This is a genomic window from Streptomyces sp. NPDC047017 (genome assembly GCF_040644175.1).
Classification (GTDB): domain Bacteria; phylum Actinomycetota; class Actinomycetes; order Streptomycetales; family Streptomycetaceae; genus Streptomyces.
Genome location: NZ_JBEYVW010000001.1, coordinates 324,093 through 438,077, shown reverse-complemented (window position 1 = coordinate 438,077; position 113,985 = coordinate 324,093). Strand labels below are relative to the sequence as shown.

The 113,985-nt window shown below is 73.7% G+C and carries 100 protein-coding genes, 1 pseudogene and 2 riboswitches (1 of these 103 cut by a window edge); of the genes and pseudogenes, 44 read left to right on the top strand and 57 right to left on the bottom strand.

Annotated elements, in window-relative coordinates; translation table 11 throughout:
* The 5 genes from murF to rsmH all read right to left on the bottom strand — a co-directional run.
* A protein-coding gene (gene murF / locus ABZ858_RS02130) for a UDP-N-acetylmuramoyl-tripeptide--D-alanyl-D-alanine ligase (RefSeq protein ID WP_361371240.1) crosses the window boundary here: on the bottom strand, positions 1-1,035 show its 5' portion. It extends 381 nt beyond the left edge of the window; 1,035 of the gene's 1,416 nt are visible here — the first part of the coding sequence; it begins with the start codon at positions 1,033-1,035; its stop codon lies beyond the left edge, outside the window.
* A 28-nt stretch (positions 1,036-1,063) separates the two neighbouring features.
* Positions 1,064-2,584: a UDP-N-acetylmuramoyl-L-alanyl-D-glutamate--2,6-diaminopimelate ligase gene (locus tag ABZ858_RS02125; protein WP_361371237.1), complete on the bottom strand. Its 1,521-nt coding sequence runs from the start codon at positions 2,582-2,584 to the stop codon at positions 1,064-1,066.
* Between the two features lie 227 nt (positions 2,585-2,811).
* A complete protein-coding gene (locus ABZ858_RS02120; RefSeq protein ID WP_361371234.1) occupies positions 2,812-4,773 on the bottom strand; it encodes a penicillin-binding protein 2 in 1,962 nt (653 codons plus the stop codon).
* A gap of 5 nt (positions 4,774-4,778) precedes the next feature.
* Entirely contained in the window at positions 4,779-5,429 is a 651-nt protein-coding gene (locus tag ABZ858_RS02115; protein WP_361371231.1) for a septum formation initiator family protein, read from the bottom strand.
* Positions 5,430-5,442: 13 nt separating this feature from the next.
* Positions 5,443-6,399: a 16S rRNA (cytosine(1402)-N(4))-methyltransferase RsmH gene (gene rsmH, locus ABZ858_RS02110; RefSeq protein WP_361371228.1), complete on the bottom strand. Its 957-nt coding sequence runs from the start codon at positions 6,397-6,399 to the stop codon at positions 5,443-5,445.
* A gap of 421 nt (positions 6,400-6,820) precedes the next feature.
* On the opposite strand from rsmH, the gene ABZ858_RS02105 reads away from it, so the two are divergent.
* The 4 genes from ABZ858_RS02105 to ABZ858_RS02090 all read left to right on the top strand — a co-directional run bounded on the left by ABZ858_RS02105 (position 6,821) and on the right by ABZ858_RS02090 (position 12,478).
* On the top strand, positions 6,821-7,381 hold the full coding sequence (locus tag ABZ858_RS02105) for a carbonic anhydrase (RefSeq protein ID WP_361371225.1): 561 nt from the start codon (positions 6,821-6,823) through the stop codon (positions 7,379-7,381).
* Between the two features lie 260 nt (positions 7,382-7,641).
* Positions 7,642-8,679, top strand: coding sequence for a MoxR family ATPase (locus ABZ858_RS02100; protein WP_361371222.1), 1,038 nt, complete (start codon positions 7,642-7,644; stop codon positions 8,677-8,679).
* Positions 8,679-10,094 (top strand): DUF58 domain-containing protein, encoded by a 1,416-nt coding sequence (locus ABZ858_RS02095; protein ID WP_361371219.1) that lies wholly within the window; start codon positions 8,679-8,681, stop codon positions 10,092-10,094. Before ABZ858_RS02100 ends, ABZ858_RS02095 begins: the two co-directional genes overlap by 1 nt.
* Positions 10,091-12,478, top strand: a complete 2,388-nt coding sequence (locus ABZ858_RS02090; RefSeq protein ID WP_361371216.1) for a DUF3488 and transglutaminase-like domain-containing protein — start codon at positions 10,091-10,093, stop codon at positions 12,476-12,478. The genes ABZ858_RS02095 and ABZ858_RS02090 overlap by 4 nt, the downstream gene beginning before the upstream one ends.
* A 91-nt stretch (positions 12,479-12,569) precedes the next feature.
* On the opposite strand, the gene ABZ858_RS02085 is transcribed toward ABZ858_RS02090, so the two are convergent.
* From ABZ858_RS02085 to ABZ858_RS02075, 3 genes and pseudogenes are all read right to left on the bottom strand, one after another.
* Positions 12,570-12,959, bottom strand: a complete 390-nt coding sequence (locus ABZ858_RS02085; RefSeq protein ID WP_361371213.1) for a DUF3040 domain-containing protein — start codon at positions 12,957-12,959, stop codon at positions 12,570-12,572.
* Between the two features lie 283 nt (positions 12,960-13,242).
* A complete protein-coding gene (locus ABZ858_RS02080; RefSeq protein ID WP_361371210.1) occupies positions 13,243-14,070 on the bottom strand; it encodes a methyltransferase in 828 nt (275 codons plus the stop codon).
* A 668-nt stretch (positions 14,071-14,738) separates the two neighbouring features.
* Positions 14,739-15,242, bottom strand: a pseudogene (locus ABZ858_RS02075) (SAV_6107 family HEPN domain-containing protein); the annotation flags it as partial.
* A gap of 245 nt (positions 15,243-15,487) precedes the next feature.
* Between ABZ858_RS02075 and ABZ858_RS02070 the strand changes: the two are divergent.
* The 4 genes from ABZ858_RS02070 (at position 15,488) to ABZ858_RS02055 (ending at position 20,992) form a co-directional block, all read left to right on the top strand.
* On the top strand, positions 15,488-16,351 hold the full coding sequence (locus ABZ858_RS02070) for an ATP-binding cassette domain-containing protein (protein ID WP_361371940.1): 864 nt from the start codon (positions 15,488-15,490) through the stop codon (positions 16,349-16,351).
* Complete coding sequence (locus tag ABZ858_RS02065; protein ID WP_361371208.1) at positions 16,323-18,410, top strand: YhgE/Pip domain-containing protein; 2,088 nt, start codon at positions 16,323-16,325, stop codon at positions 18,408-18,410. Before ABZ858_RS02070 ends, ABZ858_RS02065 begins: the two co-directional genes overlap by 29 nt.
* A gap of 98 nt (positions 18,411-18,508) precedes the next feature.
* Positions 18,509-19,141 carry a TetR/AcrR family transcriptional regulator gene (locus tag ABZ858_RS02060; protein ID WP_361371205.1) on the top strand — a complete coding sequence of 211 codons (633 nt, stop codon included), beginning with the start codon at positions 18,509-18,511 and terminating at the stop codon, positions 19,139-19,141.
* A gap of 330 nt (positions 19,142-19,471) precedes the next feature.
* Positions 19,472-20,992, top strand: a complete 1,521-nt coding sequence (locus ABZ858_RS02055) for an NAD(P)/FAD-dependent oxidoreductase (RefSeq protein WP_361371202.1) — start codon at positions 19,472-19,474, stop codon at positions 20,990-20,992.
* Positions 20,993-21,028: 36 nt separating this feature from the next.
* Here the strand turns inward: ABZ858_RS02055 and ABZ858_RS02050 are convergent, their stop codons facing one another.
* The 6 genes from ABZ858_RS02050 to ABZ858_RS02025 all read right to left on the bottom strand — a co-directional run bounded on the left by ABZ858_RS02050 (position 21,029) and on the right by ABZ858_RS02025 (position 26,147).
* Entirely contained in the window at positions 21,029-22,024 is a 996-nt protein-coding gene (locus tag ABZ858_RS02050) for a hypothetical protein (protein WP_361371199.1), read from the bottom strand.
* A gap of 55 nt (positions 22,025-22,079) precedes the next feature.
* A complete protein-coding gene (metF, locus tag ABZ858_RS02045) occupies positions 22,080-23,003 on the bottom strand; it encodes a methylenetetrahydrofolate reductase [NAD(P)H] (RefSeq protein ID WP_361371196.1) in 924 nt (307 codons plus the stop codon).
* 158 nt (positions 23,004-23,161) lie between these two features.
* Positions 23,162-23,827, bottom strand: coding sequence for a thiamine phosphate synthase (gene thiE / locus ABZ858_RS02040; RefSeq protein WP_361371193.1), 666 nt, complete (start codon positions 23,825-23,827; stop codon positions 23,162-23,164).
* A 208-nt stretch (positions 23,828-24,035) separates the two neighbouring features.
* Positions 24,036-24,401: an Rv2175c family DNA-binding protein gene (locus tag ABZ858_RS02035; protein WP_361371190.1), complete on the bottom strand. Its 366-nt coding sequence runs from the start codon at positions 24,399-24,401 to the stop codon at positions 24,036-24,038.
* A gap of 78 nt (positions 24,402-24,479) precedes the next feature.
* Positions 24,480-25,709, bottom strand: coding sequence for an FAD-dependent oxidoreductase (locus tag ABZ858_RS02030; RefSeq protein WP_361371187.1), 1,230 nt, complete (start codon positions 25,707-25,709; stop codon positions 24,480-24,482).
* 72 nt (positions 25,710-25,781) lie between these two features.
* On the bottom strand, positions 25,782-26,147 hold the full coding sequence (locus tag ABZ858_RS02025) for a hypothetical protein (protein WP_361371184.1): 366 nt from the start codon (positions 26,145-26,147) through the stop codon (positions 25,782-25,784).
* 51 nt (positions 26,148-26,198) lie between these two features.
* A riboswitch (TPP riboswitch) is annotated at positions 26,199-26,310 on the top strand.
* Here ABZ858_RS02025 and thiO point away from each other — a divergent pair.
* From thiO to ABZ858_RS02000, 5 genes are all read left to right on the top strand, one after another.
* On the top strand, positions 26,308-27,474 hold the full coding sequence (gene thiO, locus ABZ858_RS02020) for a glycine oxidase ThiO (protein WP_361371181.1): 1,167 nt from the start codon (positions 26,308-26,310) through the stop codon (positions 27,472-27,474). (Overlaps the previous riboswitch by 3 nt.)
* Complete coding sequence (gene thiS, locus ABZ858_RS02015) at positions 27,471-27,671, top strand: sulfur carrier protein ThiS (protein WP_361371178.1); 201 nt, start codon at positions 27,471-27,473, stop codon at positions 27,669-27,671. The genes thiO and thiS overlap by 4 nt, the downstream gene beginning before the upstream one ends.
* Before the next feature lie 2 nt (positions 27,672-27,673).
* Positions 27,674-28,468: a thiazole synthase gene (locus tag ABZ858_RS02010; RefSeq protein ID WP_361371175.1), complete on the top strand. Its 795-nt coding sequence runs from the start codon at positions 27,674-27,676 to the stop codon at positions 28,466-28,468.
* Positions 28,469-28,571: 103 nt separating this feature from the next.
* Positions 28,572-30,512, top strand: coding sequence for a Stk1 family PASTA domain-containing Ser/Thr kinase (pknB, locus tag ABZ858_RS02005; RefSeq protein WP_361371172.1), 1,941 nt, complete (start codon positions 28,572-28,574; stop codon positions 30,510-30,512).
* A gap of 81 nt (positions 30,513-30,593) precedes the next feature.
* On the top strand, positions 30,594-31,493 hold the full coding sequence (locus ABZ858_RS02000) for a deoxyribonuclease IV (protein WP_361371169.1): 900 nt from the start codon (positions 30,594-30,596) through the stop codon (positions 31,491-31,493).
* Positions 31,494-31,510: 17 nt separating this feature from the next.
* Here ABZ858_RS02000 and ABZ858_RS01995 read toward each other — a convergent pair whose 3' ends face one another.
* Positions 31,511-32,167, bottom strand: a complete 657-nt coding sequence (locus ABZ858_RS01995) for a sulfite oxidase-like oxidoreductase (protein WP_361371166.1) — start codon at positions 32,165-32,167, stop codon at positions 31,511-31,513.
* A 153-nt stretch (positions 32,168-32,320) separates the two neighbouring features.
* Between ABZ858_RS01995 and bfr the strand changes: the two genes are divergently transcribed.
* Positions 32,321-32,839 (top strand): bacterioferritin, encoded by a 519-nt coding sequence (bfr, locus tag ABZ858_RS01990; RefSeq protein WP_361371163.1) that lies wholly within the window; start codon positions 32,321-32,323, stop codon positions 32,837-32,839.
* Between the two features lie 12 nt (positions 32,840-32,851).
* Here bfr and ABZ858_RS01985 read toward each other — a convergent pair whose 3' ends face one another.
* From ABZ858_RS01985 to ABZ858_RS01975, 3 genes are all read right to left on the bottom strand, one after another.
* Complete coding sequence (locus ABZ858_RS01985; protein WP_361371160.1) at positions 32,852-33,109, bottom strand: (2Fe-2S)-binding protein; 258 nt, start codon at positions 33,107-33,109, stop codon at positions 32,852-32,854.
* A 177-nt stretch (positions 33,110-33,286) separates the two neighbouring features.
* On the bottom strand, positions 33,287-34,633 hold the full coding sequence (locus tag ABZ858_RS01980) for a class II 3-deoxy-7-phosphoheptulonate synthase (RefSeq protein WP_361371157.1): 1,347 nt from the start codon (positions 34,631-34,633) through the stop codon (positions 33,287-33,289).
* Between the two features lie 114 nt (positions 34,634-34,747).
* Entirely contained in the window at positions 34,748-35,962 is a 1,215-nt protein-coding gene (locus ABZ858_RS01975) for a glycoside hydrolase domain-containing protein (protein ID WP_361371154.1), read from the bottom strand.
* A 197-nt stretch (positions 35,963-36,159) separates the two neighbouring features.
* Here ABZ858_RS01975 and ABZ858_RS01970 point away from each other — a divergent pair, with 197 nt between their 5' ends.
* Complete coding sequence (locus tag ABZ858_RS01970; protein WP_361371937.1) at positions 36,160-36,222, top strand: trp operon leader peptide; 63 nt, start codon at positions 36,160-36,162, stop codon at positions 36,220-36,222.
* A gap of 142 nt (positions 36,223-36,364) precedes the next feature.
* Positions 36,365-38,245: an anthranilate synthase family protein gene (locus ABZ858_RS01965; RefSeq protein ID WP_361371934.1), complete on the top strand. Its 1,881-nt coding sequence runs from the start codon at positions 36,365-36,367 to the stop codon at positions 38,243-38,245.
* Here the strand turns inward: ABZ858_RS01965 and ABZ858_RS01960 are convergent.
* From ABZ858_RS01960 to ABZ858_RS01940, 5 genes are all read right to left on the bottom strand, one after another.
* Positions 38,197-39,192: a 2-hydroxyacid dehydrogenase gene (locus ABZ858_RS01960; protein WP_361371152.1), complete on the bottom strand. Its 996-nt coding sequence runs from the start codon at positions 39,190-39,192 to the stop codon at positions 38,197-38,199. The two genes, ABZ858_RS01965 and ABZ858_RS01960, sit on opposite strands and share 49 nt — an antisense overlap.
* 168 nt (positions 39,193-39,360) lie before the next feature.
* Positions 39,361-40,389, bottom strand: a complete 1,029-nt coding sequence (locus tag ABZ858_RS01955) for a 6-phosphofructokinase (protein WP_361371149.1) — start codon at positions 40,387-40,389, stop codon at positions 39,361-39,363.
* A gap of 169 nt (positions 40,390-40,558) precedes the next feature.
* Positions 40,559-41,215, bottom strand: a complete 657-nt coding sequence (locus ABZ858_RS01950; RefSeq protein ID WP_361371146.1) for a response regulator transcription factor — start codon at positions 41,213-41,215, stop codon at positions 40,559-40,561.
* Positions 41,216-41,367: 152 nt separating this feature from the next.
* Complete coding sequence (locus tag ABZ858_RS01945; protein ID WP_361371143.1) at positions 41,368-42,693, bottom strand: DUF5931 domain-containing protein; 1,326 nt, start codon at positions 42,691-42,693, stop codon at positions 41,368-41,370.
* 37 nt (positions 42,694-42,730) lie between these two features.
* Positions 42,731-43,525: a lysophospholipid acyltransferase family protein gene (locus ABZ858_RS01940; RefSeq protein WP_361371931.1), complete on the bottom strand. Its 795-nt coding sequence runs from the start codon at positions 43,523-43,525 to the stop codon at positions 42,731-42,733.
* Positions 43,526-43,721: 196 nt separating this feature from the next.
* On the opposite strand from ABZ858_RS01940, the gene ABZ858_RS01935 reads away from it, so the two are divergent.
* Together ABZ858_RS01935 and ABZ858_RS01930 are read left to right on the top strand one after the other, a co-directional pair.
* Positions 43,722-44,501: an alpha/beta fold hydrolase gene (locus ABZ858_RS01935; RefSeq protein WP_361371140.1), complete on the top strand. Its 780-nt coding sequence runs from the start codon at positions 43,722-43,724 to the stop codon at positions 44,499-44,501.
* Positions 44,502-44,811: 310 nt separating this feature from the next.
* A complete protein-coding gene (locus ABZ858_RS01930; RefSeq protein ID WP_361371928.1) occupies positions 44,812-45,405 on the top strand; it encodes a hypothetical protein in 594 nt (197 codons plus the stop codon).
* A gap of 31 nt (positions 45,406-45,436) precedes the next feature.
* Here the strand turns inward: ABZ858_RS01930 and ABZ858_RS01925 are convergent, their stop codons facing one another.
* From ABZ858_RS01925 to ABZ858_RS01900, 6 genes are all read right to left on the bottom strand, one after another.
* Positions 45,437-46,183, bottom strand: coding sequence for an endonuclease/exonuclease/phosphatase family protein (locus ABZ858_RS01925; protein WP_361371137.1), 747 nt, complete (start codon positions 46,181-46,183; stop codon positions 45,437-45,439).
* Between the two features lie 130 nt (positions 46,184-46,313).
* Positions 46,314-47,267, bottom strand: a complete 954-nt coding sequence (locus ABZ858_RS01920) for an ROK family glucokinase (protein WP_361371134.1) — start codon at positions 47,265-47,267, stop codon at positions 46,314-46,316.
* 113 nt (positions 47,268-47,380) lie between these two features.
* Positions 47,381-47,923 (bottom strand): DUF5304 domain-containing protein, encoded by a 543-nt coding sequence (locus ABZ858_RS01915; RefSeq protein ID WP_361371131.1) that lies wholly within the window; start codon positions 47,921-47,923, stop codon positions 47,381-47,383.
* Between the two features lie 57 nt (positions 47,924-47,980).
* Positions 47,981-49,153 carry an ArsA-related P-loop ATPase gene (locus ABZ858_RS01910; protein ID WP_361371128.1) on the bottom strand — a complete coding sequence of 391 codons (1,173 nt, stop codon included), beginning with the start codon at positions 49,151-49,153 and terminating at the stop codon, positions 47,981-47,983.
* A gap of 30 nt (positions 49,154-49,183) precedes the next feature.
* On the bottom strand, positions 49,184-49,627 hold the full coding sequence (locus tag ABZ858_RS01905) for an SRPBCC family protein (protein WP_361371125.1): 444 nt from the start codon (positions 49,625-49,627) through the stop codon (positions 49,184-49,186).
* 164 nt (positions 49,628-49,791) lie between these two features.
* Positions 49,792-50,547: a metallophosphoesterase gene (locus ABZ858_RS01900; RefSeq protein WP_361371926.1), complete on the bottom strand. Its 756-nt coding sequence runs from the start codon at positions 50,545-50,547 to the stop codon at positions 49,792-49,794.
* A gap of 342 nt (positions 50,548-50,889) precedes the next feature.
* On the opposite strand from ABZ858_RS01900, the gene ABZ858_RS01895 reads away from it, so the two are divergent.
* Positions 50,890-52,686, top strand: coding sequence for an AMP-dependent synthetase/ligase (locus tag ABZ858_RS01895; RefSeq protein ID WP_361371122.1), 1,797 nt, complete (start codon positions 50,890-50,892; stop codon positions 52,684-52,686).
* An 18-nt stretch (positions 52,687-52,704) separates the two neighbouring features.
* Here ABZ858_RS01895 and ABZ858_RS01890 read toward each other — a convergent pair whose 3' ends face one another.
* Positions 52,705-53,847, bottom strand: a complete 1,143-nt coding sequence (locus ABZ858_RS01890; protein ID WP_361371119.1) for a glycosyltransferase family 4 protein — start codon at positions 53,845-53,847, stop codon at positions 52,705-52,707.
* Positions 53,848-54,306: 459 nt separating this feature from the next.
* On the opposite strand from ABZ858_RS01890, the gene ABZ858_RS01885 reads away from it, so the two are divergent.
* Entirely contained in the window at positions 54,307-54,654 is a 348-nt protein-coding gene (locus ABZ858_RS01885; protein ID WP_361371116.1) for a hypothetical protein, read from the top strand.
* On the opposite strand, the gene ABZ858_RS01880 is transcribed toward ABZ858_RS01885, so the two are convergent.
* The 5 genes from ABZ858_RS01880 to ABZ858_RS01860 form a co-directional block, all read right to left on the bottom strand.
* Positions 54,611-55,819 carry a hypothetical protein gene (locus ABZ858_RS01880; protein WP_361371113.1) on the bottom strand — a complete coding sequence of 403 codons (1,209 nt, stop codon included), beginning with the start codon at positions 55,817-55,819 and terminating at the stop codon, positions 54,611-54,613. The genes ABZ858_RS01885 and ABZ858_RS01880 overlap by 44 nt on opposite strands.
* Positions 55,820-55,862: 43 nt before the next feature.
* Entirely contained in the window at positions 55,863-56,888 is a 1,026-nt protein-coding gene (locus ABZ858_RS01875; RefSeq protein ID WP_361371110.1) for an NlpC/P60 family protein, read from the bottom strand.
* Positions 56,889-57,106: 218 nt separating this feature from the next.
* Positions 57,107-58,141, bottom strand: coding sequence for an NlpC/P60 family protein (locus ABZ858_RS01870; RefSeq protein ID WP_361371107.1), 1,035 nt, complete (start codon positions 58,139-58,141; stop codon positions 57,107-57,109).
* Positions 58,142-58,404: 263 nt separating this feature from the next.
* The gene (locus ABZ858_RS01865; RefSeq protein WP_361371104.1) at positions 58,405-59,754 is read right to left on the bottom strand and encodes an NYN domain-containing protein; all 1,350 of its coding nucleotides are present in this window, start codon (positions 59,752-59,754) and stop codon (positions 58,405-58,407) included.
* 59 nt (positions 59,755-59,813) lie between these two features.
* On the bottom strand, positions 59,814-60,053 hold the full coding sequence (locus ABZ858_RS01860) for a hypothetical protein (RefSeq protein WP_361371101.1): 240 nt from the start codon (positions 60,051-60,053) through the stop codon (positions 59,814-59,816).
* A 170-nt stretch (positions 60,054-60,223) separates the two neighbouring features.
* Between ABZ858_RS01860 and ABZ858_RS01855 the strand changes: the two genes are divergently transcribed.
* Positions 60,224-60,991, top strand: a complete 768-nt coding sequence (locus ABZ858_RS01855) for a rhomboid family intramembrane serine protease (protein ID WP_361371098.1) — start codon at positions 60,224-60,226, stop codon at positions 60,989-60,991.
* Entirely contained in the window at positions 60,988-61,269 is a 282-nt protein-coding gene (locus tag ABZ858_RS01850) for an Lrp/AsnC ligand binding domain-containing protein (protein ID WP_361371094.1), read from the top strand. Before ABZ858_RS01855 ends, ABZ858_RS01850 begins: the two co-directional genes overlap by 4 nt.
* A gap of 36 nt (positions 61,270-61,305) precedes the next feature.
* Here the strand turns inward: ABZ858_RS01850 and ABZ858_RS01845 are convergent, their stop codons facing one another.
* The 6 genes from ABZ858_RS01845 to ABZ858_RS01820 form a co-directional block, all read right to left on the bottom strand.
* Positions 61,306-62,667, bottom strand: coding sequence for an aminotransferase class V-fold PLP-dependent enzyme (locus ABZ858_RS01845; protein WP_361371091.1), 1,362 nt, complete (start codon positions 62,665-62,667; stop codon positions 61,306-61,308).
* A 163-nt stretch (positions 62,668-62,830) separates the two neighbouring features.
* Positions 62,831-62,947: riboswitch (SAM riboswitch) on the bottom strand.
* Between the two features lie 87 nt (positions 62,948-63,034).
* Complete coding sequence (trpD, locus tag ABZ858_RS01840) at positions 63,035-64,099, bottom strand: anthranilate phosphoribosyltransferase (RefSeq protein ID WP_361371088.1); 1,065 nt, start codon at positions 64,097-64,099, stop codon at positions 63,035-63,037.
* 182 nt (positions 64,100-64,281) lie between these two features.
* A complete protein-coding gene (locus ABZ858_RS01835; RefSeq protein ID WP_361371085.1) occupies positions 64,282-65,922 on the bottom strand; it encodes a cytochrome bc complex cytochrome b subunit in 1,641 nt (546 codons plus the stop codon).
* The gene (locus tag ABZ858_RS01830; protein WP_361371082.1) at positions 65,919-66,971 is read right to left on the bottom strand and encodes a Rieske 2Fe-2S domain-containing protein; all 1,053 of its coding nucleotides are present in this window, start codon (positions 66,969-66,971) and stop codon (positions 65,919-65,921) included. Before ABZ858_RS01830 ends, ABZ858_RS01835 begins: the two co-directional genes overlap by 4 nt.
* Positions 66,968-67,777: a c-type cytochrome gene (locus ABZ858_RS01825; RefSeq protein WP_361371080.1), complete on the bottom strand. Its 810-nt coding sequence runs from the start codon at positions 67,775-67,777 to the stop codon at positions 66,968-66,970. The genes ABZ858_RS01830 and ABZ858_RS01825 overlap by 4 nt, the downstream gene beginning before the upstream one ends.
* A 62-nt stretch (positions 67,778-67,839) precedes the next feature.
* A complete protein-coding gene (locus tag ABZ858_RS01820; protein ID WP_361371077.1) occupies positions 67,840-68,460 on the bottom strand; it encodes a heme-copper oxidase subunit III in 621 nt (206 codons plus the stop codon).
* A 207-nt stretch (positions 68,461-68,667) separates the two neighbouring features.
* Between ABZ858_RS01820 and ABZ858_RS01815 the strand changes: the two genes are divergently transcribed.
* The gene (locus ABZ858_RS01815) at positions 68,668-69,066 is read left to right on the top strand and encodes a hypothetical protein (protein WP_361371074.1); all 399 of its coding nucleotides are present in this window, start codon (positions 68,668-68,670) and stop codon (positions 69,064-69,066) included.
* A 75-nt stretch (positions 69,067-69,141) separates the two neighbouring features.
* Here ABZ858_RS01815 and ABZ858_RS01810 read toward each other — a convergent pair whose 3' ends face one another.
* From ABZ858_RS01810 to coxB, 4 genes are all read right to left on the bottom strand, one after another.
* A complete protein-coding gene (locus ABZ858_RS01810; RefSeq protein WP_361371071.1) occupies positions 69,142-70,413 on the bottom strand; it encodes an Ig-like domain-containing protein in 1,272 nt (423 codons plus the stop codon).
* 134 nt (positions 70,414-70,547) lie between these two features.
* Complete coding sequence (locus tag ABZ858_RS01805) at positions 70,548-70,946, bottom strand: cytochrome c oxidase subunit 4 (protein ID WP_361371068.1); 399 nt, start codon at positions 70,944-70,946, stop codon at positions 70,548-70,550.
* Positions 70,943-72,682, bottom strand: a complete 1,740-nt coding sequence (ctaD, locus tag ABZ858_RS01800; RefSeq protein ID WP_361371065.1) for a cytochrome c oxidase subunit I — start codon at positions 72,680-72,682, stop codon at positions 70,943-70,945. Before ctaD ends, ABZ858_RS01805 begins: the two co-directional genes overlap by 4 nt.
* Positions 72,679-73,638 (bottom strand): cytochrome c oxidase subunit II, encoded by a 960-nt coding sequence (gene coxB, locus ABZ858_RS01795; protein WP_361371062.1) that lies wholly within the window; start codon positions 73,636-73,638, stop codon positions 72,679-72,681. Before coxB ends, ctaD begins: the two co-directional genes overlap by 4 nt.
* A gap of 323 nt (positions 73,639-73,961) precedes the next feature.
* On the opposite strand from coxB, the gene ABZ858_RS01790 reads away from it, so the two are divergent.
* Entirely contained in the window at positions 73,962-75,341 is a 1,380-nt protein-coding gene (locus tag ABZ858_RS01790) for an aminotransferase class V-fold PLP-dependent enzyme (RefSeq protein WP_361371060.1), read from the top strand.
* Between the two features lie 39 nt (positions 75,342-75,380).
* Here ABZ858_RS01790 and ABZ858_RS01785 read toward each other — a convergent pair whose 3' ends face one another.
* Positions 75,381-76,355, bottom strand: a complete 975-nt coding sequence (locus ABZ858_RS01785; protein WP_361371057.1) for a carbohydrate kinase family protein — start codon at positions 76,353-76,355, stop codon at positions 75,381-75,383.
* 130 nt (positions 76,356-76,485) lie between these two features.
* On the opposite strand from ABZ858_RS01785, the gene ABZ858_RS01780 reads away from it, so the two are divergent.
* Positions 76,486-76,731: a hypothetical protein gene (locus ABZ858_RS01780; protein WP_361371054.1), complete on the top strand. Its 246-nt coding sequence runs from the start codon at positions 76,486-76,488 to the stop codon at positions 76,729-76,731.
* Between the two features lie 162 nt (positions 76,732-76,893).
* Complete coding sequence (locus tag ABZ858_RS01775; protein ID WP_361371051.1) at positions 76,894-78,558, top strand: hypothetical protein; 1,665 nt, start codon at positions 76,894-76,896, stop codon at positions 78,556-78,558.
* A gap of 82 nt (positions 78,559-78,640) precedes the next feature.
* Here the strand turns inward: ABZ858_RS01775 and ABZ858_RS01770 are convergent, their stop codons facing one another.
* Positions 78,641-78,997 (bottom strand): iron-sulfur cluster assembly accessory protein, encoded by a 357-nt coding sequence (locus ABZ858_RS01770; protein ID WP_061919812.1) that lies wholly within the window; start codon positions 78,995-78,997, stop codon positions 78,641-78,643.
* Positions 78,998-79,320: 323 nt separating this feature from the next.
* Here ABZ858_RS01770 and nadA point away from each other — a divergent pair, with 323 nt between their 5' ends.
* Positions 79,321-80,505, top strand: coding sequence for a quinolinate synthase NadA (nadA, locus tag ABZ858_RS01765; protein ID WP_361371048.1), 1,185 nt, complete (start codon positions 79,321-79,323; stop codon positions 80,503-80,505).
* An 87-nt stretch (positions 80,506-80,592) separates the two neighbouring features.
* On the opposite strand, the gene ABZ858_RS01760 is transcribed toward nadA, so the two are convergent.
* The 5 genes from ABZ858_RS01760 to ABZ858_RS01740 form a co-directional block, all read right to left on the bottom strand.
* The gene (locus ABZ858_RS01760) at positions 80,593-83,727 is read right to left on the bottom strand and encodes an efflux RND transporter permease subunit (RefSeq protein WP_361371045.1); all 3,135 of its coding nucleotides are present in this window, start codon (positions 83,725-83,727) and stop codon (positions 80,593-80,595) included.
* A gap of 201 nt (positions 83,728-83,928) precedes the next feature.
* Entirely contained in the window at positions 83,929-84,609 is a 681-nt protein-coding gene (locus tag ABZ858_RS01755; protein ID WP_361371042.1) for a response regulator transcription factor, read from the bottom strand.
* On the bottom strand, positions 84,606-85,832 hold the full coding sequence (locus tag ABZ858_RS01750) for a histidine kinase (RefSeq protein WP_361371040.1): 1,227 nt from the start codon (positions 85,830-85,832) through the stop codon (positions 84,606-84,608). Before ABZ858_RS01750 ends, ABZ858_RS01755 begins: the two co-directional genes overlap by 4 nt.
* A gap of 568 nt (positions 85,833-86,400) precedes the next feature.
* Entirely contained in the window at positions 86,401-86,679 is a 279-nt protein-coding gene (locus ABZ858_RS01745; protein ID WP_361371037.1) for a hypothetical protein, read from the bottom strand.
* A 47-nt stretch (positions 86,680-86,726) separates the two neighbouring features.
* Positions 86,727-87,518 carry a PspA/IM30 family protein gene (locus tag ABZ858_RS01740; protein ID WP_361371034.1) on the bottom strand — a complete coding sequence of 264 codons (792 nt, stop codon included), beginning with the start codon at positions 87,516-87,518 and terminating at the stop codon, positions 86,727-86,729.
* Positions 87,519-87,772: 254 nt separating this feature from the next.
* Here ABZ858_RS01740 and ABZ858_RS01735 point away from each other — a divergent pair, with 254 nt between their 5' ends.
* The 3 genes from ABZ858_RS01735 to ABZ858_RS01725 all read left to right on the top strand — a co-directional run bounded on the left by ABZ858_RS01735 (position 87,773) and on the right by ABZ858_RS01725 (position 90,364).
* Positions 87,773-88,402, top strand: coding sequence for a DUF3043 domain-containing protein (locus ABZ858_RS01735; RefSeq protein ID WP_361371031.1), 630 nt, complete (start codon positions 87,773-87,775; stop codon positions 88,400-88,402).
* An 83-nt stretch (positions 88,403-88,485) separates the two neighbouring features.
* Entirely contained in the window at positions 88,486-89,187 is a 702-nt protein-coding gene (locus tag ABZ858_RS01730) for a methyltransferase domain-containing protein (protein WP_361371029.1), read from the top strand.
* A gap of 88 nt (positions 89,188-89,275) precedes the next feature.
* Positions 89,276-90,364 carry a trypsin-like peptidase domain-containing protein gene (locus ABZ858_RS01725; RefSeq protein ID WP_361371026.1) on the top strand — a complete coding sequence of 363 codons (1,089 nt, stop codon included), beginning with the start codon at positions 89,276-89,278 and terminating at the stop codon, positions 90,362-90,364.
* A 219-nt stretch (positions 90,365-90,583) separates the two neighbouring features.
* On the opposite strand, the gene ABZ858_RS01720 is transcribed toward ABZ858_RS01725, so the two are convergent.
* Entirely contained in the window at positions 90,584-90,808 is a 225-nt protein-coding gene (locus tag ABZ858_RS01720) for a hypothetical protein (protein WP_361371024.1), read from the bottom strand.
* A gap of 162 nt (positions 90,809-90,970) precedes the next feature.
* Between ABZ858_RS01720 and ABZ858_RS01715 the strand changes: the two genes are divergently transcribed.
* Positions 90,971-92,173 carry a bifunctional adenosylcobinamide kinase/adenosylcobinamide-phosphate guanylyltransferase gene (locus ABZ858_RS01715; protein WP_361371021.1) on the top strand — a complete coding sequence of 401 codons (1,203 nt, stop codon included), beginning with the start codon at positions 90,971-90,973 and terminating at the stop codon, positions 92,171-92,173.
* A gap of 132 nt (positions 92,174-92,305) precedes the next feature.
* Here the strand turns inward: ABZ858_RS01715 and ABZ858_RS01710 are convergent, their stop codons facing one another.
* Positions 92,306-93,388 carry a class I SAM-dependent methyltransferase gene (locus ABZ858_RS01710; RefSeq protein ID WP_361371018.1) on the bottom strand — a complete coding sequence of 361 codons (1,083 nt, stop codon included), beginning with the start codon at positions 93,386-93,388 and terminating at the stop codon, positions 92,306-92,308.
* A gap of 177 nt (positions 93,389-93,565) precedes the next feature.
* On the opposite strand from ABZ858_RS01710, the gene cobT reads away from it, so the two are divergent.
* From cobT to ABZ858_RS01695, 3 genes are all read left to right on the top strand, one after another.
* On the top strand, positions 93,566-94,660 hold the full coding sequence (gene cobT, locus ABZ858_RS01705) for a nicotinate-nucleotide--dimethylbenzimidazole phosphoribosyltransferase (RefSeq protein WP_361371015.1): 1,095 nt from the start codon (positions 93,566-93,568) through the stop codon (positions 94,658-94,660).
* A 254-nt stretch (positions 94,661-94,914) separates the two neighbouring features.
* A complete protein-coding gene (locus tag ABZ858_RS01700) occupies positions 94,915-96,675 on the top strand; it encodes a phosphatidylglycerol lysyltransferase domain-containing protein (protein ID WP_361371012.1) in 1,761 nt (586 codons plus the stop codon).
* Positions 96,672-97,490 (top strand): hypothetical protein, encoded by an 819-nt coding sequence (locus ABZ858_RS01695; RefSeq protein ID WP_361371009.1) that lies wholly within the window; start codon positions 96,672-96,674, stop codon positions 97,488-97,490. Before ABZ858_RS01700 ends, ABZ858_RS01695 begins: the two co-directional genes overlap by 4 nt.
* Here the strand turns inward: ABZ858_RS01695 and ABZ858_RS01690 are convergent.
* A complete protein-coding gene (locus ABZ858_RS01690; RefSeq protein ID WP_361371006.1) occupies positions 97,394-98,194 on the bottom strand; it encodes a hypothetical protein in 801 nt (266 codons plus the stop codon). The genes ABZ858_RS01695 and ABZ858_RS01690 overlap by 97 nt on opposite strands.
* Positions 98,195-98,269: 75 nt before the next feature.
* Between ABZ858_RS01690 and ABZ858_RS01685 the strand changes: the two genes are divergently transcribed.
* From ABZ858_RS01685 to ABZ858_RS01645, 9 genes are all read left to right on the top strand, one after another.
* Entirely contained in the window at positions 98,270-99,088 is an 819-nt protein-coding gene (locus tag ABZ858_RS01685; RefSeq protein ID WP_361371004.1) for an adenosylcobinamide-GDP ribazoletransferase, read from the top strand.
* A gap of 185 nt (positions 99,089-99,273) precedes the next feature.
* Positions 99,274-99,990 carry an RDD family protein gene (locus tag ABZ858_RS01680; protein WP_361371001.1) on the top strand — a complete coding sequence of 239 codons (717 nt, stop codon included), beginning with the start codon at positions 99,274-99,276 and terminating at the stop codon, positions 99,988-99,990.
* A 390-nt stretch (positions 99,991-100,380) separates the two neighbouring features.
* Positions 100,381-101,910, top strand: a complete 1,530-nt coding sequence (locus ABZ858_RS01675) for a leucyl aminopeptidase (protein WP_361370998.1) — start codon at positions 100,381-100,383, stop codon at positions 101,908-101,910.
* A gap of 350 nt (positions 101,911-102,260) precedes the next feature.
* On the top strand, positions 102,261-103,649 hold the full coding sequence (gene lpdA / locus ABZ858_RS01670) for a dihydrolipoyl dehydrogenase (protein ID WP_361370995.1): 1,389 nt from the start codon (positions 102,261-102,263) through the stop codon (positions 103,647-103,649).
* Positions 103,650-103,709: 60 nt separating this feature from the next.
* A complete protein-coding gene (gene sucB / locus ABZ858_RS01665) occupies positions 103,710-105,551 on the top strand; it encodes a 2-oxoglutarate dehydrogenase, E2 component, dihydrolipoamide succinyltransferase (RefSeq protein WP_361370992.1) in 1,842 nt (613 codons plus the stop codon).
* 249 nt (positions 105,552-105,800) lie between these two features.
* Positions 105,801-106,424: a GntR family transcriptional regulator gene (locus ABZ858_RS01660; protein ID WP_361370990.1), complete on the top strand. Its 624-nt coding sequence runs from the start codon at positions 105,801-105,803 to the stop codon at positions 106,422-106,424.
* Between the two features lie 295 nt (positions 106,425-106,719).
* Positions 106,720-109,422 (top strand): pyruvate dehydrogenase (acetyl-transferring), homodimeric type, encoded by a 2,703-nt coding sequence (aceE, locus tag ABZ858_RS01655; protein WP_361370987.1) that lies wholly within the window; start codon positions 106,720-106,722, stop codon positions 109,420-109,422.
* A gap of 110 nt (positions 109,423-109,532) precedes the next feature.
* A complete protein-coding gene (locus ABZ858_RS01650; protein WP_361370984.1) occupies positions 109,533-110,540 on the top strand; it encodes a WYL domain-containing protein in 1,008 nt (335 codons plus the stop codon).
* 56 nt (positions 110,541-110,596) lie between these two features.
* Entirely contained in the window at positions 110,597-111,115 is a 519-nt protein-coding gene (locus ABZ858_RS01645) for a DUF4240 domain-containing protein (RefSeq protein WP_361370981.1), read from the top strand.
* Between the two features lie 25 nt (positions 111,116-111,140).
* Here the strand turns inward: ABZ858_RS01645 and ABZ858_RS01640 are convergent, their stop codons facing one another.
* Positions 111,141-111,962 carry a peptidoglycan recognition protein gene (locus ABZ858_RS01640; RefSeq protein WP_361371923.1) on the bottom strand — a complete coding sequence of 274 codons (822 nt, stop codon included), beginning with the start codon at positions 111,960-111,962 and terminating at the stop codon, positions 111,141-111,143.
* 253 nt (positions 111,963-112,215) lie between these two features.
* Between ABZ858_RS01640 and ABZ858_RS01635 the strand changes: the two genes are divergently transcribed.
* Positions 112,216-113,400 carry a MarP family serine protease gene (locus tag ABZ858_RS01635; protein ID WP_361370978.1) on the top strand — a complete coding sequence of 395 codons (1,185 nt, stop codon included), beginning with the start codon at positions 112,216-112,218 and terminating at the stop codon, positions 113,398-113,400.
* Between the two features lie 31 nt (positions 113,401-113,431).
* On the opposite strand, the gene ABZ858_RS01630 is transcribed toward ABZ858_RS01635, so the two are convergent.
* On the bottom strand, positions 113,432-113,950 hold the full coding sequence (locus tag ABZ858_RS01630) for a GNAT family N-acetyltransferase (RefSeq protein ID WP_361371920.1): 519 nt from the start codon (positions 113,948-113,950) through the stop codon (positions 113,432-113,434).
* Positions 113,951-113,985: the final 35 nt, after the last annotated feature.

The window sequence follows — 113,985 nt, the reverse complement described above, 5'->3', positions numbered from 1 at the left end:
CATGGACTCCGGGTTGGCGTTGTAGGCGTCGTTGACGACGGTCACGCCGTCCGGGCGCTCGGTGACCTCCATCCGCCAGCGGGAGAGGGAGCCCGCCCCGGAGAGCGCGGTGGCGATCTCGGTTGCGGACATGCCCAGCTCATGAGCGACGGCGGCCGCGGCGAGCGCGTTCGACACGTGGTGCTCACCGTACAGGCGCATGGTCACATCGGATGCACCGGAGGGTGTGTGAAGCCGGAACGAGGGCTGTCCGGTGTCCGTGAGTCTCACGTTCTCGGCGCGTACGTCCGCTTCGCCGGACTCTCCGAAGAGCGTCACTTTCGCCTTCGTACGGGAGGCCATGGCCCGGACCAGCGGGTCGTCCGCGTTGAGGATCGCGATGCCGCCGTCCTCGGCCGGCGGCAGGCTCTCCACGAGTTCGCCCTTGGCCTGGGCGATCTGCTCCCGGCCGCCGAACTCGCCGATGTGGGCGCTGCCGACGTTGAGGACGAGACCGACCCTGGGCGGGGTCAGCTCGGTCAGGTAGCGGATGTGGCCGATGCCGCGGGCGCCCATCTCCAGGACCAGGAACCTCGTCTCCGCGGTGGCGGACAGGGCGGTCAGCGGCAGGCCGATCTCGTTGTTGAGCGAGCCGGGCGTGAACACGGTCGGCGCCTTGCTCCCCAGCACCTGGGCGATCAGGTCCTTGGTGCTGGTCTTGCCCGCGGAACCGGTCAGGGCGACGAGGGTCGCGCCGAGCCGGGCCACGACGTGGCGGGCGAGGGCGCCGAGTGCGGCCTGGACGTCCTCGACCACGATCGCGGGCACGCCGACGGGACGGGACGCCAGCACGGCGGCGGCGCCCGCCTCGACGACGGCGGCGGCGAAGTCGTGGCCGTCCACGCGCTCGCCGGCGAAGGCCACGAAGAGGCTGCCGGGCACCGCCTCCCGGGAATCCCGGACGACGGGTCCGGTGACCTGGACGGACGGATCCGGTATGTCGTGCGTCTGCCCGCCGACGACTGCTGCGATCTCGGCGAGGGAGAGGGCGATCACAAGTTCATCCCCTGGGTCTTCTGGATTTTCATCCCTGGGTGTTCTGGATTGCTTCGCGGAGCACCTGGCGGTCGTCGAAGGGTCGGACCACCCCGGCGATGTCCTGGCCCTGCTCGTGGCCCTTGCCCGCGACCAGCACGGTGTCGCCGGGCCGGGCGCGGCCGACCGCGGCGGCGATCGCCGCGGCCCGGTCCTCGAACAGGAGCACCTCGCCGCGCTCGTGCGCGGGCACCGCGGCGGCGCCCTGGAGCATCGCGGCGAGGATCGCGAGCGGGTCCTCCGAGCGCGGGTTGTCGGAGGTGAGCACCGCGGTGTCGGCGAGCCGGGCCGCGGCGGCGCCCATCGGGGCGCGCTTGGTCGTGTCACGGTCGCCGCCGCAGCCGAGCACCACGTGCAGCTGCCCCTTGGTGACCTTGCGCAGGGCCCGGAGCACCGACTCGACGGCGTCGGTCTTGTGCGCGTAGTCGACGACCGCGAGGTAGGGCTGCCCGGCGTCGACGCGCTCCAGGCGGCCGGGCACGCCGGGTACGGCGGCGACGCCGTCGGCGGCGGCCTGCGGGTCGAGGCCGGCCGCGGCCAGGGCCACGACGGCGGCCAGGGTGTTGGCCACGTTGAAGGGGCCCGCCAGCGGCGAGCGGGCGGCGATCCGCCGCCCGTCGGGGGCGACCACGGTGAAGGTGGAGTCCATCGGACCGACCTGGACGTCCTCGGCGCGCCAGTCGGCGTCGGGGTGGCCCTCGGCGGAGAAGGTGATCACCGGCACGGTGGCCTCGGCGGCGAGCCGGCGGCCGTACTCGTCGTCGTGGTTGACGACGCCGAGCCGGCTGCGGCGCGGGGTGAACAGCTGCGCCTTGGCCTGGAAGTAGTCCTCCATGCCGGAGTGGAACTCCATGTGCTCCGGGCTGAGGTTGGTGAAGACGGCGACGTCGAAGACGCAGCCGTCGACCCGGCCGAGCACCAGGGCGTGGCTGGAGACCTCCATGGCGACCGCCTCGACGCCGCGTTCGCGCATCACCGCGAACAGGGCCTGCAGGTCGGTGGCCTCGGGGGTGGTGCGCTCGGACTTGATGCGCTCCTCGCCGATCCGGGTCTCCACCGTGCCGACCAGGCCGGTGGCCTTGGCCGTGCGCAGGCCGCCCTCGACGAGATAGGCGGTGGTGGTCTTGCCGGAGGTACCGGTGATGCCGATCTGGAGCAGATCGCGGCCGGGCCGGCCGTAGAGGGTGGCGGCCAGTTCACCCATCCGCGCGCGCGGGTCCTCGACCACCAGGACCGGCAGGCCGGTCGCGGCCGCCCGGTCGGCACCGGCCGGGTCGGTGAGGACGGCGGCCGCGCCCAGGCTCGCCGCCTGGGTGACGAAGTCCGCGCCGTGCGCGCGGGCTCCGGGCAGGGCGGCGTACAGGTCGCCGGGGCGCACGGCGCGCGAGTCGTGGGTGATGCCCGTGACCTCGGCGGTGCTGTCCGGCCGCGCGGCACCCAGCTGATCGGCCAGCTCCGTCAGGGAGGTGGCGGAGGTCTGAACCGGTCGCGGCGGTCCCGGGTAGGTCACGGAAGCGCCCTTCTGGGTGGTTTGGGACTGATCAGCGTGTGGCACGGCGGTGAGCGTACCGGGCGTACCCGCCTGCGGGCGAAGCGAGGGCGGGGAGGGGGGACGGTTCCCGGGGGCGGGGGTGATCGTTGTCACGGGCTGGTTCCTGGTGGTTCTGTGCGGGCGGTACGGGTCCCGGCGGGGGCCGCCGCGCCGGTCGGGGAGGTGGGCGCGGCGCGCACGGGGGGTCAGGGCTTGAAGTCGACGGGCAGGTTCGCGGCCTGCGCCCCGGTGGGCGGCACCTGGAGCGTCTTGAGGGCGAACTCCATGACCTGCTTGTAGATCGGGCCGCAGATCTGGCCGCCGTAGTAGCTGCCCTCGGTGGCGTTCTGGATCGCGCAGTAGACGGTGACGCGGGGGTTGTCGGCCGGGGCGAACCCGGCGAAGGAGGAGGTGTAGCCGCGGTATCTGCCGGTGGCCGGATCCACGCGGTTGGCGGTGCCGGTCTTGCCCGCGACGCGGTATCCGGGGATACGCGCCTTCAGACCGGTGCCCTGCTCGTCGTCGACGACGGACTCCAGCATCTGGGCCAGTTCCTTCGCGGTCTGCGCGCTGACGACGCGGCGCTTGTCCGGTGCGGGCGCGGGGGTGAAGTGGCCGTCGGAGCCCTTGGTGCCGCGCACCAACGACGGCTGGATCCGGACCCCGCCGTTGGCGATGGTCGAGTAGATGGACGCCGCCTGCAAGGCGTTGATGGAGAAGCCCTGGCCGAAGGGGATCGTGTACTGCTGCGAAGTGGACCACTTGCCGGCGGGCGCCAGGATGCCCTTGGTCTCGCCGGGGAAGCCGATGCCGGTGTAGGAGCCGATGCCGAACTTGCGCAGGTAGGAGTAGAGGACCTGATTGGCCTCGGGCTGGGTCTTGCCGAGCTGGCCGGTGGCCAGGATGGTGCCGATGTTGCTGGACTTGGCGAGCACGCCGTTGAGCGTGAGGTACCACGTGTCGTGGTCGACGTCGTCCTGGAAGAGGCGGTCGCCGCGGTGCAGCCGGTTGGGCACGACGACGTGGGTGAGCGGGGTGGCGGCGTGCTGCTCCAGGACGGCGGCCATCGACATCAGCTTGGCGGTGGAGCCGGGTTCGTAGGCGTCCTGCACCGCGGCGTTGCCGAGCGCCGCCGGATCGGCGTGGGACAGGTCGTTGGGGTCGAAGCCCGGGGAGTTCGCCATCGCGAGGATCTGGCCGGTGCGGGTGTCCTGGACGATGACGTAGCCGCGGTCCGCGCGGGACTTGCGCACCTGTTCGGTGATGGCGTTCTGGGCGGCCCACTGGATGTCGCGGTCGATGGTCAGCTCCACGTCGGAGCCGGGCACCGCGGGCGTCTCGCTGGAGCCCACGGTGGGCACCTCGCGGCCGCCGGACTGGGCGTAGCGGATCTTGCCGGGCTTGCCGGACAGCTGCTTGTCCAGCTGCTGTTCGATGCCGCCGCCGCCCTTGCCGTCGGCGCTGACCCAGCCCAGGAGCGCGGCGGCGAGGTCGCCGCCGGGGTAGACGCGCTTGGTGCTGGGCTCGGAGAAGACACCGGCCAGGACGTTGACCGTGCTCTTGTCGGTCTGCGCCTTCTTGATGAGCGCGGCCTTCAGGTCCTTGATCTGGGTCCACACCTGCGGGGTCTGGCGGCGGGCCAGCAGCACGTACCGCGTCTTCGGCGTGGCGAGCTTCTTGGCCAGCGCGGCCTGGTCCTGGCCGAGGATGGGGGCGAGCAGCGCGGCGGCCTGCTCGGGGCCGTCGCCGATCTTCAGCTGGTCGCGGGTGAACATCGAGGGGTCGGCGGTGATGTCGTCGGCGTCCACGCTGGCGGCGAGGGCGACGCCGTTGCGGTCGGTGATCCCGCCGCGCTCGGCGGCCAGGGTGTGCACGACGTAGCGGTTCTCGTCGGCCTTGGCGGCGTACGCGCTCGCGTCGACGGCCTGCACCTGGAGCAGCCGGACCACGAAGACGAGCATCACCAGGGTCAGCGCGAGGGCGACCAGGCGCAGGCGGGGGCGGGGGCTGCCCAGGCGCAGGACGCGCACGGGCGGGGGCCGCCAGGCGGAGTTCGGGCGGCGGGCCGGGCGGGCGCCGGGTCCGGGCCGCGGCCGGCCGCCGCCGCCGGGGCGGGCGGGCCTGGCGGGTCCGGGCACGCGGCGGCGCGGCGGTTCCCTGTCGGTCACTTCCGTCACCTGCCGGGGGTCGGGGTCGTGGCGGTCCCGGGGGCGGTCAGGGCGGCCGGCCCGGTGGGCGCGGCGTCCTGCCCGGCGCCCTGCGGGGCCGTCGTGGGCGCGGTCTGCGGGGCCCCGGGGACGTCGGTGCTCCCGGCGGCCGGGGCGGCGCCGTCCGCGGTGCCGAAGCCGTCCGCGGTGCCCGGGACGCCCGTGGGGGCCGTGCCGTCCGCGGGGGACGGTGCGGAGGTGAGGAACTCCGGCGGCCGTACGGAGACGGGGAGGTCCGTGTAGAGGGACTGCTCGGCGGCGGCCGAGGGGACGCCCTTCACCGTGCCGTCCGGGTTCAGGAACGCCGGGTCGCCGCCGGGCACCATGCCGAGCCGGCGGGCCCGGCGTTCCAGGGCGTCGGGGGCGGAGTAGGCGTCGATGTCGTGCTGGAGGGCCTGCTCCTCGTCGGTGAGGCTCTTGGTGTCCTTCTGCAGGTCGTCCCGCTGGAACGCGCCTTCGCTGAGCGCGGAGTTCAGCACCAGCAGCCCGATGAGGCCGCCGCCCAGGAGCAGCACGACGAGGAGGACGAACGGGGCGCGGGCGGCCTGGCGCCCCCTGCCCGGGAGGAGCCGCGCCAGCCGGGCGGCACGGCCCTTCAGCTCGGGTGTCCTGCTCACTGGTCCCCCTGGCTCACTCGACGTCCTCCCTGATGCGCTCGGCCCCGCGCAGCCGGGCCGGTGCCGCCCGCCGGTTCTCGGCGATCTCTTCCTCGGTGGGAAGTTCGGCACCGCGCGTGAGCAGCTTGAGCCGGGGCTGGTAGCGCTCGGGGACGACCGGGAGCCCGGGGGGCGCGGTCGTGGCGGCGCCGGCCGCGAACACCTGCTTGACCAGGCGGTCTTCGAGCGAGTGGTACGACAGTACGGCGATCCGGCCGCCGACGTCGAGCGCCTTGACCGCCGCGGGGATCGACCGTTCCAGGACGGTGAGTTCGCCGTTGACCTCGATGCGCAACGCCTGGAAGGTGCGCTTGGCCGGGTTGCCGCCGGTGCGCTTGGCGGCCTGCGGGAGCGCGTCGCGGATCAGCTCCACCAGGCGGGCGCTGCGGTCGAACGGCTCCTTCTCGCGCTCGCGGACGATGGCGGCCACGATCCGCTTGGCCTGCTTCTCCTCGCCGTAGGCCCGCAGGATGCGGACCAGTTCACCGGGGGGGTAGGTGTTGAGGACCTCGGCGGCGCCGGCGCCGGTGGTCTGGTCCATGCGCATGTCCAGGGGCGCGTCCTGGGCGTAGGCGAAGCCGCGGCCGGCCTCGTCGAGCTGCATGGAGGACACCCCGAGGTCGAACAGGACGCCCCGCACGCGCGGGATGCCCAGCCGGTGCAGCACGGCGGGCAGTTCGTCGTAGACGGCGTGCACCAGGGTGGCCCGGTCGCCGAAGCGGGCCAGGCGCTCGCCGGACAGGCGCAGCGCCTCCTTGTCGCGGTCGAGGGCGACGAGACGGGCCTCGGGGAAGCGGGTGAGCAGCGCCTCGCTGTGCCCGCCGAGGCCGAGGGTGCAGTCGACGACCACCGCTCCCGGCCGCTCCAGGGCGGGTGCCAGGAGGTCCAGGCACCGCTGGAGCATCACGGGGACGTGTCGGCTGTTGCTCAAGGGGCCCTCTCAGATCCGGCGCGCCCCGCACGCACCGCCGGGTCCCCGACCGCTCACGGACGAGGAGGCCCTGCCGGCGCCGGAAGCGTCGGCCGGCCGGGAGCGGGAGGAGGCCGAGCCGTACGTACGCGCCGCGCACGTGGGGAGACCGGTTCGGGGGTGGCCCGGGTCTCCGGGAAATGCAGTCCAGCAGGGAGCGCCACGCCTCCCGCTTCGCGTCACTTTAGTCCACCGTGTCGCCCGGTCAATCAACCGGCCTGCGCGTCGCCCGGCCGAGTGCCGGGACACGGCCCCTCGCGCGAATTCACCCGTACGGATGCCCGTCGCCCTGTGTGTGGAGTCGCTCACACGGTGCCGCGGCGGGTTCTTTGTCCCGTCTCACGACGCGACCGCGGCGGCGGCGGCCAGTAACGTCATGACTATGACGACTTCCGCATCAGTTCCCACCGGCCCCGAGGGCGCGATATCCGCGGGCGCCGCGACGGACGGCTCCGTCATCGGCCGCCTGGTCGCGGCGAACGAGACGTACGCCGACGCGTTCACCGACCCGGGGATGGACGCCCGTCCGGTGCTCCAGGTGGCGGTGGTGGCCTGCATGGACGCCCGGCTCGACCTGCACGCCGCGCTCGGCCTGCGGCTCGGCGACTGCCACACGCTGCGCAACGCCGGCGGCGTGGTCACCGACGACGTCATCCGCTCGCTCGCCATCAGCCAGCGGGCGCTCGGCACCCGGCGGGTGGTGCTCATCCACCACACCAACTGCGGCATGCAGACCATCACCGAGGACTTCCGGCACGACCTGGAGATGGAGGTCGGGCAGCGTCCCTCCTGGGCCGTGGAGGCGTTCAAGGACGCGGACCAGGACGTGCGGCAGTCGATGCAGCGCGTGCGCACCTCGCCGTTCCTGCCGCACACCGACGACGTGCGCGGTTTCGTGTTCGACGTCCGGACGGGCCGGCTGCGGGAGATCGACCCGGCGTGAGTCCCGGGGCCGTCCCGGCGGCGGACGGCGGGACATCCCCAGCGAAAAGTCATAAGACCCGACATGTCGTGGCCAGTTGTCCACAGGCGAGTGACACGAATCGGTAACGGCAGGAAGAATGCGGGGTGTGGCGTCGCGCGGATCCGGTCCGCGCGGTGTCCGTTCGGGGTGGGCCCGGTCCGCGCAGCGGGGCGTCGGCCCGGAAAGTTGGGGAATCCCCCGCTCGGCGACGGGCGCGGGGAAGGGCCGAGGAGGGCCGGGTGACGACCTATGACGATCGAGCGAGCCTCACAGACCTGACCGCCACCGTGGAGCGGATCCGCAGTTCGGTGGAGGGAGTGATCGAGGGCAAGCCCGAGGTCGTACGGCTCTCGCTGACCGTACTGCTCGCCGAGGGGCACCTCCTGATCGAGGACGTCCCCGGGGTGGGCAAGACCATGCTCGCCAAGGCGCTGGCGCGGTCCATCGACTGCTCGGTGCGGCGCATCCAGTTCACGCCCGACCTGCTGCCCTCCGACATCACCGGGGTGTCCATCTGGGACCAGCAGCGCCGGGACTTCGAGTTCAAGCCGGGTGCCATCTTCGCGCAGATCGTGATCGGCGACGAGATCAACCGCGCCTCGCCCAAGACGCAGTCGGCGCTCCTTGAGTCCCTGGAGGAGCGCCAGGTCACCATCGACGGGCAGACCTATGAACTGCCCAGCCCGTTCATGGTGGTGGCCACGCAGAACCCCATCGAGATGGAGGGCACCTATCCGCTGCCCGAGGCGCAGCGCGACCGTTTCATGGCCCGGGTCTCCATCGGCTATCCCAGCCCGGAGGCCGAGCTGGAGATGCTGGACGTGCACGGCGCGGTCAGCCCCCTGGACGACCTGCAGCCGGTGGCGCACGCGCACGACATCGTGAAGCTCGTCGAGGCGGTGCGCGGCGTGCACGTCGCCAAGGCGGTGCAGCGCTACGCGGTGGACCTGGTCGCCGCCACCCGCGCCCACCCCGATCTCAGGCTCGGCGCCTCTCCGCGCGCGACGCTGCACCTGCTGCGCGCGGCGAAGGCGTCCGCCGCCCTGAGCGGGCGGGAGTACGCGCTGCCGGACGACGTGCAGGCGCTCGCCGTTGCGGTGCTCGCCCACCGGCTGCTGCCCACCGCCCAGGCCCAGCTGAACCGGCGTACGGCCGAGCAGGTCGTCGAGGAGATCGTGCGGCACACCCCGGTGCCCGCGGCGGCCCAGGCGGGCGGCGGTCTCGGCCTGGGCCGAACCGTGCCGGAGTTCGGCCGGCCGCAGCCGCGGAGGCCGTGATGGCGGACGCGGGGACCACGCGCGCGGAGGACGAGCAGGGCGGCCGGGGCGGCGTCCGCACCGCGCTGGCCGGTCTGACCACCCGCGGCCGCTCCTTCCTGGCCGCCGGGATCGCGGCGGCCGTGTGCGCGTACGTCCTCGGGCAGGGCGAGCTGCTGCGGGTCGGCCTGCTGCTTGCCGTGCTGCCGCTGCTGTGCGCGGCCGTGCTCTACCGCACCCGGTACCGGGTCACCGGCAGCCGCCGGCTCTCCCCCGCGCGGGTGCCCGCCGCCGCCGAGGCCCGCGTGCACCTGCGGATGGACAACGTCTCCCGGCTGCCCACGGGCCTGCTGATGCTCCAGGACCGGGTGCCCTACGTGCTCGGGCCCCGGCCCCGCTTCGTGCTCGACCGGGTCGAGCCGGGCGGCCGGCGCGAGGTGTCCTACCGGGTCCGCTCCGACCTGCGCGGCCGCTATCCGCTGGGGCCGCTGCAACTGCGCCTGACCGACCCGTTCGGGATGTGCGAGCTGACCCGTTCCTTCTCGACGTACGACACGCTGACCGTCGTCCCGCGCGTGGAGCCGCTGCCGCCGGTGCGGCTGGGCGGCGAGGCCAGGGGGTACGGCGACGGGCGGCAGCGTTCGGTGGCGCTGGCCGGCGAGGACGACGTGATCCCGCGCGGGTACCGCTACGGCGACGACCTGCGCCGTGTGCACTGGCGCTCCACCGCGCGCCACGGCGAGCTGATGGTGCGCCGCGAGGAGCAGCCGCAGCGCGCCCGCTGCACGGTGCTGCTGGACACCCGGGGCGTCGCCTACCGGGGCGCGGGCCCCGACTCGGCCTTCGAGTGGGCCGTGTCGGGGGCGGCCTCCGTGCTGGTGCACATGCTGGAGCGGGGCTTCTCGGTGCGGCTGCTGACCGACACCGGCACTTCGGTGCCCGCTGAGGGCGCCGACGGGTTCGCCGGCTCCGGCCCGGAGTCCGCGGACGCGGCCGGGCTGATGATGGACACCCTCGCGGTGATCGACCACTCCGACGGGGCGGGCCTGTCCCGCGCGTACGACGTGCTGCGCGGCGGCAACGAGGGACTGCTGGTGGCCTTCCTCGGCGATCTCGACGACACCCAGGCCGCGGTGGCGGCCAGGATGCGGCAGCGCAGCGGGGGCGCGGTCGCCTTCCTGCTGAGCGGGGACGCGTGGACGGGCGAGCCGGCCGGCGGGCCTGGCACCTCCGGTCCCGCCGCCGAGCGGCTGCGGATGCTCCAGGACGCGGGCTGGACCGCGGTGAGCGTGGAGCGGGGCGCCGCGCTGGGCGAGGTGTGGCGGCAGGCCGACCAGGAGCGCATCCGGGTCGGCGCGGCCGGCGGCGCGGGCTTCGGCGCGGCGGGCCCGGGCGCGGTGAGCGGGGCGGCGGCCTGGGGAGAGGGGCGGTCATGAGCGGGCGGACCCGGATGACGCTGTGCGCCGCGGCGGCCACGCTGATGGCGGCCTGCGCGCTGCTGCCGCTGGTGGAGTCCGCGACGTGGCTCGTGCAGGCGGCGGTGCTGCTCGCGGTGCAGTCGGGCGTCGGTGCGGCGGCCCGGCGGGTGCCGCTGGCCCGGCCGCTGACCGTGGCCGCGCAGGCGCTGGCCGCGCTGCTGCTGCTCACCCTGGTCTTCGCCCGCGGCCGGGCCGTCGCCGGGGTGGTCCCCGGCCCGGACGCGTTCCGGCATCTGACCGCGCTGCTCCAGCAGGGCGCGGACGACGTGGGACGGTACGCGATCCCCGCGCCGCTGACCCCCGGCATCCGGCTGATGCTGGTCGGCGGTGTCCTGGTGATCGGGCTGATCGTGGACACCCTGGCGGTGACCCTGCGCAGCGCGGGTCCCGCGGGGCTGCCGCTGCTCGCGCTGTACTCGGTGGCCGCGGGCCTGTCCGACGGCGGCTCCGGCTGGCTGTGGTTCCTCCTGGCGGCCGCCGGATACCTGATGCTGCTGCTGGTCGAGGGCCGCGACCGGCTCTCCCAGTGGGGCCGGGTGTTCAGCGGGGCGTCGCGCGCCGGGGGCGCCGAGCCGGGCGGCACGGTGGCGCCGGTGCGCACCGGGCGCCGGATCGGCGCGGTCGCGCTGGGTGTCGCCCTGGTGGTGCCGCTCGCCCTGCCGGGGATGCGGGGCGGCCTGCTGGACTCCGCCGGGGCCGGCGTGGGCCCGGGCATCGGGGGCGGCGGCACGATCTCCGCGGTGAACCCGCTGGTGTCGCTGCGCGACAGCCTCAACGTCGACCAGGACCGCAGGGTGATGACCCTGCGCACCGACTCCCCGAACGCCGAGTCGCTGTATCTGCGGATCGTGTCCCTGGACGACTTCGACGGCACCACCTGGAAGCCCTCCCAGCGGCACATCGTCGGCGTCCCTGACCCCTTCCCCGCCCCGGCCGGGCTCGACAGCGGCGTCCGGCGCACGGAGATCACCACGACGATCTCCACCGCGGACTGGTACGCCCAGGACTGGCTGCCGATGCCGTATCCGCCCAGCGGTGTCCGGATCGACGGAAGCTGGCGCTACGAGCCGGTGGGCATGACCCTGGTCGGCGACCACGGACAGAACACCCGCGGACTGACGTACCAGGTCAAAAGCCTGGACGTGCAGCCGACGGCCGAGCAGCTCGCCTCCGCGGCCCAGCCGCCGCCGGCCCTCCGGCAGGAGTACACCAAGGTCCCCAAGTCGCTGCCGGCGGATGTGGCCGAGACGGCCCGCCGGGTCACCGAGGGGACGGCCAACCACTACGAGCAGGCGGTCAAGCTCCAGGACTGGTTCGCCTTCGACGGTGGCTTCCAGTACGACACCCAGGTCGACGCGGGCACCGGGCCGCAGGCGATCTCCCGGTTCCTCAAGGACAAGCAGGGCTTCTGCATCCACTTCTCCTTCGCGATGGCCGCGATGGCGCGCACACTCGGCATCCCCGCGCGGGTGGCGGTGGGCTTCGCGTCCGGTGCGGCGCGCAGCGACGGCTCGGTGGAGGTGGGCCTGAAGGACGCGCACGCCTGGCCGGAGCTGTACTTCGAGGGCGTCGGCTGGACCCGCTTCGAGCCGACCCCGTCGCGGGGCACGGTGCCGCAGTACACCGAGACGGACTCCTCGACCAAGGTGACGGTGCCGGACCAGGCACCGCCGACCGGGCGGGCGAGCACGGCGCCGAGCACCGCGCCCTCGTCGAGCGCCGGGTGCCCGCCGCAGCTCAAGCGGCTGCAGGAGTGCCCGAGCCCCTCGGCGCAGGCGGCGCTGCCCGCCGGCGGCCACGGCCCGCGGTGGTACACGGCCGCGGCGTGGGTGCTGGGTGCCCTGGTCGTCGTCCTGCTCCTGCTGTCACCGCTGCTGTGGCGCGCCCGGACGCGGTCGCTGCGGCTCGGCGCGCACGGGCGCGGCCCGGCGGACGCGCCGGGGCACCGGCTGGCCCTGTGGCGGGAACTGACCGACACCGCCTGGGACTTCGGGATCTGGCCGGACGAGTCGCTGACGCCGCGCAAGGCGGCCGCGCGGATCATCCGGCTCGGCCGTCTCGACACGGAGGCGGCCGCGTCGGTGCACCGGGTGGCCGACGCCGTGGAGCAGGTCCTCTACGCACCGCGTCCCGCTCCGGTGTCGGGGCTCGCCGAGGACGTCCGGCGGGTCGCCCGGGGCCTGCGGGACACGGCCTCCCGCGGGATCCGGCTGCGGGCCGTCCTCGCCCCGCGCTCGACCGCCCGCCTGTCCTGGGCGCTCGTGGCCCGGTGGGCGGCGGTGAAGTCCCGGGTGGCGGCCTTGGCTCCGACCCTGCGCGGGCCGAGGGGGCAGCAGGGCTGAGGCCGCCCCGCCGACCGCGACGCGGCAGAGGACGTGTGAGGGGCCGACCACCTGTGGTGGCCGGCCCCTCACACGATGGTCTCGGTCCTGGCTAGCGGCCCTGCTCGTCGCGGCGGCGCTGCCAGCGCTGTTCGATGCGGTCCATCACGGAGAGCTTCGGGCGCGCCGGGCGTCGCGCGTGCGGGCCGCCGACGGGCTGCTCGCCCGGCTTGGGGGCCTTGCGCCAGCCGGTCACGGCCAGCAGTGCACAGCCCAGCATGACCAGGAAGCCCACCACACTCACCCAGGGGTACTGGGCGATCACACCTGCCATGAGGAGCGCGATACCCACGAGGAAGCCCGCGACCGCCTGGTAGACCCGCCGCCGGGTGTACGTACGCAGCCCGCTTCCCTCAAGCGCCGACGCGAACTTGGGATCTTCGGCGTACAGCGCTCGCTCCATCTGCTCGAGCATGCGCTGCTCGTGCTCCGAGAGCGGCACGGAGTCCTCCTCATCGTGCAGTCGCCGGGGCGACCCGGGGGGTCCCTTCAGGATAGGCAGGGAATCGCCCCCGTGAAACCCGCCCCTCTGCGCCAATTGACCGGCCAGGTCAGCCATGACGGCCCGGCTCGCTGAGGCTTCCATTCCCCGGCGGCCGACCTGTCATGCCGGACGGTCTCCCCCGATCATACGGCGCACGGGCCGCGATCGGGGGGCCTGTGGCGCACTCCATGCAGGCCGGAGCGCCGATCGGCGGACCGCCACAGGGCCCGCCCGGGCCTGCTCAGACCTCTCGGGCACCCCGGGTCTCACCGAGCACGTGCAACTGCGTGGCCACGGAGTGGAACGCCGGCAGCTCGGCCGCCGCCGCTTCGAGTTGCAGCAGCGCGTCCAGCGTGCCGGGCTCGGTGTCCACGAGCACACCGGGCACCAGATCGGCGAAGACCCGTACGCCGTGCACCGCGCCGACCGCCAGGCCCGCGTCCTCGACGAGCGCGGTGAGCTGCTCGGCGGTGAAGCGGCGCGGCACCGGGTCGCCCTCGCCCCAGCGGCCGTCCGGATCACCGAGGGCCCGGCGGGCCTCCTTGAAGTGGCCGGCCAGCGCCCGGGCCAGGACGGCGCCGCCGAGCCCGGCGGCGAGCAGGCTGAGGGTGCCCTCGGGGCGCAGGGCGGTGACCGCGTTGCGCACGCCCTCCGCGGGATCGTCGACGTACTCCAGGACGCCGTGGCAGAGCACCGCGTCGTAGCCGCCGCGCTCGACCACGTCGAAGAGGCCGAGCACATCGCCCTGCACGCCGCGCACCCGGTCGGCCACGTCGGCCTCGGCGGCGCGGCGCTCCAGGGCGAAGAGCGCGTTGGGGCTCGGGTCGACGACGGTGACGCGGTGGCCGAGGCGGGCGACGGGAACGGCGAAGTTGCCGCTGCCGCCGCCGGTGTCCAGGACGTCCAGGGACTCCCGGCCGGTGGCCTTGGCCCGGCGCTCCAGGGCGTCGCGCAGGACGTCCCAGACCACGGCGGTGCGCAGCGAGGCACGGGAGGGGGCGGGGCCGGAGCGCTGCGACGCCGGCCGGGGGTGGTGAGGGGAGACGGGCGGGCGCATCGGGTCCGACACGGCAGTTGACTCCTCGCGGCGGCACCGCCTCTTGCACGGCGGAGCGATCGGGCTGCCTTCCCGGCCCGCGGGACGCGAGGCGGGAAGGCTTCAGGCGTCTTCCACCCTATTGCCTCGCCCACCCGCCCCGCCCCTCGCCTCGGCCCCGGGGGCGGGGACGGGGACGGCCGGGGCGGGCGAGCCGGGCGGGTGAGGACGATGAGGACGGCGGCCGGGGTGGGTGGTCCGGCGGGTCCGGGAGGCCCGGGCCGTCCGGCGGGTCCGGGAGGCCCGGGCCGTCCGGCGGGTCCGGGCGGCCCGGGTCAGGCGGCGAATCCGGGTGGCCTGGCGAATCCGGACGGTCCAGCGGTCCGGCGGGTCCGGGCGTCCCGGCGGGTCCGAACAGTTCGGGCGCTACGCCCGCCGCGCTACGCCCGCCGCGCCGCGGCTGCCGCGCCTCAGCCCGCGCCCCGCATGTCGCCGCCGTACCGTCCCGTGCCCCGCGTGGTGCCGCCGTACTGGCCCGCGCCCGGTGCGCCGACGCCGTACCTGCCCCCGCCGCGCGCGCTCGCGTCCGGCATGCCCCCGCGCGTACCCGCCTCCGGTGGACCCTCGCGCGTACCCGCGCCCGGCGGGCCCTGGCGGCTGTCGGGGCCCGGGCGGGGTGTGTCGGGGTCCGGGGCGGGGTGGCGTGGCTGGGGCAGGACCGGCTGGAGGACCAGCAGCCGCTCGACGATGCGGAGGAACATCGCCACGTCCCGCATCAGGTCGTCGGCGTCCCGGCGGCCGGCCGCGCCCTGGACGCCGGCCTCGGCCAGGGCGCGGCGGCGGGCGCCGGAGGCGAACAGCGCGCTCCACTCGGTCAGTTCGGGAGCGATCTCGGGGAGGACCTCCCAGGCGCTGCGGATGCGGGCCCGGCGCCGGGGCGCGGTCTCCGGGCGGCCCCGCGCGGCGAGGACGGCGGCGGCGGTGCGCAGGGCGGCGAGGTGGGCCGTCGCGTAGCGCTCGTTGGGGGTCCGCAGGACGGCGGCCTCTTCGAGGCCCGCGCGGGCCTGGGCGAGCAGGTCGAGGGCGGCGGGCGGGGCCGTGGCCCTGCGGAGCACGGGGTGGACGTCGCTCGCCGGGCCGGTCAGTGAGGGGGCAGGGCCGGTGGCGCGGCGCCGACGGGCGGCGGCTGCGGACGAGTTGGCCATGACGAACCTCCTGTCGTCTGGTTGACGGCACAGGTGCCGTATGTGCCCATCGTGAGCTATGCCACTGACAATCCGTTCTGACCTGGGACTTTGTTTCGATCGCGGGTTCGGGGGTATTTTTGTACTGACCAGTCAGTTCAAAAGCGGTCACGGGGAGGGAAGCCGTGGACGACCCGCAGCGCGAGTCGCAGGGCGAGCCGCAGGACAGGCCGCCGCACAGCTCGCCGGAGAGCCCGTCCGAGGACCTGTCCCAGGGCCCGCCCGACAGACCCCGGGACACGGCAGGCGGCCTCGCGGTCACAGCCCGCCGCCTCGGGCTGCGCGGACCGCGCGGCTGGGTCTTCCGCGACGTCGGCCTCGACGCGGAGCCCGGTGCGCTGATCGCGGTCGAGGGCCCCTCCGGGTCCGGCCGCACCTGCCTGCTGCTCACACTCACCGGGCGGATGCGGCCCACCGAAGGAGTGGCCGAGGTGGGCGATCTCAAACCTCCCCGGCACATGTCCGCGCTGCGCCGGGTCAGCGCGCTCGCCAATGTCGCCGGGGTCACCGACCTCGAACCGGCCCTGACCGTCGGCGAGCATCTGCGCGAACGCGCCCTGCTGGAGCGCCGGTTCCGCACCGCACCGTTCGCCCTGCCGTTCCCGCGCGCGCGGCGGCGGGCCGAGCGCGAGCGGCTGACCGGCGACGCGCTCGCCGCCGCCGGACTGGACGTCGAGGCGCTCCCCCACGGGGCCCGCACCGCGGTCCGCGACCTGGACCGCCTGGAGGTGCTGCGCCTGTCCGTCGCGCTCGCGCTGATGTCGGCGCCGCGGCTGCTCGCCGTGGACGACGCCGACCTCAAGCTCTCGCCCGCCGAACGGGAGGAGGCGTGGGAGCTGTTGCGGTCGCTGGCCGCGTCCGGGACGACCGTGCTCGCGGTGTGCGGCGAGGCGCCGGACGACGCGGTGACCGTGTCCACCGCCGGGCCGCGGGAGAGCGAGACCGGGACCGGGACCGGCGGCGGGGAGCAGGACGACGAGGAGCAGGACAGCGCGGGGCGGGACGACGAGATGCGGGACGACGAGGAGAAGGGGGCGGGCGATGCGTTCGCCGCGACTGGCCGCGCTTGAGCTGAGGCGCTTCGCGCGCGGGAGGCTGCCCCGGGCCGCCCTGGTGGCGCTGCTCGTGCTGCCGCTGCTCTACGGCGCGTTGTACCTGTGGTCGTTCTGGGACCCGTACGGCCGCCTGGACCGGGTGCCGGTGGCCCTCGTCGACGAGGACCGGGGGGCCACGGCGGACGGCAAGCGGATCACGGCCGGCTCCGACCTCACCGAGAACCTGCTCAAGAGCGAGACCTTCGACTGGCACCGGGTGAGCGCCGAGCAGGCCCGCGAGGGCGTCGAGGACGGCACCTACTACCTGTCGCTGACCGTGCCCGCCGACTTCAGCCGGCGTATCGCCTCCAGCGCGGGCGGCTCCCCCGAGACCGGTGCCCTCCAGGTCCGTACGAACGACGCGAACAACTACATCGTCGGCCAGATCTCCAAGACGGTGTTCAGCGAGGTGCGTTCGGCCGCGTCCGCCAAGGCGTCGCGGTCCTTCCTGGACAAGATCTTCGTGTCGTTCTCCGACATCCACGGCAAGACCGTCCAGGCCGCCCAGGGCGCGGACCGGCTGACGGGGGGCATCGGCAAGGCCGAGAAAGGCTCCGAGGACCTCGCCGACGGGCTGGCCGAGGCCAAGCAGGGCAGCGGCAAGCTGGCCAAGGGCCTGACGAAGCTCGACAGCGGGGCCGGTGAACTGCGGGACGGCTCGCGGCAGGTGGCCGACGGCACCCAGACCCTCGCCGACCGGGTCAACGCGGTCGACGGCACGGTGGGCCCGTTCATCAGGGACAACGAGAAGACCATCGGTGACTCCGCGCGGCTGGTCGCCGACTCGGCCGGGACGGTCCGCGACAACCTCGCCACCCTGGTCGAGCACGCCCCGGCCGCCGACAAGGGCGCCCACGCCGCCGCCGAGGTCCTCGACGGCGTCTACACGCGCCGCTGCGCCCAGCCGGCCGGCCCGCCCGACCCCGCCTGCGCCGACCTCAAGAAGGCGAAGACGGCCGCGGCCGACGTGGCGGCCGTCGCGGACGACGTCGACACGCTGATCGCGGACAACTCCGCCGACCTGAAGAAGCTGGACGCGAACCTCGCCGCCCTCCAGAAGCAGGCCCGGGCCCTCGCCGACCGCTCGCCGCACCTGTCCGAGGACCTCACCGACGCCGTCAAGAAGGTCAACGAGCTGAACGCGGGCGCGGGCAAGGTCGCCGCGGGGGCGAAGGAACTGCACACCGGGCTCGGCACGGCCAAGTCCGGCGCGGACACCCTCGACAAGGGCGTCGGCAAGCTCAAGACCGGCGCCGACGACCTCCAGGGCGGCATGTACAAGCTGTCGGACGGCTCCGGCAAGCTGGCCGGCGGGCTGCACCAGGGGGCCGGGCAGATCCCCGACTACGGCAAGAAGGACCGTGACCGGCGCACCGGCGTCATGTCCGACCCGGTCCAGCTGGCCTCGCACGACCTGCACCACGCGCCCAACTACGGCACCGGGTTCGCGCCGTACTTCATCCCGCTGTCCCTGTGGGTGGGCGCCATGGTGGCGTACATGCTGATCCCGGCGATGAACCGGCGCGCGCTCGCCGCGGGCGCCCCGCCCTGGCGGATCGCGCTGGCGGGCTGGCTGCCGGTGGTGGCGGTCGGGGTGCTGCAGACGGCGGCCCTGATGGCGGTGCTGCACTGGGCGATCGGCCTGGACATGACCCGCGCGGGAGGCACGATCGCCTTCCTGTTCCTGGTGGCCGCCTGCTTCGGGGCGATCGTGCAGTGGCTGAACGCGCGCTTCGGCCCGGCGGGCCGGATCCTCGTCCTCGCGCTGCTGATGCTCCAGCTCACCTCGGCGGGCGGCACCTATCCCGTGCAGACCAGTCCGGGCTTCTTCAGCACGCTGCACCCCTTCCTGCCGATGAGTTACGTCGTCGACGCCCTGCGCCGGCTGATCACGGGCGGCGGTCTCGGCCCGGTGTGGACGGCCTGCGCGGTGCTCGCGGGCTTCACCGCCGCCGCCCTCGCGCTGACCGCGCTGGCGGCCCGGCGGCGCCAGGTGTGGACCCTGGACCGGCTGCACCCGGAGCTGAGCCTGTGACCGCCGACCCGGTGACCGCCGTGCCCATGACCGCCGTGCCGCCCGGCACGACACCTCCCGTACCGGCCGAGGAGTCCGTTCCTGTGACAATCGGGGCCATGGAAAGCAGCAGCGCCACGCCGGGCGGCCGTACCCGCCGCGAGGCCACCCGGCAGAGGCTCTACGAGGCGGCCGTCACGCTCATCGCCGAGCAGGGCTTCTCCGCCACCACGGTGGACGAGATCGCCGAGCGGGCCGGGGTCGCCAAGGGCACGGTCTACTACAACTTCGCGAGCAAGTCGGTCCTCTTCGAGGAGTTGCTGCGGCACGGGGTGGGCCTCCTCACCGCCTCGCTGCGGGAGGCCGCCGAGCGCGCGGAGCGGGAGGGCGGCAGCCGGGTCGACGCCCTGGACGCGATGGTCCGGGCCGGGCTCGTCTTCATCGACCGCTACCCCGCCTTCACCCAGCTGTACGTGGCCGAGCTGTGGCGCACCAACCGGGCCTGGCAGTCCACGCTCACGGTGGTCCGGCAGGAGGCGGTCGCGGTCGTCGAGGGGGTACTGCGCGAGGGCGTGGCGCACGGCGAGTTCAGCGAGGAGATCGATGTACCGCTGACCGCCGCCGCGCTGGTGGGCATGGTGCTGGTGGCCGCCCTGGACTGGAAGTCCTTCCAGGCGGAACGGTCCCTGGACGACGTGCACGCCGCGCTGTCCCGGCTCCTCCAGGGCCGGGTGAGCGGCACCCGGCCCTGACCCGCGGGGCCACGCGGGACGTACGGGCGTACGGGGCGTATCCGGCGTACGGGATGCTCCGGTCGGCGTACGGGATGTCCAAGGAGGGGTCCGGGGCCGCGCCGTTCCGCCGCCCCGTGCCGGCGGTCGCGGCGCCGTGCCCCTTCCCGTGGGCCCCACTCTTCCCTCCGCGCGGACCGGTCCCCATCCGCGCGCGTACTCATCTCGCCGTCTAGGTACGCGTACTCAGTCCGGCGCACCCGCCCTCGTCGGTGCGTGCGTTCCGGACGGAATGCGCTGGTCACAGCCCCGCGGCCGGGATTGTCGGTGGTGGCCGATAAAGTCGCCGGCATGGCACGGATTGCGGTGATCGGCGCCGGGACGGGCGCGATGGCGGCTGCCGCCCGGCTGGCCGTCGCGGGCCACCGGGTGACGGTGTACGAGCGCACGGACACCTACGGCGGTGCGCTGCGCCGCCACGAACGGGACGGCTTCGCCTTCGACACCGGCCCCGGACTGCTCCCGCTGCCCGCGGTCTACCGCGACCTGTTCGTCAAGACCGGCAAGGAGCCGCTGGAGGACCGCGTCGAACTGGTCCAGGTCGACCCCGCGGCCCGGCACCTGTTCGCGGACGGCACCGACGTCTCCCTGCCGAACGCCTCCCGCGCGGGCGCCGTCACCGCCCTGGACACGGCGCTCGGCGGCGATGCCGGGCAGCGCTGGGGCGACTTCCTGGTGCGCGCCCGCGAGGCCTGGGACCGCACCCGCCGGCCGCTGCTGGAAGAGCCGCTGTGGCCCGACTGGCGGGTGCTGGGCGAACGCGAGCCCTATCCGGCGGTCCCGCACAAGCGGCTGCTGCGCACCCGGCGGGCCGGCACGCTCGCCGAGGTCGGCGCCTGGGAGCTGCGCGATCCGCGGCTGGCCGCGCTGCTGGAGAGCCACGCCCTCGGGTACGGCCTCGACCCCAGGACCGCCCCGGCGAGCGCGGCCGTACTGCCGTACATGGAGCACGCCTTCGGCATGTGGTACGTGCGCGGCGGCCTGCGCGAGCTGGCCCGCGCGGTGTACGAGCGGTGCGTGGCCCGCCGGGTCGCGTTCGTGTTCGGCGCCGAGGTCACCGGGATCACCGTGCGGGACGGGCGCGCGGCGGGCGTGGAGCTGGCCGAAGGGGGCGTCCAGGAGGCGGAGTTCGTGGTCGCCGGGGTGGCGCCGGAGGTCTGGGGCCGTCTCCTTCCGGACTCCGCGGCGCGCGGGCCGGGCGAGGTGGCGCCGCAGGACGGGCTGCCGAGCCGGCTGACCGTGCTCCTCGCGCTGCGCGGCGGCCGCCCCGAGGGCACGGCCCACCGGACCGTGGTGCACACACGGGACCGCGGGGCCGAGTTGGACGCGCTGTTCGGCGCGGCCCCCGCGCTGCCCGCGGAACCCACGGTCACCGTCTCGCGCCCCGGCGACCCGGCCCTGGTCCCGGACCCGGGGCACGAGGCCGTCACGCTCACCGCCACCGTCCCCGCGGGGCTCGCGGACGGCGGCGGGACTGCCGGTGAGGGCGCCTGGGAGCGGCAGGCCGGCCGGATGATCGGCGCCGCCGAGCGGGCCGTGCCCGGTCTGCGCGAGCGGCTGCTGTGGCACGAGGTCCGCACCCCGGCCGACATCGCGGAGGCGACGGGCGCGGTCGGCGGGGCCGTCCCCGCGCCGGCCCTGGCCGCGGCCGGGGGCCGGCTGCTGCACCCGGCCAACTCCACGGCGGTCCAGGGGCTGTTCGCCGTGGGCGGCTGGGCGCATCCGGGGGGTGGGCTGCCGCACGCCGGCATGTCGGGGGCGCTGGTGGCCGGGCTCATCGTGGAGGGACCGCGGTTCCGCGGCTCGCAGTGAGCCCGGCCGGGCCGGCGGCGGGCCGCGCGGGCCGGTTCAGAAACGGTACTGCTCGTCGAAGCCGGCGCCGTGCTGCGCCTGGCCCTGCCCATGGCCACCGCCCTGCCCATGGCCGCCGTCGTGCCCGTCGCCCTGGTAGGGGTAGGGCTGCTGCTCCGGTGTGAGCCGGCCGCCGTGCGGGTCGTCGGCGCGCTGCTGCGGGACCCACACCCCGCCGGCCGGAGTCCCGTCCGGGTGGCCGCCCGTGGCGTACGGGTCCTGGGCGGCGTAGCCCTGCCGGCCGTAGCCGGTGTCGTAGGCGGCGCCGTCGTAGGTCTGGGTGCCGATGTACGGGTCCGAGTAGGCGGCGTACTGCTGCTGGCCGGTGCCGTCGTAGCCGTAGCCCTGCTGCCCGTAGCCCGAGTAGTCGTACCCGTAGCCCTGGTCGGTGCCCTGGGCGGTGGGGGCGTACTGGCCCTGGTCCGGTGCGCCCGCCGGGTGGGGCGAGTCGCCGTAGACGCCGTAGGAACCGGTGTCGTCGGGCAGCGGCAGCGGCTCGTACACGGTGGTGGGATCGGCGGCCGCGGACTCCAGGGGGCGGGCCGGGGCGAAGACGTCGTCGTGCTCGTCGTCGTCCTGCCCGTACGGCAGGCCGGGTCCCGCCGGGTTCCTCGTGCCGTCCGTCCCGGCGTGCTCGTCCGGGCCGGTGGCGTCCGGGGCCGGGTGGCCGGTGTCCGCGCCGGTCGGGGCCTTGCGGTCGGCGCGGCCGCGGCGGCGCTTGGCGGGCTCCTCGGCGGACGGCTTCCTGACCGCCCAGCCCGCCGCGAAGCCGCGGCGGAAGGAGAGCGTCACATAGGTCTGGCCGATCGCGAAGGCGATCGCGCCCGCGCCGATGACCAGGACGGACGGGATGAGCACCCCGAGCACCACGCACAGGAAGCCGCCGAAGGCGAGCAGCCGCCAGCGCAGCCGCGCCTTGTACTGCAGCAGCACCTCGCCGAGCAACCACAGCGCGACGCCGCCGAAAGCGATGTAGAGGACCGCCCAGCCCATGTACGCCCCTCTCCCAGTGGCCGTTCCGCAGTGTGTCGTACGCGGGTGCGACCGTCTAGGTCCGCGGTGGCCGGTGCGGACCCAGGTTCTCGTAGATTTCCAGGGTCGCCGTGGAGTTGTTGAGCGTGATGAAGTGCAGTCCGGGCACTCCCTCGGCCAGCAGCCGCGCGCAGAACTCCGTGGCGAATTCGATCCCCATGGAGCGTACCGCCGCCGGATCGTCCTTCGCGGAGAGGATCCGTTCTTTCAGGACATCCGGGATGGCGGCGTTGCTGAGCTGGGGCAGCCGTTCGAGGAGCCGGAGGCTGGTGACCGGCATGATCTCGGGGATGACGGGGGTGTCGCAGCCGGCCGCGGCGACGCGGTCGCGCAGGCGCAGATAGGACTCCGGCTGGAAGAACATCTGCGTGATGGCGTAGTCGGCGCCCGCGCGGCACTTGTCCACGAAGTGCGCGACGTCGCTGTCCCAGCCGGCGGAGCGCGGGTGCATCTCCGGGAAGGCGGCCACGCCGACGCAGAAGTCACCCGACTCCTTGATGAGCCGGACGAGTTCGGCCGCGTAGGTCAGCCCGCGCGGATGCGGCACCCAGTCGCCCATCGGGTCGCCGGGCGGGTCGCCGCGCACCGCGAGCATGTTGCGGATGCCGGCGTCGGCGTACTGGCCGATGATGTTGCGCAGTTCGGCGACGGAGTGGTTGACCGCGGTGAGGTGGGCGACCGGGGTGAGGGTGGTGTCGGCGACGATCTGCTGGGTCTCCTTGACCGTGCCGGCGCGCGTGGAACCGCCCGCGCCGTAGGTCACGGAGACGAAGTCCGGCGCGACCGCCTCGACCCTGCGCAGCGCGCTCCACAGGTTCCGCTCGCCCTTGGACGTCTTCGGGGCGGAGAACTCGAACGAATACGTCGTCTCTCCGGCGGCGAGGATGTCGCGCACGGTGCGTGCGCGATCAGTCCTGGTGGATGCGGTTCCGAGGGCCATGCTCGCAGGTTATCCAGGGCGGCCCTGTCCCCCAACCGGGAGCCGGTGAATTGCACGGATTGTCGCTTTGTTGTCCATCCCTCGGACACCGGGCCGCCACCCGGCCCCGGCTCTCCGGCCGGCCGCCGGTTCTCCGGCCGGCCGCGAGGCGGGAGATCTCAGCCGGCCGCCGCCTGCCGCAGCCGCCCGGCGATGCGGGCCGCCGCCGCGCCGGGGTCGTCGGCCTCGGTGATCGCCCGGACCACGACGACCCGGCGGGCGCCGGCCGCCAGCACCTCGTCCAGGTTGCCCAGGTCGATGCCACCGATGGCGAACCAGGGGCGGTCGGTGCCCAGGGAGGCGGTGTAGCGCACCAGATCCAGGCCGGGGGCGGGCCGGCCGGGCTTGGTGGGGGTGGGCCAGCAGGGGCCCGCGCAGAAGTAGTCCACGCCGTCCTGCGCGGCGGCCGCGGCAACCTCGGACTCGGCGTGCGTGGAGCGGCCGATCAGCACCTCGTCGCCGAGGATCGCGCGGGCGGCGGGCACCGGCAGGTCGCCCTGGCCGAGGTGGAGCACGTCCGCGCCGGCGGCGTGGGCGACGTCCGCGCGGTCGTTGACCGCGAGCAGCCTGCCGTGCCGGGCGCAGGCGTCGGCGAACACCTCCAGGTGCTCCAGCTCCTCGCCCGCCTCCATGCCCTTGTCGCGCAGTTGCACGATGTCGACCCCGGCCGCCAGGACCGCGTCGAGGAACTCGGGCAGGTCGCCGCGGTCCCGGCGGGCGTCCGTGCACAGGTACAGGCGCGCGTCGGCGAGCCGGTCGCGGGCGGCGGCTGCGGTGTCGGACATGCGTGGGTCCCCCCGGGTGGCGGTAGACGGTGTGTCGGTGGCGTACGGGCCGGGCCGGGCCGCGGCCCAGTGTCGTACGGGCCGGGCCGCGGCCCAGTGTCGTACGGGCCGGGCCGGGGCCCAGTGTCGTACGGGCCGGGCCTTGCCCAAGCCCCGGCCCGTACGCGGACGGGTCGTTCTGTTTCGGTCGGAGTGCGGGCGGGCGGGGTCAGACGGCGAGTGCCTGGGCCCGGCGCTTCACCTCCGTGCCGCGATTCTCGCTCAGGGCCTGCGCGGGGGTGCCGGGCAGGGTCGGGTCGGGGGTGAAGAGCCATTCGATCATCTCTTCGACCGTGAAGCCGTCGTCCCGCAGGAGCGTCAGGGTCCCGGTCAGGCCCTTGACCACCTTGTCCCCGTCGATGAAGGCGGCGGGTACCTGCAGCGCGCGGTTCTCACCACGGCGTACGGCGATGAGCTGGCCCTCCTTGACCAGCTGCCGCACCCGCGTCACCTCGACATCGAGCATCTCGGCGATGTCGGGGAGGGTCAGCCAGGCGGGTACGAGCGCATCGGTCTTCGCGTCAATCTCGGTCACGGGACAAGCGTGCCATCTGCCACTGACAGTCGGAAACCGGCCCCGTCCGACCGGCCGGGCGCGCAGCGCCCGGGAGGGCTACGCGGTGGCCGCCTTCAGCGGCCTCGCCGGGTCCGCGAGCAGCGCGGCGTCCATCGGCGTGCCCGCCTCGATCAGCCGCCGGCCCTGGGCCAGATCGCGCGGCCGGCCGACCGCCAACAGGGCGACGAGCCGGCCCTCGCGCAGCCAGCACACCGTCCACGCCGGTCCGTCCGGCTCGCCGCGCCACAGCAGCCGGTCGGCGCCGGTGTGATGGCCGGCGTACTGCACGAAGCGGCCGAACTGCTCCGACCAGAAGTAGGGCACCGGATCGTAGACGGCCGGGGTCAGGCCGAGCAGGTCGGCGGCGACCGTGCGCGGGCCCTGGAGGGCGTTGTCCCAGTGGTGGACCAGCAGGCGCTCGCCGTAGCGGCCGGAGGGGAAGGAGGCGCAGTCGCCGACCGCGTACACGTCCGGCACGGAGGTGCGCAGGCGGTCGTCGGCGAGCACCTCGCCCTGGTCGCCCAGCTGGACGCCGGAGCCGGCCAGCCAGGCGGTGGCGGGCCGCGCGCCGATGCCGACGACGACCGCGCCGGCGGGCAGCCGGGAGCCGTCGTCGAGGATCACCGCGCCGGGCTCGATGCGGGCCACGCGCGCGCGGGTGCGCAGTTCGGTGCCGCTGTCGGCGTACCAGGCGGCCATCGGCGCGGCCACCTCGGCGGGCAGCGCGCCCGCCAGCGGCCGGTCCGCGGCCTCCACCACGGTCACCGCGCAGCCGGCCTCGCGGGCGGCGGTGGCGAACTCGGCGCCGATCCAGCCGGCGCCGACCACCACGACGTCGTGCTGCCCGGCGAGGACCGGCCGCAGCCGCGCCGCGTCGTCGAGGGTGCGCAGCAGGTGGACGCCGGGGACGTCCTCGGTGCCGGGGACGCGGACCGGTTCGGCGCCGGTGGCCAGGACCAGGACGTCGTAGGGCACCGGTCCCTCGGAGGTGTCCAGGACGTGGGCGTCGGCGCGGACGGCCAGTGCCTCGCAGCCGAGCCGCAGCTCCAGGCCGAGCCCCTCGAAGTCGACGTCGAAGGCGGAGCCCTCGGCCTTGCCGAGCAGCACGGCCTTGGACAGCGGCGGCCGGTCGTAGGGCTGGTGGGGTTCGGCGCCGATCAGTGTGACGGTGCCGGTGTAGCCCTGCTCGCGCAGGGCGACCGCGGTCCGCACGCCGGCCATGCCCGCGCCGACGACGACCACGCGCCGCGGTTGTGCCGTGCCCTGTCCCTGCGTCTGCTCACCCATCCGATCACCATAGTCACCTGACGTTTCGCCAGGCAGGGGGCGTGCCAGGTGACCTGCTGCACAGCGACTCCGCTAGCGGGCCCGCTGCGCAGCGGGCCGCCGGCGGACCTCCTCCACCACGCTGGTGCCGCTGCCCGGCTGCGACTCCCACTCCCAGGTCTCCTCCAGCCGCAGCCGGCCGTCCGCCAGTTCGACCACCGTGGAGACGCAGTGCCCGCCGGCCGTCGTGCCGTCCCGCTTGAGCTGGACGTAGCGGAAGTCGAGCCGGTCGCCCTCCCGGGTCCCCACCAGATGGCCGCGCACGACGTCGCCGCCCGCGTACTCGGCCCAGATCTCGCCGTCCCGCTCGTGGTAGGCGAACCGGGTGCGGGTGCCGACCTGGCCCGGGGCCTGGTCGGCGACGGGGGCGAGGACGAGGCCGTCCAGCGAGCGCGGCATCAGCGGGCTCCCTTACCGGGTCAGGGCTCTGCGAGCTAGGGTGGCCACCGTACAAGCACTCGCGGGAGCCCGGACGCACCGGGCTGAGAGGGAGGCTGGCGGCCTCCGACCGTACGAACCTGATCCGGGTCATGCCGGCGAAGGGAGGGGCTGGACGCCCATGTCGTTGTCACGTTCGTCAGACGTCCTCGTGATCGGGGGCGGGATCATCGGGCTCGTGACGGCCTGGCGCGCCGCCCAGCGCGGGCTGGCCACGGCCGTGGTCGACCCGGAGCCGGGCGGCGGGGCCGCGCAGGTGGCGGCCGGGATGCTGGCCGCCGTCACGGAGCTGCACTACGGCGAGCAGACTTTGCTCGGCCTCAATCTGGCCTCGGCCCGCCGCTACCCCGACTTCGCGGCCGAGCTGGCCGAGCTGACCGGGCACGACCTCGGCTACCGCAGGTGCGGCACGCTGGCCGTGGCCCTGGACGCCGACGACCGCGCCCACCTGCGGGAGCTGCACGCCCTCCAGCAGCGTTCGGGCCTTGAGTCGGAGTGGCTGTCCGGGCGGGAGTGCCGGCGCCTGGAGCCGATGCTCGCGCCGGGCGTGCGCGGCGGGCTGCGGGTGGACGGCGACCACCAGATCGACCCGCGCCGGCTGGCCGCCGCGCTGGTGGCGGCCTGCGAGCGCACCGGCGTGGTCTTCCACCGCGCCTGGGCCGACCGGCTCACCGTGACCGGGGACCGGGCCGCGGGCTGTGTGCTGCGCGACGGCACGGCGCTCGGCGCGCGGCAGGTGGTGCTGGCCGCCGGCAGCCTGAGCGGGCGGCTGGCGGGGGTGCCGGACGCGCTGCTGCCGCCGGTGCGGCCGGTGAAGGGGCAGGTGCTGCGGCTGACCGTGCCGAAGCGGTACGCGCCGTTCCTGAGCCGCACCGTGCGGGCCGTGGTGCGCGGCGGCCACCTCTACCTGGTGCCGCGGCTCAGCGGCGAGCTGGTGGTCGGGGCCACCAGCGAGGAGCTGGGCTGGGACACCACGGTGACCGCGGGCGGGGTGTACGAGCTGCTGCGCGACGCGCACGAGCTGGTGCCCGGGATCACCGAGCTGCCGCTTACCGAGACCCGGGCCGGGCTGCGGCCCTGCTCCCCGGACAACGCGCCGCTGCTCGGCCCGACCGACCTGGACGGACTGCTGGTGGCCACCGGCCACCACCGCAACGGCGTGCTGCTCACCCCCGTCACCGGGGACGTCATGGCGCAGGTGCTGACCACGGGCGAGCTGCCCGAGGAGGCGCGCCCCTTCACCCCGCGGCGCTTCGCCGCCGTCGCACTCACGGAGCAGCCCGCATGAACATCTCCGTCAACGGCGAGCGGCGCGAGGTCGCGTCCGGCACACCGCTCGACACCGTCGTACGGACGCTGACCGCGGCGCCCTCCGGGGTGGCCGCCGCCCTGAACGAGACCGTCGTCCCGCGCGCGCAGTGGCCGTCCACGGCCCTGGCCGAGGGCGACCGCGTCGAGATCCTCACCGCCGTCCAAGGAGGCTGACCATGGCCGACGATCCCTTCGTCCTCGGCGGTGCGCCCTTCACGTCCCGGCTGATCATGGGCACGGGCGGGGCACCCAGCCTGGAGGTGCTGGAACGGGCCCTGGTGGCCTCCGGCACCGAGCTGACCACGGTGGCGATGCGCCGGATGGACCCCTCGGTGCACGGCTCGGTGCTCTCCGTGCTGGAGCGGCTGGGCGTCCGGGTGCTGCCCAACACGGCCGGCTGCTTCACCGCGGGCGAGGCGGTGCTGACCGCCCGCCTGGCCCGCGAGGCCCTGGGCACCGATCTGGTCAAGCTGGAGGTCATCGCCGACGAGCGGACCCTGCTGCCGGACCCGATCGAGCTGCTCGACGCGGCCGAGACCCTGGTCGACGACGGCTTCACGGTGCTGCCCTACACCAACGACGACCCGGTCCTCGCACGGAAACTGGAGGACGTGGGCTGCGCGGCGATCATGCCGCTGGGCTCGCCGATCGGGTCCGGGCTCGGCATCCGCAACCCGCACAACTTCCAGCTGATCGTCGAGCACGCGCGCGTGCCGGTGATCCTGGACGCGGGCGCCGGCACCGCCTCGGACGTGGCGCTGGCCATGGAGCTGGGCTGCGCGGGAGTGATGCTCGCCTCGGCGGTCACGCGCGCGCAGGAGCCGGCGATGATGGCCGAGGCCATGCGGCACGCGGTGACGGCGGGCCGGCTGGCCCGGCTCGCGGGCCGCATCCCCCGGCGGCACTTCGCCCAGGCGTCCTCGCCCGCCGAGGGCCTGGCCGCGCTGGACCCGGAGCGGCCGGCGTTCTGAGGCGGACGGGACGTACGTGGGAAGCGTCACAGGACGGCTTCAGTACCGCCGTGGAGCCCCGCGCGGCGGCATGGGTGTCCGTGGCTGCTCGTAGACTCGCTGCGTGGATACGACCCTCAAGGACCCTCTCGTCGGGCAGGTGCTCGACGGCCGCTATCGCGTCGACGCGCGGATCGCCGTCGGCGGGATGGCCACGGTCTACCGGGCCCTGGACACCCGCCTGGACCGCGTCCTCGCGCTCAAGGTGATGCACCCGGCGCTCGCGGCCGACGGCTCCTTCGTCGAGCGGTTCATCCGGGAGGCCAAGTCGGCCGCCCGCCTGGACCACCCCAACGTGGTGCAGGTCTTCGACCAGGGCACCGACGGGTCGTACGTCTACCTGGCCATGGAGTACGTCGCCGGGTGCACCCTGCGCGACGTGCTGCGCGAGCGCGGGGCGCTGCAGCCGCGGGCCGCGCTGGACATCCTGGAGCCGGTCCTCGCCGCGCTCGGCGCGGCGCACCGCGCGGGCTTCGTGCACCGGGACATGAAGCCGGAGAACGTGCTGATAGGGGACGACGGCCGGGTGAAGGTCGCCGACTTCGGGCTGGTACGGGCCGTGAACACGGTCACCCACACCAGCGGCGCGGTGCTCGGCACGGTGTCCTACCTGGCGCCCGAGCAGATCGAGCAGGGCACCGCGGACCCTCGGGTCGACGTGTACGCGTGCGGTGTCGTGCTGTACGAGATGCTGACCGGCTCCCGGCCGCGCCAGGGCGAGAGCACCGCCCAGGTGCTCTACCAGCACCTGCACGAGGACGTGCCCGCACCCTCCGCCCTGGTGCCCGGGCTCCCCCACGAACTGGACGAACTGGTCGCGGCGGCCGCCGCGCGCACCCCGGAGGCGCGTCCGTCCGACGCGGTGGCGCTGCTCGCGCGGGTCCGCGAGGCCCGGGCGGCGCTCGGCCCGCGGCAGCTGGACGCGGTACCGCCGCAGGCGCTCACCGCGGGCCACGACAACGCCGAGGACCGCACCAGCGTGATCCCGCGCGCGCTGACGGTGCCCCGCCCGCTGCCCGTCGACGAGGACGACGGGACCGGCGCGGCGGCGGCCCTGCACCGCACCAGCCGCCTGGAGACGCCCCCGGCGCCCGCGCCGCGGCGCCGCACCGGCCGCCGCGCCCGGCGCGGCCTGCTGACCCTGGTCGCCGCCGTGCTGCTGGTCCTGGGCGTCGGTGGCGGTGTGTGGTACATCAACTCCGGTCAGTTCACCAAGGTCCCGCCGCTGCTGTCCAAGACGGAGGCGCAGGCCCGGGACCGGCTGGACGCGGCCGGCCTGGACGTCAAGGGCGTCCGGCACGCCTACAGCGACACGGTCCGCCGGGGCACGGTCCTCAGCACCGACCCCGCGGCCGGTGCCCGCATCCGCAGCAACGGCTCGGTGACGCTCACCCTCTCGGACGGCCCCGAGACCGTGCGGGTGCCGGACCTCAAGGGCCGTCCGCTGGGGGAGGCGCAGCGGGCGCTGAAGAAGGACGGCCTGGAGCCGGGCATGGTGAGCCGGGCGTTCAGCCAGGACGTCGCCAAGGGCTCCGTGATCAGCACCGATCCGAAGACGGGCACCGACCGGCACGCCGGTTCGGCCGTCGCGCTCGTCGTCAGCAAGGGCCGCCCGGTGGACGTGCCGGACGTCACCGGCGAGGACCCGGACGAGGCGCGCTCCGACCTGTCGGACGCGGGCCTGAAGGTGGAGATCGCCCCCGCCCAGGTGAACTCCGAGTTCGACAAGGGCCAGGTGGCCCGGCAGACCCCGCCGTCCGGCGCGCAGGCCGCCGAGGGCGACACGGTCACGCTGACGCTGTCCAAGGGCCCGGAGCTGGTCGAGGTGCCGGACGTGACCGGGGACAGCGTCGACGACGCGGAGAAGGCCCTGCGGGACGCCGGTTTCAAGTCCGACGAGGACCGCGGGCTGCTCGGGCTGTTCGGCGACACCGTCAAGAAGCAGTCGGTGAAGGGCGGCGACCGGGCGCCCAAGGGCTCGACGATCACGCTCACCATCCGGTGAGCCGGACCGGCCCGGCGCACGAGAGGGGGATCACGGCGGCCCGCGCCCCGGTGCCCGCCGCCCGCATGACACCCTGAACGGGTGAGCAGCCAGCAGTCCCCCGCCTCCTCCCCCGCACCGGGCCGTGTCCGCAATCCGGTCGGCGGCCATGTCCCCGTCGCCGGCGGACTCCACTCCACGGGCCTCGCCTACGCCCGTGAGCTGGCGGCCGAGGCCGTGCAGGTCTTCGTCGCCAATCCGCGCGGCTGGGCCACGCCCGCCGGCAACGGGCGGCAGGACGAGGCGTTCCGCGCGGCCTGCGCCGAGCAGTCCGCCCCGGCGTACGTCCACGCCCCCTACCTGATCAACTTCGGCTCGCACACCGAGGCGACCGTGGAGCGGTCCGTCGCGTCGCTGCGGCACTCGCTGCGGCGGGCGCGGGACATCGGCGCGCTGGGCGTGGTGGTGCACACCGGCAGCGCGACCGGGGGCCGGGACCGGTCCGTGGCGCTCCAGCAGGTACGCGAGCACATGCTGCCGCTGCTGGACGAGCTGACCCACGACGACGACCCGTTCCTGCTGCTGGAGTCGACGGCGGGGCAGGGCGCCTCGCTGTGCTCGCGGACCTGGGACTTCGGGCCGTACTTCGAGGCACTGGACGCCCACCCGAGACTGGGCGTGTGCCTGGACACCTGCCACATCTTCGCCGCCGGGCACGACCTGACCGGCGAGCACGGCATGCACCGGACGCTGGACCTGCTGGTGGAGACGGTCGGCGAGGGGCGGCTCAAGCTGATCCACGCCAACGACTCCAAGGACGTGGCGGGCGCCCACAAGGACCGGCACGAGAACATCGGCGCCGGGCACATCGGTGAGGACCCCTTCCGGGCCCTGATGACCCACCCGGCCACCGCGGGGGTCCCGCTGGTCATCGAGACGCCCGGCGGCAAGGAGGGGCACGCCGCCGACGTGGCCCGGCTGAAGAAGCTCAGGGACGGCTGAGCGACGGCCTCACCGGCTCACAGACCGGGGCCGTCCCCGGCCTCCTCCTGGTAGGAGTAGCGCTGTTCCTGCCAGGGGTCGCCGATGTTGTGGTAGCCGCGCTCCTCCCAGAAGCCGCGGCGGTCGGCGGTCATGTACTCCACGCCGCGCACCCACTTGGGGCCCTTCCAGGCGTACAGGTGCGGGACGACCAGGCGCAGCGGGAAGCCGTGCTCGGCGGTGAGCAGTTCGCCGTCCTTGTGCGTGGCGAACAGGGTGGTGGCGGCGGTGAAGTCGGCCAGCCGGAGGTTGGAGCTGAAGCCGTACTCCGCCCAGACCATCACGTGGGTGACGGTCGGCGCGGGCGGGGCGATGTCCAGGACCGTCCGGGCCGGGATGCCGCCCCATTCGGCGCCGAGCATGCTGAATTTCGTCACGCAGTGCAGGTCGGCGACCTCGGTGGTGTACGGCAGGGCGGTGAACTCGTCGTGGGTCCAGCTGTGCTTCTCGCCGTCGGCGGTGGCGCCGAAGACCCGGAAGTCCCAGCGCTCGGGGCGGAACTTGGGCACCGGCCCGTAGTGCGTGACCGGCCAGCCGCGCTGCAGCCGCTGCCCGGGCGGAAGCTCCGGCTGTACGGCTCCTCCGGACGCGGCGTGCGACGCGTCCCCAGATGCGCGTTCCACCGGCTGACCCATGTCTCCATCCTGACAGACCGCACGGGGTGCACCGGACCAGCGCAGGAATAATTCAGGCATCTCCCACTAAGTGTGAACTTACTGGACGGGCGTGCACGCCGGTGCAATCATGCGGCGCTATCGGACCGGACCGCACAGAAGGAGCCCAGCAGGATGCAAGGCGACCCCGAGGTCATCGAACTCCTCAACGAGCAGCTGACCGCCGAGCTGACCGCGATCAACCAGTACTTCCTGCATTCGAAGCTGCAGGACCACAAGGGGTGGACGAAGCTCGCCAAGTACACCCGGGACGAGTCCTTCGACGAGATGCGGCACGCGGAGCTGCTCACCGACCGCATCCTCCTGCTGGACGGCCTGCCGAACTACCAGCGGCTCTTCCACGTCCAGGTCGGGCAGACCGTGGCCGAGATGTTCCGGGCCGACCGGCAGATCGAGGTGGAGGCCATCGACCGGCTGCGCCGCGGGGTGGACGTGATGCGCGACAAGGGCGACATCACCTCGGCCAACATCTTCGAGGCGATCCTCGCCGACGAGGAGCACCACATCGACTACCTGGACACCCAGCTGGAGCTGGTGGACAAGCTCGGTGAGGCGCTGTATCTGGCGACGGTGATCGAGCAGAGCCAGCCCGACCCCTCGGGTCCGGGCACGCACGGCTTCTCGACGCCGTAAGGACGACGCCCGCTAGGCGGCGCGCCGCTCGCTCTCGCCCAGGGCCGCGCCGGTGCGCGCGATCTGCGGGAAGGCCGGGGCGCCGCGGTCGACCAGCTCCCGGCGGGGGCACGCGCCCCGGCCGAGCAGGGCCTGGATGCGGCGCACACAGCCCCCGCAGTCCGTGCCCGCCTTGCAGGCCGAGGCGATCTGGCGGGGCGTGCAGGCACCGTTCTCCGCGTGCTGCTTGACCTGCTGCTCGGTGATGCCGAAGCAACTGCAGACGAACACGCGGGTCACCTCCCGGCGGGGGTCGGATTCAGTGGCGCCGCCCCGACTTCTCGGTGAGGCAAACCTAACCTTACCCGCCGGGCCAGAGGGGGAAAAGCGGGTGGGGCCCGGACCGTATGTGATCCGTGCCCCACTCGTCCCTCTCACCGCGGCCGGCGCCCCGCCGGCCGCACGGCCTCACTGGTCGCGGTACATCTCCGCGACCAGGAAGGCCAGGTCGAGCGACTGGCTGCGGTTGAGCCGCGGGTCGCAGGCCGTCTCGTAGCGCTGGTGCAGGTCGTCGACGAAGATCTCGTCGCCGCCGCCCACGCACTCGGTGACGTCGTCGCCGGTCAGCTCGACATGGATGCCGCCCGGGTGGGTGCCCAGCTCCTTGTGCACCTCGAAGAAGCCCTTGACCTCGTCGAGCACGTCGTCGAAGCGGCGGGTCTTGTGCCCGGAGGCCGCCTCGAAGGTGTTGCCGTGCATCGGGTCGGTCACCCAGGCCACGGTCGCGCCGGAGGCGGTGACCTTCTCGACCAGCTCGGGCAGCTTGTCGCGGACCTTGTCGGCGCCCATCCGGACGATGAAGGTCAGCCGGCCGGGCTCGCGGTCGGGGTCCAGGCGCTCGATGTACTGCAGCGCCTCCTCGGCCGTCGTGGACGGGCCGAGCTTGATGCCGATCGGGTTGCGGATCTTCGAGGCGAACTCGATGTGCGCGTGGTCCAGCTGCCGGGTGCGCTCGCCGATCCACACCATGTGCGCCGAGACGTCGTACAGCTGCCCGGTGCGCGAGTCGGTGCGGGTGAGCGCCGACTCGTAGTCGAGCAGCAGCGCCTCGTGCGAGGAGAAGAACTCGACGGTCTTGAACTCCTCCGGGTCGGTGCCGCAGGCCCGCATGAAGTTCAGCGCGTTGTCGATCTCCCGGGCGAGCTGCTCGTAGCGCTGGCCGGAGGGGGAGGACTTCACGAAGTCCTGGTTCCAGGCGTGCACCTGGCGCAGGTCGGCGTAGCCGCCGGTGGTGAAGGCGCGCACCAGGTTCAGCGTGGAGGCCGAGGCGTGGTACATCCGCTTCAGCCGCTCCGGGTCCGGGACGCGGGCCTTCTCGGTGAAGTCGAAGCCGTTGACGGAGTCGCCGCGGTAGGTCGGCAGGGTCACGCCGTCGCGGGTCTCGGTCGGCTTGGAGCGCGGCTTGGAGTACTGCCCGGCGATCCGGCCGACCTTCACCACCGGCACCGAGGCGGCGTACGTCAGCACGGCGCCCATCTGGAGCAGGGTCTTGAGCTTCGCCCTGATGTCGTCGGCGGACACCGCGTCGAACGCCTCGGCGCAGTCGCCCCCCTGGAGGAGGAACGCGTCTCCGCGGGCGACGGCGGCCATACGGGCGCGCAGCTGGTCGCACTCGCCCGCGAAGACGAGCGGCGGGAAGCTCTCCAGTTCGGTGGTCACCTTGCGGAGAGCGGCCTGGTCCGGATACTCCGGCTGCTGGGCCGCAGGGAGATCCCGCCAGGTGTGCGTGTCGACGATGGAGGCGTTTGCGTTCACAAGTTCAGACTACGGGGTGCGTGTGCCGTGTCCGCCCCGTGCCCAAACTATGGGACGCCGGATCCCGGGACCCGGCGTCCGAGCCCCGCGGCGGCGGGGAGCGAACCGCGCGGCTCACGCTCCGGCGGCGACGTCCAGCTGGTCGCGGTCCACGTTGATCCGGACCCCGCCGTACGTCTCGGCCCGGTCGCCGGCGTACTGGTGGATCCGCTGCCGCTCGGCCCACAGGCCGGCCGGGAGGGCGTCGTCGGTGGTGGCGGCCTGGTCGTTCCAGTGGGCGAAGTGGATCACGTCGGGCAGCGTGGTCCTGGTGGCGTTGGCGACCAGATCGGTGATGAGCGAGGAGGTGCTGCCGTACGCGCCCGAGCGGTAGCCCAGCTCGTGCAGCCGCTCGGTCCAGGCCGTCACGAAGCCGAGGACCCGGGAGGTGACGGCCGCACCGGGGGTGTACTGCTCCAGGTCGGCGTAGAGCACCGCGCCCTTGCCGAAGCCGAGCGCGGCGGCCTGGGCGGCCGCGTCCTCGGCGGCGGCGGTGCCCTGCGGGGCGGGGTCGGTGATGGCGGCGCAGCCGCTGCCGCAGCTGCCGGCGGAGGAGGTGGGCTGCGGGCCGACGTAGAGCGGGAAGAAGCGCCAGCCCTTGGTGTACTGGGCCTGCACCCAGTCGGCGGTCAGGTTCGGCTGGGCGCAGCCGCGGTTGATCCCGCCGATGTAGACGCCGACGGCGCCGTAGGGCGAACCGGCCCGCCAGGCGTCCATGGCCGCCTGGCCGGGTGCGGCACAGGTGTCGAAGCCCTTGCCCTGGTGCGCGGTCACGTCGGCGGGCAGCGCCGGGACGGCCGGGGCCGCGTCCGTCGTCCCGCCCCGGGCGGCGGCCACGGGCAGTCCGGCGCTGCCCAGCACCTGTTCGATCCGGGTGCGGTCCGTGCCGTAGGGGGCCGTGACGGCGATGCCCTCGGCGGGCGCGGCGGCCCGGAAGAGGTGGGCGGTGCGGTTCTCCGTCACGGCGGCCACGGCGGCGGTGGCGGGCTGCACCCACAGCGCCTCGGTGCGGCCGGTGACGTGGGCCGGGCAGTCCTGCCGTTCGCCGGGGTCGCCGAGGTAGACGGCGTGCCGGTCGAAGCGGACGCAGGCGGTGGGGTCGGCGGCGAGGTCGACGACCGGCCAGTCGGCCGGGACGGTGAAGGTGTGGCCCCGGTAGGCGACGGCCTTGACCGAGTCGTCCCGCGCGGCGTCGGCGGAGGGGGTGCGGGCGGCGGCCGGCGCCCCGGCGCCGAGGGCGGCGCAGGCGGCGAGCGCGGTCAGCGCGGCGAGTGCGCGGGGACGGGGCATGCGCGGCGGGTGGGGCCGGTGGGGCATGGAGATGGCGGGCTCCTCGGTCGGGCGCGGGCGGCGGCCCTGGGTGACGGACGCCGTCGGCGGGAGGCGGTGACGGACGCCCTCCTTCCACCCGGCGCGCCCGGCGGAAACCGGACTGTGGTGCGTCCGGGCGACCCGGCGCGCGGGACGCATGCGATAGGGTGCGGGGCATGTTCGCGCACTCGACCCAGATCCAGAGCTGGTGGTGGACCGCTTCTCCGGCGGCCCGCTGACTGCGCGTATCCCACACTTCGCGAAGGCCGCCCGAGGGGCGGCCTTCGGTGTTTGCGGCACCTGGGCCCGTTCCTCGCCGGGATTTCGACACGAACCGACGAAACCGACGGAACCGAGGGAAGAAGCCCCATGAACCCGGACCTGAACCTGGCACAGCTGCTCACCGACCCCCGCCCCTTCGCGCTGCTGCGCCGCCGCGCCCCCGGCCACGACCACGACATGGTCGAGGTGCTGGTCGGCCCGGTGACCGCCCGCGAGCGCCTGGCCGACCTGCCCGACCGGGGCCTGGCCCTGGTCCCGTTCCGGCAGATCCGCGAGCGCGGCTTCGACGTCCGCGACGACGGCACCCCGCTGCTGGTGCTGACCCCCGAGGAGGCGTACGGCATCCCGCTCGCCGAGGCGCTGGCGCAGCTGCCCGCGCACGAGGTGCGGGTGGCGGGCGGCGGTTTCGACGTCGGTGACGAGGAGTACGCGCGGATCGTCGGCCGGGTGCTGCACGAGGAGATCGGCACCGGCGAGGGCGCCAACTTCGTGATCCGGCGGACGTACGAGGGCGAGATCCCCGGGTTCGGCCGGGCCGACGCGCTGGCGCTGTTCCGGCGGCTGCTGGAGGGCGAGCGGGGGGCGTACTGGACGTTCGTGGTGCACACCGGGGACCGGACGCTGGTCGGGGCGAGCCCGGAGGCGCATGTGCGGATGTCGGGCGGCACGGTGGTGATGAACCCGATCAGCGGGACCTACCGCTATCCCGCCGGGGGCCCCAGTCCCGAGCACCTGCTCGGCTTCCTCGCCGACGGCAAGGAGATCGAGGAGCTGTCGATGGTCGTCGACGAGGAACTGAAGATGATGTGCACGGTCGGGGACAGGGGCGGGGTGGTGGTCGGGCCGCGGCTCAAGGAGATGGCGCACCTGGCGCACACCGAGTACGAACTGCGCGGGCGGTCCTCCCTGGACGCGCGGGAGGTGCTGCGCGAGACGATGTTCGCCGCGACCGTCACCGGGTCGCCGGTGCAGAACGCCTGCCGGGTCATCGAGCGCCACGAGACCGGTGGACGCGGCTACTACGCCGGTGCCCTCGCCCTGCTCGGCCGGGACGCGGGCGGCGCCCAGACCCTCGACTCCCCCATCCTGATCCGCACCGCCGACATCGACGCGGCCGGGCGGCTGCGCGTCCCGGTCGGCGCGACCCTGGTGCGCGGCTCGGACCCGGCGGGCGAGGTCGCGGAGACGCACGCGAAGGCGGCGGGCGTGCTGGCGGCGCTGGGGGTGCGGCCGGGCCGGCCGCGCACGGAGCGGGAGCTGCCCCGGCTGGCCGGGGACCCGCGGGTGCGGGCGGCGCTGGACGGGCGCCGGGCCTCACTGGCGCCGTTCTGGCTGCGGATGCAGGAGCCCTCGAACGCCCTGGCCGGGGACGCGCTGGTCGTGGACGGCGAGGACACCTTCACGGCGATGCTCGCCCATGTGCTGCGCTCCTCGGGGCTCGGCGTCACCGTGCGCCGCTACGACGAGGACGGGCTGCGGGAGGCCGTCCGCGCGCACCGGGGGCCCCTGGTGCTCGGTCCCGGCCCCGGTGATCCGCGTGATCCGGCCGACCCGAAGATGCGGCTGCTGCGCGCCCTGACGGCCGAGGCGCTCGCGGAGCACCGGCACGGTGTGCTCGGTGTCTGCCTCGGACACGAGCTGATCGCCGCCGAACTGGGCCTGGACCTCGTCCGCAAGCAGGTGCCGTACCAGGGCGCGCAGACCACGGTCGACCTGTTCGGGCGCCCGGAGACCGTCGGCTTCTACAACAGCTTCGTGGCCCGCTGCGACGACGAGGCGCACGCCGGGCTGGCCGCGCACGGCGTGGAGGTGAGCCGGAGCGCGGACGGCGAGGTGCACGCGGTGCGCGGGCCGGGCTTCGCGGGCGTGCAGTTCCATCCGGAGTCGGTGCTGACGCTGGACGGGGCCGCGATCGTGTCCTCCCTGCTGGGTCAGTTCTGCGGCACCAGCACGTTCTCCGAGCGGCGGCCGGCCGTGTAGTCGAGGACGTTGCGCACGGTGGCGTCGACGATCTGCCGCAGCGCGTCCTCGGTGTAGTACGCCTGGTGCGAGGTGACCAGGACGTTGGGGAAGGTGACCAGGCGGGCCAGCGTGTCGTCCTCGATGGCCTCCTGGGACCGGTCGAGGAAGAACAGGCCCGCCTCGGACTCGTAGACGTCCAGTCCTACGCCGGTGAAACGGCCCTCGCGCAGTTCGGCGACGAGGGCCCCGGTGTCGACGAGGCCGCCGCGGCTGGAGTTCACCAGGATCGCGTCGTCCTTCATCGCCTTCAGGGCGGCCGCGTCGATCAGGTGCTGGGTCTGCGGCATCAGCGGGACGTGCAGGGAGACCAGATCGGAGTCGGCCAGGAGCTGTTCCTTGTGGACGTACTTCATGCCCAGTTCCATGCAGTTGGGGTTCTCGGCGACGTCCCAGCCCAGCAGCCGCATGCCGAAGCCGTGGGCGATCCGGGCGAACGCCTCGCCGATCTTGCCGGTGCCGATCACTCCGGCGGTACGGCCGTGCAGGTCGCGGCCCATCAGCCCGTCGAGCCGGAAGTCGAAGTCGCGGGTGCGGGTGGAGGCCCGCACGACACGCCGGTTGACGGCGAGGGCGAGCGCCCAGGCGAACTCGGCGACCGCGTACGGCGAGTAGGACGACACCCGGGCGACCGTCATGCCGAGCCGCTCGGCGGTGTGCAGGTCGATGTTGTTGAAGCCGGTGGAGCGCTGGGCGATCAGCCGGGTGCCGCCGGCCGCGAGGATCTCCAGGACCCGGCCGCCGAGTTCGGCGTTGACACTGGTGGAGACGGCCTCGTAGCCGGCGGCGATGGGGGCGGTGTCCTCGGTGAGGAAGACGCCCAGGCAGCGGACCTCGTGGTGGTCCTGGAAGGCGTGCTCGATCAGGGGCTTCTCGTCGGCCTGCACTCCGAAGGCCAGGATCTCCATCGCCGCTCCCGTTTCGCTGGGGTATGGGCCGGATACGCCGAATCTACGAATATACGGTCCACACCCCCGCGCGGCGTTCCGGCACAGGCCGACGCACGCTGGTGCCGGTCCATGCCGGTCCATGCCGGTCCATGCCGGTCCATGCCGGTCCATGCCGGTCAGTGCCCGTCAGCCGAAGAAGACCCCCGCCTCCTCGTACAGCTCCGGGTCCACCGTCTTCAGCCTGGCGGTGGCCTCGGAGATCGGGACGCGGACGATGTCGGTGCCGCGCAGGGCGACCATCGTGCCGAAGTCGCCGTCGCGGACGCACTCGATGGCGTGCAGCCCGAAGCGGGTGGCCAGCCAGCGGTCGAAGGCGCTGGGCGTGCCGCCGCGCTGGATGTGCCCGAGGACGGTGGTGCGCGCCTCCTTGCCGGTGCGCCGCTCGATCTCCTTGGCCAGCCACTCGCCGACCCCGGACAGCCGTACGTGCCCGAAGGAGTCCAGCGACTCGTCCTTGAGGACCATCTGGCCGTCCTTGGGCATGGCGCCCTCGGCGACGACCACGATCGGGGCGTAGGACGCCTTGAAGCGGGAGGTGATCCAGGCGCAGACCTCGTCGAGGTCGAAGCGCTGCTCGGGGATGAGGATGACGTTGGCGCCGCCGGCCAGGCCGGAGTGCAGGGCGATCCAGCCGGCGTGCCGGCCCATCACCTCGCAGACCAGGACCCGCATGTGGGACTCGGCGGTGGTGTGCAGGCGGTCGATGGCCTCGGTGGCGATGGAGACGGCGGTGTCGAAGCCGAAGGTGTAGTCGGTGGCGGACAGGTCGTTGTCGATGGTCTTGGGCACCCCGACGCAGGGCACGCCGTACTCGTCGCTGAGCCGGGCCGCCACGCCGAGGGTGTCCTCGCCGCCGATCGCGATCAGCGCCTCGACCTCCTGCTTGGCGAGGTTGTCCTTGATACGGCGGATGCCGTTCTCCTGCTTGAGGGGATTGGTGCGCGAGGAGCCGAGGATGGTGCCGCCGCGGGGCAGGATGCCGCGCACCGCGGGGATGTCGAGGCGGACGGTGTCGTTCTCCAGGGGGCCGCGCCAGCCGTCCCGGAAGCCGACGAAGTCGTAGCCGTACTCCTGGACGCCCTTGCGGACGACACCCCGGATGACGGCGTTGAGCCCGGGGCAGTCGCCGCCTCCGGTCAGTACTCCGACGCGCATGGAAATGTCCCTTCGCCACGGTTGCCTGGTGAAGGTCACGCTAAGGGTGACGCACGTCACTCCGGCACCGCCGGGACGGTCAATTCCGGTGAAATGTCCGGTAGTTGATCACGGCAAATCCACTCGGAAGAGTGGCGATATCCGGTATGCCGGTTGACGCGTCAGTCGGTCATCCGCCGTCCAGGCCGCGCTCGATGGCGTACCGGACCAGCTCCACCCGGTTGTGCAACTGGAGTTTGCCGAGGGTGTTCTGCACATGGTTCTGGACCGTGCGGTGCGAGATGACCAGGCGTTCGGCGATCTGCTTGTAGCTCAGTCCCTTGGCGACCAGGCGCAGCACCTCGGTCTCGCGGTCGGTGAGCCGGGGCGCCCGCGGCTCGCCGTCGGCCACGGCGCCGCCGGCGGGGGCGGGTTCGGCGGCGAGCCGCCGGTACTCGCCGAGGACCAGTCCGGCCAGGCCCGGGGTGAACACCGGGTCGCCCGCGGCGGTGCGGCGCACGGCGTCCAGCAACTCCTCCGTCGAGGCCGACTTCAGCAGATAGCCGGTCGCGCCCGACTTCACCGCCTCCAGCACGTCGGCGTGCTCGCCGCTCGCGGAGAGCACCAGCACCCGCAACGCCGGGTCGGCCGCGACGAGTTCCTTGCAGACCTGGACGCCGGGCTTGGCGGGCAGGTTGAGGTCCAGTACGAGCACGTCGGGCGCGGCCGCCCTGGCGCGGCGCACCGCCTGCTCGCCGTCGCCCGCGGTGGCGACCACCTCGAAGCCGGACTCGGCGAGGTCCCGGGCGACGGCGTCCCGCCACATCGGGTGGTCGTCGACCACCATGACCCTGATCGGCGGCGGCGCCGCTTCCCTCTCTTGGGCTCCTTGGGCTCCTTGGGGTCCTTCGGGTCCTTGGGCTCCTTGGGCTCCTTGGGGTCCCTGCTGTCCCTGTTGTCCCTGCTGTCCGTGGTGGTCCTGCCGGTCCTGTGCCGGTGTCATCGGCTCTCCGTCCTCCCCCGGGCCCGCGCCGCGCCCCGGGCGCCGTGGGCCTTGCCCGTGTGCTTCGGTGCCTTCAGTTCGACCTCGGTGCCCTGGCCGGGCACCGAGAACAGTTCGGCGGTGCCGCCGACGTCGCGCAGCCGGCCCCGGATCGACTGGGCCACGCCGAGCCGGCCCTCGCCCTCGGCCTGGGCGAGCCGCCCCTCCGGGATGCCGGGTCCCTCGTCGCGCACCGTCACCAGCACCGCGTCCGGCTCGTCCTCCACCAGGATCCAGGCCCGCGCGTCCTCCCCGGCGTGCCGGCGGACGTTGTCCAGCGCGGCCCCGACGGCCGCGGCCACCTCACGGGCCACGGCGGACGGCAGCGGCACCGGGGCGCCGGGCTCGGCGAGGCTGACCCGGGAGCCGGCGTGCGGGGCGAGCAGCGCGCGCAGGTCGACGGGTTCCGCGCCGGTCCCCTCGCCGCGCCGCCCGTGCGCGCCGCGTTCGCCGCCGCATCCGCCGCGTTCGCCGTGTTCATCGTGTTCGCCGTGCTCCTCGACCGCCCGGACCACCGCCCCGTCGGCCGCGTCGGCCGAGACCCGGGAGACGGGCACCAGTCCGCCGGAGACCAGGGTGCGCAGCGCCACCTCCTGCTCGCCGGCCAGCCGGCCCAGCTCCGCCGCCTCCCCGCCGATGACCGCGCCGCGCCGCTGCACCATGGCCAGCACCTGGAGCACGCTGTCGTGGATGTCCCGGGCCAGCCGCTCCCGCTCCCGGGTCGCGGCCTCGATCTCCAGGGCGCGGGCGAGGGTGCGTTCGGAGGCGCGGGCGACCTCGACCACGTAGCCGATGGCGAGGGAGGCGACCCAGACGAGCATCACGTTGTGCACGGTGTCGCGGGCCGGGGTGCCGCGCTCGACCAGATTGGCGGCGGCGACCGCGGTGGAGGCGACGGCGGCCCAGCGCCAGCCGCCCTTGAGGGCGAAGGCGAGGACGGATCCGGCGGTCCATATCGACGGCAGCGTCGGGCCGCCCTGCGCGATCCGGGTGTGCGCGTCGGCGACCGGCGTGAGCAGGATGCCGCCCGCCGCCAGCGCGAGGTCGGCGACGAGGAAGCGCTTGGTGCAGCTTGCCGCGTTCGCCACCCGGGGCAGGGTGGCCGGGGTCCAGACGAACAGCACGCAGTAGTACGCGATGGCGACCCCGGGGTGCGGGAAGCGGTCGTAGGCGGTGGCGAACAGGCCGACCGCGTAGAACATCGTCAGCACCCGGTAGCCGGCGAGCGCGCGCCACAGCGGCAGCTCGACCGACATCCGCATGACACGCTCGCGCCTGGCCATGTCGTCCCCCCTGTGCTCCCCCGGTACCGCGGCTCGCCTACTCCGCGGGCGTCTCCTTGCCCCCGGACGCGTCCTTCTCGGCGGCGGCCTGGGGGGCGGGGGCGGTCTTCGCCGCCTTCTCCGCCTCCTTCTCGGCCTTCTCCGCTTCCTTCTCGGCCTTCGCCGCCTCCGTGAGCTGCCGCTTGGCCGCGGTGGCGTAGATGTCGACGTATTCCTGGCCGGAGAGCTTCATGATCTCGTACATGACCTCGTCGGTCACCGCGCGCAGTACGAAGCGGTCGTGCTCCATGCCCTGGTAGCGGCTGAAGTCCAGCGCCTTGCCGATGCGGATGCCCGGGCGCATCAGCTTGGGGACGACCTTGCCGGGCGGCTGGATCTTCTCCGTGTCGATCATGGCGACCGGGATGACGGGCGCCCCGGTGGCCAGCGCCACCCGCGCCAGGCCCCCCGGCTTGCCGCGGTAGAGGCGGCCGTCGGGTGAGCGGGTGCCCTCGGGATAGATGCCGAACAGCTCGCCGCGCTCCAGTACCTCTATGCCGCTCTTGACCGCCGCCTCGCCCGCGCCGCGCGCGCCGGAGCGGTCCACCGGGAGCTGGCCGACGCCCTTGAAGAACGCGGCGGTCAGCCGGCCCTTGACCCCGGGCGTGGTGAAGTACTCGGCCTTCGCGATGAACGTGACCTTGCGGTCGAGCACCGCGGGCAGGAAGAACGAGTCCGAGAACGACAGGTGGTTGCTGGCCAGGATGGCGGGACCCTCGGCCGGGATGTTCTCCAGTCCCTCCACCCAGGGCCGGAAGGCGAGCTTCAGCGGTCCCCCGATGGCGACCTTCATCGTGCCGTAGAACAACCGACTGCCTCCTGTGTGTGTCGATCAGACCATATCCCGCCCGCGTCGCAGAAGGGGCCGACGGCCCTGGTCGGTGTCGGTGCCGTCGCGTACGGTGAAGTACCCGCGATCGACGCGCCATCCGTCATCGACGGCCAGCTGTCATCGACGTGCCAGCCCACTTCACGAACAGGAGACCGACGTGCCGGTCCTCCCCGGAGCCGAGCCGTTCCGCCACGAGGGCGGCGAGGTCGGCGTCCTCCTCTGCCACGGTTTCACCGGTTCCCCCCAGTCGCTGCGCCCCTGGGCCGCGTACCTGGCCGAGCGCGGCCTGACGGTCTCGCTGCCGCTGCTGCCCGGGCACGGCACCCGCTGGGAGGACATGCAGCTCACCGGCTGGCAGGACTGGTACGCGGAGGTGGACCGCGAGCTGCGCGTGCTGCGCGAGCGGTGCGCGCGGGTCTTCGTGGCCGGGCTGTCCATGGGCGGCGCGCTGGCGCTGCGGCTGGCCGCCAGGCACGGGGACGCGGTCACCGGCGTGGTGGTAGTCAACCCGGCCAACAAGGTGCACGGCCTGTCCGCGTACGCCCTGCCGGTGGCCCGGCATCTGGTGCGCACGACGAAGGGCATCGCCAGCGACATCGCCCTGGAGGGCAGCGCGGAAGTGGGCTACGACCGGGTGCCGCTGCACGCCGCGCACTCGCTCAGGAACTTCCTCCGGCTGGTCGACGGCGAGCTGCCGCAGGTCACGCAGCCGCTGCTGCTGCTGCGCAGCCCGCAGGACCATGTGGTGCCGCCGGCCGACCCGGCGCGCATCCTCGGCCGGGTCTCCTCCGTGGACGTGACCGAGGTGCTGCTGGAACAGAGCTACCACGTCGCGACGTTGGACCATGACGCGGACCGGATCTTCGAGGACAGCTTCTCCTTCATCGGCCGGCTCGCACCCAGTGTCGGCAAGGAAGGGACGGCCGCAGGTGGCTGAGCACGACTCCGACCGCGAGGGCCGGGGCGACCGGGACCCGGCCGAGCCCGTGCAGCCAGGCCAGCCGGTCCAGCCGGTGGAGCCCGGACGGCCCGTGGAGCCCGGACGGCCCGTGGAGCCCGGACGGCCCGTGGAGCCCGTGCAGTCGGCCGATACCGTGCGTTCCTCGGACGCCCGGCAGGCGTCGGACGCCGTACCGCTGTCGGACGCCATGCGGCCGGTGGACCCGGTGAAGCCTCCTGAGCCGGTGAAGCCCGTGGATTCGGTGCAGCCCGTCGAGCCGATGGATTCGGTGAAGCCGGTGGATTCCGTGAAGCCGCAGAAGCCGGGCGACACCCCGGGTGCCGCCGAGGTCGGGGGCGCGCCCCTCGACGAGGCCGCCGCCTGGGCGGCGATCGTCGCCGGGTACGGCGAGGAGCCGCCGGACCCGCCGGGGACGCGCCCCTTCCGCCCCATCGAGGACCTGGCGCTGCCGGAGCCGCCGGACGAGAGCGGCGAGCAGCCCGGCACGGACCCGCCGCCGAAGGACGGGCCCGGGCCGGCGAAGCCGCTGGGCAGCTCGGTGACCTTCGCGCCGGGCCTCGCGGGAGCCGACGCCGGTCCGCGCGACCACACGCTCCGCGAGCCGTCCGACGACGACCCGGACGAGGGCGACGAGGGTCATTTCGTCCCGCCGGAGCCGCCGCCGCTGCCCGAGGCGGACGTGACGGCGAAGTTCGCCTGGCTGGGGGTGCTCGGCGGTCCCGTGCTGCTCCTGCTGGCGGTGCTGCTCGGCTGGCAGATGACCTGGTGGCTGACCACCCTCGGCATCGGCGGCTTCCTAGGCGGCTTCGCCACGCTGGTGGTGCGCATGAATCCGGGGGACGACGAGGACGACGACCCGGGGCGCGGCGCCGTGGTGTGAGCCGGCAGGCCAGGGGCGGCCGCCCGGCGGGTTACGCCGCCGGGACCCGGAGCGCGGCCAGCACCGGAAGGTGATCGGTGGCCGCCCGCAGGTCGCTCTCGCTCACCCCGGGATGGCCGAGCGGCACCCCGCAGCCGAGGACCTCGACGCCGGCGGTGGCGAAGAGGGCGTCGATACGCCGGTGTGGCGCACTCGCCGTCCAGGTGTGCTCGCCGCCCCGGGGAGCGGTGGCCCAGCCGTCCTGGAGCCGGTCGGCCAGGCGGCGGAAGGCCGGGCCCTCGGGCCCCTCGTTGAGGTCGCCGCCCACGACCGCGTGCTCCACGCCCATCCGGGCCAGCCGGTCCAGGAGCAGGCCGCTCTGCCGGTAGCGCTCGTCCTGGTCCAGGGAGAGATGGCAGCCGAGCACCCCGAGCCGGGCGCCGCCGAAGCGGACCACGGCGGTGGCCAGGCCCCGCCGGTGCAGTCCGGGGGTGAGCGGCAGCAGGACGTCCTCGGTGCGCTCGACGGTGGCCCGCAGCGAGCACAGCACGGCCGGTCCGGCGGCCGTGGCGCCGCCGGTGAGGACCACCTGGCCCGACGCCGCCGCCAGCCGCGCCAGCTTCTTGCGCCAGCGGAAGAAGCGGGGCGCCTCCTGGAGGAGGACCAGATCGGGCGCGCAGGCGCCGATCACGCGGGCGAGGGCGTCGGTGTCGTCCCGCATCGAGCGGATGTTGAGGCTCAGGACGCGGACCACGGCGGAACCGTCGGGTTCGGTGCGGGAGTTGGGCAGCTGCTGCATGACGATCAACATACGCCGGGCGGAACCGGGCGCCGCACCCGCCCGCCCCGGCAAGAGGGCCGTACGGCAGCGCCCGCCGGCCCGGACGTACGGACGTCGGGAGGCGGCGGGCGCTCGGGGCTGTGCGGGCTCACATGACCGGGTCGGGCTCCCGGGCCAGGTCGGCCGCGCCCACCAGGCCGGCCTTGTTGCCGAGCTGGGCGGCGAGGACGTCGGCGACCGGGCGCCAGTTGCCGCCGACCAGCCACCGCTTGTAGGACTTGCGGATCGGGTCCAGGACCAGTTCGCCCTCGTCGGAGAGGCCGCCGCCGACGATGAAGGCGGACGGGTCGAAGAGGGAGGCCAGGTCGGCCAGGCCCGCGCCGACCCAGCGGGCCAGCTCGCGGTAGGAGTCGACGGCCACCGGGCAGCCCTGGCGGGCGGCGACCGAGATGTGCTTGCCCTCGATGCCGTCGGGGGTGCCGTCACCGAGGGCGAGCAGCACCTGGGCGTTCTCGGGGGTGGCGTTGGCGCGCTGCTTGGCGTAACGCACGAGGGCGCGCCCGGAGGCGTACTGCTCCCAGCAGCCCTGCGAGCCGCAGCCGCACAGCAGGCCGTCCGGGACCATCCGGATGTGGCCGAACTCGGCGGCCACCCCGAAGTGGCCGCGGCGCAGCTTGTTGCCGATGATGATGCCGCCGCCGAGGCCGGTGCCGAGCGTGATGCAGATGACGTTGCGGTGGCCCTTGCCGGCGCCGAAGCGGTACTCGCCCCAGGCGGCGGCGTTGGCGTCGTTCTCCACGACGACCGGGAGGCCGACGCGGGCCTCGACCTTCTCCTTGAGCGGCTCCTGGCGCCAGTCGATGTTGGGCGCGAAGTAGACCGTGGAGCGCTGCCGGTTCACGTAGCCGGCGGCGCCGATGCCCACACCGGTGATCTCGTGCCCCGCGCGGGCGCCCTCCACCGCCGAGGCGATGGCGTCCACGATGGCCTCGGGTGTGGTGGGGGTCGGCACCTTGAAGGTCGAGAGGATGCTGCCTTCCTCGTCGACCACGCCGGCCGCGATCTTCGTGCCGCCGATGTCGACGCCGATGGTGAGTCCCATGAATCCCTCAGTTCCGGTCGAGCCCCGCTACGGCCAACCGTACCCGAGGCGGTGACCGTCGCCTTCGCCTCGTCCGCCTCCCGGACGGGCCCGGCGCGGGGACGCCCGGGCCGTCAGTCCAGGTCGATGCGCTCGCCGCCGCCGGTGCCCTCGCCGCGGTCGCGGCGCTCGCCGGGCTGCTGCGGGCCGTCCGCCGGGCCGGTCCGGGGATCGGTGGCGCGGTCCGTCCAGCGGCGTTCCTGGGACTCGACGGCCGAGCGGTAGGCGGCGAGCAGTTCGCCGCCGGCCGCGGCGAGGTGGTCGAAGACGTCCGGGTTGCGTTCGACGACCGGTTCCACGGCGGCCCTGGCCTGTTGCACGGCCTGCCGGACCAGCTGCTGGGCGGTGGGTCCGGCGACCGCGCCGAACAGCGGCGACTGGAGCGAGGACAGCTTGTCGGCGACGGTGTCGACGAGCCTGCGCAGTTCCTCGGCGGCCGAGCCCGGGGGCGGCCCGTAGCGGGCGCGGCGCCGGGCCTGCTCGGCCTGGAGGTCCTCGGCGCAGGCGGTGGCCCAGGCGTCGGCGTCGCCGGCTCCCGGTGCGCGGCCGGCGCCGCGCTCCTCGCGAACGGCGTCGTCCCGCGCGGCGTCGTCGGACGGTGGGCGCTCTTCGCTCATGGCGGGCTCCTGACTACGGTTCGTCCTTCCGACGTTACCCGAACGCGGGGCCGCCGTTCACCTCTCGCGCGGCCACAGCGCGGGGTCCGGCGCGAACCGGACGCGCAGCTCGCCCTCGCGCAGCGCGGCCCCGTCGACGGTGCACCGGCGCAGCGCCGAGGGCAGCGGCACGACCCGGCGGAAGCTCCCGGCGGTGAGCGCGAGTTCGTCGCCGCGCCGCACGAGGTCCAGCGACTCGCGGCGGGCGCCCGGCAGCGGGATGTGCCACACCAGGACGCCGTCCTCGGCGAGGCGGTCCACGACCGGCCACTCGGCGCGGGCGGCCGGTGCGGGGGGTGTGCCGGGCAGGCCGAGCGCGGCCAGATCGTCCGGGCCGCGCGGGTCCCGGCCCAGGTGGGCGGCCGGGTGGACGGCGTACGTCTGGTGCCATTCCTCCAGGGTCTTGCGCTGCTGGGCGACCGGGGCCGCGAGCCAGGAGTCCGCGGGGGCCTCGGGCAGGACGCGGGCGGCGACCAGGGACTCGATGGGCAGGCCGCGCACGGCGAGCCCGAGGGCGGCGTCGCGGACGGCGTCGGCGCCGGCCGGGCCGGGCTCGGCGACCAGGCGGACCGCGGTGCCGGGGTCGGCGACGACCGCTTCGACGGCGGCCAGCTCCACGTCCCAGCGGGCGGCCGTCTCGTACAGCCACTCGGCGGGCATGGGGACGCCGGCGAGCCGGCCGAGGACCGGGCGCAGGGCGCGGGCGGCCTGCCGCTCGGGCGGCAGCAGGCGGCGCAGATAGCGGCGCAGCTCGGCGGGGAGGGCGAGCAGGGCGAGGGCCTGCGGGGCGGGCGGCAGGTCGACGACGAGCAGCTCGAAGCGGTCCGAGAGGGCGGCGTCGCGCAGGGCGCGCAGCAGGGCCAGTTCCTCGGCGCCGGGCAGCGGGGTGACCTCCTCGGCGTCCAGGCGGGCGGCGCCGAGCAGGTCCAGGACGCTTCCCGCGCGGTCCTGGAAGGCGACGAGGTCGTCCCGGAAGCCGGCCGCCGCGTCGGGGCGCCAGGCGGTCAGCCGCGGCGCGACCCGTACCGGCTTCGCTCCCGTGGGCTCCCCGAGGGCCGCGCCGAGGGTGTCGGTGCGGTCGGCGCCGAGCAGGAGGGTGGGGACGCCGTCACGGGCGGCGGCCAGTGCGGTGGCGGCGGCGACGGTGGTCCGTCCGCTGCCGCCGGGGCCCGTGATCAGGAGGGTGCGCATAGGGGTGAACGCTACCCGCGCGCGCTGGGGCTACCTCCCGCCGGACTCCACCCGCTTCTTCAGTCCGGCCAGCGCCCGGTCGGTGATGACCTTCTCGGCCTTGCGCTTGATCATGCCGAGCATGGGGATCTTGACGTCCACGGTGAGGCGGTACGTCACCTCGGTGGCGCCCGGGCCGGCCGGCCGGAGCAGGTAGGTGCCGTCCAGGGAGCGCAGCATCTGCGACTTCACCAGGGTCCAGGAGACCTCGTCGTCGCCGGTCCAGGTGTAGGCGAGGGTCTGGTCGTCCTTGATGGCGCCCGCGTCCATGACGAGGCGGACCTGCTCGGCCCGGCCCCGCGCGTCGCTGCTGAGGACCTCGGCCTCCTTGACCTCGCCGGTCCAGTCGGGGTAGCGGGCGAAGTCGGCGATCACCGCCATGACGTCGGCGGGAGCCGCCTCGATCGTGATGCTCGAACTGGTGTGTTCCGCCATCGCCGTGGCTCCTCCAGATGCGGGCCGCAAGTCGGTCGTCGTGCGCACGAGTGTGCAGCGTGAAGGCTACCGTGCAGGCGGGCGGCGGCCCGCACCCACCTGCGCTCCTGGCGGGAAGGGGACGTCGGGCCCGCCTCCCGTCCCCACCTGTCCCGGCCGCGCGCTCACCATTCCAGGGCCCACGGCCTGCCCGTTCCGGCGAAGTGCCCCACGTTGACGCACTCGGTGGCCCCGATCCGCATCCGCCGCACCAGCGGCTGGTGGACGTGGCCGAAGAGGGCGTAGCGGGGGCGGGTGCGGCGGACGGCGTCCAGCAGGGCGCGGCTGCCGCGCTCGAAGCGGCGGGCGACGGTGTCGTAGAGGAGTTCGGGCACGTCCGGCGGGATGTGGGTGCACAGCACGTCGACCTCGCCGACCGCCTCGATCTTCGCCGCGTACTCCTCGTCGCTGATCTCGAAGGGGGTGCGCATGGGGGTGCGCAGGCCGCCGCCGACGAAGCCGAAGACCCGGCCGCCGATCTCCGCCCGCTGCCCGTCGAGCACGGTGGTGCCCGCCGCGGCGTACTCCGGCCACAGGGCCGGCATGTCGACGTTGCCGTAGGTGGCGTACGTCGGGGTGGGGAAGGCGGCGAACAGTTCGGCGTACTGCCGGCGCACCGCCTGCTCCAGGACCGTGGCGCGGTCGCCCTCGACGCCCGCCCACAGCCGGGCGCCCAGCTCGCGGGCCTCCTCGAAACGGCGGGCGGTGCGCAGCTCGACGAGGCGGTCCGCGTTGGCCGTGCCGAACAGGTCGGGGAAGATCCCGCGCGAGTGGTCGGCGTAGTCGAGGAAGAGGATCAGGTCGCCCAGGCAGATCAGGGCGTCCGCGCCCTCGCCGGCCCGGGCCAGGTCACGGACGTTGCCGTGCACGTCGCTGACCACGTGGACGCGGGTCCTGCCGTCACCGGCCGCTGTGGATGCCATGACCGGCAGCGTACTGGTGAACACGGGCGGGCCGATTCCTGGTTACTGGCCAGTCATTCAGCGGGTCGACTACTGTGCGCGAAGAATGACCCGTCGTGTGACGCAGCGAACATCTCGTCGGGCCCCCCTGTCGAAGAAGCCATACCGGCGGGTAACGTCCGGGCAGTCCAGTCGTGCTCAGGATCACGCCACCGGGCCGAAAAGGCCCCCGGTGACGTCCTGGGCACCCGACCGAGCCTTGGACCGCACCGTCGCATCACACAACGTCGTGGCGCCGGCGCCCTATGAGGAGCAGCAGTCTTGCGCGAGTTCAGCCTTCCGGCTTTGTACGAGGTCCCTGCGGACGGCAATCTGACCGACATCATCCGCAGAAACGCCGCGCAGCATCCCGAGGTCGCCGTGATCGCCCGCAAGACGGACGGCGCCTGGCGGGACGTCAGCGCCCGGGACTTCCTCGCCGAGGTGCACACCGCCGCCAAGGGCCTGATCGCCTCCGGCATCCAGCCCGGCGACCGGGTGGGCCTGATGTCGCGCACCCGTTACGAGTGGACGCTGCTCGACTTCGCCATCTGGAGCGCGGGCGGCGTCACCGTGCCGGTGTACGAGACCAGCTCGGCCGAGCAGGTCCAGTGGATCCTCGGCGACTCGGGCGCGACCGCCTGCCTGGTGGAGACGGACGCGCACGCCGCCGCCGTGGAGTCGGTGCGCCAGACGCTGCCCGCGCTGAAGAACGTCTGGCAGATCGAGGCCGGCGGGGTCGCGGAGCTGGGCCGGGCCGGAGGGGGCGTCAGCGACGCGACCGTCGAGGAGCGCGGTTCGCTGGCGAAGGCCGACGACGCGGCGACCATCGTCTACACCAGCGGCACCACGGGCCGCCCCAAGGGCTGTGTGCTCTCCCACCGCAGCTTCTTCGCCGAGTGCGGCAACGTGGTGGAGCGGCTGCGTCCGCTGTTCCGCACCGGCGAGTGCTCGGTACTGCTCTTCCTGCCCCTCGCGCACGTCTTCGGCCGGCTGGTGCAGATCGCCCCGATGATGGCGCCGATCAAGCTGGGCTGCGTCCCGGACATCAAGAACCTCACCGACGAGCTGGCCGCGTTCCGCCCCACGCTGATACTGGGCGTGCCGCGCGTCTTCGAGAAGGTCTACAACGCGGCGCGCGCCAAGGCGCAGGCGGACGGCAAGGGGAAGATCTTCGACAGGGCGGCCGACACGGCGATCGCCTACAGCAGGGCCCTCGACACCGCCTCGGGCCCCTCGCTCGGCCTGCGGGTCAAGCACAAGGTGTTCGACAAGCTGGTCTACAGCAAGCTGCGCGCGGTGCTCGGCGGGCGCGGCGAGTACGCCATCTCCGGCGGCGCCCCGCTCGGCGAGCGCCTCGGCCACTTCTTCCGCGGCATCGGCTTCAGGGTCCTGGAGGGCTACGGCCTGACCGAGTCCTGCGCGGCGACCGCGTTCAACCCGTGGGACCGGCAGAAGATCGGCACGGTCGGGCAGCCGCTGCCCGGCTCGGTGATCCGCATCGCGGACGACGGCGAGGTGCTGCTGCACGGCGAGCACCTGTTCAAGGAGTACTGGAACAACCCGGGCGCGACGGCCGAGGCGCTGGCCGACGGCTGGTTCCACACCGGTGACATCGGCACCCTCGACGAGGACGGCTATCTGCGGATCACCGGCCGCAAGAAGGAGATCATCGTCACCGCGGGCGGCAAGAACGTGGCCCCGGCCGTGATCGAGGACCGCATCCGCGCGCACGCGCTGGTCGCCGAGTGCATGGTGGTGGGCGACGGGCGGCCGTTCGTGGCCGCGCTGGTCACCCTGGACGAGGAGTTCCTGGGCCGCTGGTGCGCCGAGCACGGCAAGCCGGCCGGTTCCACGGCGGCGGCGCTGCGCGAGGACCCGGAGCTGCTCGCGGAGATCCAGTCGGCGGTGGACGACGGCAACGCGGCGGTCTCCAAGGCGGAGTCGGTGCGCAAGTTCCGTGTCCTGTCCGCCCAGTTCACCGAGGAGTCGGGCCACCTCACCCCGTCCCTCAAGCTCAAGCGGAACGTGGTGGCGAAGGACTACGCGGACGAGATCGAGGCGCTCTACGCGAAGTAGCGGCGCCCGGGCCGCGGCCTACAGGAGCTTTTCGAGCCGCTCCGCGAGCAGGTCCCACCGCCACTTCTCCTCCACCCACCCGCGCCCCCGCTCCCCCATGCGGCGGCGCAGCTCCGCGTCGCGCAGCAGGGTGACGATCCGGTCGGCGGCCTCCTCGGGGACACCGCCGCGCACCACCCAGCCGGTCTCGCCGTCGAGCACGGCGTCGGGCGCGCCGCCGGAGTCCCCGGCGACCACGGGCAGCCCGGTCGCGGACGCCTCCAGGTAGACGATGCCCAGACCCTCCACGTCCAGGCCGCCGCGCCGGGTGCGGCAGGGCATGGCGAAGACGTCGCCTGCGCCGTAGTGCGCGGGCAGCTCGGACCAGGGCACCGCGCCGGTGAACCGCACCGAGCCGGCCACCCCCGTCTCCGCCGCCAGCCGGCGCAGGTCCCTCTCGTACGGCCCGCCGCCGACGATCAGCAGCACGGTGTCCGGCTCGGCGGCCAGGATCGCGGGCATCGCCCGGATCAGGGTGTCCTGGCCCTTGCGCCTCACCAGCCGGGAGACGCACACGACCACGGGCCGGTCGGTGAGCCCGAGCCGGGCCCGCACCCGCTCCCCGCCGGAGCCGGGGTGGAAGGTCTTCTCGTCCACGCCGGGCGGCAGCTGCACCATCCGCGCGGCGGCCTCGGGGGTGAGCGCGCCGGCGATCCGGGAGCGGGTGTACTCGCCGAGGTAGGTGATGGTGTCCGTGGACTGCCCGATACGGCGCAACAGCGCGCGGGCGGCGGGCAGTTGGGCCCAGCCGGCCTCGTGCCCGTGGGTGGTGGCCACCAGCCGCTCGGCGCCCGCCCGGCGCAGCGCGGGCGCCATCAGGCCGAGCGGGGCCGCCGCCCCGAACCACACCGAGGTGCAGCCGTGTTCGCGCAGCAGGGCGACCGCCCGCCGGGTCGCGTCCGGGGTGGGCAGCAGCATCGTCGTACGGGCGCGGACCACGGGGAAGGGCTGCCCGGCGTCGAAGGCGGCGGTGGCCTCGACGCCCTCCCGGCTCCGCTTCCAGGTGGAGGCGTGCACGACCAGCCGCCCGGGGTCCAGGCGCAGCGCCATGTTGTGCAGGAACGCCTGGATGCCGCCCGGGCGGGGCGGGAAGTCGTTGGTGACGATGAGGGTCTTGTGCATCGCCGCCGACCCTATCCAATCGCCCACCGGGCCCCGTACGGCCGCCCTCACGTGGCCCGCGCCCGACCCGCGGCCCACCGTGGAAGTCCAGGGACCAGAGGGCAAGGGACGCGGGACCGCGAGCGGGCGACGGGGCCGAGGTGGGCGAGGCGGGCGTGGGACGGCGGCTCAGGGCGGGGCGGTGGCGTGCGGCAGGGCGGTGGCGCACGGCGACGCCGCTCGCCGTCCGGACGGCCACCCGGGCCCCGCTGGTGCTCTGCGCGCTCGCCCTCCACGCGGCCCGGCGCCTGGGCCGGCCCGGCGAGGTGCGGTTCCGCTACGGCTCGAAGGAGTTCGCCGGCCCGTACACCGGCGCGGCCGGCCTGGCCGCGCAGGCGCTGGCCGCGCAGGCGCTGACCGCGGCGGCTGCGGGCGCGGGATCTGGCGCCGCGCACGGTCGCCGACGCCGCGTTCACGGCGGTGGCGCTGTGCACGGTCACCAGCCGGGTGATCAGCCCGCGGTATCCGGTGTGGCTGGTCACCCCGGCGGCCGTCCGCCGGTGCCTGCGGGGCAGCCCGACGCGGGCGGCGCCCGCCCTGGTGCTCGCGGCGGCGGCCGGGGCGGTGCTGGTGTTCCCGGTGTGCCTCGCGGACGCCGTGCTGAGCGGCCCGCTCGGCCTCGCCCCGCTGTCCACCCGCGACGGGCTGCCGGCCGCCGCCGCGGTGAGCGCGGCCCGGGCGCTGCGGCGCGCCACGCTCCCGCGCGCGGCGGCCGCCGAGCCGCTCAGCCCAGCTGCGCCCGCAGGTACTCCCGCCACTGCGCGGTGAACCGCGCCAGGGTCGTGCCCAGGACCTTCGCGAGCGCGTCCTCGACCGCGCCGGGCCGCTCCCGGTGGGTGCCGACGGCCCGGTAGAAGTCGTCAAGGCGGTGCTCGTCCCAGTGCGCCGCGATCATCCGGCAGGCCATCCAGCCGCCCTCGTACGCCTGCGCGAGGCGGGTGGCGTCGCCGGCGAAGCCGAAGTCCCGGTCCGCGGGCAGCGCGGTGGGCACCTGCCCGGCGTCCACGGCCCGCTGGAGTTCCGGCGCGGCCTGGTCCGGGCTGCGCCCGGAACCCCGGTAGCCGACCCAGTCGGCGTATCCCTCGGACAGCCACAGCGGGGTGGCCCGGCCGGTGTGGGCGCGGGTGGCGACATGGGTGGTCTCGTGGGTGAGGACGACCTGCCTGCCGAGCGTGCCGAGCATGCCGTACGCGTCCGGGTTGACGACGATCCGGTCGGCGGGGGCCCGGCTGGTGCCGCCCGGGGCGCCGGCGCCGCCCGTCTCGCCGGTGGTGACGGCGGCGATCCCCCGGTAGTCGGCGGCGGGCGAGCCGAGCAGGGCGGCCATGCCGTCCAGGGAGGCGGGCACCAGCACGACGATCCGGCGGCTCCAGTCCGTGCCCCAGGCGTCCGAGACCGCGGGCACCGCGTGGTCGGCCAGCGCCGCGTACCCGCGCAGCGCCCCGCCGCCCTGCCCGACACCGAGGACGATCCCGCTGTGCCCGCGCACCACGGTCACCGGGCCCTGGTCCCACAGCTGCTGCGCGGACGCGGCCGCGGGCCGCTCGGAGTCGACGTACCACGTCCCGCCGGCGGTGGTGGACAGGGTCAGGGTGCGGTCGGCGGTGACGGGGGCCGTGTCGTAGCCGCTGATCCGGTAGCGCAGTTCGGCCTCGGCGGTGGCCCGGCCGCCGCCCAGGCGCAGCGCGGTCACCCGGTACGACCAGGCGGCCAGCGGGAGAGACTTGAGGTTCGTGTACGGCGTCCGGACGCCGGTGACCGCGTAGGCCGCCGGGTCGTGGCGCAGGACCGCCGCCGCGCGGGCGTCCAGCACCCGCTGCACCTGGCCGCGCGCGGTGTCGGCGGCGGACGGGCCGGCGCAGCCCGTCAGCGACGCGAGCAGCAGGCACACCGCCACCGCCGAGGAACCCGACCCGCGCCTTCGACCAGCCATTCGCCGATCGTACGGCCGTCTCACGGGGGACGCCGGACCGCCCTCAGACCCGGGTGACCGAGGAGACGGGCAGCATGTCCACCCGGTCGTAGCGCACGGGCGCGCCCGGGTAAGGGGCGTGGATGACCCGCCCGTTGCCCGCGTACATCGCCACATGGCTGGCGTCGGAGCGGTAGACGACGAGGTCGCCGGGGCGGGCCTGGGACAGCGGGATGCGCCGGCCCGCGTACCGCTGCTCCTGCGAGGTGCGCGGCAGCTGCACCCCGGCCTGTGCGTACGACCACTGCATCAGGCCCGAACAGTCGAACGCCGAGGGGCCGTTGGCGCCCCAGACGTAGGGGCGGCCCAGCGCGCTGCGGGCGGCGGCGAGGGCGGCGGCGGCGCGCGCGGAGGCGGCCGGACCGTCGTCGGGGCCGGGCAGCAGGTCGTCGCGGCCGGAGCGGGAGGCACGGCCGTAGGCGTCGCGCTCGGACGGCGTCAGGGAGTTGAGCAGCTGCCGGGCCCGGGCGAGTTTCTGCTCGACGGTGTGCTTGTGGGCGGCGACGGCCGTGCGGCTCTTCTCCAGCGCGGCCAGCGCGCGGGTGGCCTCGGCGCGCTCCTGGGCGAGGGCCCGCAGCGCCTGCTCCAGGTCCCTGAGTTCGCCGGCCTGGCCGGCGCCGATCCGGTCGAGCATGGCCGCCCGGTCGAGGTACTCGGCCGGGTCGCGGGAGAAGAGCAGCGCGAGGGACGGGTCGAGGCCGCCCTCGCGGTACTGGGCGCCGGCCACCGAGGCCAGCGATTCCCGCAGGTCGTTGACGCTCTGCTGGCGCCGGGCGACCCGGTCCTGCGTGTCGCGCACCTGGCGGCGCAGTGACCCGGCCCGCTCGTCGGCCCGGTCGTAGGCCTCGGTGGCCTGCTCGGCCTCCTGGTAGAGGCGGTCCACCTGAGTCCGGGTGGTGTCGTCGTGCGGCGCGGCGACGGCCGGCGCGGCCGGGAGGGCGCCGAGGGCGGCCGTGGCGGACAGCAGGCAGAAGGCGGCGCCGGCACCCCGGTCGAACCCGGACGGTGCAAGGCGGCGATGGGACCCCACGGGAAGCCGAACTCCCTCCACTGGCCAATACGGACTGCCTCCCCGCAGGTGGGGGAAACGCGGCAGACAGTAGCCCCGTGACGCGGCGGCGGCCAAAGACCCGGGCGGGCGTACGACACGGCGCCCCGCCTCCGACACAGGTCAGGGGCGGGGCGCGGGGTCAGCACAGGTTGATGCGATTCGCCCGTTCGGGCGGCATGAACGCGGTGACGGCTGGGTCAGATGCGCACGCCGAACTGGAACGGCATGTTGCCGATCGCCTCGTAGCGCACGTTGGCCCCGGTGTGCGGGGCGTGCAGCACCATGCCGTTGCCCGCGTAGAGGCCGATGTGGTGCAGGTCGCCGTAGAAGAGCACCAGGTCGCCGACCTGGAGCTGGCTCTGCGAGTAGATCCGCTGGCCGGCGTTGGCCTGGGCCTCGGAGGTGCGCGGGATGGTGACGCCGGCCTGCGCGTACGCCCAGGAGGTCAGGCCCGAGCAGTCGAAGGAGGACGGGCCGGAGGCGCCGTAGACGTACGGGCTGCCTATCTTGCCCTGGGCGGCGGCGAAGGCGGCGCCGGCCCGGCCGGTGCCCGGGGTGATCTTGCCGATCTCGGTGCGGTCGGTGCCGCGCGTGGCGCGGCCCTGGTCGGCGGCCTCCAGGGCCGCCTTCTCGGCCGCGGTCAGGGAGTTGAGCAGCTTCTGCGCCTCGGCGAGCTTGCCCTGGACTTCCTTCTTCTTGTTGCCCAGCTCGGTGCGGGTGGCGGCGAGATCCTTGAGCTTCGCGGACGCCTCGGCGCGCTCCTGGGCCAGTTCGCGCTGCTTGTCCTGGATCTTCTTGAGCGCGTCGACCTGCTGGCCGCTGACCTGGTCGAGCGTGGAGGCCTTGTCCAGGTAGTCGTCCGGGTTCGAGGAGAGGAACAGCTGCAGGGAGGGGTCGATACCGCCGGTGCGGTACTGGCCCGCCGCCATCGAACCGATGCCGTCGCGCAGCTTGTTGAGGTCCTGCTGACCGCGCGCGACGTTGTCCTGGATGGTGGAGATGTCCTTCTGGAGCTGGTCCTGCTTCTCCTTGGCCCCGTTGTACTTCTCGGTGGCCTGCTCCGCCTCTTCGTAGAGCTTGTCGACCTTGGACTTGACCTCGTCCTTGCTCGGCTTCTCACTCGGCGCCGCGTTGGCGGCCTGCGCGCTGATGGCGACGGCGGCGGCGGCCGCGGTGGTCAGCACGGTGACGCGTGCACGACTCGGCTGTTTGGGTCGACGATGGGACGCCACGGAAGCGAGCTCCTTCTTGTGAGTGACCACCCGCTCGGAGGTTCGAAGCCAGACCCTAGTGACCTCATCGTGATGAATTCAAATCCTCACAGTAAAAAATGCCGTCACCCCCTGCATTCTTTGCACTCAACTCACCGGAAGTAAGTCCGGATTGACACTGGGTCGCGCCGTGGGCCCGCCAATTCCGGCAATGAGCCCGTACGTTGCGAATAGCGGCGCCAAGCGGCTGATGCCCGTTTCGTCCCGGGACGGGCGCGGGCGGCTCAGCCGCGCGTCAGCCGCTTCAGCAGCATCACCGACGCCACCGGGCGCGCGCCCGCCCGGGCGATCCCGTCGGCCACCTCGCGGTCGGTGGAGGCCACGATGACCGGCCGGCCCGGCGGCTCGGCGCGCACCAGCTGGCGGATCAACTCGTCCGCGGTGACGCCCGGCTTGGAGAACAGCACCCGCACCCCGCGCGGCGGCGCGAGCAGCACCGGCGCGGCCAGTTCGGCGCCGTCGAAGACACAGGTGACCTCGGCGCCGGTCTGCGCGGCGAGCTGGGAGAGCTGCCCGAGCAGCCGCAGGCGCTGCTTCTCCAGCGGCATCTGGGGATAGCCGGTCTTGGTGACGTTGTAGCCGTCGACGACCAGATGGGCCTGCGGCAGCGCCAGCAACTGGTCGAGGACCGCCGGGTCGTGCTCGGACAGCGCGCGGGCGGCGATGTCCTTCGGGGTCATCCGGCCCGGCTCCACCGCGTCCACGGTCTCGGCGGGCCGCACGGACACCGGCGGCAGCGCCAGTTCGCGCCGCAGCCCCTGCGCCGCGTCCAGCACGGTGTCGAGCAGCAGCCGCACCCGCATGTCCTCGACGCTGCGGCCCTCGCGGGCCGCCTTGCGGGTGGCCTCCAGGGCCGCCTCCGCCTCGCCCAGGCGGGTCTTGAGCCGCCGGTTCTCGCTCTCGGCGGCCGACACCTGCACCTGGCCCTCGGCGCGCAGCGCCTCCGTCTCGCCCCGCGCCTTGCGCAGCGCCGCCTCGCCGCGCTTGACGTCGCTGAGCGCGGCACGCAGCTTGCGGTGCAGCGACTCGGCCTCCTTGCGGGCCGCCTCCGCCTCGGCGCGCAGCCCCTCGGTCTCGGCGCGGATCTGCTCGCGGGCCGCGGCGAGCTGCCCGCGCAGCCGCTCCAGCTCGGCCCGGCTCTCCTCGTCGGCGCGCTCGGCGTGCGCGCGCTGGGCCTCCTCGCCGGCGGCGGTCACCAGCTTCACCCAGCCGCCCGGCCGCAGCACATAGGCGGCGGCGGCCACGTCGAGCGGGTCCGCGGCCGGGGGCGGCGCGCCGGAGTCGAGGGCGCCGCACAGCTCCGGCTGCGCCTCCTTGAACTTCTCCGCGATCCGCTGCCGGAACAGCGTGTCGCTCTCCAGCGCCGCCGCCATCGCGTTGCCGGCGAACTTCGCCCGGCGGCTCGGCGTGAACCGGGCGTACTGCCGAAGCTGCGCGGGCAGCTCGCCGACCGTCAGCCGGCCGAAGGCGTCGGCCACGATCTGCACGACCCGGCGGCGCACGCCGTCGGGCAGCGGACGGTCCAGCACCTCAGCGGCGCCGTCGCCCGGCTCCCCGCCTTGTGTCTGCGCCATCCGTCACCCCAATGCCTCACGGGACCCCCACGGGGTCGCCTGTGCGGGGCCCGCTCCGCTCAGGAGCCGGCGCCCGGCCTGTCCACGAGTTCCACCTTGTCCACCGCGTTGCACCAGCGGCAGCGCACCGATTCGATGGTCTCACCGACCACCTCGCGCTCCTCGACGGTCGGCTCCCCGGCCAGGTCGAGGTGGACGTACTCGACGACCTTCGAGGAGCGGGTCACGTCGAAGCGGGTGAGGTTGCCGCAGAGGGTGCAGCGCCATCGCGTCGTGGCGGTCGGCAGGGGAACCGTCATCGTGGCTGTTCACTTTCCTTCTGGTCTGCGTGACGCGCCGGCTGCCCCGGGGCACCGGCACGGGGGCGTCGGCACGTAACCCTACGGCCTGGGAGCCCCTCGCCGCCCGGGTGTCCACGACGGCGAGGCGGTCCGCACGGATGCGTCCCGTTACGCCATGCTCTGTACACATGATCAGCTACAGGAACGCGGTGGCCGTCCGGACGGCCAGGGCCCTGCGGGCGGTACGGACCGCGCCGGCCCCCGTGACGGGCGCCCTGATCGTCCTGTGCTGCCTGGTCTTCGCGGCCGGCCCCGCCTCGGGGCTGAACCCGGCCTACGGCACCGGGGAGGCGCTGGCGGCCGCCCAGCGGGTCTACTTCCGCCGCTGGGGCGTGATCCCCGCCGACCTGTTCTCCGGTTCCGCGCGGGCCGCCCTGACCCCGGCGACGGCCCTGTTCGTGCACGGCGGCTGGGTGCACCTGCTCGGCAACATGCTCTTCCTGTACGTCTTCGGCGCGATGACCGAGCAGCGCATGGGCCGGGTGCGGTTCACGCTGTTCTACCTCGGCTGCGGCTACCTCGCCCTGCTGGGCTACGCCGCCGCGCACGCCGGCTCGGGGCAGACCCTGGTGGGCGCCTCGGGGGCGATCTCGGCGGTCCTCGGCGCCCTGCTGTACCTGTTCCCGCGGGCCCGGGTGACCAGCCTGCTGCCGTTCCTGTTCTTCCTGCCGCTGCGCCTGCCGGCCTGGGTGGTGCTGCCCTTCTGGGCGGCCCTGCAGTGGCTGGCGGCGGGCCAAGCCGCTCAGGGCCCGGGCGTGGCGTACCTGGCGCACGTCATCGGCTTCGCCCTCGGGTTCGCCGTGGCCTGGGTGCGGTACGGGGGCAGGGCCCGCCGGGCAGGCCCTAGAGTGAAGGCCAGCCCCGCTCCGGCCCCCGAGGGAGAGAACCAGCCGTGATCACCGCGATCGTCCTCATCAAGACCAGCGTGGACCGGATCCCCGAGATCGCCGAGCGGATCGCCTCGCTGGAGAGCGTGAGCGAGGTCTTCTCCGTGACCGGGACGTACGACCTGATCGCGATGGTGCGGGTGGCGCGGCACGAGGACCTGGCGGAGGTCATCCCGGGGCGGATCAGCAAGATCCCCGGCGTCGAGGCCACCGACACGCACGTGGCGTTCCGGACGTACTCCCAGCACGACCTGGAGGCGGCGTTCGCGATCGGCCTGGACTCCTGACCGGCGACCCGCCGCCTCCCCGCGCTCCGGGCGCGCTCACACCGCCGGGACGCAGCGGCCGTCCTCCGTGCGGTACTGCCACCGGGCGCCGTCGCTGACCAGTTCCCGCACCGCCGTCACGAAGCGCTCGACGTGCTCGTCGGGCGTGCCGGCGCCGAAGCTGACCCGGATGGCGTTCAGGGACTTCTCGCCGGGCGCGGCCTCGGGGGCGCCGCACTCGCCCTGGGTCTGCGGGTCGCTGCCGAGCAGGGTGCGCACCAGCGGGTGGGCGCAGAACAGGCCGTCGCGGACGCCGATGCCGTACTCGGCGGAGAGCGCCGCGGCGAAGTGCGAGCTGTTCCAGCCCTCGACGACGAACGAGATCACGCCGACCCGCGGCGCGTCGTCCCCGAACAGGGAGAGGATCTTCACCTGCGGGACCTCGGCCAGTCCCGCCCGGACCCGGTCGATCAGGTCCTGCTCACGGGCGACCAGGGTGTCGAAGCCGGCCTCGGTGAGCGCCTTGCAGGCGGAGGCGATGGAGTAGGCGCCGATGACGTTGGGGGAACCGGCCTCGTGGCGGGCGGCGCTCTCGTGCCACTCCACGTCCACTCCCCCGTCGGTGCGCCGGCTCACCCGGCGGCTCGCGCCGCCGCCCGCGAGGTAGGGCTCGGCCTCGCGGAGCCAGTCGGCGCGGCCGGCCAGCACACCGGAGCCGAACGGGGCGTACAGCTTGTGCCCGGAGAAGGCGACCCAGTCGACGTCGAGGTCCTGGACCGACACCGGGTGGTGCGGGGCGAGCTGGGCGGCGTCCAGGACGATCCGGGCGCCGTGCGCGTGGGCGGCGGCGGCCAGTTCCCGCACCGGCCACAGCTCGCCGGTGACGTTGGAGGCGCCGGTGACGCAGACCAGGGCGGGACCGTGCGGCTCGCGGCCGGCCAGGGCCCGCTCCAGGGTGGCCACGGCCTGCTCCGGGGTGCGCGGGGCGTTGAGGTACGTCACCTGCGCGTCCCGCCAGGGCAGCAGCGAGGCGTGGTGCTCGGTCTCGAACACGAACACCCGGCAGTCGGCCGGGATCGCCCGGGCCAGCAGGTTGAGGGAGTCGGTGGTGGACCGGGTGAACACCACCTGGTCGTCCGCGCGGCAGTCCAGGAACTCGGCGACGGTGCGGCGGGCGTTCTCGAACAGGTCGGTGGAGAGCTGGGAGAGGTAGCCGGCCCCGCGGTGCACGCTGCCGTAGTAGGGCGCGTACGCGGCCACGTCGTCCCAGACCCGCTGGAGGGCGGGGGCGCTGGCGGCGTAGTCGAGGGCGGCGTAGGCGACCTCGCCCCCGGTCACCAGCGGCACGGTGACGTCCCGGCCGAGGACGGGCAGCGGGGAGCGGACGGACCGGTCGGCGGCAGCGGTGGAGACGGACATGGTGAACTCCCGTGAAGGCAGGCGGAATCCCCACGCGAGCCGGCACGGCTCAAGCGTGGAGGGAGAAAGAGAAAGGGTGCGGAGGCGGGGCTCGGCGGCCCTAGCGCATTCGCTTGCTCACGGAAGGCTCCCTCGTACGACCAGGACCCCTGGTGATGCGAGGGGTCCGCGCTTGCCGTAGACCTCGCTGCCTACGGCCTGGTCTTCACCCGGGGCACCCCGCCACGGACGGAGGGTTGCCGGACAGCCGGCCGGGGCCACATGGCTGTCACTCATGACCTGGTTCCACATCCTGCCACACGATCTTCCCGGCGCAAGGCGCAGTCCGGATCGTGGACTGCGCCCCGCGTCACACCGGGACCCCGGCTCAGGCGTTGCTGGCGGCCACCCAGCGCTCCAGGGTGCGGCGGGCGGCGCCGGAGTCGATGGACTCGGCCGCCTGCGCCATGGCGGTCCGGATCTGCTCCGCCAGCGTCCCCGGGCCCGGCCGCAGGGCTACCAGGGCCGCCGCCGAGTTCAGCAGCACGGCGTCCCGTACGGGGCCCGTCTCGCCGTCGAGCAGCCGGCGGGCGACCTCCGCGTTGTACGAGGCGTCGGCGCCGCGCAGGGCCTCCACCGGCACCAGCGGCAGGCCGACGTCGCGCGGGTCGAACGCCTCCTCGGTGACCGTGCCGTCCCGGACCACCCACACCCGCGACGTCGCCGTGGTGGTCAGCTCGTCCAGGCCGTCGTCGCCCCGGAAGACCAGGGAGGAGTTGCCGCGTTCGGCGAAGACGCCCGCCACGATCGGCGCCTCGTGCGCGACCGCGACCCCGACCGCCTGGGAGCGCACCTTCGCCGGGTTGGTCAGCGGGCCGAGCAGGTTGAACACCGTACGGATGCCCAGCTGGCCGCGGGCGGCGCCGACATGGCGCAGGGCCGGGTGGAACTTGACCGCGAAGCAGAAGGTGATGCCGGCCTCCTCGGCGACCTCCACCACCCGGCGCGGGGACAGGTCGAGGTTGACGCCCAGCTTCTCCAGCACGTCGGAGGCGCCGGAGGCGGAGGACGCGGCCCGGTTGCCGTGCTTGACGACCTTCGCGCCGGTGCCGGCCACCACGATCGAGGACATGGTGGAGATGTTCACCGTCTTGGCGCCGTCGCCGCCGGTGCCGACGATGTCGACGGTGGCGCCGGGCACCTGGATCACGTTGGCGTGCTCGTACATCGTGCGCACCAGGCCGGTGATCTCCTGGACCGTGGCGCCCTTGGCCCGCAGGGCCACCGCGAACCCGGCGATCTGGGCGTCGGTCGCCTCGCCGCCCATGATCCGGTCCATGGCCCACGCGGTGTCGTCGGCGGCCAGGTCGCGGCCCGCCAGCAGACCGTTCAGCAGCGCGGGCCAGGAACGGCCCGCCGCGGTGTCGCCTCCAGCGGGGGTCACAGCGCTCATAAGCCGCTCCTGGGTCGGTGTCCCGGACAGGGGACACGAAATCTCAAAAATCCACCTCCACCCTATCCAGCCCTGGACACGACGAAGGGCCCCGTCCGGGATGGGGGCACCCCCCTGCTCTTTTGAGCTTGGGGGAGGACGGGGCCCTTCGACCTGGCGTGGCGACGCTCAGGGTTCAGTGATCAGTGGTGGCCGTGGCCGCTCGTGATCTCCTTGTACTCCTCGACGGTCGGCTTCTGGATCTGGCCGTCCTCGCCGTAGTAGGCCTTGCTGAGCTTGGCGCGCAGCTTCTCCGTACCGGCGACCTTGCGCTCGACACCGTTCTCGTCGACCGTCGGGCCGATCTCGACCGGCTCGTACTGGTGGTGAGCGGTGAGGGTGTACAGCTGCTCCTGGCTGAGCGGCTCGTGGACCTCGATGAACTCACCGTGCGGCAGGCGCTTGATGATGCCCGACTCGCGGCCGTGCAGGACCTTGTCCTTGTCCCGGCGCTGCAGGCCGAGGCAGATCCGCTTGGTGACGACGAACGTGAGGACCGGCACCACGAAGAAGGCGATGCGCACGAACCAGGTGATCGCGTTGATCGACAGGTGGAAGTGGGTGGCCCACAGGTCGTTTCCACCGCCGACGAGCAGCACGAAGTACCAGGCGATCCACGCGGCGCCGAAGGCCGTGCGGGTCGGCACGTTGCGCGGGCGGTCCAGGATGTGGTGCTCGCGCCGGTCGCCGGTGATCCAGGACTCGATGAACGGGTACAGCGCGATCGCGGCGAGCACCACACCGAAGAGGGCCAGCGGGATGAACACGCCGAGGACCAGCGTGTGGCCCCAGAAGTTGATCTCCCAGCCCGGCATGGCGCGGATCAGGCCCTCGGCCATGCCCATGTACCAGTCCGGCTGGGCGCCGGTGGAGACCTGGTCCGGACGGTAGGGGCCGATGGCCCAGACCGGGTTGATCTGCGCGATCGCCGCGATGGCCGCGATGGCACCGAAGACCAGGAAGAAGAAGCCTCCGGCCTTGGCCATGTAGACCGGCAGCAGCGGCATGCCGACCACGTTGTTGTTGGTCTTGCCGGGACCCGCGAACTGCGTGTGCTTGTGGTAGAAGACCAGGATCAGGTGGCCGACCACCAGGCCGAGCATGATGCCCGGCAGCAGCAGGATGTGGATCGAGTAGAACCGGGCCACGAAGTCGTGGCCGGGGAACTGGCCGCCGAAGAGGAAGTACGAGATGTACGTGCCGACGATCGGCACGGACAGGATCGCGCCCTCCATGAAGCGGACACCGGTGCCGGAGAGCAGGTCGTCCGGGAGCGAGTAACCGGTGAAACCGGTGAACATGCCGAGGACGAACAGCAGGAAGCCGAACAGCCAGTTGACCTCACGCGGCTTGCGGAACGCGCCGGTGAAGAACACGCGCATCATGTGCACGAACATGCCGGCCAGGAAGATCAGCGCGGCCCAGTGGTGGATCTGCCGGATCAGCAGGCCACCGCGCACCTCGAAGGAGATGTGCAGGGTCGAGTTGAACGCCTCGCTCATCAGCTGTCCCTGGAGCGGGACGTAGCTGCCGTGGTAGACCACCTCGTTCATCGACGGGTGGAAGAACAGCGTCAGATACACACCCGTGAGGATGATGATCAGGAAGCTGTAGAGGCAGACCTCACCCAGCATGAACGACCAGTGGTCGGGGAAGATCTTGCGCATGTTGGCCTTGGCCAGGCTGTAGATGCCCAGCCGGCCGTCGGCCCAGTCGGCGAGCTTCTCGCCGGCCGGTGCCTTCCCGCGCGCGCGGGTCGGCTCGTTGGTCGCTGAAGTACTCATCCGCGCTCCCAGAATGCAGGACCGACGGGCTCCTCGAAGTCGCCGAGCGCCTGGAGGTAACCCTCGCTGTCCACGCCGATGCGCAGCTGCGGCAGGGCGTGGCCGGCGGGGCCGAAGATCACTCGGGCACCGTCGGAGAGGTCGAAGGTGGACTGGTGGCACGGGCACAGCACGTGGTGCGTCTGCTGCTCGTACAGGGAGATCGGGCAACCGACGTGGGTGCAGATCTTCGAGTAGGCCACGACGCCCTGGTGCGACCACTCCAGCTCACGCTTGTCCTTGATGTTGTCCGGCTGCAGCCGGACGATCATCAGGGCCGCCTTGGCGATCTCCTGCTGGAAGTCCTCGCTCTGCTCCTCCAGGCCGTCGGGCTTGGCGAAGGTGAGCGAGCCGACGGCGATGTCCTCGGGACGCATCGGCTGGTTGGTGTTCATGTTGACCAGGCGCTTGCCCTTCGCCCACAGCGTGTGGCGGAGGGTGTCCTTGGGCAGCGGGCCCAGGTCGCGCAGGAGGAACAGCCCGGACAGCGGCACCAGCGTGAGCGCGCCCAGCATGGTGTTGCGGATCAGCGGACGGCGGCCGATCGCGGACTCCTTGGCACCCTGCTTGAAGTCCGCGTGGACCTTGGCACGGACCTCGGGGGACGCCTCGATCGGGTGACGCTCGTCGGCGACCTCCGCGTCGGACATCAGGGTGCGGGCCCAGTGGACCGCGCCCGCGCCGATGCAGAACAGCGCCACGCCCAGAGTCAGGCCCAGCGCGAAGTTCATCGCGCTGAGGTGCCCGATCGGGAAGACGTAGATCGACTTGTCGTTCGGGATCGTCACGTAGGACGCGATGAAACCGACGGTGGCCAGCATCGACAGCGTGAACAGGAACGCGACCACGCGCTCCGACCGCCGGGCGGCCTGCTCGTCGATGTCCTGGACCCGGTGCTCGTGCGGCGGCAGGCCGGGGTCGGCGAACGGGTTCTTGTCGTCCGCCACGGCGCCGTGCGCCGTGCCCTGCTCGGCAGGCAGGTTCTCTTCTGGAATGTCTTGGCTACTCATGACTTCTTGGCCTTTGCGGTCCGGGCGGCGACCCACACGGCGACGGCGATCAGCAGGCCCAGCCCGAAGATCCAGCCGAACAGACCCTCACTGACCGGCCCGAGGCCGCCCAGCTCCAGACCACCGGGGTTCTCCGTGTTGTCGCTGTTGACCGCGTTCAGGTACGCGATGATGTCCTTCTTGTTCTTCTGGGACATCGTGGTGTCGGGGAAGGACGGCATGTTCTGCGGGCCGGTCTGCATGGCCTCGTAGACGTGCTTGGGGTCGACGCCCTCAAGGTCCGGCGCGAACTTGCCGTGCGTGAGCGCACCACCCTTGCCGGTGATGTTGTGGCACTGCGCGCAGTTGGTGCGGAACAGCTCGCCGCCCGCGGCGACGTCCGCGCCGTCCGTGCTGTACAGGTTCTTCGTCGGCACGTTCGGACCGGCGCCCAGGGAGGCGATGTACGCCGCCAGCTGGTCGATCTGGGGCTGGCTGTAGATGACCTTCTTGCGCGGGACCTGCGCGCCCGGCTGCTGGGCCGGCATACGGCCCGTACCGACCTGGAAGTCGACTGCCGCGGCGCCCACGCCCACCAGGGGAGGACCGTCAGTGGTGCCCTGCCCACCGGTGCCGTGGCAGCTTGCGCAGCCGACCTCGTAGAGCTTCTTGCCCTCCTCGATGGTGAGGGACTGGGCGGAGTCGTCGGCCTTCGCCTTGCTCGCGGGCGCGAACGCGGTGTACAGCCCCCCCGTGGCCGCCAGCGCGAGAAGGAGGACGACGACCGCCGCCAGCGGATGGCGTCGTCGTGCGGAGAGCTTTTTCACGGATTACCCCGGTGTCAGGATCTTCTGCGTCGATGCTTTGCGGTGTTGGATCGGTTCTTCGGCTACTTGATCAGGTAGATCGTGGCGAAGAGGCCGATCCAGACGACATCGACGAAGTGCCAGTAGTAGGACACGACGATGGCCGCCGTCGCCTGCTCGTGCGTGAACCTCTTCGCCGCGTAGGTGCGGCCGAGGACCAGCAGGAAGGCGATGAGGCCGCCCGTCACGTGCAGGCCGTGGAAGCCGGTGGTCAGGTAGAACACCGAGCCGTACGGGTCGGAGGACAGGGAGAGCCCGTCCTCCTTCACCAGGCTCGTGTACTCGTAGATCTGACCGCCGATGAAGATCGCACCCATGATGAAGGTGACGATGAACCAGCCCCGGAGCTTCTTCACGTCACCGCGCTCGGCGGCGAAGACGCCGAGCTGGCAGGTGAGTGAGGAGAGCACCAGGATCGTGGTGTTCGCCGAGGAGAAGGGGACGTTGAGGTGGTCCGCCATCGCCTTCCAGTGATCGGGTCCCGTCACCGATCGCAGGGTGAAGTACATCGCGAAGAGGGCCGCGAAGAACATCAGCTCGGAACTCAGCCAGATGATGGTTCCGACGCTGGTGAGGTTCGGCCGGTTGACCGACGGGTGCGCGTGCCCGGTTTCTACTGTCGTTGCTGTCGCCACGACCGACATTATGTCGGTCGCTTATCCCGCCCTCACTCCGGGGGGTGCCGTTCGGAGTGTCTGGGGGGTCTGTCCAGCCCGTATGGCCCATCGAAGGGGTGTTCCAAGCGGTGTTGGCGGTGAGGCGGAGGGAGTAGCATCCGCGCCAGCGGTACCCGGAAGTTCCCGACGAGTTCCCGACGAATGCTGTGTCTTCTAGAGATGCGTGGAGGAACAATGCAGGCGACCGCCACGGTGCTGGTCTACAGCGACGACGCCGGCACGCGCGAGCAGGTGCGGCTGGCCACCGGCCGCAGGCCGGCCCAGGACGCGCCCCTCGTGGAGTTCGTGGAGTGCGCCACGCCCGCGGCCGTCCTCGCGGAGCTGGACCGGGGCGGGATCGACGTCTGCGTCCTGGACGGCGAGGCCGTGCCCATGGGGGGCATGGGGATGTGCCGGCAGATCAAGGACGAGGTCTTCCACTGCCCGCCGGTGCTGCTGCTGATCGGGCGGCCGCAGGACGCGTGGCTGGCCACGTGGAGCCGGGCGGACGCCGCGGTGACGCTGCCGGTGGAGCCGGTGGAGTTCGCGGGGGCGCTGGCGGCGCTGCTGCGGAAGCCGGCGTTGAGCGCCTAGGGGGTCGGGACGGCCCGCTTGTTCTGCGGGTGCGGGCCGTCCGCGGCCGGCCGCGCCCCTTGTTCCTCTGTTGCCTCAGAGGCTCTGGGGGCGCAGTCTCGCCTGGTCCGGGCCGGGGGTGGCGGACTGGGGGGACGCGGTCAGGGCGCTGCCCTGGAGCCATTTCTGCCAGGGCAGGTTCCAGTCGCCGTAGCCGTTGTCGAACAGCTCCATCGGGTCGCCCTTGGAGTTGACGACCTGGACGACGTCGCCCTCGTGGATGTTGTCGAAGAACCACTTGGCGTTCGGGGTGCTCATGCCGGTGCAGCCGTGGCTGACGTTGGCGCTGCCCTGGGAGCCCACGGACCAGGGCGCGGCGTGCACGAACTCGCCGCTCCAGGTCACCCGGGTGGCGTAGTAGACGGGCAGGTCGTAGGAGTCCGAGGTGCCCGCGGCGATGCCGACCGTGGAACTCTTCATCCGGACGAAGTACTGCTTGGCCAGGACCACCTTGACGCCGTTGCGGGTCTCGAAGCCGGGCTTGCCCGTGGTGACCGGGATCTCCCGGACCTTCTCGTCGTTCCTGTAGAGGGTCAGCCGGTGCGTGGCGGCGTCCGTGACGGCGACGACCCGGTCCCCGGTGGTGATGGTGAGCGGCTTGGCGGTGCCGCCGTACAGCCCGTCGGCGATGCGGAGGTTCTCCAGGTCGCTGTGGACCGTGATGGTGGCGTTGGCCGGCCAGTAGTCCTTGGGCCGGTAGTGCAGCTGCTTGTCGTCGACCCAGTACCAGGAACCCGCCACGGCCGGTGTGGACTCGACCTGGAGGCCGCGCTCCACGATGGCGCGCTGGGCCTTGTCCTTGACCGGCTGGTCCAGTTCGGCCGTGATGGGCTCGCCGACGCCGTAGGTGCCCGCCTCCGGCCCGAACGACACGTTCAGGCGCTTCTGGGTGGTGGGCTTGCTGGTGTCGAAGTCGAGGACCTTGCGGCCGGGTGCGCCGTCGTCGTCCTCCGTGCGGACCGTGAGCTTGTAGTGGGCGCCCGCGGCCAGCGGTGAGGTGCTGTGCCATCGGGTGCCGTCGGCGGTGAGTTCGCCGGAGACCCGGCGGCCGGCGGCGTCCACGGCGGTGACGTCGGTGATGCGCCCGTCCGAGCCCGCCGCGGTGACCACCAGGGGCTTGTCGGGGTCGGCTTTCTTGCCGGCGTCCGTGGGGCCGCTGAAGGTGATCTGGTCCGCCGCGTCGTACGGCTCGTCGGCTGCGGGATGGTCGTCCGCGCCGCAGGCGGTGAGGCCCGCGCCTAGGGCGGCGGCGAGGAGAGTCCAGCCGACACCGGCCCTTGCGCCCCGGGAGAACAGTGTGGTGCTCATGGCAGCACGCTAAGTAGCTCCGTCAACTCCGGCGCGGTGGATCGTCCGTCCGGGGGACGCCGTTGCGGCAAAAGCGGGAGCCCGGGCACTCCTGCGACGGAGTGCCCGGGCTCCCGGATGGTGCTTCGCGCGTGCTACTGGGTGCGGTTCTCGCCGCGGTAGTACTCGAAGACCCAGCCGAACAGGGCGATCATGACCAGCGGCGCACCGAAGTACAGCAGCCACCAGCCGAGGGCGACACCGAGGAAGGCCAGCGCGCCACCGACACCGAGGGCGAGCGGCTGCCAGCTGTGCGGGCTGAAGAAGCCCAGCTCGCCGGCTTCGTCCGCGACGTCGGCCTCCTTGTTGTCCTGAGCGCCCGCGTCCACCCGCTTGGCCGTGAAGCCGAGGTAGAAGCCGACCATGATGCTCAGGCCGAAGGACAGGAAGAGCGCCGTCGTACCGGCCGGCTCCTTCGACCACCAGCCATAGACGATCGCCATGACGAGCAGGAAGACGCTCAGCCAGATGAACATCTTGCCCTGGATCTTCACTTGCCGGCCTCCTTGCCGCCCGCGACGGCTGCCTTCTCACCGTGACCGGCGTTCTCGAGCTGGTCGAGCGCGGCGATCTCAGGGTGGTGCAGGTCGAACGCCGGGGATTCGCTGCGGATCCGCGGCAGGGTGAGGAAGTTGTGCCGCGGCGGCGGGCAGGAGGTCGCCCACTCCAGCGAGCGGCCGTAGCCCCACGGGTCGTCCATGTTGACCGGCTTGCCGTACTTGGCGGTCTTCCACACGTTGTAGAAGAACGGCAGGATCGAGGCGCCGAGCAGGAAGGAGAAGATGGTCGAGACCATGTTCAGCCCGGTGAAGCCGTCGGCCGCCAGATAGTCGGCGTACCGGCGCGGCATGCCTTCCACGCCCAGCCAGTGCTGCACCAGGAAGGTGCCGTGGAAGCCAATGAACAGCATCCAGAAGGTCATCTTGCCCAGGCGCTCGTCGAGCATCTTGCCGGTGAACTTCGGCCACCAGAAGTGGAAGCCGGAGAACATCGCGAAGACGACCGTGCCGAAGACGACGTAGTGGAAGTGGGCCACCACGAAGTACGAGTCGGAGATGTGGAAGTCCAGCGGCGGCGCGGCCAGGATGACGCCGGTCAGGCCACCGAAGGTGAAGGTGATCAGGAAGCCGGTCGCCCACAGCATGGGTGTCTCGAAGGAGAGACTGCCCTTCCACATGGTGCCGATCCAGTTGAAGAACTTCACCCCGGTCGGGACCGCGATCAGGAAGGTCATGAAGGAGAAGAACGGCAGCAGCACACCGCCGGTGACGTACATGTGGTGCGCCCACACCGTCACGGACAGGCCCGCGATCGAGATGGTCGCGCCGATCAGGCCCATGTAGCCGAACATCGGCTTGCGGGAGAAGACCGGGATGACCTCACTGATGATGCCGAAGAACGGCAAGGCGATGATGTACACCTCTGGGTGGCCGAAGAACCAGAAGAGGTGTTGCCACAGCAGTGCTCCGCCGTTGGCGGCATCGAAGATGTGGGCGCCGAACTTGCGGTCGACCTCCAGCGCGAACAGCGCGGCGGCCAGCACCGGGAAGGCGAGCAGGACGAGCACCGCGGTCAGCAGCACGTTCCACACGAAGATCGGCATGCGGAACATGGTCATGCCGGGCGCGCGCATGCAGATGATCGTGGTGATGAAGTTGACCGAGCCGAGGATCGTGCCGAAGCCGGAGAAGGCCAGACCCATGATCCACATGTCGCCGCCGACACCGGGCGAGTGGATCGCGTCGGACAGCGGGGCGTAGGCGAACCAGCCGAAGTCGGCCGCGCCCTGCGGGGTGAGGAAGCCGCCCACCGCGATCAGCGAGCCGAACAGGTACAGCCAGTAGGCGAACATGTTCAGCCGCGGGAACGCCACGTCCGGCGCGCCGATCTGCAGCGGCATGATCCAGTTCGTGAAACCGGCGAACAGCGGCGTCGCGAACATCAGCAGCATGATCGTGCCGTGCATCGTGAACGCCTGGTTGAACTGCTCGGTCGACATCAGCTGCAGGCCCGGACGGGCCAGCTCGGCGCGCATGAGGAGCGCCATCACGCCGCCGATGCAGAAGAACGCGAACGACGTGACCAGATACAGCGTGCCGATCGTCTTGTGGTCGGTGGTCGTCAGCCACTTGATCACGACGTTGCCGGGTTGCTTGCGCCGGACCGGCAGCTCGCTCTCGTAAGAGCCCTCAGCCGCCGCGGCACCCTGGGGTTCGTTGAGGATGCTCACAGGTTGTTCGTCTCCCGGTTCTTCTCGTGGCTCGTCTGCGCGATGCCGGCGGGAACGTAACCGGTCTGCCCCTTCTTAACGAGGTCCTTGAGGTGCTGCTCGTAGCGGTCCGGCGAGACGACCTTCACGTTGAACAGCATCCGGGAGTGGTCCTGGCCGCAGAGCTCGGCGCACTTGCCCCGGAAGGTGCCCTCCTCGTTGGGAGTCACCTGGAACGAGTTGGTGTGGCCGGGGATGACGTCCATCTTCATCAGGAACGGCAGCACCCAGAAGGAGTGGTTGACGTCCCGCGAGGTGAGGATGAAGCGGACGGTCTTGCCCTTGGGCAGCCAGAGCGTCGGACCGGGGTTGCCGTTCTGCGGGTTGCGGGTGCCCGGCGTACCGAAGTCGTAGACACCGCCGGCGTTCGCCGGGAAGTCCTTCTTGAACCGGTCCGGAATGGCCAGCAGGTTCTTGTCGGACTTCGCGTCACCCGCGGAACCCGCGACGGGCTCCACGTAGTTGAAGGCCCAGCTCCACTGGTAGCCGACCACGTTGACCGTGACGTCGGGCTTCTTCGATTCGTCGAGGAGCTTCGACTCGTCACGGGCGGTGAAGTAGAAGAACACCGAGACGATGATGAGCGGGACGACCGTGTACAGCGCCTCGATGGGCATGTTGTACCGGGTCTGCGGAGGGACCTCGACCTTGGTGCGGCTGCGCCGGTGGAAGAAAGCACTCCACAGGATCAGACCCCACACCAGCACGCCGACCGCGATCGCGGCGGCCCAGGAGCCCTGCCACAGGGAGAGGATCCGCGGAGCCTCTTCCGTGGCGGGGGTGGGCATACCCAGCCGGGGGAAGTCCTTGTATGTGCAACCGGTTGCGGTCGCCAGGACCAGGCCCGCAGTCAGTGCCTGCAGCAGCTTCCGCCGCATCGGGCGCCGCGGCGAGCGGTCGGAGCCGTTGGGACTCACGTAGCGCCTTCCCGAGAGTCTCGCCCGCGCGGTTGGCTGCGGCCTGCCTTCTCGCTGGTCGGTCGCCGCCCTGCGTCGGGCAGGGGTTTGGATGTTTATGCGGACCAAACCCTACTGGACGCCTTCCGGCGGGTCGCGGGGAGGGTGCCATACGCGCCGCGGGTCACTCCGAAGAGGTGGGTTGCCCCTGGGTGCGGTGATATGTGACGGCAGATCGGGCGCGGCCCGGTCCCGGTGGGTACCGGTCGCGCGCGGCGACTGCCGGCACGTCGTGGCTGGTCGCGCGGTTCCCCGCGCCCCTTCGGGGCGCTTAGCGTGGACCCGTGGTCTATTTCGACGCGGCGTCCGCCGCTCCCCTGCATCCCGTCGCCCGGCAGGCGCTGCTGGCCTCGCTCGACGAGGGGTGGGCCGATCCCGCCCGGCTCTACAAGGAGGGCCGGCGGGCCCGGCTGCTGCTGGACGCGGCGCGGGAGGCGGCGGCCGAGGCGGTGGGGTGCCGGGCGGACGAGCTGAGCTTCACCGCCTCCGGCACGCAGGCCGTGCACACCGGGGTCGCGGGGGCGCTGGCCGGGCGGCGCCGGGCCGGGCATCACCTGATCGTGTCAGCCGTCGAACACTCCTCGGTACTCCATTCGGCCGAGGCGCACGAGGCGGCGGGCGGGACGGTCACCCGGGTCGGGGTCGACCGGAACGGAGCGGTGGCGCCGGGGGCGTACGCGGCGGCGCTGGGACCGGGGACCGCGCTGGCCTGCCTCCAGTCGGCCAATCACGAGGTGGGCACCGAGCAGCCGGTCGCCGAGGTGGCCGAGGTGTGCCGGGCGGCGGGCGTGCCGCTGCTGGTGGACGCGGCGCAGTCGCTGGGCTGGGGGCCGGTGGCGGGCGACTGGTCGCTGCTGGCGGCCAGCGCCCACAAGTGGGGCGGGCCGTCCGGGGTCGGGCTGCTCGTGGCGCGCAAGGGCGTGCGGTTCGCGGTGCGGGGACCGGCCGACGAGCGGGAGGCGGGCCGGGCGGCCGGGTTCGAGAACATCCCGGCGATCGTGGCGGCGGCGGCCTCGCTGCGGGCGGTGCGGGCCGGGGCGGCCGCGGAGGCCCTGCGGCTGCGGGAGCTGACGGAGCGGGTGCGGGCCCGGGTGCCGGGGCTGGTGCCGGACGTGCAGGTGGTGGGCGATCCGGTCCGCCGGCTGCCGGGCGTCGTCACCTTCTCGTGTCTCTATGTCGACGGGGAGACCTTGCTGCACGAGCTGGACCGCGCGGGTTTCGCCGTCTCGTCCGGCTCGTCCTGCACCAGCTCCACGCTGACCCCCAGTCATGTGCTCCGGGCGATGGGGGTGCTGAGCGAGGGCAACGTACGGGTGTCGCTGCCGCCGGGGACGGCGGAGGAGGACGTCGAGCGGTTCCTGTCGGTGCTGCCGGAGGCGGTGGCGCGGGTGCGGGCGAAGCTGGGGGCGCCGGCGCCCCGGACGGCGGACGGGCACCGGGAGGAGCTGGTCCTGGACGCCCTCGGCAAGCGCTGCCCGCTGCCGGTGATCGAGCTGGCGAAGGTCATCGGGGACGTGCCGGTCGGCGGCACGGTCCGGGTCCTCGCGGACGACGAGGCGGCCCGGCTGGACATCCCGGCGTGGTGCGAGATGCGGGGGCAGGAGTACGTCGGGGAGGAACCGGCGGACGAGGGCGCGGCCTACGTCGTCCGCCGGGTCTCCTGACGGCCCTTCACGGCCGAGGGTCCGTTACGGCGTGAGCGGTCAGACGAGGTGCGCGCGGACCTCGTGGGCCGCCTCGTCGCCGTACGCCTTGGTGAAGCGCTCCATGAAGTTGGCGCGGCGCAGCTGGTACTCCTGGGTGCCGACGGTCTCGATGACCAGGGTGGCCAGCATGCAGCCGACCTGGGCGGCGCGCTCCAGGCCGACGCCCCAGGCGAGGCCGGAGAGGAAACCGGCCCGGAAGGCGTCGCCGACGCCGGTCGGGTCGGCCTTGCGCTCCTCGTCGGGGCAGCCGACCTCGATCGGGTCCTCGCCGGTGCGCTCGATGCGCACGCCGCGGGCGCCGAGGGTGGTCACCCGGTGGCCGACGCGGCCGAGGATCTCGGCGTCGCTCCAGCCGGTCTTGGTCTCGATGAGGCCCTTCTCGTACTCGTTGGAGAACAGGTACGTCGCCCCGTCGAGCAGGATGCGGATCTCGTCGCCGTTCATCCGGGCGATCTGCTGGGAGAAGTCGGCGGCGAAGGGGATCGCGCGCGAGCGGCACTCCTCGGTGTGCCGGAGCATCGCCTCCGGGTCGTCGGCGCCGATCAGCACGAGGTCGAGGCCGTCCACGCGGTCGGCGACGGTCTTCAGCTCGATGAGCCGGGCCTCGCTCATCGCGCCGGTGTAGAAGGAGCCGATCTGGTTGTGGTCGGCGTCGGTGGTGCACACGAAGCGGGCGGTGTGCAGCGTCTCGGAGATACGAACCGAGGTGGTGTCGACGCCGTGCCGGTCCAGCCAGGCACGGTACTCGCCGAAGTCGGAGCCGGCGGCGCCGACCAGGACCGGGCGGGTGCCGAGCTGGCCCATCCCGAAGGCGATGTTGGCGCCGACCCCGCCGCGTCGGACGTCCAGCTGGTCGACCAGGAAGGAGAGCGAGACCGTGTGCAGCTGGTCCGCGACGAGTTGGTCGGAGAAGCGGCCGGGGAAGGTCATGAGGTGGTCGGTGGCGATGGAGCCGGTGACTGCGATGCGCACGGCGTGGACGCTCCTCGGAGAAGGGAGAGTGACAGTTCACGCTACCGGGTCGGGGTACGACGTTGAAGCGGTGGAAATTACCCGATAGTAGATGTTTCCCGGCGGCCCGCGGCGGCTTACCGTGCGATCCATGACCCACCACAAGACTCATTCCGCTCCCGCTCCGGCCGATGTCAAGGGCGGCGACATCGCTAGCGACATCGAGGCCGATCTGGCGTCGCTGCGCGGAGACTGCGCGCGGATGGCCCCGCGCTGGGCGTCCGCCGGGCGGGGCGCGGAGGCCGTCCGGCCGGTGTCGCCGGCCCGTATCCACGGCGTGTCCGTCCCGGCGTCGTCCGCGCGGCTGCTGGAGGCGATGTCGGACTACGGGGACTGAGTCCGCCGGCCCCGTGTCCGGGCACGGGGGAACCGGGTGCGTCCCCGGCGCGTCACATCCCCGTCCCCCGGTCGGGGGACGCGGGCCAGGACCCGGCGGCCGATGACTTTGTCAGGGCCGGGTCAGGGCCCGGGACAGTCGCACGGCCGAAGGAGCGATGCGGTGAACACCGAGCGACCCGAGAACGACGACGCCGCGAACGGCCCGGCGAACGGCGACGGGCCCGCGGGTGCAGCCCGGCACGACAGCCGCCCGGCGGCGAAGGCAGGCCCCGCGGGCACGGGCGGTCCCGCGGGCGAAGGCGGAAGCGGAGGCAGGCGGGGGCGGCGGCCGCTGGTCGCCGTGTCCGTCGCCGCGGCGGTGCTGCTGGTGGGCGGCGGCGGGGCGTACCTCGCGACCGGCGCCTTCGGCGGCCCGGACGGGCGTACGGAGTCGGCGGGGTCCGGCGGGCGCACTCCCCCGCCGCTCGTCCTGGACGGTTACGCGGTCGCCGCCACCGGCGGTACGGGCGGCGGCAACGGCATCGCCCCCGGCGAGCCCGACCCGTACGGCGCCGCCTACCGGGCCACGGGCACACTGCCCGCCGGGCCCGCCTCCGCGCCGGTGTACGCGGCGCGCGGCGAGGTCACCCGTGCCGAGGTGGCCCGGCTCGCGAAGGCGCTGGGGGTCACGGGCACACCGGTGGCCGACGCGCAGGCGTGGCAGGTGGGGACGGGCAAGGACGGCTCGGGGCCGATGCTGCGGGTGACCCGGCGGGCGCCGGGGGCCTGGACGTTCAGCCGGTACGCGCCGGGCACCGACGACTGCAAGGGCGTGACGTGCGGGCCGGGCTCGGCCGTGCCGTCCGGGCAGGGTCCCGCCGCCCCGTCCGGGCAGGACCCCGCCGCGCCGTCCGGGCAGCCGGTGAGCGTGGCGGCGGCCGAGAGGGCGGCGGCTCCGGTCCTCGCGGCGGTGGGGCAGTCCGGCGCGCGGCTGGACGCCCGCCAGGTCATGGGCGCCCAGCGGGTGGTGGAGGCCGATCCGGTGGTCGGCGGGCTGCCCACCCACGGGTGGACGACGGGGCTGACCGTCGGCCTGCGCGGCGAGGTGGTCGGCGGCAGCGGGCAGCTGAAGGCGCCGGTGAAGGGCGCGACGTATCCGGTGCTGGACGCGCGCAGGACCCTGGACCTCATGAACTCCGCGCCGCGGGGCGACCACCGCATGGGCATCGGCGGCTGCCCCAGCCCGGTGGCCGCCAAGGACCGCCTGGAGGCGCCGTGCGGGCGGGCGTCCCAGGGCAGCGGCGGCCACGACACCCTGACGGTGGAGAAGGCCGTGTTCGGCCTGGCGGCGCAGTACTCCGGCGGGCGGCAGGCGCTGGTCCCGTCCTGGCTGTTCCAGGTGCGGGCGCCGGGCGGCCAGGACAGCGGCTTCACCGTGCCGTACCCGGCCGTCGATCCGCGCTACCTGTCCTCCGGTACGACGGCCCCCGCCTCCCCTGCCGCACCCGCCACGCCGGGCGCGTCGGGCACCGCCGCTGCGAAGACCCGTGACGTGCCGGTGACCGGTTACAGCGCCCGGGGCGACGAGCTGACCGTGTCCTTCGAGGGCGGGGTGTGCGCCGACTACAAGGTGGCGGCGAAGGAGGGGGCGGGGCAGGTGACCGTGACGGTGACCGAGACCCCGTGGCGCGGCAAGGTCTGCATCATGATCGCCGAGGAGTACCGGCGGACCCTGCGCCTCGGTCACCCGCTCGGCGACCGCAAGGTGATCGGCTCGGGCGGCCGGGCGGTCCCCGGCGAGGCGGCGGGCGCGGGCTCGTCCGAATCGGTGCCGCTGGCGCGCTGAGCGTCCCGGCGCCCCGGAGACAGCGGAAGGCGGCGGCCCCTCGGAGGGGCCGCCGCCTTCCCACGTTCACGCCGTGGCGGGCTCAGCTGAAGGAGTCGCCGCAGGCGCAGGAGCCCGTCGCGTTCGGGTTGTCGATCGTGAAGCCCTGCTTCTCGATGGTGTCCACGAAGTCGACGGTGGCGCCGCCCAGGTACGGGGCGCTCATGCGGTCGGTGACGACCTTGACGCCGCCGAAGTCCTTGACGACGTCGCCGTCGAGGGAACGCTCGTCGAAGAAGAGCTGGTAGCGCAGGCCGGAGCAGCCGCCGGGCTGGACGGCGACGCGCAGGGCGAGGTCGTCACGGCCTTCCTGGTCGAGCAGGGCCTTGACCTTGGACGCGGCGGCGTCGGTCAGGATGATGCCGTCGGTGACGGTGGTGGTCTCGTCCGATACGGACATCTACATCTCTCCCGGGTTGTACGGAGACTGCTTGCCGACGAGTGCAACCGGCGCGGCCGCGGATTCATTCCGGGCCGTGCACGGGCCTCTTCGTTCTCTTCTCCGTGCTCGTTCTCTTCATGCTCGCACATGCGCCCGGTGGCCGGGAGCGGCCTGTGGACGCGGGCGGCCGGGACGGCGGAGGCGGCGGGCGGCACGGTGAGGGACGGCACGGCCCGGCGCCGGGATTCACGTCACATCGACATGATGGCCATCGTCAAAGTGACGTGAAGCGGTTATGATAGATAACGTCAATTAGACGAAAAGTAGAAAGGGTGCGTGTCGTGACCACCGCCCAGACCCAGGAGCTCGACGTCCAGCCGACGCCCCTCGCCCTGCTGCTGCTCGGCCGCGAGGCCGACCCGAAGAGCGAGCGGGGCGTCGAGTGTCCCGGCGACCTCCCCTCCCCGTCCGACCCGGACCTGGTGGCCCGCGCCCGCGCGGCCAAGGAGAAGCTCGGGGACAAGGTCTTCGTGCTCGGCCACCACTACCAGCGTGACGAGGTCATCCAGTTCGCGGACGTCACGGGCGACTCCTTCAAGCTGGCCCGGGACGCGGCGGCGCGGCCCGAGGCCGAGTACATCGTCTTCTGCGGTGTGCACTTCATGGCCGAGTCGGCCGACATCCTGACGAGCGACGCGCAGAAGGTGGTCCTGCCGGACCTGGCCGCCGGGTGCTCCATGGCCGACATGGCCACGGCCGAGCAGGTCGCCGAGTGCTGGGACGTGCTGACCGAGGCCGGGATCGCCGAGCGGGTCGTGCCGGTGTCGTACATGAACTCCTCGGCCGACATCAAGGCGTTCACCGGCAAGCACGGCGGCACCATCTGCACCTCGTCGAACGCCCAGCGGGCCCTGGAGTGGGCCTTCGGGCAGGGCGAGCAGGTGCTGTTCCTGCCCGACCAGCACCTCGGCCGCAACACCGCCGTACGGGACCTGGGCATGTCGCTGGAGGACTGCGTCGTCTACAACCCGCACAAGCCGAACGGCGGGCTGACCGCCGAGGAGCTGCGCGCCGCGAAGATGATCCTGTGGCGGGGCCACTGCTCGGTGCACGGCCGGTTCAGCCTGGACTCGGTGAACGACGTGCGCGAGCGGATCCCGGGCGTCAACGTCCTGGTGCACCCCGAGTGCCGGCACGAGGTGGTGGCCGCCGCCGATCAGGTCGGCTCCACCGAGTACATCATCAAGGCGCTGGAGGCCGCCCCGGCCGGCTCCAAGTGGGCCATCGGCACCGAGCTGAATCTGGTGCGCCGCCTGGCGAACCGTTTCGCCCCCGAGGGCAAGGAGATCGTCTTCCTCGACCGGACGGTCTGCTTCTGTTCGACGATGAACCGGATCGACCTCCCGCACCTCGTCTGGGCCCTGGAGTCCCTGGCCGAGGGCACGCTGGTCAACCGCATCGAGGTGGACCGGGAGACGGAGGCGTTCGCCAAGCTGGCGCTGGAGCGGATGCTGGCGCTGCCGTAGCCCCGCGGACGACGGCCAAGGCCCCTGGACCACAGCGGTGGTCCGGGGGCCTTGGCCGTTCGGTGCCGGACGGTGCCGGGCGGTGCCTCAGACGGTCACGGGCTCCCGTTCGTCCGTCCGGGTCTGGCCCTTGGCCGCGCGCTTCTTCGCCCGGCGCTCCTTGCGCAGCTCCAGCATGGCGTAGAGGGTCGGGACCAGCAGCAGGGTCAGCAGGGTCGAGGTGACCAGGCCGCCGATCACCACCACCGCGAGCGGCTGGGCGATGAAGCCGCCCTCGCCGGTGACGCCGAGCGCCATCGGGAGCAGGGCGAAGACGGTGGCCAGGGCCGTCATCAGGATGGGCCGCAGCCGGTGCCGGCCGCCTTCCACCACGGCCTCCACGACCCCGTAGCCCTGCTTGCGGTACTGGTTGATCAGGTCGATCAGCACGATCGCGTTCGTCACCACGATGCCGATCAGCATCAGCATGCCGATCATCGCGGGGACGCCCATCGGCGTGCCGGTGAGGATCAGCAGGCCGAGCGCGCCGGTGGCGGCGAACGGGACGGACACCAGCAGGATCAGCGGCTGGGCCAGCGAGCGGAAGGTCGCCACCAGCAGCATGAAGACGATCGCGATCGCGGCCAGCATCGCCAGGCCCAGGTTCTTGAACGCGTCGCCCTGGTCGGAGGTGACGCCCCCGATCTCGGCCGTCGCGCCCGCCGGGAGTTTGAGGTCCTTGATCCTCGACTGGAGCTTGCCGCTCACCGCGCCGGTGTTGTCGCCGGTGGGCCTGGCGGTGACGGTGGCGGCCCGCCGCCCGTCGATCCGGGTCAGCGAGACCGGACCGTCGACCAGCCGGACGGTGGCGATGTCCCCGAGCCTCACCGGGCCGAGGCGCAGGTTCTTCAGCTGGTCCAGGGTGCGGGCCGGTTCGGCCGACTTGACGACGACGTCGCGCTCGGTGTCGTCCAGGACCGCCTTGGCGGCCGTGGTGCCCTTGACGGCCTGGGCGACGGCCGCGCCGAGGCTCTGCTCGGTGAAGCCGGCCGCGGCGGCCTTGTCATCAGCCCGCACCGAGACGCGCGGCACGCTCTGCGAGAGGTCGCTGGTGACGTCGGTGACGCCACCGAGTCCGGCCACCGTGGTGCGGACCTGTTCGGCGGCGCGCCGCAGCGCGTCCGCGTCGGGTGCCTTGACGACCACCTTGAGGTCCTGGTCGCCGAAGCCGTCCCCGGCGCCGACCGTGGTGGTGCCGATGCCGGACAGCTTGCGCAGGCCGTCCTCGATGTCCTTGCGGACGCCGTCGGCGGAGGCCGAGTCCTCCAACATCACCTGATAGGAGGCGTGGTTGGTGTCGGTGGAGCCGCCGAAGGCCGCCATGAAACCGGAGGAGCCGACGGTGACCTGGTAGTCCTTGACGCCCTTCGTCGCGGCGAGCAGCTTCTCGACCTTCTTCGCCTGGGCGTCGGTCGCGGCCAGGCCGGTGCCGGGCTTGAGCGTCTGCTTGACGCTGAGCACCTGCTGGTCGCCGGAGCCGAAGAAGTCCGTCTTCAGCAGCGGGGTCATGCCGAAGGTGGCGACCAGCACGACCGCCGCGATCAGCACGCTGGTGAGGCGGCGGCGGGTGGCGAAGCGCAGCACGGGGACGTACCAGCGCTGGAGGCGGCTGTGCGCCTCCTTCTCCTCGGCCCGGCGGCGGGCCTCGGCGGCCTCGGCCGGGGTGCCCTTGGGGGCGCGCAGGAACCAGTACGACAGCACCGGCACGACGGTGAGCGCCACCAGCAGCGAGGCCAGCAGGGCCGCGGTGACCGTGATGCTGAACGGCCCGAACAGCTCGCCCACCATGCCGCCGACCAGGCCGATCGGCAGGAACACGGCGACCGTGGTGAGGGTGGAGGAGGTCACCGCGCCGGCCACCTCGCGCACCGCGTTCACGATGGCGTCGTGCCGTTCCTCGCCGTAGCCGAGGTGGCGTTTGATGTTCTCCAGGACCACGATCGAGTCGTCGACGACCCGGCCGATGGCGATGGTCAGCGCGCCCAGGGTCAGCATGTTCAGCGACAGGCCGCCGGTCCACAGCACGATCAGGGTCAGCACCACGGAGAGCGGGATGGACACCGCGGTGACCAGGGTGGAGCGGACCGAGGCCAGGAAGGCCAGGATGACCAGGACCGCGAAGAGCAGGCCGAGGGCGCCCTCGGTGGTCAGTCCGTCGATGGACTTGGCGACCGCCGGGCCCTGGTCGCTGACCGTGGTGATCTGCGCGTCGGTGCCGAGGTCGCGGCGCAGGCCGGGCAGCTTGTCCTTGATCGCGTCCGAGATCGAGACCGCGCTGCCGTCGTGGTCCATGGTGACGGAGACGGCGAGGCTGGGCTTGCCGTCGGTGCGGGTGAGGGAGTCGGCCGGGGCCGGCTGCCGGCGGACGGTGGCGACATCGCCCAGGCGCACCGGCGGCTTCGCCGTGCCGCCGCCCGCGCCCCCGGGTCCCGTGGCGGTGCCGGTGGCGGTGACCATCAGGTCCTGGATCTGCCGCAGCGAGGTGAAGCCGCCGCCGACCTGGACGGTGCGGGCGGCGCCGCCCTCGTCGAAGGAGCCGGCCGGGACGGTGGCGCCGCCCGCCTGCAGGGCCTGGGCCAGGGCGGCGGAGGTGAGGCCCGCGCGGGCGAGCTTCGCGTCGTCGGGGGTGACGGTGACCTGGAGGTCGCGTACGCCGTCGACGGTGACCCGGCTGACGCCCTTGATGTTCTTCAACGCCGGTACGACCGTCTTGTCGAGCTGGTCGGCGAGCGCCTGCTGGTCCCTGGGGGAGGTGACGGCGAGCACCGCGGTCGGGATGTCGTCGGTGGAACCGGCGACGACCTGCGGGTCGACGTCGTCCGGCAGCTGGGCGCGGGAGCGGTTGACGGCCTGCTGGACGCCGGCGACGAGCTGCTGGGTGTCGTTGCCGTAGTCGAAGGAGGCCGTGATCACGGCGTTGCCCTCACCGGCGGTGGAGGTGACGCCGGTGATGCCGTCGACGCTCTTGAGGGAGTTCTCCAGCGGCTCGACGACCTGCTTCTCCACCACGTCCGGGGACGCGCCCTGGTAGGGCGCCAGCACGGACACCACGGGAAGTTCGATGGTGGGCAGCAGCTGCTGCTTCAGCTGGGGTATCGCGATGGCCCCGAAGACGAGCGCGACGAGCGAGATCAGCCCGATCAGCGCCCGGTGCGCGAGGCTGGACCTGGACAGCCAGGACATGGGTCAGGGTCTCTCTTCTGTGAGCGTCGGTGAGCCGCGCGGCGGCACGGGCGCTCGACCGCGCCCACCCCTACACCCTCGGGCACCGGCCGCCCGCGTTCCCTAGCCCCCTGGTCCATTTCCTTATGCGCCGCCTACTCCGGCCGCAGTACGCCCGGGTAGAGGCCGCTCCACCCGTGGCTGTACCGGGGCGACAGGGGCTCACTCCACCCTGGGGCGGACCAGTCCGGACTCGTAGGCGATGACGACCAGTTGCGCCCGGTCGCGTGCGCCGAGCTTGGCCATGGCCCGGTTGACGTGCGTCTTCACGGTGAGCGGGCTGACCTGGAGGCGCTCGGCGATCTCGTCGTTGGAGTGGCCGCCGGCGACCTGCACGAGGACCTCGCGCTCGCGCACGGTCAGCGCGTCCAGCCGGTCGGAGCGGGCCGGGTCGCGGCCGTCGTCGGCGCCGCCCTGCGCGAGGAAGCGGGCGATCAGGCCCTTGGTGGCGGCCGGTGACAGCAGTGCCTCGCCCTCGGCGGCGATCCGGATGGCGCTCAGCAGCTCCTCGGGTTCGCTGCCCTTGCCGAGGAAGCCGGCGGCACCCGCGCGCAGCGCCTGGACCACGTAGTCGTCGACCTCGAAGGTGGTCAGGATGACCACGCGGACCCGGTCGAGTGCGGGGTCGGCGCTGATCAGGCGGGTCGCGGCCAGGCCGTCGGTGCCGGGCATGCGGATGTCCATCAGGACGACGTCGGCGCGCCGCTCCTTGGCCAGCCGGACCGCCTCGGTGCCCTCGGACGCCTCGCCGACCACCTCCATGTCGGGCTCGGAGTCGACGAGCACGCGGAAGGCGCTGCGCAGCAGTGCCTGGTCGTCGGCGAGCAGGACACGGATCGTCATACGGCGTCCCCCGGGGCGCGGGTGCGGGTGGTGACGGGCAGGATCGCATGGACGCGGAAGCCGCTGCCGTAGCGGGGTCCGGTGGTGAGGGTGCCGCGCAGCGCGGTGACCCGCTCCCGCATGCCGAGCAGTCCGTGCCCGCCGCCTGCCGGGGCGGGTCCGTCGTCGGCGCCGGCCCCGTCGTCCAGGACGGTGATCTCCACGTTCGGTCCGACGCGGACGACGCTGACCTCCGCCCTGGCCCCGGTGCCGGCGTGTTTCTGCACGTTGGTGAGGGCTTCCTGGACGATCCGGAAGGCGGCCAGGTCGACGGCGGCGGGCAGCGCGGTGGTGCCGTCGGCGCGGGCCACCTCCACGTGCAGGCCCGCGTTGCGGAAGGTGGCGACGAGTTCGTCGAGGCGGTGCAGGCCGGGGGCGGGCTCGGTGGGGGCCTCGGGGTCGTCGGACTGCCGGAGCAGGCCCACGGTGGCGCGCAGTTCGTTCAGCGCGGACCGGCCGGCCTCGCGGACGTGCGCCAGTGCCTCCTTGGCCTGGTCGGGACGCTTGTCCATGATGTGCGCTGCCACTCCGGCCTGCACGTTGACCAGCGCGATGTGGTGGGCGACGACGTCGTGCAGGTCGCGGGCGATGCGCAGCCGCTCCTCGACGACCCGGCGGCGGGCCTCCTCCTCGCGGGTGCGTTCGGCGCGTTCGGCGCGTTCGCGCATGGCCCGCACGAAGGCGCGGCGGCTGCGTACGGCGTCGCCGCCGGCCGCGGCCATGCCGGTCCAGGCGAAGACGGCGAGGTTGTCCTGCGCGTACCAGGGCCGGATGCCGCCGAGCATGGCGGCGCCGGTCAGCACGATCATGGTGGGCAGGCCCAGGCGCCAGGTGGTGGACCGGTCGGTGGCGGCGGCCACGGTGAACAGGGCGACGACGGCGGACATCACGACGGGCGTGCGCGGGTCGCCGGTGACGCACTCGACGAGCGAGACGGCGCCGGTGACGGCGAGGACCGTGCGCGGGACGCGGCGGCGCAGCGCGAGCGCGGCGGCCCCGAGCGTCATCAGGGCGAGGCTGAGCGGCGCCGGGGTGCGCACGGCCCAGCTGACCCCGTCCTCCCCGCGCGGGTCCACGAAGGACCCGGCCACCATGCAGACCAGCACACCGGCCGCGATGGCCGCGTCCAGCGCGAGCGGATGCGCCTTGAGGCCGCAACGGGCACGGTCGAGGGTGGTGGTCACGCCTGAGTACGGTACGGGGTTGTTGCGGGGGCGGGGTGGGGTGGGCGCCGGGCATCTCCGGGCGTCGGCCTTTCCCGGGTGCCGAGCCTCCCCGGGTGTCGGGCCGCCGTCGGGCGCCGGGCCTCCCCGGGTGCCGGACGTCCTCGGGCGCCGGGCCTCCCCGGGCGCCAGCCTTCCCCGGGCGCCGAGCCGCCCTCGGGTGCCGGGCGTCCCCGGGTGCCGAGCCACCCCCGAGTGCCAGGCATCCCCGGATGCCGAGCCGCCGTCGTATGCCGGCCCGCCCCGAGTGGCGGCCTGACGTGAGTGCCGGACCGCCCCGAGTGGCGGGCATCCCCGGATGCCGAGCCGCCCCCGAGTGGCGGCCTGACGTGAGTGCTGGCCCGCCCCGAGTGCCGGGCATCCCCGGATGCCGAGCCGCCCCCGAGTGCCAGCCCTCCCCGGGTGTCGGGCCGCCGTCGCATGCCGGCCCGCCCCGAGTGGCGGCCTGACGTGAGTGCCGGACCGCCGTGAGTGGCGGCCTGACCTGGGTGCCGGACCGCCGTGAGTGCCGGGCCGCCCCGGGAAGCCGTCAGCCCGGGATCAGGCCGTCGTCGCTGAGCAGTTCCCGGACCTCCTCCAGGGTGGCGTCTCCCGCGGGCAGGATCAGCTCGGAGGGCTCCAGGGCGTCGTCGGGCAGGGGCTCGCCCAGTTCCCGGACCTTGGCCAGGAGGGCGGCCAGGGTGCGGCGGAAGCCGGGGCCGTCCCCCTTGTCCATCTCGGCCAGGAGTTCGTCGTCCAGCTCGTTGAGTGCGGTGAGGTGGCTGTCGGCCAGCCTCACCTGCCCCTCCCCCATGATCCGTACGATCATGTCGCCCTCCTCGGCGGCGTGGGCCCCGCCTGTCGGTGACGTCGCTTTCACTGCTTGTCGAAGCGGGGGGTGTCCTGCGGCTGCTGCTGGGGCTGCGCCTGCTGCCGGCCGCCCTCGATGGCCTGCTGCGAGGAGCCGCCGGCCAGCTCGGCCTTCATGCGCTGCAACTCCAGCTCTACATCCGTACCACCGGAGAGCCGGTCCAGCTCGGCCGCGATGTCGTCCTTGGCCATGCCGGAGGGGTCGTCCAGGGCGCCGGAGGCGAGCAGTTCGTCGATGGCGCCGGCCCGGGCCTGGAGCTGCTGCGTCTTGTCCTCGGCCCGCTGGATGGCCAGGCCGACGTCGCCCATCTCCTCGGAGATCCCGGAGAACGCCTCGCCGATCCGGGTCTGCGCCTGGGCCGCGGTGTAGGTCGCCTTGATCGTCTCCTTCTTCGTACGGAAGGCGTCGACCTTGGCCTGCAGGCGCTGGGCCGCCAGGGTGAGCTTCTCCTCCTCGCCCTGGAGGGTGGAGTGCTGCGTCTCCAGGTCCGTCACCTGCTGCTGGAGCGCGGCACGACGCGACAGCGCCTCGCGGGCCAGGTCCTCGCGGCCGAGCGCGAGCGCCTTGCGGCCCTGGTCCTCCAGCTTGGAGGACTGCTGCTGCAACTGGTTGAGCTGGAGTTCCAGGCGCTTGCGGCTGGTCGCCACGTCGGCGACGCCGCGGCGCACCTTCTGGAGCAGCTCCAGCTGCTTCTGGTACGAGTAGTCGAGGGTCTCGCGCGGGTCCTCGGCCCGGTCAAGGGCCTTGTTCGCCTTCGCGCGGAAGATCATCCCCATACGCTTCATGACACCGCTCATGGGCTTCGCGCGCCCCCTTCTGACGGACTCCAGCTCACAGCTCTGCGACAGAACCCACAGTACGGGCCCTGCGTCCATTACCGCACTGTTCGGGAACGGATGCGGTCATCCCCAAGGACGAGTGCGCCCGGCCACGATCCGGCGTAGGGAGTAGGTGACCCCCGGGACCGCCGTCCGGGACGCGTGCGCGACGTCCCCCCTGTCTCCTGAAGACGACCGGTGTTGCCGGATCGTTCCCCACGGGACTGGGGTCCATGCGGGTCAAGCCCTTACCCTTGGGTTTTGTGTTCCGTAGCCGTGCCAAGGAAGAGAACGCCCCGGTCGCCGAGAAGGCGACGGTGAGCGTCTCCAAGCAGCCCCGCGACCCGCAGGCCCCCAAGGGCCGCCCCACTCCGAAGCGGAGTGAGGCGCAGTCCCAGCGCCGCAGCGTCGCCCACACGCCGACCAACCGCAAGGAGGCCGCCAAGCGGCAGCGCGAGGACCGCCGCGCCCAGATGGAGCGCCAGCGCCAGGCGCTCGCCAGCGGCGACGAGCGCTACCTGCCGGCCCGCGACAAGGGCCCGGTGCGCAAGCTCGCGCGCGACTTCATCGACTCGCGGTTCAACGTCGCGGAGTTCTTCCTGCCGATGGCCGTGGTCATCCTGGTGCTGAGCATGGTGCACGTCGGCTATCTGCAGAACATCGCGCTGCTGCTGTGGCTCGTGGTGATCGTGCTGATCGTGCTGGACTCGGCCGTCACCGCCTTCCGGCTCAAGAAGCGGCTGGCCGAGCGCTTCCCGGACCAGAACCGGCGCGGCGCGGTCGGCTACGCGCTGATGCGCTCGCTCCAGATGCGCCGGCTGCGCCTGCCCAAGCCGCAGGTCAAGCGCGGGGAGCGGCCCTGAGTACGACCGCTTTCTCCGGGGGTGCGGCGGACGCCTGGCTGGGCCGGCTGGGCGGGCTGCGTGATGTCGTACGGCAGGAGCTGGTGGCCCGGCAGCTCGACGAGCAGATAGCCGGGCGGTTCCCGGTCGGTCAGCGGCTGCGGGTGCTCGACGTGGGGATGGGCCAGGGCACGCAGGCGCTGCGGCTGGCGCGCGCCGGGCACCAGGTGACCGGCCTGGAGCGCGACCAGAAGATGATCTCGGTGGCCCGGGCGGCGCTGGCCGGTGAGCCGGAGGGCATCCGGGCCCGGATGCGGATCGTCGAGGGCGACGGGCAGGACACCGGCGTGCACTTCCTGCCGGGCAGTTTCGACGTGGTGCTGTGCCACGGCGTGCTGATGTACGTCGAGGAGCCGGACCCGCTGCTGGCCGGGCTGGCGCGGATGCTGGCGCCGGGCGGCCTGCTGTCCCTGCTGGTGCGCAACGGCGACGCGCTGGCGCTGCGGCCGGGCCTGTCGGCCGACTGGTCGGGGGCGCTGGCCGCGTTCGACACGACGGCGTACCGCAACCGGCTCGGCCTGGACGTGCGCGCCGACCGGCTCGCCGATCTGACGGCGACCCTCGCCGGCATCGGGGCGCCGCTGCACGCCTGGTACGGGGTCCGCGTCTTCACCGACACGGCGGCCGACGGCACGGAGCCGCCGCCGGACACGGAGACCCTGCTGGCCGCCGAGGAACGGGCCGGGCGCACCGACCCGTACCGCGCGGTCGCGGCCCTGCTGCACCTGTGCGGGGTCCGCGGCTGAGGCAGCCGGAGCCGCGCCCGCCCGGGAGGCGGGCTCGTTCGGGCGAGTACCGGGGGACGGGGCCGCGCGGCGGGGACAGACTCGGCTCATGGACGTTTCCCGGGTGCCCCGGCCGGTCGGTCCGCTCGTCGCGCTGGCCTGCTGCGCCGCGCTGCTGTCCGGGTGCGACGCCCCGGCCCCGCCCGAGGACGCCTCGGCCACCGCCACGGCTCCGGCACCGGCCGAGGGGCGGCACGTGGCCGCGCCGGCCACGGCGGGCGACCTGCAGAGCGACTACCTGCGGGTGATCAAGGAGGTCCTGCCGTCGGTCGTGCAGATCCAGGCCAGCCGCGACCTGGGCTCGGGGGTCGTGTACGACGACAAGGGGGACATCGTCACCAACGCGCACGTCGTGGGGGACGAGAAGCGGTTCCATGTGACCACGGCGGGCAGCGAGCAGGCGCTCACCGCGACCCTGGTCTCCTCCTACCCGGACCAGGACCTGGCCGTCGTACGGCTGGACAAGGTGCCGCACGGGCTGAAGGCGGCCGCCTTCGGTGACTCCGAGAAGGTCGCGGTCGGGCAGATCGTGCTGGCCATGGGGTCGCCGCTGGGCCTGTCGTCGAGCGTCACCCAGGGGATCGTGTCGGCGACCGGGCGCACGGTCAGCGAGGGGCAGGGCGGCGGGGGCACCGGGGCGACGATCGCCGACATGGTGCAGACCTCGGCCGCGATCAACCCCGGCAACAGCGGGGGTGCGCTGGTGAACCTGGACGGCCAGGTCATCGGCATCCCGACGCTCGCCGCCACCGACCCCCAGCTCGGCGGCAGCGCGGCGCCGGGCATCGGGTTCGCGATCCCGGCGTCCATGGTGAGGACGATCGCCGGGCAGATCGTGAAGTACGGCAAGGTGGTGGACTCCGGGCGGGCCGCGCTCGGCATCACCGGGCGCACCGTCGTGGACGCGGGCTACCAGCCCGCCGGGGTCGCCGTCGTCGAGGTGAAGGCGGGCGGCGCGGCGGACCGGGCGGGCATCCGGGCCGGGGACGTCCTGCTGCGGCTCGGCGGCACCGGCATCACGACGGTCACCTCGCTGTCCGAGGCGCTGGCCGCCGACCGGCCGGGGCAGAAGGCGACGGTGACGTACGCGCGGGACGGCGCCGAGCGGACGGTGCGGGTCACGCTGGGCGAGCAGTGAGCCGTACGGAACCCGCGGGACGTACGGCACGTACGGCACCCGCGGGACGTACGGCACGTACGGCACGGGGGGCACGTACGACACGGGGGGCACGTACGACACGGGGGGCACGTACGACACGGGGGGCACGTACGACACGGGGGGCACGTACGACACGGGGGGCACGTACGACACGTGGGGCGGCCGCGGACGGCCGCCCCCCGCCGCCGCCCGGACGGGCTACGCCTGGGCCTCCTCCTGGTCGGCGTGCAGGCTCATCGGGCCGTAGATCTCCGCGGCGTCCTCGAACAGCCGCACCTGATCGGCGCCGCCGTCGGCCAGCGCCTTCCAATTCTCCCCGATCCACGACTCGGCGTCGCCCTGCGTGGTGAACTCCTCGGGCTGGACCGCGGGCTGGACCTCCGCCCCGTCGGCCGTCTCGAACCGCCACGTCCATTCCGCCATGTACGCCTCCCTGATGTCAGCACACTGCACAGCGGAAGCCGGACCTCGTTCCAGATCTTGACGCAGACTCGATCCGATGTCCCGGCGCAGATCTTGGTCCGGCTCCTGCCCGCAGCCTAGCCGGATGCGCAAGACCCGCGCCGACCCGGGAAAATCAGGTCCGTGGACGTGACTTTGCTCGGCACCGGTGCCCCCGCGGGACTGCCCCGCCCCCACTGCCCCTGCGCGGCCTGCGCGACGGCGCTCGGCGCGCGGGCGCGGGCGGCGACCGCGCTGCTCGTGGACGGGGTGGTGCTGCTGGACCTGACGCCCGGCGCGGCGTTCGCCGCCGCGCGGGCGGGGCGGTCGCTGGGCGGGGTGGCGCAGGTGCTGCTGTCCCATCCGCACGACGGCCCCGCCGTGGAGGTGCCCGCCGGGCTGCCGCAGCCGGGCCGGGTGCCCGACGGGCGGGAGCTGGCGCTGCTGAGCGGGCACCGGGTGCGGGCGGTGGCGCTGGACGCGCCCGGCACCGGGTACGCGGTGACCGGGCCGGACGGGGAGCGGCTGCTGTACCTGCCGCCGGGCGGCGCCCCGGCCGGTCTGGAGGAGGGCTCGGCGGAGTCGTACGACCTCGTCCTCGCGGACGTCGTGGGGCGCCCGGACGCGCTGGCCAAGCTGCGGGCGGTGGGGTCGGTGGGGCCGACCACGGATGTCGTCGCGGTCCATCTCGACCACGACGTGCCGCCGGGCACCGAGTTGGTCCGGCGGCTGGCGGCGGCCGGCGCGCGGGCCGTGCCGGACGGGACGGCGCTGGTGGTCGGCGCGTACGAGGACGTACCGGACGTGCCCCGGCGCACGCTGGTGCTGGGCGGTGCCCGGTCGGGCAAGTCGGTGGAGGCGGAGCGGCGGCTGGAGGCCTTCCCGGGCGTGCTGTACGTGGCGACCGGCGGCACCCGGGGCGGCGACACCGAGTGGGCGGCCCGGGTCACCGCGCACCGGGAGCGGCGGCCGGGCTCGTGGCGTACCGAGGAGACCTGCGACCTCGTGCCGCTGCTCGCGCAGGACGGGCCGCCGCTGCTGGTGGACTGCCTGTCGCTGTGGCTGACGGACGCCATGGACGCGGTCGGCGCCTGGGACGACGCGGAGTGGGCGGGCGGCGGGGAGCGCGCCCTGCGCCGGCGGGTGACCGGGCTGACGTCCGCCGTCCGCGCGACCCGCCGCACCGTGGTGGCCGTCTCCAACGAGGTCGGCTCCGGGATCGTCCCGGCCACCGCCTCGGGCCGCCGCTACCGCGACGAACTCGGCCGGCTGAACGCCGCCTTCGCCGCCGAGTGCGAGCAGGTCCTCCTGGTGGTGGCGGGCCAGGCGCTGGCCCTGCGCGGCTGACCGGCCGGGGCCCGCCCGGCTGGATCCAGCGGTGTTCCGGCGGGGCCTGGCGGTATCCCGGCGGGGCCTGCCCCGTGTTCCGACGGGGCCGATCCGGCGTCCCGGCGGGGCCCGCCCGGTGTCCGGCGGGGCCTACGCGGTGTCCCGGCGGGCCACGACGCGGTAGGCGTTGGACAGGCCGGGGGTGCGGCGCAGCAGGGGAGACAGGGCGAGGTCGAGGAGGGCGGCCACGTCGACCAGGGGGCTGGTCGCGGTGGCGAGGACCGTGCGCAGCAGGCGGCGCGCGGTGGAGGGCGGGGCGCTGCGCCAGGGGGCGTCGGGAGCGGGCAGGAGGTGGGCGAGGGCCAGGGCGAGGGCCGCGGAGAGGTCGTCGGGGGTGTGCGGGGTGCGGCGGTCGGTGACCAGGACCGTGCAGCCGGCCGACTCCAGTTCGGCGCGGAGGTTGGCGAGCGGCGGCAGGTGCAGGTGGCGGGGCTGGCCGTGCGGCAGCCACCAGCGGCCCAGCAGCAGGGCCGGGGCGCTGCGCGGGTCGGGCAGTTCGATCAGGAGGTGGCCGCCGGGGCGCAGCACGGTGAGGGCGCCGCGCAGTTCGGCGCGGGGGTCGGGGGCGTGCGCCAGGTGGTGGAACATGCTGACCACGTCGTAGCGTCCGCGCAGCCGTTCGGCGACCCGCGGGTCGGCCAGGTGGCCGACGTGCGCCTCCTCGATCCGGCCGGCCGCGCGGGCCGCCTGGACGCGCGGGGAGGGGTCGAGCCCGTCGAAGGAGGTGTACGGGAACACCTCCCGGGCGGCCGCCGGGAAGTGCGCGTGGCCGGTGCCGACGTCCAGCCAGCTCTCGGGTTCGCCGACGCCCCGCATCAGGTGCGCGTCGCCGCGGTGCCGGCGGCGGCCGCGACGGCCGGCGAGCACCGGGTCGGGCAGGCCGTCCGGGTCGCTCTCGTCGAAGTCCCGGTGGTAGAAGGCCAGTCCGGCCGGGGTGAGCCGGGGGTTCTGGAAGGCGTGCCCGCAGTCCCGGCACTGGTCGAGGGCGAACGTGCCGGGCTTGCGCTGGAGCAGGTCGGGGGCGCGCAGCCGGGTGCGCAGCCGCGCCGAGCCGCACCAGGGGCAGTCCTCGCGGCGCGGTTCGCGGAACCGGTCGGTGCCCTGGGCGAGTTCGGCGGCGTACGCGACGCGCCGCGGGTCGTAGACGCGCGGGGCGTACGGCAGGGGCGGCATGGCGGCTCCCGGTGGGGCGAGGGGTCGTACGGCGGCAGGGGACGCGCCGGCCGTCCACTGCCGACATTCGCGGCAAAGGGAACGTATGGGATGCGGGTCCCGGCGGGAAAGACGCCGTCCGGGTGTGGTGGCGACGTGGCGCGGCCCTGTTCGACCGGGGCCGGTACTGTTCGGCGAATGAGTTCGCTGAATCTCGACGACTTCACCGACCTGATCGAGCGTCCGGACGGCGGTGTGCGCCGTGACGCCGAGGCGCGCCGGGAGCGCCAGGCCGTGCCGCCCGGTGCGCTGGGCCGCCTCGACGAGCTGGGCGAGTGGCTGGCCGCGGCGCAGGGCGCGGTGCCGGTACGGGCGGTCGAACGGCCCCGGGTCGTCCTCTTCGCCGGTGACCACGGGGTCGCCGGGCTCGGTGTGTCGGCGCGGCCCGCGGGCGGTGCCGGGCAGTTGGTGCGCGAGGTCCTGGCGGGCGGCCGGCCGGTGTCCGTGCTGGCCCGGCGGCTCGGGGTGCCGGTGCGGGTGGTCGACATGGCCCTGGACTGCGACCCGGAGGGCCTGCCCGGGGACGTCACCGCGCACCGGGTGCGGCGCGGCAGCGGCCGGATCGACGTCGAGGACGCGCTGACCCGCGAGGAGGCGGAGGCCGCCTTCCGGGCCGGGATGGCGGTGGCCGACCAGGAGGCCGACTCCGGTACGGATCTGGTGGTGCTCGGCGATGTCAGCGTGGGCGGCACGACGGCGGCGGCGGTGCTGATCGCCGCGCTGTGCGGGACGGACGCCTCGGTGGTGACCGGGCGCGGCGGCGAGGCGATCGACGACCTGGCGTGGATGCGCAAGTGCGCCGCGATCCGGGACGCGCTGCGCCGGGCGCGGCCGGTGCTGGGCGACCAGCTGGCGCTGCTGGCGGCGGTGGGCGGGGCCGACCTGGCCGCGACGACCGGGTTCCTGCTCCAGTGCGCGGTGCGCAAGCTGCCGGTGATCCTGGACGGGGTGGTATCGGCCGCGTGCGCGCTGGTGGGCCAGCGGGTGGCGTTCCGGGCGCCGGACTGGTGGCTGGCGGGGCAGAGCAGCGGGGAGCCGGGGCAGGCCAAGGCGCTGGACCGGATGGCCCTCGAACCGCTGCTCGACCACGGGGTGCGGGTCGGGGAGGGCGCGGGCGCGCTGCTGGCGCTGCCGCTGGTGCGGGCCGCGGCGGCGCTGGCGGCGGAGCTGCCCGAGGCCCCGGGCGAGACCCCGGGCGAGGACAGCGGGACGGAGCGCACCGCCGAGGTGTGAGCGGGGGCCGCCGGCGGTCCGGCGACCGGCGGTCCGGTGGGCGATGAACCGCCGAGCGGCGGGCCGCCCGCCGACTGACCACCGGGCGAGGGACTGACGGGCGACGGGCCACCGGTCGACGGGCCGCCACCGGTCGATGGTCGACGGGCCACCGGACGACGGACCGCCACCGGGCGACGGTCGACGGGCCACCGGGCGACGGACCGACAGCAAAGCGGACATTCGGTACAGGTGCGCCCATATGATCCCTCTTTATGGGAGATGCCCGAGTCGCACCCGTCCGTCCCGGCAGCGCGACCGCGCGGCGGGCCGCCGTGTCCGCCGTCTGGTACCTGCGGGCCGTCGCGTCCCTCAACTTCCTCAGCGCGGTGTGGGTCTCCCTCGGCCAGGACGTGCGGCGGCACAACCAGGAGGACCTCTTCACGCCGTACCTGCTCACCGCCGGCTTCGCCTCCGGAGTGTTCGCCACCTTCCTGGCCATCACCATGCGCCGCCGCAAACGGGCCGCCTGGATCCTCAACCTCGGGCTGAGCGGCCCGTTCCTGGCGCTGTTCGCCGTCACGATGACGTTCCCGGAGATCCGCCACTCCGTGCAGAACTGGGTCTCGCTGGCCCTCACCGCCGGTTTCACCGCCGCCCTGCTGCTGGGCCGGCGCGAGTTCTACGCCAAGGGCGACCGCGCCAACCCCAAGCTCGCCGCCGCCGTCGCGGCCGCCGGGCTGCTGCTGGCCTCGCTGCTCGCCACCGCGCTGGTGACGCTCACCAACCAGGCGCCGGACGCGGCCCGTTCGACGTACCCGCAGCGCTGGTACTACGGCACGCTGCGGCTGGTCTCGGTGGCCGCCCCGCCGGCCCGCTTCCCCGGCATCGCCACCCCGAGCTGGGCGGACGTCGCCGTCAACGTGCTGTCCAGCGCCCTGGTCCTCGCCGTCCTCTACGCCGCCTTCCGCTCCCGGCGCGCCGTCGACCCGCTCTCCGGGGACGACGAGAAGCGGCTGCGGGAGCTGCTGGAGCGGCACGGCGAGCGGGACTCGCTGGGCTACTTCGCGCTGCGCCGGGAGAAGAGCGTCATCTGGTCGCCGACCGGGAAGGCCGCCGTCGCCTACCGCGTGGTCGGCGGGGTGTCCCTGGCCTCCGGCGACCCGCTGGGCGACCCCGAGGCGTGGCCCGGCGCCATCGGACCGTGGCTGGCCGAGGCCCGGGCGCACAGCTGGATCCCGGCCGTGATGGGCGCGGGCGAGGAGGCGGGCACGGTGTACGCGCGGCACGGACTGGACGCCCTGGAGCTGGGCGACGAGGCCGTGGTGGAGGTCGCCGAGTTCACCCTGGAGGGCCGGGCCATGCGCACCGTGCGCCAGGCCCACAACCGGGTGCGGCGGGCCGGGTACACGGTGCGCGTCCGGCGGCACGAGGACATCCCGGCGGACGAGACGGCGTATCTGCTGCGGCGGGCCGACGACTGGCGGGACGGGGCCACCGAACGCGGCTTCAGCATGGCGCTGGGCCGGCTCGGGGACCCGGAGGACGGCCGGTGCGTGATGGTGGAGTGCCGTGACGGGCACGGCGAGCTGCGGGCGCTGCTCTCCTTCGTGCCCTGGGGGCCGCACGGGCTGTCCCTGGACCTGATGCGCCGCGACCGGCACGCGGACAACGGGCTGATGGAGTTCATGGTGATCGAGCTGCTGCGGCGCGCCCGCGAGGTCGAGGTCACGCAGGTCTCGCTCAACTTCGCCATGTTCCGCTCGGTCTTCGAACGCGGGGCGCGCCTGGGCGCCGGGCCGGTGCTGCGGCTGTGGCGCTCGCTGCTCGGCTTCTTCTCCCGCTGGTGGCAGATCGAGTCGCTGTACCGCGCCAACGCCAAGTACCGGCCCATCTGGGAGCCGCGCTTCCTGCTCTTCGAGAAGAGCGGTGACCTGCTGCGCATCGGCCTGGCGGCGGCCCGCGCGGAAGGCTTCCTGGAGGTGCCCGCGCCGCCCGGTTTCCTGCGCCGCCGGCCGCTGGGGACGCACCGGTGAGGACGCTCGCCCGCTGGGCGCGCGCCGAATGGGGGCCCCTGCTGCGGGCCGTGCGCGGGCGGGCGGGGCGGCGGCGCGTCCGCCACGGAGCGCCGCCCGCCGCACCGGTCGCCGCGCCGGCCGCCTGGGCGCGGGCCGTCCCGATGACCCTCGCCGCCGTCGGCCTGACCGCGCTGCTCCAGTTCGCGCAGAACCATCCCTGGGGGTACGCCCTCGTGCAGCGGGCCGGGACCGTGCGCGCCGCGGACCCGCCCGGGCCCGCGCTGCTGCGCACCCCGCTGTCGCTGTTCGTGGCCGCCCTCGACCTGCCCGTATGGGGCGCGCTGGCACAGATCCTGGGCGTGTTCGGGATCGCCGAACTCTGCCTGGGCCGCCGGCGCACCCTCGCCGTGGCCTACGCCGCCACGCTCGCCGGCACCCTGTACGCGCGAGTGGGCGTCGCCCTCGGCCCGCACCGGCCGCTGGGCCTGCCCGGCACGGACGCCCATGTGGTGGACACCGGCCCCTCGGCGGCCGTGGTGGGCCTGGCCGTGTACGTGGGCCTGCGCCACCGCGCGTACGTCACGGCGGGCGCGGTGACCGCGGCGATGGCCGTCGAGGTCGCGGTCAAGGAGAACCTGGCCGGCAAGGAGCACCTCGCGGCGATCGCGGCGGTGGCGCTGGCGCACGGGCTGTCGGTCCTGCGGCGGCGGGCGCCCGCGCGGTGGCGGCGCTCCGCTCACTCGCCGCCCGGTCCCGGGCCGGGCGGCGGGGGCGGGGGCGGCCCGGGCAGCCGGGCCGGCCGCACGTCCGGTCTGCCGCCGATCCAGTCCTGAAGGGCGCGCCGGGGCCCGGCCCAGCGGCGGTCGTGGCGCAGCGCGCGCCGGACGGCGCGGGCCCGCGCGCGGGGGCGGCGGCGGTAGAGCCGGCGGGCCCAGTACGAGCCGGGGCGGGCCAGCCGGACGGCGCCGATCAGCGCGACGAAGGGCACGATCACCCCGAACACCGCCATCCGCAGCTTGCCCTTGACGAGGGCCACCAGGGAGAACAGGAAGTTCACGGCGACGCCGGTGATGACCGTGCCGCGGTCCTGGAGTTCGCCCGGGGTGACGTCGTTGACGCCGAACGGCGAGAAGCCCGCCAGGACCAGGCCGACCAGGGCGGCGGTGAGGACCACCACCTCGACGCTCTTGCGGCCGGCCTCGCTCCAGTAGACGTCGTCCAGGTGCAGGATGAGCGCGAACTCGTCCAGCACCAGGCCCGCCCCCACCCCGAAGACCACCGCGAAGGCCGCCGCGCCGAAGCCGTGGCGCCCGCTGGCCACCGCGCCGAACCCGCCGAAGACGCCGAGGACGACCCCGGGGACCACGTGGTGGATGTGCATCCCGCCCGCTCTGACATTGCCGAAGGGGCCCTTGCCGGCCCGGATCAGCCGGGTGATGACCCGGGTGACCAGGAAGGTGAGGACGAAGGCGGCGAGGGCGAGCAGCAGGGGCAGCTTGCCGGGTTCGACGATGTTCCGGTACAGCCAGTGCCCCATGTATGCAGTCTGCCTCCGCCCCCGGCGCACCGCCCGCCCACCCGGGCGGCCGGCCCGGTCCCGTAGTCTGCCCGCGTGCCCGACCCCTCCTCCGCTTCCGCCCCCTCCTCCCCCGCGCCGCCCGCCGCCCTGCACGGACTGCGGTTCGCCTTCGGCACGCTGACCGTGCTGCCGGTCCGGGTCGGCCGCTGGGACCGGGCGGCGGCGCGCGGCGGGATGCTGTGCGCGCCGCTCGCCGGGCTGGTGGCGGGCCTGGCCGCGGCGGCCGCCGGACTGCTGCTGCTCTTCCTCGGGTCCGGTCCGCTGCTCGCCGCCGTGGCCGGCGCCGCCGTGCCCGCCGCGCTCACCCGCGGCCTGCACCTGGACGGGCTCGCCGACACCGCCGACGGGCTCGGCAGCGGCAAGCCCGCCGAGGACGCGCTGCGCGTCATGAAGCAGTCGGACATCGGCCCCTTCGGGGTGATCACCCTGCTGCTCGTGCTGCTGGCCCAGGTGGCCGCGCTCGCGCAGTGCTACGCCGGCTCCTGGGCCCGGGGCGCCCTGGCCGCCGTGGTCTCCGCGACCGCCGCCCGGCTGGCACTGACCCTGGCCGCGCGCCGCGGGGTCCCCGCCGCCCGGCCCGAGGGGCTGGGGGCGGCCGTCGCCGGGGTGGTGCCGGTGGCCGGCGCGGTGGCCGTGGCCCTGGCCGGGACGCTGGCGGCGGGCGCCGCGGGGGCGGCCTTCGGCCCGTATCCGGCGCTGCGCGCGGCGGGCGCGGTCCTCGCCGCCCTGGCCGCCGCCGAACTCCTGCTGCGCCACTGCGTCCGCCGCTTCGGCGGCATCACCGGCGATGTCTTCGGCGGTCTCGCGGAGACGGCGGCGACCTGCGCGCTCGTCGTCCTGTCCCTGGGCTGAGCCCGGCCGCCGGGCCCCTGGGCTGAGCCCGCCGCCGGGTCCTGGGCTGAGCCCCCCGCCGCGCGGCCCTTCGCCCGACGCGGTGTCACCACCGGGAAACGATCCGCTCCCGCCCCTTCGAACACCGTCGCCGCCTCGCTAGGCTGAACGGCCGGGACGGACAGGGATCGTACGGGGGGACGACTGTGCCGAAGCTGCGCCGTGTCATGGCCTGGTTCATCGACTTCGCGCTGGTGGTCGCGGCGGCCTGTGCGCTGGCCGTGCTCACCTTCCACCGGGTCTCCGCCCTCGTCACCGACGTACCGGAACTGGCCACCCGCGGCGGCCTCGACCTGCTCGGCTCGCGCGGTGACGTCATCGGCACCTCGGAGCACTTCGGGCTGTCGCTGTGGAACAAGGCGGTGCTGTACGTGGAGGAGGGCTTCGGGCTGCTGGTCCTCGCCACCTTCCTCTACCAGTGGAGCTGCCTCGCCCTGGCCGGGCGGACCGTCGGCAAGGCGCTGCTCGGGCTGAGGGTCGCCCCGCTGAGCGCGCCGGCCGCCCGCCGGGCGCGGGCCGCGGCGGTCCGGGCCGCCGTGACCACCGCGGCCGACGTCGCCGTCTACGCCGTGGCCTGCGTGCTGCTGGTCGAGGGCCACTTCGTGCTGTCGGTGCTGGTGTGGGCGCTGGCCGTGCTGCTCTTCCTCGCCAACGCGCTGCCGGTCCTCTTCCCCGCCCGGCGGTCGCTGGCCGACCGGATGGCGCGCACCGCGGTCACCGGGCTGTGGCTGCGCGCGCCGGGCGGACCCGGCGCGGCGGGCGTACCTGGCGGACCCGGCGCGGCGGGCGTACCTGGCGGACCGGAACTCGGCACGCCGGCCACCATGCCCATGCCCCCGGTCCGCACTTCATGGACTTCTTGAACTTCTTGGACTTCACTTCTTGGACTTCACGTCTTGGACTTCTTGAACTCCTTGAGCGGCGGACTCGGTCCCAGGGCCCGGGATCAGCCGCGGCGGGAGCAGGCCGGGCACCAGGCCGATGGGGGCGGCGGGGGTGATGGTGCCTCTCATCGGGCGGGCCCGGGACGGGAGTTCGGCCGGTGGCACGGGGGCGACTTCGCGGGCGTGCGGCCCGCGCTACGGAGCGGCGCGGCAACGCGCGTAGGCTCGTGCCGGGTGTTTGCCTGCCCGGGTGGAGACCGCACCGCAGGATGGTTCAGGTCCGACAGGACTTGAGGTCGGTCGTCGGGCCCGGTCGACCCACCCATGTTCGGCCAACCACCTTTCACAGGGAAGCGAGAAATCACCACCGTGACTGCTCTCACTCTCAGCACCGCAGCGGCGCCCGGCCTGCGCGCCGACGCGATCGTCGTCGGTGTCGCCAAGGGCGCCAAGGGCCCGGTCGTCGCACCGGGCGCCGAGGCCGTCGACGCGGCCTACGACGGCAAGCTCGCCGACGTCCTGGACACCCTCGGTGCCTCCGGCGCCGAGGGCGAGGTGACGAAGCTGCCCGCGCCCGCGGGCTTCAAGGCCCCGCTCGTGCTGGCGGTGGGCCTGGGCACCGCGCCCGAGAAGGACGCCGGGTTCGGCGCCGAGGCGCTGCGCCGGGCCGCCGGTGCGGCCGCCCGCGCCCTCGTCGGCGCGAAGAAGGCCGCGTTCGCGCTGCCGCTGGCGGACGCCGCCGACGCCGGCGCCGTCGGTGAGGGCGCGCTGCTCGGCGCGTACTCCTTCGACGCCTACAAGGAGACCGCGAAGAGCGGCGCCAAGGCCCGGGGCGACAAGGCGCCGCTGGCCGAGGCCGTGCTGCTGGGCGGCAAGCCCCGGGACAAGGCGTTCAAGGCGGCCGTCGAGCGCGCCGCGGCCGTGGCCGAGGAGCTGAACCGCGCCCGCGACCTGATCAACATGCCGCCCAACGACCTCACCCCGGCCGCCTTCGCCGCCCTCGCGCAGGACGCGGCCAAGGCGAACGGCCTGAAGATCCAGGTGCTCGACGAGAAGGCGCTCGCCAAGGGCGGCTACGGCGGCATCCTGGGCGTCGGCGCGGGCTCGGCGGCCGCACCGCGCCTGGTCAAGCTGTCGTACACCAGCTCGAAGGCGAAGAAGCACCTGGCGCTGGTCGGCAAGGGCATCACCTACGACTCGGGCGGCATCTCGCTCAAGCCGGCCGGTCACAACGAGACGATGAAGTGCGACATGAGCGGTGCCGCCGCGGTGTTCGCCGCCGTCGTCGCCGCGGCCCGCCTGGGCCTGGAGGTCAACGTCACCGGCTGGCTGGCGCTGGCCGAGAACATGCCCTCCGGTTCCGCCACCCGTCCCGGTGACGTGCTGCACATGTTCAGCGGCAAGACGGTGGAGGTGCTCAACACCGACGCCGAGGGCCGCCTGGTGCTCGCGGACGCGCTGTGGGCCGCCTCGCAGGAGAAGCCGGACGCGATCGTGGACGTGGCCACCCTGACCGGCGCGATGGTGCTGGCCCTGGGCAGCCGCACCTTCGGGATCATGGCGAACGACGACGCCTTCCGCGCCGCGATCCACGAGGCCGCCGAAGAGGTCGGCGAGGCGGCGTGGCCGATGCCGATGCCCGAGCATCTGCGCAAGGGCCTGGACTCCCCCACCGCCGACATGGCCAACATGGGCGAGCGCATGGGCGGCGGCCTGGTCGCCGGCCTGTTCCTGCGCGAGTTCATCGGCGAGGGCATCACCTGGGCGCACCTGGACATCGCCGGTCCGGCCTTCAACGAGGGCGGCCCGTTCGGCTACACCCCCAAGGGCGGCACGGGGTCCGCGGTGCGGACGCTGGTGCGGCTGGCGGAGCTGACCGCCGCGGGCGATCTCGGCTGATCACGCCGTGGTACGCCGTGGTACGCCGTAGTACGCCGTAGTAGTACGGCGTACCACGGCGGCGTACTAACCGGTCCGGTCCGCCGTGCGGCGGCCGCGGGGGCGTGGGGGGCGTGGGGGCTGATCGCGCAGTCCCCCGCGCCCCTTTCGGGGCGATTCCACGGGCCGGCGCGGCCGACGTGGGGTGTATCACACTGCGGCCCGGCGTCTCGTTCACTCCCCACAAGTGCGAAGATGGGCGTCGGCAGGACAGGGCCCCCACCCAAGGGCCGAAGAACGAGCGGCCGGACACCAGCCGCCAGCCGGTCACCGACGACCGGCGTACGGCGCACATGCATGGAGGACGTGACGTGGCGAACGACGCCAGCACCGTTTTCGACCTAGTGATCCTCGGCGGTGGCAGCGGTGGTTACGCCGCGGCCCTGCGCGGGGCGCAGCTGGGCCTGGACGTCGCCCTGATCGAGAAGGACAAGGTCGGCGGCACCTGCCTGCACAAGGGGTGCATCCCCACCAAGGCCCTGCTGCACGCGGGCGAGATCGCCGACCAGGCCCGCGAGAGCGAGCAGTTCGGCGTCAAGGCCACGTTCGAGGGCATCGACGTCCCGGCCGTGCAGAAGTACAAGGACGAGGTCATCTCGGGCCTGTACAAGGGCCTGCAGGGGCTCATCGCCTCCCGCAAGGTGACCTACATCGAGGGTGAGGGCCGGCTGTCCTCCCCGACGTCCGTCGACGTCAACGGCCAGCGCGTCCAGGGCCGCCACGTCCTCCTGGCGACCGGCTCCGTGCCGAAGTCCCTGCCGGGCCTGGACATCGACGGCAACCGCATCATCTCCTCCGACCACGCCCTGGTCCTGGACCGCGTGCCGAAGTCCGCGATCATCCTGGGCGGCGGCGTGATCGGCGTCGAGTTCGCCTCGGCGTGGAAGTCCTTCGGCTCCGACGTCACCATCGTCGAGGGCCTCAAGCACCTCGTCCCGGTCGAGGACGAGAACAGCTCCAAGCTGCTGGAGCGCGCCTTCCGCAAGCGCGGGATCAAGTTCAACCTGGGCACCTTCTTCCAGAAGGCCGAGTACACCCAGGACGGCGTCAAGGTCACCCTCGCCGACGGCAAGGAGTTCGAGGCGGAGGTCCTGCTCGTCGCGATCGGCCGCGGCCCGGTCTCCCAGGGCCTGGGCTACGAGGAGGCCGGGGTCGCCATGGACCGCGGCTACGTCCTGGTCGACGAGTACATGCGCACCAACGTGCCGACCGTCTCGGCCGTCGGTGACCTCGTCCCCACGCTCCAGCTCGCGCACGTCGGCTTCGCCGAGGGCATCCTGGTGGCGGAGCGTCTGGCCGGCCTGAAGACCGTTCCGGTCGACTACGACGGTGTCCCGCGGGTGACGTACTGCCACCCGGAGGTCGCCTCCGTCGGCATCACCGAGGCCAAGGCCAAGGAGATCTACGGCGCGGACAAGGTCGTCGCTCTGAAGTACAACCTGGCGGGCAACGGCAAGAGCAAGATCCTCAAGACCGCGGGCGAGATCAAGCTCGTCCAGGTCAAGGACGGTGCCGTGGTCGGCGTCCACATGGTCGGCGACCGGATGGGCGAGCAGGTCGGCGAGGCCCAGCTGATCTACAACTGGGAGGCGCTGCCGGCCGAGGTGGCCCAGCTCATCCACGCCCACCCGACGCAGAACGAGGCGCTCGGCGAGGCGCACCTGGCGCTGGCCGGCAAGCCGCTGCACTCCCACGACTGACCTCCGGTCCACGGGCGCGACGACACAGACTTCCGCAATTCGTAAGGAGCAACCGAAACCATGGCGGTTTCCGTAACCCTTCCGGCGCTCGGCGAGAGCGTCACCGAGGGCACTGTCACCCGCTGGCTGAAGGCCGAGGGTGAGCGCGTCGAGGCCGACGAGCCGCTGCTCGAGGTCTCGACCGACAAGGTCGACACCGAGATCCCCTCGCCCGCCGCCGGTGTGCTGGCCTCCATCAAGGTCGCCGAGGACGAGACGGTCGAGGTCGGCGCCGAGCTGGCCGTCATCGACGACGGCTCGGGCGCGGCCGAGGCCGCCCCCGCCGCCGCCGAGGCCCCCGCCGCCGAGGCCGCCCCGGCGCCCGCCGAGCAGGCCGCCCCCGCGGCCGAGGCCCCGGCCGCCCCCTCCACCGAGCAGGCCGCTCCCGCCGAGGCCCCGACCGCCGAGGCCGCCTCGGGCGACGGCGGCGCCGAGGGCACGGACGTGGTCCTGCCCGCGCTCGGCGAGTCCGTCACCGAGGGCACCGTCACCCGCTGGCTGAAGTCGGTGGGCGACTCCGTCGAGGCCGACGAGCCGCTGCTCGAGGTCTCCACGGACAAGGTCGACACCGAGATCCCGGCGCCCACCTCGGGCACGCTGCTGGAGATCGTGGTCGGCGAGGACGAGACCGCCGAGGTCGGCGCCAAGCTCGCCGTCATCGGCACTCCGGGTGCCGCCCCGGCCGCCGCTCCGGCTCCGGCCGCCGAGGCGCCCGCCGCCGAGGCCCCGGCCGCCCCGGCCCCGCAGCAGGCCGCCGCCCCCGAGGCTCCGGCCGCCCCGGAGCCGGCGCCCACCCCGGCCCCGGCCCCGCAGGCTCCCGCTCCGGCGGCTCCGGCGGCTCCGGCCCCGCAGCAGGCCGCTCCGGCGCAGGCCCCGGCTCCGGCCGCGCCCGCCCCGGCCACCCCGGCGCAGGCCCCGGCCGCCGCCCAGGCGTCCGACGAGGGCGCCTACGTGACCCCGCTGGTGCGCAAGCTCGCCGCCGAGAACGGCGTCGACCTGGGCGCCGTCAAGGGCACCGGCGTCGGCGGGCGGATCCGCAAGCAGGACGTCATCGCCGCCGCCGAGGCCGCCAAGGCCCCCGCGCAGGCTCCGGCCGCCGCCGCGCCCGCCGCGAAGAAGGCCCCCGCCCTGGAGGCCTCCCCGCTGCGCGGCCAGACCGTGAAGATGCCCCGCATCCGCAAGGTCATCGGCGACAACATGGTCAAGGCCCTGCACGAGCAGGCCCAGCTGTCCTCGGTCGTCGAGGTCGACGTCACCCGGCTGATGAAGCTGCGTACCAGGGCGAAGGACTCCTTCGCGGCGCGGGAGGGCGTCAAGCTCTCCCCGATGCCGTTCTTCGTCAAGGCCGCCGCGCAGGCGCTGAAGGCCCACCCGGTCATCAACGCCAAGATCAACGAGGCCGAGGGGACCATCACCTACTTCGACACCGAGAGCGTCGGTATCGCGGTGGACTCCGAGAAGGGCCTGATGACCCCGGTCATCAAGCACGCCGGCGACCTCAACATCGCGGGCATCGCCAAGGCCACCGCCGAGCTGGCGGGCAAGGTCCGGGCCAGCAAGATCACGCCGGACGAGCTGTCCGGGGCGACCTTCACCATCTCCAACACCGGTTCGCGCGGTGCGCTCTTCGACACGATCATCGTGCCGCCGGGCCAGGTCGCGATCCTCGGCATCGGTGCCACGGTCAAGCGGCCGGCCGTCATCGAGACCGAGGAGGGCACGGTCATCGGCGTCCGCGACATGACGTACCTGACCCTCTCCTACGACCACCGCCTGGTGGACGGCGCCGACGCGGCCCGTTACCTGACGGCGGTCAAGGCGATCCTGGAGGCCGGCGAGTTCGAGGTCGAACTCGGACTGTGACCGGGATCGAGGATCTCAACGAGGTGGACCTCGGCCTCTGACGCCGGAACCCTTGCGCAGGTGCCCCCGTCCGGAGTACTCCGGACGGGGGCACCTGCGTTTGCCGATTCTTGGCCATGACCGCGTGTAAGTCTCGTCTCACCTGCGGGAAAGCGCCGGTATGCGCCCTTCCGCCACGCCCGGACGGCCGTATTGTCTAAGCGTCACACGCCCCCGGGGACCGCATGGGTCCCGTTCTAAGGAGCCTCCATGACCGCGCCCGTCGTCCACTCGCTGCGCGAACAGATCCGCGAGCACATCGTGGAGGGGATCGTCAGCGGGCGCTGGAAGCCGGGCGAGCGGATCGTGGAGCGGCGGATCGCGACCGAGCTGGAGGTCAGCCAGACGCCCGTGCGCGAGGCGCTGCGCGAGCTGGAGTCGCTGCGGCTGATCGAGTCGGCGCCGAACAAGGGCGTCCGGGTGCGCAACCTGAGCGCCGCCGACCTGGAGGAGAGCTACCCGGTCCGGGCCGGTCTCGAGGCCATAGCGGCGGAGCTGGCGGCCGACCGGCTGGCGTCGGACTGCTCGGCCCTTGAGCCGCATGTGAACGCGCTCTACGACGCCGACCGCAGGGCGGACGGCACCGCGCAGGTGCGGCACACGGTGGGCTTCCACCGCGAGCTGGTGCGCGCGGCCGGCAACTCGGTGCTGCTGCACACCTGGGAGGGCCTGGGCATCGAGGTGTTCACCGCGCTGTCGATCCGCTGGCTGGGCACGGTCCAGCAGTCGTACGCGGAGGAGCACGAGGAGCTGGTGCAGGCGTTCCGCCGGCGGGACGAGCGGATCGCGGAGCTGGTGAAGGCCCACGTCCTGGGCTGCGCGCCGCGCCCCTGAGACACCCCTGAACGGCCCCTGAGACACCGCCGCGCCAGTCGAGCACTCCCCCGCTCACCTGCGGAAACCGTTCGAAAATGCGGCACGGCGTGCCTGTCCGCAAGGCACCGGGTGCCTACTTTCTCGAAATCGAGAGGTTTTCCCCCTCAACCCTTTGATCGATCATCGATCAGGGGGCTAAAGTCGCGACGGGCTCGCACCAGAGCCCTTACAGCCCTGTCCTGCCAAAGACCAAGGGCACCCCCGAACCCTTACACAGATGAGGGAACCCCCTTCGACTGAGGAAGGCGGCGACATGACCGACCCCAACGCCATCCAGCCGAGCGAGCTCGACCAGCTCCCGGACCGCGACCCCGAGGAGACCGCCGAGTGGCAGGCTTCTCTGGACGCCGTCGCCCGGGCGGCCGGGCCGCACCGTGCCGCGTACCTGATGCGCCGCACGCTGGAGCGCGCCGAGGGCACGGGCGTCGCCCTGCCCAAGCTGCTGGAGACGGACTACGTCAACTCCATCCCGACCGGCGCCGAGCCGGCCGTCCCCGGTGACGAGGCCCTGGAGGCCCGGATCACCGCGTGGAACCGGTGGAACGCGGCGGCGATGGTCACCCGCGGCGCCAAGTACGGCGTCGGCGGCCACATCGCCACCTTCGCCTCCGCCGCCTGGCTGTACGAGACCGGCTTCAACCACTTCTTCCAGGGCAAGGAGGGCGACGGCTCCGGCGACCAGCTGTACATCCAGGGCCACGCCTCCCCCGGTATCTACGCCCGCGCCTTCCTCGACGGCCGGCTGACCGAGGCGCACCTGGACAAGTTCCGCCAGGAGTCCGGCGGCGACGGCCTGCCGTCCTACCCGCACCCGCGCCGGCTGCCCTGGCTGTGGGAGTTCCCGACGGTGTCGATGGGCCTCGGCCCGCTGTCCGCGATCTACCAGGCGCGCTTCAACCGGTACCTCACCAACCGCGCCATCAAGGACGTCTCCGCCTCGCACGTGTGGGCGTTCCTCGGTGACGGCGAGATGGACGAGCCCGAGTCGACGGCCGCCCTCGCGCTGGCCGCCCGTGAGGGCCTGGACAACCTCACCTTCGTCATCAACTGCAACCTGCAGCGCCTGGACGGCCCGGTCCGCGCCAACTTCAAGATCGTGCAGGAGCTGGAGGCCCAGTTCCGCGGCGCCGGCTGGAACGTCGTGAAGACGCTGTGGGGCACCGCCTGGGACGAGCTGTTCGCCCTGGACACCACGGGCGCGCTGGTACGCCGGCTGCGCCAGGTACCGGACGCGCAGGTGCAGACGTACCAGACCCGTGACGCCGCCTACATCCGCCAGGACTTCTTCGGTGCCGACCCGGCGCTGGCCGAGATGGCGAAGCTGATCAGCGACGACAAGATCATCGAGTGCTTCCACCTGTCGCGCGGCGGCCACGAGGCCCGCAAGGTCTTCGCCGCGTACAAGGCCGCCCTGGAGCACCGGGGCGCCCCGACGGTGATCCTGGCGCAGACGGTCAAGGGCCACACCCTCGGTGAGGGCTTCGCGTCGAAGAACGCCAACCACCAGATGAAGAAGCTGACGGTGGACGAGTTCAAGCAGATGCGTGACCTGCTGGAGCTGCCGATCTCCGACAGCCGGTTCACCGACGGCGTGGTCCCCTACGGCCACCCGGGCGCCGACTCCCCCGAGGTGCGCTACCTCCAGGAGCGCCGCGCGGCCCTCGGCGGCCCGGCCCCGGCCCGCCGGGTGCACCCGGTGGCGCCGCTGCCCGCGCCCGCCGACAAGGCGTTCGCCGCCTTCGACAAGGGCTCCGGCTCGCAGAACGTGGCCACCACCATGGCCTTCGTCCGCCTGGTCAAGGACCTGGTCCGCGACAAGGAGACCGGTAAGCGCTGGGTGCCGATCGTCCCCGACGAGGCGCGCACCTTCGGCATGGAGTCGCTCTTCCCGTCGCTGGGCATCTACTCGCCCAAGGGCCAGACGTACGAGCCGGTCGACCGCGACCAGCTGATGTACTACAAGGAGGCCAAGAACGGCCAGATCCTCAACGAGGGGATCACCGAGGCCGGGTCCATGGCCGACTTCATCGCCGCCTCCTCGTCGTACGCGACGCACGGCGAGCCGATGATCCCGTTCTACATCTTCTACTCGATGTTCGGCTGGCAGCGCACCGCCGACCAGATGTGGCAGCTCGGCGACCAGCTCGGCCGCGGTTTCCTGGTCGGTGCCACGGCCGGCCGGACCACGCTGACGGGCGAGGGCCTGCAGCACGCCGACGGCCACTCGCCGGTCATCGCGGCGACCAACCCGGCGGCGCTGAGCTACGACCCGGCGTTCGCCTACGAGGTCGCGGCCGTCGTCAAGGAGGGTCTGCGCCGGATGTACGGCGAGGCGGCCGAGGGCGAGGACCAGAACGTCTTCTACTACCTCACCGTCTACAACGAGCCGCTGCCGCAGCCGGCCAAGCCGTCCGCCCCCGGCGTCGACGAGGGCATCGTCAAGGGCCTGTACCGCTTCAACACGGCCGAGTCGGCGGGGCTGAGCGCCCCGGCGAACGCGCCGCGCATCCAGCTCCTCGGCTCCGGCACGGCGATCCACTGGGCGCTGAAGGCGCAGCGGCTGCTGGCCGAGGAGTGGGGCGTGGCCGCCGACGTGTGGTCGGCGACCTCCTGGGGCGAGCTGCGCCGGGACGCGCTGGAGGCCGACGCGGCGCTGCTGCGCGGCGAGGAGCGGGTGCCGTACGTCCGGCAGGCGCTCCAGGGCGCCGAGGGCCCGGTCCTCGCGGTCTCGGACTACATGCGCCAGGTCCCGGACCAGATCGCGCAGTGGGTCGAGCAGGACTGGTCCTCGCTGGGCGCCGACGGCTTCGGCCTGTCGGACACCCGTGAGGCCGCCCGCCGCCACTTCGGGGTGGACGCCGAGTCGATCGTCGTCGCGGCCCTGGCCCAGCTGGCCCGGCGCGGCGAGGTGAAGACCTCGGCGGTCAAGGAGGCCCGGGACAAGTACGGCCTGTGAGGGCCGGCCCGCCGGGCGGAGTACGGCCCGGCAGGAGCTGAACGGCAGCGCAGGGGCACGGCATCACGCCGTGCCCCTGCGCTGTCGGTGGCGGACGGCATGATGGGGCCATGCGTGCCGCCCGGCTGATCAAGATGGTGCTGCTGCTCCAGTCCCGGCAGTCGATGACCGCCGCCGAGCTGGCCCGGGAGCTGGAGGTGTCGGAGCGCACCGTCACCCGGGACGCGCAGGCGCTGTCGGCGGCGGGGGTGCCGGTCTACGCCGGCCGGGGGCGGGCCGGCGGGTACCGGCTGGTGGGCGGCTACCGCACCAGCCTGACCGGACTGGCCCGCGGCGAGGCGGAGGCGCTGTTCCTGAGCGGGGTGCCGGGGGCGCTGCGCGAGATGGGGCTCCAGGACGCGGCCTCGGCCGCCCGGCTGAAGGTGTCGGCGGCGCTGCTCCCCTCCCTGCGGGACGTCTCGCGCACGGCGGCGCAGCGGTTCCACCTGGACGCGCCCGCCTGGTTCCGGGAGCCGGTGACGCCCGGGCTGCTGCCGGTGGTCGCGGGCGCGGTGTGGGACGACCGCCGGATCAGCGCGCGCTACCGGCGCGGCGAGGAGGAGGTCGTACGGGAGCTGGAGCCGTACGGGCTCGTGCTCAAGGCGGGCGTGTGGTACCTGTGCGCGCGGGTCGCGGACGGCGGCACAGGCGAGACCGGCGGCTCCGGCGGGACCGGCGGCCATCGGGTGTACCGGATCGACCGGTTCACGCGGGTCGGCGCGGACGGGGAGCGGTTCACGCGCGAGGAGGACTTCGACCTGCCCGCGTTCTGGGCGGAGCGGGCCGAGCAGTTCGCCCGCTCCCTGCTGCGCGCCGAAGTGGTCGTACGGCTGTCCGCCGAGGGCGTGCGCGGGCTGGCGCGCGCGGTGGACCCGGTCTCCGCCCGGCAGGCGCTGGACGCGGCGGGCCCGCCGGACGGGCGGGGGTGGGTGACGGTGACCCTGCCGGTGGAGTCCGAGGAGGTCGCCCACGCCCAGCTCACCGCGCTCGGCCCGGAGGCGGAGGTGGTGGCCCCGCAGGCGCTGCGCGAGCGGTTCGCCCGGGACGCGGCCCGCCTGGCCGGGCTGTACGGCTCGTAACGATCCGCCGTACTCCGCGTGCGGCCCCGGGTCCGAGGGCCGATGCTGGAGCCGTGATGGACGAGACGGAGTTCTGGGAGCTGATCGACACCGCGCGCGGGGCCGCCGAGGGGGACCCCGAGGAGCAGGCCGATCTGCTCGTGGAACGCCTGCTCGGCTTCGATCCCGAGCAGGTGCTGGACTTCGCCCGTCACTTCGAGGCCCGCTACAACCGCGCCTACCGCTGGGAGCTGTGGGGCGCCGCGTGGGTGCTGCTCGACGGGGCGAGCGACGACGCCTTCGACTACTTCCGGTGCTGGCTGATCGGGCAGGGCCGGGAGGTGTTCGAGGGGGCGCTGCACGATCCGGACGCGCTCGCCGAGCTGCTTGCCGACTTCGACGAGGAGATCGACGGCGACGGGGAGGAGCTGGGGTACGCGGCGGACGAGGCGTACGAGCAGCTCACCGGGACCGTGGCGCCCGATCTCGGCATCGCGCCCGCTCCGGCCGAACCGGAGGGCACGCCGGTCGTGTTCGAGGACGACCGGGCGCTGGCGGAGCGGTACCCGAAGCTGTGGGACCGGTTCCGGGAGTAGAACCCACGGGTCTGCGGGGGGGGGCTCAGCTCCTGCCCTGGAGGCGGGCCGCGGCGGCCCGGATCGCCGGGAGGCGGACGGTCAGGGCGGCGCCGGGGCAGTTGGTGCGGAAGCCCTCGGTGTGGCCGCCGAGGGCGGGCAGCAGGGCGGTGGTGCCGGCGGCGTAGCGGCTGAGCCGGTTGCTGGAGACCAGGGCGACGCTGCCGCGCGGGTCGACCCCGGCCAGGCCGAGTTTCCAGGCGGCCAGCGCGGCGATCGCGTCGGTCAGGGCGCGCGGCACGGGGGTGCCGGCGGTGAAGGTGCCGATGGCCGCGATGCCCGCCGTGCGGTGGTTGAAGCCCTGGGTGTGGGCGCCGGTGACGGCCCGCTCGACGCCGCCTGCCCGGCCCTCGTAGATGGTGCCGCAGCGGTCGACGAGGAAGTTGTAGCCGATGTCGTCCCAGCTGCGGGCGCCGGTCTGGCCGTCGTAGAGGTGGCGGATGATGCTCGGGGTGTCGGCGCAGGAGTAGCCGTTGGGCGAGTCGGTGTGGTGCACGAAGACGGCCACCACCTTGTCGTCGTAGCGCGGCGGCGGCTGGACGCGCCGGGCGGCGGGGTCCAGCCACGCCGAGCGGGGCACGATGCGCGGCCGGGGCGCGCCGTGCGCGGCGGGGTCCTCGCGGACCGCCACCTCCTGCGCGGGTCCCACGGCGGACGCCTGGGCGTGCGCCCCGGCGTACGCCCGTCCGGTCGCCGTACGGTCCACCGCGTCCACGTCCACCAGCACCGCGCCCGCGGCGGCGGTCGGCAGGCCGCACAGCAGGACGACGACGGCGCGCCGCAGCCGCCGGGTGCCGCGGCGCACCATCAGGGCGGGCGGTCTCTTCGCTCTCCACGGGCTCCGGGCGTGCCCGGGCTTCCCCACTCCTCGCATGCCCTCACTGTCACCCCCATCCGGTCCGTCCGCGATGTGTGCTGTGCCACCTGGTGGAACCATCGTCCTGGTCCGGGGCGTTTCCGTGGGTACACGTACACGTGGCCGGTTCCCGGACCCGCGTGCGCGTGGCTGATCCCTGGGCCCGTTCCCGCGCGTGTTCGGGTCCGAGAGAAAGGCGGCCGGCGTGGACCTGCTCGACCTCGTGCTGTTGCTGGTGATCGTCCTGTACGCGGTCTCCGGCTACCGGCGCGGACTGGTGGCCGGCTGTGTGTCGCTGGCCGGTTTTGTGGGTGGTGCGGTCGTCGGGGTGTGGGTGCTGCCCTGGGTGATGGACCTCGTCACGCGCGGGACCACGACGGCGACGGTCACCGCGGTGCTGACGGTGCTGGTGCCCGCGGTGGCGGGGCACGAGCTGGCGGGGCGGCTGGCGCTGCGGCTGCGCGGGGAGCTGGACCGCGGGCCGCTGCGGGTGGCCGACGGGATCGGCGGGGCCGCCGCCAACGCGGTGGCGGTGCTGATCGTGGCCTGGGTGGCGGCGAGTGTGCTCGGCGCGTCCTCCTCGCCGGCGGTGACCACGGCGATACGGGACTCCCGGCTGCTGGGCGCCGTGCAGGAGGCCATGCCGGACACCACGCCGGCCTGGTTCTCGCGGGCCACCTCCGCGCTGGCGGAGGCGGGCTTCCCGCAGGTCTTCAACCCCTTCGAGAACGAGCCGGCGGCGGGCGTGGCCCGGCCCTCGGACGCGAGCGTGACGGCGGACGCGACCCGGGCCGCCCGGCTGAGCACGGTGAAGATCGAGGGCTCCGCGGGCGACCAGGGCCGCGAGGGCAGCGGTTTCGTGTACGCGCGCCGGCATGTGATGACCAACGCGCACGTGGTCGCGGGCATCGACCACCCGTTCGTGCAGATCGGCGGCGCCGGGCACTCGTACGCGGCGCGGGTGGTCCTGTTCGACCCGGACCGGGACGTGGCGGTGCTCTACGTGCCCGGGCTGCGCGCCCCGGTGCTGCCCTTCGACGGGACGGCCGCGCGCGGCGACTCGGCCGTGGTGGCCGGCTATCCGCAGGACGGCGGCCTGGACCTGCGGGCGGCGACGGTGGCGAGCCGGATCCGGGCGACCGGCCAGAACATCTACAACGACGCCACGGTCACCCGCGAGATCTACTCGGTCCGCTCCACGGTCCGCCCGGGCAACTCCGGCGGCCCGCTGCTGACCACCGGGGGCCAGGTGTACGGGGTGGTCTTCGCCCGGTCCACCTCGGACGCCGAGACGGGCTACGCGCTGACGGCCGCCGAGGTCGCCCCGGACGCGCGGCGCGCGGCGGACGCGACGACGGCGGTGGACACGGGGCCGCTGGTCGCCTCCTGAGCCGCCCCGGCCGCGCCCCGGCGCGCACGGCTCACAGGCGGCGGCCCATGAGCACGTCGTCGACGTAGGCGCCGTCCAGGTGGAACTCCTCCGGCTGGACCCCCTCGACGGCGAACCCCTCGGACGCGTACAGCCTGCGGGCGGGCGCGTTGTGGCCCAGCACCCGCAGGGTGAGGCGGCGGGCGCCCTGGCGGCGGGCCTCGGCGACGGCGGCGCGCAGCAGGGCGCGGCCGACGCCGGTGCCGCGGGCCTCCTCGGCCACGGCGAGGCCGTTGATCTGCCGGACGTGCGCGTTGGACGCCAGTGCGGTGGGGCGGCCGACCCGGACGTAGCCGACGAGGCGGCCCGCCCGCTCGGCGACCAGGTGGTCGCGCGGTCCCGTGCGCGGGGTGAAGAAGGGCTCGTAGGGCTCCTCCGGGCGCGGCTGCACCGAGTGCAGCGGGGACCAGACGGCCCGGTCGAGCCGGCCCAGCGCCTCCTCGTCGCCGGATGCGGCACGGCGTACGCGCGCGGCCGGCACGGGAGACGGTGAGGCGGTGGTGTCGGGCATGGGTGCCATGGGGGCACTGTAGGGGCGGGCCGGGA

Coding starts and splice junctions, on each gene's coding strand:
- ABZ858_RS02105 (WP_361371225.1), top strand. CDS start 6,821: ATGACGACTTCCGCATCAGTTCCCACCGGCCCCGAGGGCGCGATATCC.
- ABZ858_RS02095 (WP_361371219.1), top strand. CDS start 8,679: ATGGCGGACGCGGGGACCACGCGCGCGGAGGACGAGCAGGGCGGCCGG.
- ABZ858_RS02090 (WP_361371216.1), top strand. CDS start 10,091: ATGAGCGGGCGGACCCGGATGACGCTGTGCGCCGCGGCGGCCACGCTG.
- ABZ858_RS02065 (WP_361371208.1), top strand. CDS start 16,323: ATGCGTTCGCCGCGACTGGCCGCGCTTGAGCTGAGGCGCTTCGCGCGC.
- ABZ858_RS02060 (WP_361371205.1), top strand. CDS start 18,509: ATGGAAAGCAGCAGCGCCACGCCGGGCGGCCGTACCCGCCGCGAGGCC.
- ABZ858_RS02055 (WP_361371202.1), top strand. CDS start 19,472: ATGGCACGGATTGCGGTGATCGGCGCCGGGACGGGCGCGATGGCGGCT.
- ABZ858_RS02050 (WP_361371199.1), bottom strand. CDS start 22,024: ATGGGCTGGGCGGTCCTCTACATCGCTTTCGGCGGCGTCGCGCTGTGG.
- metF (WP_361371196.1), bottom strand. CDS start 23,003: ATGGCCCTCGGAACCGCATCCACCAGGACTGATCGCGCACGCACCGTG.
- thiE (WP_361371193.1), bottom strand. CDS start 23,827: ATGTCCGACACCGCAGCCGCCGCCCGCGACCGGCTCGCCGACGCGCGC.
- ABZ858_RS02030 (WP_361371187.1), bottom strand. CDS start 25,709: ATGGGTGAGCAGACGCAGGGACAGGGCACGGCACAACCGCGGCGCGTG.
- ABZ858_RS02025 (WP_361371184.1), bottom strand. CDS start 26,147: ATGCCGCGCTCGCTGGACGGCCTCGTCCTCGCCCCCGTCGCCGACCAG.
- thiO (WP_361371181.1), top strand. CDS start 26,308: ATGTCGTTGTCACGTTCGTCAGACGTCCTCGTGATCGGGGGCGGGATC.
- thiS (WP_361371178.1), top strand. CDS start 27,471: ATGAACATCTCCGTCAACGGCGAGCGGCGCGAGGTCGCGTCCGGCACA.
- ABZ858_RS02010 (WP_361371175.1), top strand. CDS start 27,674: ATGGCCGACGATCCCTTCGTCCTCGGCGGTGCGCCCTTCACGTCCCGG.
- ABZ858_RS01995 (WP_361371166.1), bottom strand. CDS start 32,167: ATGGGTCAGCCGGTGGAACGCGCATCTGGGGACGCGTCGCACGCCGCG.
- bfr (WP_361371163.1), top strand. CDS start 32,321: ATGCAAGGCGACCCCGAGGTCATCGAACTCCTCAACGAGCAGCTGACC.
- ABZ858_RS01975 (WP_361371154.1), bottom strand. CDS start 35,962: ATGCCCCGTCCCCGCGCACTCGCCGCGCTGACCGCGCTCGCCGCCTGC.
- ABZ858_RS01960 (WP_361371152.1), bottom strand. CDS start 39,192: ATGGAGATCCTGGCCTTCGGAGTGCAGGCCGACGAGAAGCCCCTGATC.
- ABZ858_RS01955 (WP_361371149.1), bottom strand. CDS start 40,389: ATGCGCGTCGGAGTACTGACCGGAGGCGGCGACTGCCCCGGGCTCAAC.
- ABZ858_RS01950 (WP_361371146.1), bottom strand. CDS start 41,215: ATGGTGGTCGACGACCACCCGATGTGGCGGGACGCCGTCGCCCGGGAC.
- ABZ858_RS01945 (WP_361371143.1), bottom strand. CDS start 42,693: ATGGCCAGGCGCGAGCGTGTCATGCGGATGTCGGTCGAGCTGCCGCTG.
- ABZ858_RS01940 (WP_361371931.1), bottom strand. CDS start 43,525: ATGAAGGTCGCCATCGGGGGACCGCTGAAGCTCGCCTTCCGGCCCTGG.
- ABZ858_RS01925 (WP_361371137.1), bottom strand. CDS start 46,183: ATGCAGCAGCTGCCCAACTCCCGCACCGAACCCGACGGTTCCGCCGTG.
- ABZ858_RS01920 (WP_361371134.1), bottom strand. CDS start 47,267: ATGGGACTCACCATCGGCGTCGACATCGGCGGCACGAAGATCGCGGCC.
- ABZ858_RS01915 (WP_361371131.1), bottom strand. CDS start 47,923: ATGAGCGAAGAGCGCCCACCGTCCGACGACGCCGCGCGGGACGACGCC.
- ABZ858_RS01910 (WP_361371128.1), bottom strand. CDS start 49,153: ATGCGCACCCTCCTGATCACGGGCCCCGGCGGCAGCGGACGGACCACC.
- ABZ858_RS01905 (WP_361371125.1), bottom strand. CDS start 49,627: ATGGCGGAACACACCAGTTCGAGCATCACGATCGAGGCGGCTCCCGCC.
- ABZ858_RS01890 (WP_361371119.1), bottom strand. CDS start 53,847: ATGCACAAGACCCTCATCGTCACCAACGACTTCCCGCCCCGCCCGGGC.
- ABZ858_RS01880 (WP_361371113.1), bottom strand. CDS start 55,819: ATGGCTGGTCGAAGGCGCGGGTCGGGTTCCTCGGCGGTGGCGGTGTGC.
- ABZ858_RS01865 (WP_361371104.1), bottom strand. CDS start 59,754: ATGGCGCAGACACAAGGCGGGGAGCCGGGCGACGGCGCCGCTGAGGTG.
- ABZ858_RS01860 (WP_361371101.1), bottom strand. CDS start 60,053: ATGACGGTTCCCCTGCCGACCGCCACGACGCGATGGCGCTGCACCCTC.
- ABZ858_RS01855 (WP_361371098.1), top strand. CDS start 60,224: ATGATCAGCTACAGGAACGCGGTGGCCGTCCGGACGGCCAGGGCCCTG.
- ABZ858_RS01845 (WP_361371091.1), bottom strand. CDS start 62,667: ATGTCCGTCTCCACCGCTGCCGCCGACCGGTCCGTCCGCTCCCCGCTG.
- trpD (WP_361371088.1), bottom strand. CDS start 64,099: ATGAGCGCTGTGACCCCCGCTGGAGGCGACACCGCGGCGGGCCGTTCC.
- ABZ858_RS01835 (WP_361371085.1), bottom strand. CDS start 65,922: ATGAGTACTTCAGCGACCAACGAGCCGACCCGCGCGCGCGGGAAGGCA.
- ABZ858_RS01830 (WP_361371082.1), bottom strand. CDS start 66,971: ATGAGTAGCCAAGACATTCCAGAAGAGAACCTGCCTGCCGAGCAGGGC.
- ABZ858_RS01820 (WP_361371077.1), bottom strand. CDS start 68,460: ATGTCGGTCGTGGCGACAGCAACGACAGTAGAAACCGGGCACGCGCAC.
- ABZ858_RS01815 (WP_361371074.1), top strand. CDS start 68,668: ATGCAGGCGACCGCCACGGTGCTGGTCTACAGCGACGACGCCGGCACG.
- ABZ858_RS01810 (WP_361371071.1), bottom strand. CDS start 70,413: ATGAGCACCACACTGTTCTCCCGGGGCGCAAGGGCCGGTGTCGGCTGG.
- ABZ858_RS01780 (WP_361371054.1), top strand. CDS start 76,486: ATGACCCACCACAAGACTCATTCCGCTCCCGCTCCGGCCGATGTCAAG.
- ABZ858_RS01770 (WP_061919812.1), bottom strand. CDS start 78,997: ATGTCCGTATCGGACGAGACCACCACCGTCACCGACGGCATCATCCTG.
- ABZ858_RS01760 (WP_361371045.1), bottom strand. CDS start 83,727: ATGTCCTGGCTGTCCAGGTCCAGCCTCGCGCACCGGGCGCTGATCGGG.
- ABZ858_RS01755 (WP_361371042.1), bottom strand. CDS start 84,609: ATGACGATCCGTGTCCTGCTCGCCGACGACCAGGCACTGCTGCGCAGC.
- ABZ858_RS01745 (WP_361371037.1), bottom strand. CDS start 86,679: ATGATCGTACGGATCATGGGGGAGGGGCAGGTGAGGCTGGCCGACAGC.
- ABZ858_RS01740 (WP_361371034.1), bottom strand. CDS start 87,518: ATGAGCGGTGTCATGAAGCGTATGGGGATGATCTTCCGCGCGAAGGCG.
- ABZ858_RS01735 (WP_361371031.1), top strand. CDS start 87,773: ATGCGGGTCAAGCCCTTACCCTTGGGTTTTGTGTTCCGTAGCCGTGCC.
- ABZ858_RS01725 (WP_361371026.1), top strand. CDS start 89,276: ATGGACGTTTCCCGGGTGCCCCGGCCGGTCGGTCCGCTCGTCGCGCTG.
- ABZ858_RS01720 (WP_361371024.1), bottom strand. CDS start 90,808: ATGGCGGAATGGACGTGGCGGTTCGAGACGGCCGACGGGGCGGAGGTC.
- ABZ858_RS01710 (WP_361371018.1), bottom strand. CDS start 93,388: ATGCCGCCCCTGCCGTACGCCCCGCGCGTCTACGACCCGCGGCGCGTC.
- cobT (WP_361371015.1), top strand. CDS start 93,566: ATGAGTTCGCTGAATCTCGACGACTTCACCGACCTGATCGAGCGTCCG.
- ABZ858_RS01700 (WP_361371012.1), top strand. CDS start 94,915: ATGGGAGATGCCCGAGTCGCACCCGTCCGTCCCGGCAGCGCGACCGCG.
- ABZ858_RS01690 (WP_361371006.1), bottom strand. CDS start 98,194: ATGGGGCACTGGCTGTACCGGAACATCGTCGAACCCGGCAAGCTGCCC.
- sucB (WP_361370992.1), top strand. CDS start 103,710: ATGGCGGTTTCCGTAACCCTTCCGGCGCTCGGCGAGAGCGTCACCGAG.
- ABZ858_RS01660 (WP_361370990.1), top strand. CDS start 105,801: ATGACCGCGCCCGTCGTCCACTCGCTGCGCGAACAGATCCGCGAGCAC.
- aceE (WP_361370987.1), top strand. CDS start 106,720: ATGACCGACCCCAACGCCATCCAGCCGAGCGAGCTCGACCAGCTCCCG.
- ABZ858_RS01650 (WP_361370984.1), top strand. CDS start 109,533: ATGCGTGCCGCCCGGCTGATCAAGATGGTGCTGCTGCTCCAGTCCCGG.
- ABZ858_RS01645 (WP_361370981.1), top strand. CDS start 110,597: ATGGACGAGACGGAGTTCTGGGAGCTGATCGACACCGCGCGCGGGGCC.
- ABZ858_RS01640 (WP_361371923.1), bottom strand. CDS start 111,962: ATGGTGCGCCGCGGCACCCGGCGGCTGCGGCGCGCCGTCGTCGTCCTG.
- ABZ858_RS01630 (WP_361371920.1), bottom strand. CDS start 113,950: ATGCCCGACACCACCGCCTCACCGTCTCCCGTGCCGGCCGCGCGCGTA.